Origin of the sequence: Pseudomonas iridis (assembly GCF_017980685.1) — a bacterium.
Lineage (GTDB): Bacteria > Pseudomonadota > Gammaproteobacteria > Pseudomonadales > Pseudomonadaceae > Aquipseudomonas > Aquipseudomonas iridis.
On record NZ_JACXXO010000006.1, the window covers coordinates 1 to 111,886 of the forward strand.

Sequence of the window (111,886 nt, forward strand, 5' to 3'; positions counted from 1 at the left end):
TCCAGACTTCGATGAACTGAAGCGACCTCTCTCGAAACCTACTTAACTCATTGAATCTCAAGGAGTTTTCCGTTTCGACTGCGCCGGAAGTGGGGCGAATTATAGACGTCTGGAATCTGCCGTCAACAGCTAATTTCGCTTTTCTTTCAATTACTTGCAGATCGATCAAGAAACGACCAACCCCCCCTATATATAGAGGGGAACGCTAAGCCTTCTATATAGAAGGAGCTCAGAGCACTCCATCCTCTTTCAGCGCGACCACCGCTCCCGCCCCCAGCCCCAAGACTCGCTGCAACACCTCCAACGTATGTTCGCCCAACAAAGGAGGCGCAAGGCGATACTCGACAGGGGTTTGCGACATTCGAATAGGACTTGCCACCTGAGGCACCATCCCCGCCAACGCATGGGGCAACTCTATTGCCAGCCCGCGCGCCTTCACCTGCGGGTCCTCAAACACCTGCGACAGATCATTGATCGGGCCACATGGCACACCCGCCATCTCCAACTGAGCTACCCACTCAGCCGTGGTCTTGAAGACTGTCGCCTGACGAATCAGAGGAATCAGCACGGCACGATTCGCCACCCGTAGCTTATTAGTAGCGAAGCGCGGATCATCAGCCCACTGCGGCTGACCCGCCACTTCAGCAAACTTGCGGAACTGCCCGTCATTGCCCACGGTAAGGATGAAATCACCATCTGCCGTAGGAAAGTCCTGATAAGGCACGATGTTCGGATGCGCATTGCCCAGGCGCTTGGGTGCATTGCCCGTGGTCAGGTAGTTCATCGCCTGGTTAGCCAGGCAGGCTACCTGCACATCCAGCAATGCCATATCAATGTGCTGACCACCACCGTCGTGATCACGATGAGCCAGCGCCGCCAGTATCGCCACGGTCGAATACAGCCCGGTCAGGATATCCGTTAGCGCCACACCAACCTTCACCGGCCCGGCACCTTCATCTCCTTCTGGCCGACCGGTCAGACTCATCAGCCCACCCAACCCCTGGATCATGAAGTCGTAACCGGCACGCTTGGCATAGGGCCCGGTCTGGCCGAAGCCAGTGATCGAGCAGTAGATCAGATCCGGATTGATAGCCTTCAGCGACTCATAGTCCAACCCATAAGCCGCCAGACCACCCACCTTGAAGTTCTCAATGAGGATGTCCGACTTGGCAGCGAGCTCGCGAACAAGCTTTTGGCCCTCGGGACGCGTGAAGTCGATGGTCACCGATTGCTTGTTGCGATTGGCCGAAAGGTAGTAAGCCGCCTCCGACGTGTTCTCACCATAAGCGTCCTTAAGGAAGGGCGGCCCCCAGGCGCGAGTGTCATCACCATTGCCGGGGCGCTCGACCTTGATCACTTCGGCGCCGAGGTCGGCGAGAATCTGCCCGGCCCATGGCCCGGCCAACACTCGCGATAAATCCAGTACCCGCAGATGCGACAGCGCGCCCATGGTCGTTCTCCTATTAATAGAACGCCTGCAGACCGGTTTGCGCGCGACCGAGGATCAGCGCGTGGACATCGTGCGTACCTTCATAGGTATTCACCACTTCCAGGTTGACCAAGTGGCGGGCCACGCCGAACTCGTCGGAGATACCGTTGCCGCCCAGCATGTCGCGAGCCATGCGGGCGATATCCAGCGACTTGCCGCACGAGTTGCGCTTCATGATCGAAGTGATTTCGACCGCAGCCGTGCCTTCATCCTTCATGCGCCCCAAACGCAGGCAGCCTTGCAGGGCCAGTGTGATCTCGGTCTGCATGTCCGCCAGTTTTTTCTGGATCAACTGAGTAGCGGCCAAAGGACGGCCGAACTGCATGCGGTCCAGCGTGTATTGGCGTGCGGTGTGCCAGCAGAACTCGGCAGCGCCCAACGCACCCCAAGAGATGCCGTAGCGTGCGGAGTTGAGGCAGGTGAACGGACCTTTCAGACCACGCACGTCAGGGAAGATGTTTTCTTCCGGAACGAATACGTTGTCCATGACGATCTCACCGGTGATCGAGGCGCGCAGGCCGACCTTGCCGTGAATCGCCGGAGCGCTCAGGCCTTTCCAGCCTTTCTCCAGAACGAAGCCACGGATGTCGCCAGCATCGTCCTTGGCCCAAACCACGAACACATCGGCGATCGGGCTGTTGGTGATCCACATCTTCGCGCCAGTCAGGCTGTAGCCGCCGTCGACTTTACGTGCACGAGTAATCATCGCGCCAGGGTCGGAACCGTGGTTTGGCTCGGTCAGACCGAAGCAGCCGATCCATTCGCCGGAAGCCAGTTTCGGCAGGTATTTCTGTTTCTGCGCTTCGGTGCCGAATTCGTTGATCGGCACCATTACCAGCGAAGACTGCACGCTCATCATCGAGCGATAGCCGGAATCGACACGCTCCACTTCACGGGCAATCAGGCCGTAGCTGACATAGTTGAGGCCACTGCCACCGTACTGCTCAGGAATGGTCGCGCCCAACAGGCCGACTTCACCCATCTCGCGGAAGATCGCCGGATCGGTCTTCTCGTGGCGGAAAGCTTCGAGGACACGCGGCGCGAGCTTCTGCTGAGCGAACTGCTCGGCAGTGTCGCGGATCATGCGCTCTTCTTCGGTGAGCTGTTGATCCAGCAGCAGGGGATCGATCCAGTTGAAGCTAGCTTTACCGCCCATGAGTGTGCCCTCGTAAATCGGTGAATTAAAGTGGCATTGATCCTAGGCGCGGTTCGCGGTCGCGGCAAACGAGGATTTCGCATTCTGTTGTGCTAATTTCTCACTCCGAAACAACGCCGATAGCCTTTTAAGCGACGTATTAGTGAGGTTGAAGTACATGCGCAGGAAGATCCCCAGCACAACCGCTCTGATCAGTTTTGAGGCTGCCGCTCGACACGAGAGTTTTACCAAGGCCGCTGAAGAGCTTTCCATCACCCAAGGCGCCATTTGCCGACAGATCGCCAGCCTTGAGGAGTTCCTCAGCGTGGAACTGTTCCGACGCTCACGACGCGGGGTAAAGCTGACCGAAGCAGGGCTTTCCTACAGCCGTCGGGTGGCGACCCAACTTGATGCGGTCGAACGCGACACGCTGTCGGTAATGGGTCAGCAAGGCGCCAATGTGATCGAACTGGCGGTGGTGCCGACCTTCGGCACGCAATGGCTGCTGCCACGCTTGAAAGATTTCCAGCTCAAGCATCCGGAAGTCACCGTCAACCTGACTAACCGCACGCGTCCATTCCTGTTCGCCGATACCGACTTCGATGCCGCCATCTACTTCGGCGATGCCGATTGGTCAGGTACCGAGTCCCACAGACTGATGGGCGAAAATCCGATGCCCGTTTGCAGCCCCACCCTACTCGGCAGCAAGACAAAGCTGACAGCGCAAGAGGTTGCCGAGCTACCGCTCTTGCAGCAGACCACCCGCCCCTATGCTTGGCGCCAGTGGTTCAACTCGCAACATCTGAATATCCCTCGCGACATGACAGGGCCGCGCTATGAACTATTCTCCATGCTGGCGCAGGCAGCCATGCACGACATGGGCATTGCGCTGATCCCGCCGTTCCTGATTCAGCGCGAATTGGCCGAGAAGCGCCTGGTGATTGCCAACCCCCAGGCACTGTCCAGCATCAAGGCTTATTACCTGATGATTCCCGAGCGAAAGGTCGAATCGGCGTCCCTGAAGGCATTTCGCGACTGGTTGGTGAACCAGGCGCATAGCTACAGCCTAGAAGGGTAGCGGCTCACAGCGTTAGCTGACCTCGTAGTCAGAAAAATTAAAGCACTACAGATATAAGTATTTGTCGCATTTTCAACGACTGTATCCGAAGGTCGTACAGACGTCCCACAAGCGCCTGCCGGCGTGGCTTTGAGCCTCCATTCGCGACTCATTACGGTCCATTCACGTCACCGATGAGATAAATCTTCGAATTCGTCCAGAATCCTTGTAAGGCACGGCCTGCAAGGGATTCAGCCGGTCATGTGCGACATTCGGTCACGGCATGACTTGTAGTTAATTTTCCGTCACCCGTCATAATCCCTTGAAGGGCATAAAGTTCGCCTGCAAAATGCCGCGCCCCGCCTTGATTTAGCGGGATCGTGCTGATCGGCCGCCCCAGTCGCACCATCCGAAGTGCCTGGGTTTACTCAATAAGATCACGCAGGAGATTTGACGTGCACATTGGTGTTCCTCTCGAAACCCAGACCGGTGAAACACGGGTTGCTGCAACCCCGGAAACCATTAAAAAGCTGATCAGCCAAGGTCATAAGGTCACTGTGCAAACCGGCGCCGGCGTTAAAGCCAGCGTTGTCGACAGTGCTTATGAAGCGGCAGGCGCAACTATTGGCAGTGCCAACGATGCGTTTGGCGCCGAGCTGATTCTCAAAGTGGTCGCCCCAAGCGATGCCGAACTGACGCTGATCAAGCGCGGTGCGGTGCTGGTTGGCATGCTCAATCCGTTCAACAACGACACCATCGCCAAAATGGCCGAGTGCGGGATTACCGCGTTCGCCCTGGAAGCGGCGCCGCGCACCTCGCGGGCGCAGAGTCTCGATGTGTTGTCGTCCCAGGCGAACATCGCCGGCTATAAGGCCGTGTTGCTGGCCGCTCACTACTATCCGCGCTTCATGCCGATGCTGATGACCGCTGCGGGCACCGTGAAAGCGGCGCGCGTGCTGATTCTCGGCGCAGGCGTGGCCGGGTTGCAGGCGATTGCTACGGCGAAACGTCTGGGTGCGGTTATCGAAGCGTCCGACGTGCGTCCGGCGGTGAAGGAACAGATCGAATCCCTCGGCGCCAAGTTCGTCGACGTGCCTTACGAGACCGATGAAGAGCGCGAATGCGCCGTTGGTGTCGGCGGTTACGCGCGGCCGATGCCGGCGAGCTGGATGCAGCGTCAGGCCCAGGCCGTGCATGAACGCGCCAAGCAGGCTGACATCGTCATCACTACCGCGCTGATCCCGGGCCGCAAGGCACCGACGCTGTTGAGTGCGGACACCGTGGCGCAAATGAAACCGGGCTCGGTGGTCATTGACCTCGCGGCTGCGCAGGGCGGTAACTGCCCGTTGACCGTAGCCGATCAGGTCGTGATCGAGAACGGCGTGACTATCGCCGGTCCGACCAATCTGGCCGGTGAAGTCGCTGCGGACGCTTCGGCGCTGTATGCACGCAACCTGCTGGACTTCCTGAAGCTGGTCTTCACTAAAGAAGGCCAGTTCGACGTCAACCTCGAAGACGACATCGTCGCCGCGTGCCTGATGTGCCGCGACGGCCAAGTCATCCGCAAAAACGCCTAAGCAGGGATTCAGACGATGGAAGAGCTTATCTCCCCCGGTATCTACAACCTGATCATCTTCGTGCTGGCGATTTATGTCGGTTATCACGTGGTCTGGAACGTAACACCTGCGCTGCACACGCCGCTGATGGCCGTGACCAACGCCATCTCGGCGATCGTGATCGTCGGCGCGATGCTGGCCGCTGCCCTGACGGTCACCCCGCTGGGCAAGACCATGGGCACCCTCGCCGTGGCGCTGGCCGCAGTGAATGTGTTCGGTGGCTTCCTGGTTACCCGCCGCATGCTTGAGATGTTCAAGAAGAAAGCCCCGAAAGTAAAAGAAGAGGCGCCGAAGTAATGAGCATGAATCTCGTCACGACGCTTTATCTGATCGCGTCGATCTGTTTCATCCAGGCCCTCAAAGGCTTGTCGCACCCAACCACGTCACGCCGCGGCAATCTGTTCGGCATGCTCGGCATGGGTCTGGCGATCATCACTACTGTCGGCCTCATCTATAAGCTCGGCGCTGAGCTGGCCACGGCTGGTATCGGTTATGTGATCGTCGGCCTGCTGGTCGGCGGTACCGCCGGTTCGATCATGGCCAAGCGTGTTGAAATGACCAAAATGCCGGAGCTGGTTGCCTTCATGCACAGCATGATCGGCCTGGCAGCGGTGTTCATCGCCATTGCTGCCGTGGTTGAGCCGCAGTCGCTGGGCATCGTCAAGCAACTGGGGGACGCGATTCCGGCGGGTAACCGCTTGGAACTGTTCCTCGGCGCGGCGATTGGTGCCATCACCTTCTCCGGCTCAGTGATCGCCTTCGGCAAGCTCTCGGGCAAGTACAAGTTCCGCCTGTTTCAGGGCGCACCGGTACAGTTTAGCGGTCAGCACAAGCTGAACGCGGTGCTGGGTCTGGCGACACTGGCACTCGGATTGACCTTTATGTTCACCGGCAACCTCACCGCGTTTGCGCTGATGCTGGCGCTGGCGTTCGTGATGGGCGTGCTGATCATCATCCCGATCGGCGGTGCCGACATGCCGGTGGTGGTGTCGATGCTCAACAGCTATTCGGGCTGGGCAGCAGCGGGTATCGGTTTCTCGCTGAACAACTCGATGCTGATCATTGCCGGCTCGCTCGTCGGTTCGAGCGGTGCGATCCTCTCGTACATCATGTGTAAGGCGATGAACCGTTCCTTCTTCAACGTATTGCTCGGTGGTTTCGGCAATACGGTTGACGCAGGCCCGGCCGGTGCGAAGGAAGCACGTCCGGTGAAATCCGGTTCGGCTGACGACGCGACGTTCCTGCTGACCAACGCCGACACCGTGATCATCGTTCCAGGCTACGGCCTGGCGGTAGCCCGTGCGCAGCATGCATTGAAAGAGCTGACCGAGAAGCTGACCCACCGTGGCGTGACCGTGAAGTATGCGATCCACCCGGTGGCCGGGCGGATGCCCGGGCACATGAACGTACTGCTGGCCGAAGCCGAAGTGCCGTACGACCAGGTGTTCGAGATGGAAGACATCAACTCCGAGTTCGGTCAGGCCGATGTGGTGCTGGTGCTCGGCGCGAACGACGTGGTCAACCCGGCCGCCAAGAACGATCCGAAATCGCCGATTGCCGGTATGCCGATTCTCGAAGCGTTCAAGGCCAAGACCATCATCGTCAACAAGCGCTCAATGGCCAGCGGCTATGCCGGTCTGGACAACGAACTGTTCTACCTGGACAAGACCATGATGGTGTTCGGTGACGCGAAGAAAGTCATCGAAGACATGGTTAAAGCCGTCGAGTAACTTTCGCCTGCTGCACCAAACGCCCCGACTTGTCGGGGCGTTTTTGTTTGCGCAAACAGTCGGACAATATGCCGCGTTGTTGCAGATCCGGTAACGATGTTTTACTTGAAACCCGCGCAATAGACGCCTCTTTTGCGACCTTGGTAGCGGGACAGGCACCAGCCAAATTCACTAGACTGCGCATCCTGCTACTCGCTGCCCGAGATAAAAATACATGTACCGTGACCGTATTCGCCTGCCTTCGTTGTTGGACAAAGTGATGAGCGCCGCCGACGCTGCTGCTCTGATTGAGGACGGCATGACCGTCGGCATGAGCGGCTTCACCCGCGCCGGCGAAGCCAAGGCCGTCCCTCATGCACTGGCCGAGCGGGCCAAGGTCACGCCGCTGAAGATCAGCCTGATGACGGGCGCCAGCCTGGGCAATGACCTCGACAAGCAACTGACCGAAGCCGGCGTGCTGTCGCGGCGCATGCCGTTCCAGGTCGACAGCACCTTGCGCAAGGCGATCAACGCCGGGCAAGTGATGTTCATTGACCAGCATCTGTCGGAAACCGTCGAGCAACTGCGCAACCAGCAACTGAAGCTGCCGGACATCGCCGTCATCGAAGCCGTGGCCATCACCGAGCAGGGCCATATTGTGCCGACCACTTCGGTGGGCAACTCGGCGAGCTTCGCGATTTTCGCCAAACAGGTGATCGTCGAGATCAATCTGGCGCATAACGCCAACCTCGAAGGTCTGCACGACATCTATATCCCGACGTATCGTCCGACGCGTACGCCGATTCCGCTGGTGAAGGTCGACGACCGCATCGGCAGCACCGCGATCCCGATTCCACCGGAGAAGATCGTCGCCATCGTCATCACCCAGCAACCGGATTCACCGTCCACGGTGTCGTCGCCGGATGTCGACACCAACGCCATCGCCGATCACCTGATCACTTTCTTCAAGCAGGAAGTCGATGCCGGGCGCATGACCAACAAGCTAGGCCCGCTGCAGGCCGGGATCGGCAACATCGCCAACGCGGTGATGTGCGGCCTGATCGACTCGCCGTTTGAAGACCTGACCATGTACTCCGAAGTCCTGCAGGACTCGACGTTCGACCTGATCGATGCCGGCAAGCTGAGCTTCGCTTCGGGCAGCTCGATCACGCTGTCGGAACGGCGCAACACCGACGTGTTCGGCAACCTGGAAAAGTACAAAGACAAACTGGTGCTGCGTCCGCAGGAAATCTCCAACCACCCGGAAGTCGTGCGGCGCTTGGGGATCATCGGCATCAACACGGCGCTGGAGTTCGACATCTACGGCAACGTCAACTCTACCCACGTCTGCGGCACGCGGATGATGAACGGCATCGGCGGCTCCGGCGATTTCGCGCGTAACGCGCATCTGGCGGTGTTCGTGACGAAATCGATCGCCAAGGGTGGCGCGATTTCCAGCGTTGTGCCGATGGTCAGCCACGTTGACCATACCGAACATGATGTCGACATTCTGGTAACCGAAGTAGGCCTGGCGGATCTGCGAGGCCTGGCGCCTCGCGAACGGGCCCGGGTGATCATCGACAATTGTGTGCACCCGGACTTTCGCCAGGCGCTGGATAACTACTTCACCGCCGCCTGCGCAATCGGTGGTCACACCCCACACATCCTGCGTGAAGCGTTGAGCTGGCACATCAATCTGGAAGAAACCGGGCGGATGCTGACGGTGTAATTCACACAGATGTTCCGTCGGCGCAAACACAGTTTGCGTCGACGGTATTCAGAAATCCTCGACACCGTCAAAAACTGTACTGCTGTACCGGTCTTTTCCTACAGCAAATACCCACACTTTCTTCCGAAACCAGCTAAAACGCACCACTTAAGTGCGGACAGGTACAGTTTGCCCAATTTCGACCCGTACACCATCAATAAACAGTTAACTGGTCACTCACAATACAGTTGAACTGTATCTAGTGAGACTAGGCAAACGGGAGGATCATGGGCACCAGTCAAACCACTACCTGATCCCGCCACAAGCGGAAGGATGTCAACCATGGAACGTACACTCAGTTCCGAACTGTTCTTCGAAGACAAAGCTGCAAAAACCCAGGCTTCCATGCCTCTGCGCGTTCTCGCCAACCTGATGTTGTGGCAGCGCCGCATCTCCAGCCGCCACCAATTGGCCCGCCTGGATTCGCGTCTGCTGGCTGACGCCGGTATCAGCGAAGCACAACGCTACGAAGAGCTGAGCAAGCCGTTCTGGCGCTAAGTAGCGTCGCTGGCTCTGGTCGTTAGACCCACCGCCAGCAACCCGAATTGAATAAAACAAAACCCGTCGTGGGAAACCACGACGGGTTTTGTCGTTCTGGATGCTTCAAAACCGCAGAATAGACGCTTCGAGATTAAAACAAGCACAGTTTTAGTTTTATCAACATTCATAGGTACAGTTATACGTGTTCCGCAGAAGCCAGCATTCTGACCACTGGGCGAATTGCACAGAGCAGCCTAATATCCATTCAGTACGTGGCGAATGCTGTGCCGATGGCGTCTGACTCCTCAGATACCGAGCCACCTCTCTATACGGTTTATCCACAGGAGTTACCCCATGACCCGTCTTCGCATGCTCAGCGCCGCAGCCCTGTTGGCCGTGGCTGCCAACGCCAGCGCTACCAGCTTCATCGTGACCACTGACTCGATTGTCGGCGCCCTGAAAGCCTCCTCCGACGCTACTTCCGACGTCACCTCTTCCTTCCGTGACGACAAGATCGTGCTCGCTGCCCGTGACGACGCAGCCAGCTTCGTCGCCAGCCAAGGCGACATCCGAGGCGTGAAACTGGAAAGCGCGCTGGATCACATTCGTCATCAGGCGCCACAACTGCAAGCCACCGACGCTCAGTTGGCTCAGGCCATTCTGACTATCTAAGCAGTCGCGGCATGGCGGGGCACGCCGGTCGTGTCCCGATATTTCGGCGCTGGCTCTAGTCCGGGCATTGCGCTAGCCTTACGGCTCGCCAACAGTTGCCGAGTCCCATGCCTTTTATTCAAAAACTCCTGATCCCTTGCGTATTGTTAACTGCTTGCTGGACGACCTCGGCCAACGCCTTCGACGTCTCCACGCAAAACACCGTGGTGAGCGTCTGGGCGACCGGCATGGTGTCTTCCGCGCCGTTCGACCGTAAACTGCTGCTCGTCGCTCACGATGATGCGGCGGTGTTTGTTGCCAGTGACGGAGAATTGCGCGGCGCTCGATTGGAATCCGCACTGCACTACCTGCGTAAAACCCGGCCGAAACTTCATGCCAGCGACCTTGAACTGGCAGAGGCAATTCTCGTCCAATAGTTAACCCAGTCCCTTGTTAACTTTGCCCTTCGGAGTCGTTCCATGCGTAGCCCGCTGATTGCTGCCGCCCTTGGCCTGTTTTTATTGGCCGACCTGGCCCAGGCCCAAACCCTGGTAGCCACCAGTAACATCATCGTTCGTGCCTCCCAGCGCACCATTGATTTCACGTCTGATACCACCACGTCGATTCGCGACTCGAAAATCATCCGCGAAGCCCACGACGACGCCGCCAGCTTTGTCGCCAGCAAGGGTGATATCCGTGGTGCGCACCTGGAAGCCGCTCTCAACACCTTGCGCACACGCGTGCCGGAAGCTCGCGACGCCAGTGATCAGGTTCTCGCCGAAGCCATCCTCGCACTGTGAAGTCACTTGGCGCCTGGCTACTGGCCGGGGCGTTGTTGCTACTTGGCAACAGCGCCTACGCCGGCCTGCAATTGCGGCTCAAGACCGACGGTCTGAGCCCCGCCCAGCAACAGGCCAGCCAGGCGCTGATCGATGAAGCCATGCAGGCCTTGCCGCCGAGCTTTATCGAGCGGCTGGATCGGCGCATCGATGTCGGCTGGACCGATGACATGCCCGGCAATGCCTATGGCCAGGCAACCCTGGTCGCCGAACTCGATCTGAACCGCAAATTGCTCGCCAGTCTCACCGACGGCAGCGCGGCCAAAGAGAAGACCAATCGCCCCCACGGCACTGTGCGCCAGGAACTGCTCGCCACGGTGCTGCACGAAATCACCCACATTTATGACCGCGCACGCCTCTGGCCAAACGCCGAGCGCACGCTGATCCAGCGCTGCACCCGGCGCTTCAACAGTGTCGGGCTGATCGGCATTCCCGATGAGTGCCGTGGCCAGAACGGGCGCCGCTTCACCCTTAGTGATGACCCGCGATTGCTCGACCTCGCCGGGTGGCCGCAATACGTCGGCCGTCGCGGCGAGCGCGAGCAACACAACCGACAGATTGCCCGCAGCCCGGACCTGTACGAAATCTCCAGTCCCAAGGAGTTCGTCGCGGTCAACATGGAGTACTTCCTGCTCGACCCGAGCTACGCGTGCCGCCGCCCGGCGCTGTATCGCTACTACAAGGATCACTTCGGCTGGGCACCACCGGCCCCGAATTCCTGCGCCAAGACCTTTGCGTTTCTGAACGCCGGCAACGATTTCGCCAAGCAACCATTGGGGCAAGTCGATCCGGAGCGTGTCTACGCCGTCGATTATTTACTGGCCGAGGCCAATCAGAACTGGGTCAGCCGCTGGGGTCACAGCATGTTGCGTCTGGTGATCTGTGCACCGGGGCGTCCGCGTGGCCCGGATTGCCGGCTCGATCTGGATCAACATCTGGTGCTGTCCTACCGCGCTTTCGTCGGTGATGTGCAGTTGTCGAGTTGGGACGGATTGGTCGGTAAATACCCCTCTCGGCTGTTCGTCCTGCCGTTGGCGCAGGTGATCGACGAGTACACCAAGACCGAACTGCGCAGCCTCGCCTCGGTACCGCTGAATCTGTCGCGCAGCGAGATCGAAGGCGTGGTCGAACATGCCGCCGAGATGCATTGGAGCTACGACGGCAACTATTTCTTCCTGTCCAATAACTGCGCAGTGGAAGGCTTGAAACTGTTGCGCAGCGGCAGCAACAACGCGCAACTCACCGGCCTCGACAGCATCATGCCCAACGGTCTGCTGGAAGTGCTCAAGGGCCGTGGTCTGGCCGACACCAGCGTGCTGGATGATCCGAAAGAAGCGCTGCGTCTGGGCTATCGCTTCGACTCGTTCCGCGATCGCTATCAAGCGATGTTCGACGTGCTGAAGAAGCAGCTGCCAATCAAACAGAACACCGTTGAGGAGTGGCTTTCGTTGTCGGCCGAAGAACGCCGCGAATGGTTCGATCGCGCCGACCTGCGCACCAGCGCCGCGCTGTTGCTGCTGGAGCAGGCCAGTTTCCGTCGCCAGTTGTTGCTCGCGCAGGACGAGGTCAAACAGCGTTACCTCGGTGCGCGGGAACTGGAGAATGGCGGAATGGACAAGGCCAATGCGACCTTGCAGGAAATCCTCGCCAACAGTGGGTTCCTCAGCCGTCCGGCAGAACTGCTGGATTCGAAAGGCTACGGTTTGCCGCAACCCAGCGAGTTCAGCCGACTGGAAACGGAAAGCAGCCAGCGGCAGAAGAAGCTGCTGTTACTCAGCGGCGACCTCGACAAGGAAGTGCGTAAGTTGCTGGAACCCAAGCGCGCCGCCGAAATTGCCGCCAGTGAGGCCAACGTGAAACAGATCGGCGAGCATTTGCGCAAACTGCACAAGGCGTCCGGCGGGCTGGAGCTGCCGTAAAGGCAAAAGATCGCAGCCTGTGGCAATTCCTACAAAGGTCACATGTAGGAGCTGCAACAGGCTGCGATCTTTTGACTGACTAACGATTAATCCAGAACCCCGGTGCCCAGGCACTTTCCTCTGAACCAGGAACTCTACCTTTAGCTGGCGCGAGCCTTCCGCACGCCCTCTGCCAGTGCCGAGCACAGGCTCAATACGCCGTCGATGGCCTGATCCGGAGTCTGGGCATTGGCGATGTGATCGATCAACGCCGAACCCACCACAACCCCGTCAGCCAGACGCGCAATCGCGGCGGCCTGCTCTGGTGTGCGGATACCGAAACCAATGCTGATCGGCAGATCGGTGTGGCGGCGCAAACGAGCGACCGCCTCTTCGACATGCTCCAGCGTCGCCGCGCCGGCACCGGTGACACCGGCAACCGACACGTAGTACACAAAACCGGAACTGCCGTTGAGAACCTTCGGCAGTCGCGCGTCGTCGGTGGTCGGCGTAGTCAGACGGATGAAATCCAGGCCGGCAGCCTGCGCCGGGTCGCACAGTTCGTCGTTGTGCTCCGGCGGCATGTCGACAACGATCAGGCCGTCGACGCCAGCCTCTTTGGCCTGCGCAATGAAACGCTCGACACCAAACTTGTGGATCGGGTTGTAGTAGCCCATCAGCACCAGCGGTGTGTCGCTGTTGTCTTCGCGGAACTCGCGAACCATTTGCAGGGTTTTCAGCAGATTCTGCTTGGCGCCCAATGCGCGGATGTTCGCCAGTTGAATCGCCGGGCCGTCAGCCATCGGATCGGTGAACGGCATGCCCAACTCAATCACGTCGGCGCCGGCTTTCGACAAGCCTTTGAGGATCGCCAGCGAAGTGTCGTAATCCGGATCACCGGCGGTGACAAAGGTCACCAGCGCGGCGCGATTCTGTTGCTTGAGTTCGGCAAAACGGGTTTGCAGGCGGCTCATCAGTGTTTCTCCTGCTTGGACTGTTCCATATGGTGCATAACGGTCTGCATGTCTTTGTCGCCACGGCCCGACAGGTTGATCACCATCAGGTGATCCTTGGGCAGGTTCGGTGCGCGCTTGAATACTTCGGCCAGCGCGTGGGCGCTTTCCAGGGCAGGAATAATCCCTTCCAGGCGGCAGCATTTGTGGAATGCGTCGAGGGCTTCGTCGTCGGTCACCGAGGTGTACTGGACGCGGCCGATGTCATGCAACCAGGCGTGTTCCGGGCCGATACCCGGGTAATCGAGGCCGGCGGAAATCGAGTGAGCGTCGATGATCTGGCCGTCGTCGTCCTGCAACAGGAAAGTACGGTTGCCGTGCAACACACCCGGTACGCCGCCATTCAGGCTGGCCGCGTGCTTGCCGGTTTCGATGCCGTAGCCGGCCGCTTCAACACCAATAATCTCAACGCTTTTGTCATCAAGGAATGGGTGGAACAGGCCCATGGCGTTGGAGCCGCCACCGATGCACGCGACCAGGCTGTCCGGCAGACGACCTTCCTGCGCTTGGAGTTGGTCACGGGTTTCCTTGCCGATCACGGCCTGGAAGTCGCGAACCATCGCTGGATACGGGTGCGGACCAGCCACGGTGCCGATCAGGTAGAAGGTGCTGTCGACATTGGTCACCCAGTCACGCAGCGCTTCGTTCATCGCATCTTTCAGGGTGCCAGTGCCGGCCACTACCGGGATCACTTCGGCGCCCAGCAACTTCATGCGAAACACGTTGGCCTGTTGGCGTTCGATGTCGGTGGTGCCCATGTAGATCACGCAATCCAGACCGAAACGCGCGGCCACGGTGGCAGTCGCCACGCCGTGCATGCCGGCGCCCGTCTCGGCGATGATGCGTTTTTTGCCCATGCGCCGCGCCAGCAGAATCTGGCCGATGCAGTTATTGATCTTGTGCGCGCCGGTGTGGTTCAGCTCTTCGCGCTTGAGGTAGATCTTGGCGCCGCCGCAGAACTCGGTCAGACGCTCGGCGTAATACAGCGGGCTCGGACGTCCGACGTAGTCGCGCTGGAAGTAGGCCAATTCTTCTTTAAATGCAGGGTCTTCCTTGGCTGTCTCGTATTCGCGGGCCAGCTCGAGGATCAACGGCATCAGGGTTTCAGCCACGTAGCGGCCACCGAACGAGCCAAACAGGCCATTGGCGTCAGGGCCATTACGCAGATCGGAAGTGTTCGAAGTCTGGGTCATGTTTTGCTCCAGCAGAATCGGGAATGACGTGAGAAGACAATGAGGCCCACTCTACCCCTGACCTTCTATGCTGAAAACCGATAAGATCGCCACAACCTGTCAGGAAAACTCACAGATACCATGAGCCACGACCTTCCCCCGCTCAACGCTTTGCGCGCCTTCGAAGCCACTGCCCGTCTGAACAGCGTCAGCCAGGCCGCCGAACAACTGCACGTGACCCATGGCGCGGTCAGCCGCCAGCTCAAGGTGCTCGAAGAACACCTTGGCGTCAGCCTGTTCGTCAAGGATGGGCGCGGCTTGAAACTCACAGATGCCGGTGTGCGTTTACGCGATGCCAGCGGCGAGGCGTTTGATCGCTTGCGCAGTGTTTGTGCCGAGCTGACGCAACGTACAGCCGATGCGCCGTTCGTGCTCGGCTGCTCGGGAAGCTTGCTGGCGCGCTGGTTCATCCCGCGATTGGGAAGGCTGAATGCCGATCTGCCGGATTTGCGCCTGCATTTATCGGCGGGTGAAGGTGATCTCGACCCGAGGCGACCGGGACTGGACGCATTGCTGCTGTTCGCAGAACCACCCTGGCCCGCAGACATGCAGGTTTATGAGCTGGCCGCAGAACGCATCGGCCCCGTAATGAGCCCGCTGTTCAACGGGTATCAACGCCTGCAAACCGCGCCCGCTTCAGCGCTGCTCGACGAACCCTTGCTGCACACGACATCTCGGCCGCAAGCCTGGCCGAGCTGGGCACAGCAAAATCACCTCGACGCCAAGACGTTGAAGCTCGGGCAAGGTTTTGAGCATTTGTATTATTTGCTGGAAGCCGCAGTGGCGGGCCTTGGGGTGGCTATCGCGCCGGAGCCGCTGGTGACCGAAGACTTGAAGGCCGGGCGCCTGGTTGCGCCGTGGGGCTTCTGTGAAACCCCGGCGCAACTGGCGTTGTGGCTACCCAAGCGCGCCGCGGATGGGCGCGCCCGGCAACTGGCGCACTGGCTCAAACAAGAGCTGCGCCAGCCGGATCACTCGCCGCGCTTGAACAGCAAGTAAGCGGCCAGTAGACCCAAAGCACCCACCGCAACACCGGCGGTGGTCCATGGATGTTCCTGCGCGTAATCGCGGGTGGCGATCCCGGTCTCGCGGGTCTTCACTTTGACTTCTTCGTAGGCATCGCTAAGCAGATGACGCGAATGTTTCAGCGCACTTTCGGCATTGCTTTTTAGCGCCTTGAGGGTTTTGCGCGACTCGTCGGAAGCGTCGTCCTTCAGGCCTTCCAACGACTTGAGCAGACTCTCGATCTCCGCTTCCATGCTTTGCAATGAGGCTTTACGTAAAGAGGTGTTGGCCATGGTGGCTCTCCTGCATTGGTGATGAGTGGCGTGTGTTGATTGGGACTTCAGCGGATTGAGAAAGTGCAGAAATTCTGAACTTCGCTTGCGCAAAGCCGCCGAAATCAACAGTGCAAATTCACTGCTAGTCTCAATTCCACATCCCAAGGAGATCACCATGACTGACCACCACACGTACAAAAAAGTCGAGCTGGTCGGCTCGTCCCCAACCAGCATCGAAGACGCCATCAACAATGCGTTGGCAGAAGCCAACAAAAGCATCAAGCATCTGGAGTGGTTTGAGGTGACCGAGACCCGCGGCCACATCAAGGACGGTAAAGCTGCGCACTTTCAGGTAACACTGAAAGTCGGGTTCCGCATCGCCAGTAGCTGAGTTTGGTCTACGCTTCTGAACTTGCGCGCTGGCCGAGTGCCATAGGAATGGCAAAGCGCTACAAGGTGGGCATGTCGGGTGAATAACCCGATGCCCGCCTCTTTTAATCCGACCAGGGAGTGCGACCGATGAAGAAGTTCATGTTGGCAGTAGGTTTGTTGAGCCTTGCGGGTGGTGCATTTGCAGCCGGCAAGCCTTGTGAAGAACTGAAGGCAGAGATTGCGGCGAAACTGGATGCCAAGGGCGTTTCCGGGTATTCGCTGGAGATCGTCGACAAGGGTGCCGCGGCTGGCGGCGATGTCGTCGGCAGCTGTGAAGGTGGCACCAAGGACATTGTCTACAAACGCGGTTGATTGCGCCTGAAATGCAAAAGCCGACGCGAATGCGTCGGCTTTTTTGTGTCTGCTGCGCACGGCTTTAGGTTGTGGGTGTGGGCCAGAGCCAGCCCCTCACCCCAGCCCTCTCCCGAGGGAGAGGGAGCCGATTTGCGTAATCTTTCAGAACCCAAATCCACTCGGTTTCTCAAGTCGATGTACATCGCCTGAACGCCTCGGTCAGTCCCCTCTCCCTCCGGGAGAGGGTTAGGGTGAGGGGCTCTTCAGCGCCTGACGCTTAGCCCTTCATCACCTGCGCCAGCAACTCGTACGAACGCACGCGATCGGCATGTTCATACAAGTCAGAGGTAAAGATCAGCTCATCAGCCTGGGTTTGCTCAATCAGCACCTGCAGTTTCGCGCGGATTTTCGCCGGGCTGCCGACCATCGCCAGACCCAGGAAATCTCCCACCGCTTCACGCTCATGGGGCAGCCACAGGCCATCCATGGTTTTCACCGGTGGGCGCTGCACCAGGCTTTGCCCACGCATCAACGCGAGGATTCGCTGGTACACCGAAGTCGCCAGGTAATCGGCTTGCTCATCAGTGTCCGCCGCCACCAGCGGCACACCAAGCATCACGTAAGGCTTGTCGAGCACCGCCGACGGCTTGAAGTGATTGCGGTAGACGCGGATGGCCTCGTGCATGAAGCGCGGGGCGAAATGCGAGGCGAAGGCGTAGGGCAAACCGCGCTCGCCGGCCAGTTGCGCACTGAACAGGCTGGAACCGAGCAGCCAGATCGGCACATTGGTGCCGGTGCCGGGCATGGCGATCACCCGTTGATCCGGGGTGCGCGGGCCGAGATAACGCGCCAGTTCGGCAACGTCTTCCGGGAAGTCGTCAGCACTGCCGGAACGCTCACGGCGAAGCGCGCGGGCAGTCATTTGATCGGAACCCGGCGCCCGGCCCAGACCGAGGTCGATACGACCCGGATACAGGCTCTCCAGTGTGCCGAACTGTTCGGCGATCACCAGCGGCGCATGGTTAGGCAGCATTACCCCGCCAGAACCGACGCGGATGGTCGAGGTACCGCCCGCCAGATAACCGAGCAGCACCGAGGTGGCGGAACTGGCGATGCCGTCCATGTTGTGGTGTTCAGCCACCCAGAACCGCGTGTAGCCGAATTTCTCGGCGTGCTGCGCCAGGTCCAGCGAATTGCGCAGCGACTGCGCCGGGCTGCCGTTCTCGCGCACGGGCACCAGATCGAGGGTGGAAAATTTTACGTCGGACAGTTGCTTCATAAACCTGCGTCTCCGAGTGAGGAGGCAGGTTCTTCTCGCAAACGAAAACCTGCCGAATCCATAAGCGTGTTCTATGCAATGAGGGCATATACCCGAGTTTCAATAGCAGGACGAAAAATCCTACTAAAAAAGTCAACGATTCAGATAGGCTGAACTTTGTCCCGACGTCTATCCTCAGAAGCCTTGCAAGCAAAAACCACGAAGGCGCGGCGTCCCGCGCCAGATCTTGAGGAGGCAGACATGGCTATCGTGAAGAAAGCATCCGCACATTGGGAAGGTGATCTGAAAACCGGCATCGGCTCGATTTCCACCGAAACCGGCGTCCTCAGAGAAGCACCCTACGGCTTCAAGGCGCGCTTCGAGGGCGGTAAAGGCACCAACCCTGAAGAACTGATCGGCGCGGCGCATGCCGGCTGTTTCTCCATGGCGTTTTCGATGATTCTCGGCGATGCCGGCCTCAAGGCCGACAGCATCGACACCCAGGCTGAAGTCACGCTCGATCAGGTTGAGGGCGGTTTCGCGATCTCTGCGGTGAAGCTGATTCTCAAGGCGAAAATTCCGGGCGCGACCCAAGAGCAGTTTGAAGAGCTCAGCAACAAAGCCAAAGAAGGATGCCCGGTGTCCAAGGTGTTGAATGCGAAGATTACCCTTGAGGCTTCGCTGCTCAGCTGATGTTCCAAGGCTGATTCTGGCGTTGGCAGTGCCGACGCCTTCGCGAGCAGGCTCGCTCCCACAGGGTTATGTGAACGCCACAAAACTCTGTAGGAGCGAGCCTGTTCGCGAAGACGATCTGGAAATCATCACGAGGGGGCAAAAGCTGATCAAAGTTTGTGAGCGAAGTCAGAACTCGCGTTTCAAAAATGTGGTCGTATACGTGATAGCAGCTTCAGCGCACGCCCGTGCGCGCTGCCTCAAGGAGCTTCATTCATGAAACGTATTGGCTTGGCGATTCTCTGCAGTGCACTGGCCACCTCCGCTTTTGCCGCACCTAAAGACTGCGAAGAACTCCGCAAAGAGATCGAAATCAAGATTCAGGCTAAAGCCGTGCCGTCCTACACGCTGGAAATCGTCAGCAAGGCAGAGGCCAAAAAGCACGACATCGCCATGGTCGTAGGCAGATGTGAAAACGGCACCAAAGCAATCGTCTATCAGAAGAACAACGACTGAAGGCGCTCAGGGTACACAGTTGATCTGCCGTTCCTTGGCAACGATCTGCCCCTGGCGATTGATCAACCGGGCGCTTGGCGTGAAGGCCAGCGACCGTGCCTCCAGTCGATAACGTTGCCCGGCCTCGAAATCATCGTAACGCACGGTCATGTAACACAGCCGCTCCTGCGGATCGGTGTCCATGCCCTGACCGCCGCCAAACACCTCGAAATCAAAACGCACCCTCAGCTCGTGACTCCCCGGCGTGACCTGAAAATATCGCCCGTCGGTCATCCTTTGCTTGTCCACTCGATCGGCCATCAACACCTTGCCGCCGGGGGTGGGCATGGCAAAGTCGACCCAGGCCATGGTGGGATCGACCACCGGCATCGGGCTCTGGCAGCCGGCAACCACACTTGCTGCAAGCAACAGCGTTAACCTGCGCATGATCAATGTCCTTTAGATGAGAGCGCCAGCATAGCGCCGATCAGGTTTTCTGACAGCCCGCCGGCGTACCCTGTCCGACGACTTTGCGCTGCTCGTCATAAAGTTTCGCCCACGGGCGGAAACCGATACTGCCGGCCTGCAACTGATAACGCTGGCCGGCGTTGAAGTCCTTGAATTTCACGCTCAACTGGCAATCACGCCAGAGGGGCTCGGCGTCCGGGCCGATATTGGTCGCCTCGACCGGGAATTGATAACGCACCTTCAGTTCATGACTGCCGGGCTGTACCTCGAAATAACGTTTGTCGACGGCGGCCTTGCTATCGACTTGCAGCGCCTGTAGCGCCGTGTCCTGCTGCCGGGCATCGAGATCAATCCAGGCTTGCGAAGGGTCAGGATCGGGCATTCCGAATCCGGCACAACCGGCCAGCGTCAGCAGGCCTCCTGTCAGCATCAACATGCGCATAGCGAAGCTCCAATGGGCGGGATAGTCTTGCGGGCAGACTTTCCAGAGGGTTTCTTATTTTGATCAGGCCGCTTCCAAGCCATCGGTTACTTGATCGCGTTTTTCGGATTTTGTTTCCGGGTGTGATGCTTTTGTTGCTCAACGGTTGCGCAAGCGTCAGCTATTACAGCCAACTGGCCAGCGGTCAGTGGCAATTGCTGCAGGCCCGCGAACCGGTCGCCAGCGTGATTGCCGACCCGAGCCGCGATGCGAAATTGCGCGCGCACCTGGTCCAGTCGCAGCAGGCCCGGGCTTTTGCCAGCGAGCACCTGCATCTGCCAGACAACCAGAGTTATCGCCTGTACGCCGACATTGGCCGTCCTTTCGTGGTGTGGAATGTGTTCGCCACCACAGAGTTTTCCCTGACCCCGCAAAACCACTGCTTCCCGATTGCCGGGTGCGTGGCCTATCGCGGTTATTACAGCCAGAGCGCCGCGCGGGGTGAAGCGGCGATTCAGCGCTTGCAGGGCATGGACGTGTCGATTGGCGGTGTCGAGGCCTATTCGACGCTGGGCTGGTTCAACGACCCGATCCTCAATTCGATGATGGGCTGGGGCGACGAGCGCCTGGCCACGCTGATCTTCCACGAACTGGCGCATCAGCAGTTCTATGTGAAGGACGACACCGAGTTCAACGAGTCGTTTGCCACGTTTGTCGAGCAGGAAGGTACTCGGCAATGGCGGGCGTTTCGCGGATTGCCGGCGGAGACCAACTCCCGACTCAAGCAGCGTGATCAGTTCATCGCGTTGGTACTTGCTACGCGCTCGCGGCTGGAGACGTTGTATGCACAGCCGTTGCCCGTCGAGCAGATGCGCGAGCGCAAAGCGGCCGAGTTCGAGCAGTTTCGCCGGGATTACCGGGTGATGCGTGACCGTCAGTGGGCCGGGGACAAGCGTTATGACGCCTGGGTGAATACGCCGCTGAACAATGCGCGGCTGCTGCCCTTCGGGTTATATGACCAATGGGTGTCGGCGTTTTCGGCGTTGTTCAGCCAGGTTGGGGGGGATTGGCCAAGGTTTTACGCGGAGGTCGAGAGGCTGGGCGGGTTGCCGGTTGTGGAGCGTAAATTGGCATTGAAAACTTTGGCAGACTCTCAGCCCTCCAGTGGCTGATCCGGCCTCATCGCTGGCAAGCCAGCTCCCACAGGGATTTCGCTGAACCTGAAGACACCGCTCACCTGTGGGAACCAGATCCAACAGTGAATGCGGTGCCCCTGGTGACACCGCTTTCATGTGGGAGCTGGCTTGCCAGCGATGACGTATTGATCAGCGCTGCAAAAATGCCTGATGCAACTCGGCCAGCGTTTCAAAGTGATAAGCCGGCGCCTCGGCATTCAACTCTTCAAAACTGCCAAACCCATAACCCACCGCCGCCGCGTCCAGACCATTGCTGCGCGCGCCAATCAGGTCGTGCTTGCGATCGCCGATCATCAAGGTGTTCGCCGGGTCCAGCCCTTCTTCCGCGAGCAGGTGCGCAATCAGTTCAACCTTGTTGGTCCGCGTTCCATCCAGCTCACTGCCGTAGATCACCTTGAAGTGCCGGGCAAAGTCGAAGTGCCGGGCAATCTCGCGGGCGAACACCCAGGGTTTGGACGTTGCGATGTAGAGCTGCCGACCTTGGCCACTGAGGGTTTCCAGCAGCGGCGTGACGCCCTCGAACACGCGGTTTTCATAAAGACCGGTGACCTTGAAGCGCTCGCGATAGAAATTCACCGCCTCCCACGCCTTCGCTTCATCAAAGTCGTAAAACTGCATGAATGCCTGCAACAGCGGCGGGCCGATGAAGTGCTCAAGCTTGGTCAGGTCTGGCTCATCAATGCCGAGTTTGCTCAGCGCGAACTGGATGGAACGGGTGATGCCCTCACGCGGATCGGTCAGGGTGCCATCGAGGTCGAACAGTACGGTCTGGTAATGCATGTGTATTCCTGAGCAGTCGCGAATTCGATTCAGAGTGTGTCGTAGCCTTCGGCCAGGTGCAGGTCCTTGAGCTTCACGTAGTTCGCCGCGCTGTAGGTGAAGAAGGCGTTTTCCTTGTCGGTCAGCGCCCGCACCTGTTTCACCGGGCTACCCACGTAAAGGAAGCCGCTGTGCAGGCGCTTACCCGGCGGCACCAGGCTGCCCGCGCCGATGATCACGTCGTCTTCGACCACCGCGCCGTCCATGACGATACTGCCCATGCCGATCAACACGCGGCTGCCGACGGTGCAGCCATGCAGCATGACTTTGTGGGCGATGGTCACGTCATCGCCGATCAACAACGGGAAGCCGTCCGGGTTGAACGGGCCGGCGTGGGTAATGTGCAGCACGCAGCCATCCTGCACGCTGGTGCGCGCACCGATGCGGATGCGGTGCATGTCGCCGCGGATGACCGTCAGCGGCCAGACGGAGCTGTCTTCGCCGATTTCGACGTCGCCGATCACCACCGCGGAGCCGTCGACAAAGGCACCTTTGCTCAACTGCGGGGTATGGTTCTGGTATTTGCGAAGGGACACGATTAGTTCTCTCTCTGTCGCCGATAGCTGCGGTGAGTGTCGATTGTAATTAAGATGGGCACATGTTTCTTCCAGCCAAGGTGCCAACCGTGAGCGTGAACAACCCTCTTCTGCAGTCCTACGACCTGCCGCCGTTCTCCACGATCCGTGCCGAACACGTCCTGCCAGCCATCGAAACCATCCTGGCCGACAACCGCGCCGCCATCGCCGAAATCCTCAAGACCCAAGGCCAGAACCCTACCTGGGCCGGCCTGGTATTGGCGATGGACGAACTCAATGATCGCCTCGGCGCAGCCTGGAGTCCGGTCAGCCACCTCAACGCTGTGTGCAACAGCGCCGAATTGCGTGAAGCCTACGAGTCGTGCCTGCCTGCATTGAGCGCCTACTCCACCGAGATGGGCCAGAACCGCGAACTGTTCCAGGCCTTCGAAGCATTGGCCAACAGCCCGGAAGCCGCCGGTTTCGACGTCGCGCAAAAAACTATCCTGGAACATGCCCTGCGTGACTTCCGTCTGTCGGGTATCGACCTGCCGGAGGCCGAACAGCAGCGCTACGCCGAAGTGCAAAGCAAGCTGTCCGAGCTGGGCAGCCGTTTCTCCAACCAGTTGCTCGATGCCACTCAAGCGTGGACCAAGCACATCACCGACGAAGCCATCCTCGCCGGCCTGACCGATTCGGCAAAGGCGCAAATGGCTGCCGCGGCCCAGGCCAAGGACCTAGATGGTTGGTTGATCACCCTCGAATTCCCAAGCTACTACGCGGTGATGACTTACGCCCAAGACCGTGCGCTGCGCGAAGAAGTCTACGCAGCCTATTGCACCCGCGCTTCGGATCAAGGCCCGAACGCCGGTCAGAACGACAACGGTCCGGTGATGGAAGAAATTCTCGACCTGCGTCAGGAGCTGGCAAAGCTCTTGGGCTTCGCCAGTTTCTCCGAGTTGAGCCTTGCTACCAAAATGGCCGAGTCCAGCGATCAGGTGCTGAGCTTCCTGCGCGATCTGGCCAAACGCAGCAAGCCGTTCGCCGCTCAGGATCTGCAACAACTGCGCGCCTACGCCGCCGAGCAGGGTTGCGCTGATCTGCAAAGCTGGGATGTGGGTTTCTACGGCGAAAAACTTCGCGAACAACGCTACAGCGTCGCCCAGGAAACCCTGCGCGCCTACTTCCCGATCGACAAGGTTCTCGGTGGTCTGTTCGCCATCGTCCAGCGTCTGTACGGCATCGAGATCGCCGAGCAGAAAGGCTTCGACACCTGGCACCCGGATGTTCGCCTGTTCGAAATCAAGGAAAACGGCCAGCACGTCGGCCGCTTCTTCTTCGATCTGTATGCCCGCGCCAACAAGCGTGGCGGTGCGTGGATGGACGGCGCCCGCGACCGTCGCCGTACTGTCGACGGCGTGCTGCAAAGCCCGGTCGCCAATCTGGTGTGCAACTTCACCCCGGCCGACAGCGGCAAGCCTGCGCTGCTGACCCACGACGAAGTGACCACGCTGTTCCACGAATTCGGCCACGGCCTGCATCACCTGTTGACCCGCGTCGAGCATGCCGGCGTGTCGGGCATCAACGGCGTGGCGTGGGATGCGGTCGAGCTGCCGAGCCAGTTCATGGAAAACTGGTGCTGGGAGCCCGAAGGCCTCGCGCTGATTTCCGGTCACTACGAAACCGGCGAAGCGCTGCCTCAGGATCTGCTGGAAAAAATGCTCGCGGCGAAGAACTTTCAGTCCGGCCTGATGATGGTGCGTCAGCTGGAGTTCTCGCTGTTCGACTTCGAACTGCATGCCACTCACGGTGATGGCCGCAGCCCGCTGCAAGTGCTCGAAGGCGTGCGTGACGAGGTGTCGGTGATGCGTCCTCCGGCCTACAACCGCTTCCCCAACAGCTTCGCGCACATCTTCGCCGGCGGTTACGCGGCGGGTTACTACAGCTACAAGTGGGCGGAAGTGCTGTCGGCCGATGCGTTCTCGAAATTCGAAGAAGACGGTGTGCTCAACGCTGAAACCGGTCGCGCCTTCCGCGAAGCGATTCTGGCGCGAGGCGGCTCGCAAGCGCCGATGGTGCTGTTCGTCGACTTCCGTGGCCGTGAGCCATCGATTGACGCACTGTTGCGTCACAGCGGCCTGACCGAGGGCGCGGCAGCATGAGTGAGGGGCCAGTGATCACCAAAAAACGCTTTATCGCCGGGGCTGTCTGCCCGGCGTGCAGCGAGCCGGACAAACTGATGATGTGGAACGAGGACACCGTGCCCCACCGCGAATGCGTGGCCTGCGGTTACTCCGACACGCTGAACGAGCAAGGGTTGTCGGTTCCAAAGGAGCTGGGCACGCGGGTCAACACCAGCGCGCTGAAACCGCCAGCGGACAAGAAAGTCCAGGCAGTGCAGTTTTTCCCTAATCCGAAACTTGCGAAAAAGCCTGACGAGCAACATTGAGTCAGAACCACCTTCCACCGATCAGCGGTGGAAGGTGGTAACTATCTACCGCCCTTCCCCTGCGCTTCCTGCCTAGGCTGGCCCTTTCAGCCAACCCTCAAGGAAGACGTCATGCCTGACACCAATCCGCTTTTACAACACTGGTCATTGCCCCCGTGGTCGGACATTCGCGCCGAGCATCTGCTGCCCGCCATCAACGTGATCGTTGCCGAAAACCAGCAGATCATTGCCCAAGTGATCGCCAGCCAGACCGAGCATCCAAACTGGGATGATCTGGTGGTGGCCATCGATTCGGCCGATGCGCGCCTGACGGAAGCAGTGGGCATTATCGACACGCTATCGACGGTCAAATCCGACGACGCCGACTGGCTCAGGGAAAGCGCGCTGTGCAGCCACGCTGCAGGTCAATACATAGACAACAAGACCGCCAATCTCGAGTTGTACCGTACCTATCAACGCCTGGCGCAGAGTGCGGTTGCCGCCAGTTTCGATGATCAGCGCAAAGCCTCGCTGGCGAAGATTCTGCGCAGGTTCCGCTTGTCCGGTATCGAACTGCAGCCAGCGCAACAGCAAAAACTTGCCCGCCTGAACCGGGATATCCGGAATCTGGAGCAGTTGTTTCAAAACAATCTGGAACTGGCCAACGCCGCGTGGAGCAAGCGAGTCAACGACATCACGCTACTTCAAGGCCTGTCTGCCGAGGTACAGGCACGACTGGCCCTCAAGGCGAAAACGGCTGGACACAGCGGCTGGCTGCTCACGCTGGATCAGAACACCTACCGACAAATCATGACTCATGCGCAAAACCGCGCGCTGCGTGAGGAGTACTTCACGGCCTGGATCAACCGCGCGTCTGATCGAGGCCCGCTGGCAGAAAAACTCGACAACGATCCGGTCCTCTCGGTGCTGGTCGCGTTGCGCCACGAAAAAGCCCAATTATTGGGCTTCGAGAATTTCGTCGAGTTGCGCCTGGCAAACCGTATGGCCACCTCCCCGGCGCAAGTCAGTGCGTTTATACGCCAGCAAGTCGTACTGAATACGCCGCATCTGCTCAGCGATACGCAGGCGTTGAAAGCCTTTGCGCTCACCCTGGGGTATGCAGATATCCAGCCGTGGGATGAGGAATTTCTCGCCGAGCAATTACGCCTGCAGCAGTTGAACGGGGCGCTAAAAGGCTTGCGCCAGTATTTTTCGCTTGATGACACGTTGCGTAAACTCTGCCGGTTCTGCGAGCACTTGTTTGGCATCACCATCGTCGAGCAGACAGAACTCAGCCACTGGCATGACAGCGTCCGACTGTTGGATGTCAGCGAGCACGGGCAAGTGATCGGGCACATCTACGTAGACCCTTTTCACCGCGAAGACGCCACTGACTTTGCGTTCACCTCCGTGTTACGCATTCGCAGCATCAATGCCGAGGGGCGACCAGCGCTGCCGATCGCTTGCCTGAATTGCAATTTCCCGCCCGCCACCGAAGCGCACCCGTGCCTGCTCTCCCACGAAAACCTGCGGGTGCTGTTTCACGAGTTCGGCCATTGTCTGCAGCATGTGCTGACGCGCTCGCCCCATCGCAACCTGGCGGGGATCTCTCAACTGGGACGCGACACGGCGGAATTCGCCGGGCAGTTGTTCGAGCATTGGTGTCAGTCACCAGACTTTCTGCTGTGGCTGGGGGCGCATTACCAGAGCGGCGAACGTCTGACGGCGGCGCGAGTCAACACCGCACTGGCTGCGCTTGGCGCCCAGACCAGTCGATCAACCGCCATGTTGCTGCTGACGGCGTTGTTTGATCTGGAGTTGCACCGCAGCCAGGGTGATGGCCGCAGCATCGAACAGGTGTTCGAGGATGTGCAACGCGAGATGCCGCACCTGCAACTGTCGGGTTATCACCGCTTCGCCTTTGGCTTTGATTACCTGGTGACCGGTTACGAAGCGTCGGTCTATGCCTACAAGTGGTCAGGGGTGCTGGCGACCGAAGCGTTCAAGCGGTTCCAGCGGGACGGGGTTTTCAACCCGCAAACGGGCCGCGCTTTTCGCGAGGCGTTCTTTGCCCCTGGCGACTCAGGCTCGTTGCTGACCACGCTGGAAGCCTTTCTCGGCCAACCGGTCGACACGCAACTCTTTGCAGCCACCACCGATTGATCACTTCAGATTAACCGTCTGAAACCAGCTCTTCAGCGAACAGGTCGCAAACGCGCTGGTGCTGCAATCACCATTGGCCAGCGCGGTACGGAGTTTGTCGACATCAGCCTGCAGCACATAGCGCACGCTGTCGTGGAAGTGGACGTTTTCCCCAAAACCACCTTGGGTCATCTCGTTCAGAGCGTCCTCTTTGCTCCAGCCTTGCACCACTACGCGGTACATCGCGGCCATCAGCCCGGTGCGGTCGGAACCGTGCTTGCAGTGCATCAACACCGGGCCACTGGCCTCGGCTTCCTGAATCGCACGCAGGGTCTTGAGCACATCACTGTCGTCGACGTGGTTGGTGCGATACGGTAATTGCACTTGATGAATGCCGGGCGTGGACAGCCAGTTGCTATCGGCTTCGGGCAGGAAGTTGATGACCGTGGCCACTTTCAGATTCTTCAATAACGGCACGGCACCGTCGTCGGGCAACGCGCTGCGGTACAGCGTTGGCGAAACCTGGAACAGGTTGTATTGCACTTCAATCGGCTGCGCCCATTGCGCAGGACGAAGGGCCGCAGGCTCGGCAGCCTGTGCCGGAAACAACTGCAAGAGCATGACAAGCGACAAGCACACAGCAGGAAAAAGATGCACTCGGGACATGCTGGATTAACCGTATCGGGATTTTCAGTGACAGGAGCCTCAGCATCGCCGTTTGGCGGTCAAAGCCCCGTGAGCCGGGTGTCAAAGAAGCGTGAATCGGCGTTATCTCCTCAACTCTCCCCGCGCAATTCCAGTCTTTTTTGCGCTTTATCGATTCATCCAGATGCTTAGCCTGCTACCATTTGTCACATCTTGTTGCAGACACGCCCCCCTTCTACGGGTCAAACCGGCCACGTCGCGACAGCAAATCCTCAAGCCGTTCGCAGAAACGGTTGACCAATCTTGATGCCTGATGAGGTGCAACCCAATGTCTGATGAGAATCGAGACAACCCGCGGCGTGATTTTTTACGCAAATCCCTGACCCTGATTCCAGTGGTCACCCTCGCCGGCACCGGTTTGGGCAGCAGTGTCCTGCAAGCCTCGCCTGAAGCCGCACCGGCAACACCCGCGGCGCCACCGGCTCGCGCTGACGCGGGCGTTTATCAGCCGAGCTATTTCACCGCCGAGGAATGGGCCTTCATCAATGCCGCCGTGGCGCAGTTGATTCCCGCCGATGCTCAAGGCCCAGGTGCGATCGAAGCGGGCGTGCCGGAATACATCGATCGTCAGATGAACACGCCCTACGCTGCCGGAGCCCTCTGGTACATGCAGGGTCCGTTCAACGCTGAAGCGGCGCCGGAGATGGGTTGGCAGAGCAAATTGGTCCCGAAAGAGATCTATCGTCTCGGCATCGCCGCCACGGATCAGTGGACAAAAGCTCTCAACGGTAAAACATTTGCCGAGCAAGACAGCGCTACCCGAGACGATTTGCTCAAGCAACTCGAAGCCGGCAAACCGCAGTTCGATAGCGTCCCGGCGAAGATTTTCTTCAACCTGCTGCTGCAAAACACCAAAGAAGGGTTCTTCTGCGACCCGATCCATGGCGGCAATAAAGGCATGGTCGGCTGGACCATGATCGGCTTCCCCGGCGCCCGCGCCGATTTCATGGATTGGGTGGAACGCAACGAGCAATACCCCTTCCCGGCAGTTTCGATTCGCGGCGAGAGGGCGTGAGCATGGCAACGGTAATGAAGAAGGTCGACGCAGTGATCGTCGGTTTTGGCTGGACCGGCGCGATCATGGCCAAGGAACTGACCGAAGCGGGCCTCAACGTGCTGGCGCTGGAGCGCGGGCCAATGCAGGACACGTACCCCGACGGCAACTATCCGCAGGTGATCGACGAACTCACCTACAGCGTGCGCAAAAAACTCTTTCAGGACATCTCCAAAGAGACCGTCACCATTCGCCACAGCGTCAACGACATTGCCCTGCCGAATCGCCAGTTGGGCGCGTTCCTGCCGGGCAATGGCGTCGGCGGCGCCGGGCTGCACTGGTCGGGCGTGCACTTTCGCGTCGACCCGATCGAGTTGCGCATGCGCAGCCACTACGAAGAACGCTACGGCAAAAGCTTCATTCCCAAGGACATGACCATTCAGGACTTCGGCGTCAGCTATGAAGAGCTGGAGCCGTTCTTCGATTACGCCGAAAAAGTCTTCGGCACTTCGGGTCAGGCCTGGACCGTTAAAGGCCAGTTGGTCGGTCAGGGCAAGGGCGGTAACCCTTACGCGCCGGATCGCTCGAATCATTTCCCGCTGGAAGCGCAGAAGAACACGGTTTCCGCACAGCTGTTCGGCAAGGCAGCCACAGAGGTTGGTTACAAACCCTACAACCTGCCTTCGGCAAATACTTCAGGGCCGTACACCAATCCCTACGGCGCGCAGATGGGCCCGTGCAACTTCTGCGGATTTTGCAGCGGTTACGTTTGCTACATGTATTCCAAAGCTTCGCCGAACGTGAACATCCTGCCGGCGCTCAAACCGCTGCCGAATTTCGAGCTGCGGGCCAATTCCCATGTGCTGCGGATCAATCTCGACAGCAGTAAAACCAAAGCCACCGGCGTCACCTACATCGATGCGCAAGGTCGGGAGATCGAGCAGCCGGCGGATCTGGTGATCCTCGGCGCGTTCCAGTTGCACAACGTGCGACTGATGCTGCTCTCCGGGATCGGCAAGCCTTACGATCCGATCAGCGGCGAAGGCGTGGTCGGGCGCAACTTTGCTTACCAGAACATGGCAACGATCAAGGCGTTCTTCGACAAGGACACCCACACCAACAACTTCATCGGGGCCGGCGGTAACGGTGTGGCGCTGGATGATTTCAACGCCGACAACTTCGACCACGGCCCGCACGGCTTCGTCGGCGGCTCGCCAATGTGGGTCAACCAGGCCGGCAGCCGACCGATTGCCGGCACCTCGAACCCGCCGGGCACGCCGGCCTGGGGCAGCGCATGGAAACGCGCGACCGCCGATTACTACACCCACCAGGTGTCGATGGACGCCCACGGCGCGCATCAGTCCTACAGAGGTAACTACCTCGATCTCGATCCGGTGTACCGCGATGCCTACGGCTTGCCGCTGCTGCGCATGACCTTCGACTGGCAGGAAAACGACATCAAGATGAACCGCTTCATGGTCGAAAAAATGGGCAAGGTCGCCGAAGCGATGGGCCCGAAAGCCATTGCGGTGATCGGTAAGAAAGTCGGCGACCACTTCAACACCGCGTCGTACCAGACCACCCACCTCAACGGTGGCGCGATCATGGGCACCGATCCGAAGAAGAGCGCGTTGAACCGTTACCTGCAGAGCTGGGACGTGCACAACGTCTTCGTTCCGGGCGCCTCGGCATTCCCGCAAGGCCTGGGCTACAACCCGACAGGTCTGGTCGCGGCGTTGACCTATTGGTCGGCGAAGGCGATCCGCGAGCAATACCTGAAAAAACCCGGCCCGCTGGTTCAGGCTTAAGGAGCGATGACCATGAAGAAGTTTGTTATCGCGTCCCTTGCGCTGCTCGGCAGTGCTGCATTGCAAGCGGCCGAAGTCGATCAATCCTTGATCAAGCAGGGTGAATACCTGTCCCGCGCCGGTGACTGCGTGGCGTGCCACACCGCGAAAAACGGCAAGCCGTTCGCCGGGGGCCTGCCAATGGAAACCCCGATCGGCACGATCTACTCGACCAATATCACCCCGGATAAAACCGGCGTGGGTGATTACAGCTTCGAGGACTTTGATCAGGCAGTGCGTCATGGCGTCGCCAAAAACGGTAGTACGTTGTACCCGGCGATGCCGTATCCGTCCTACGCCCGTGTCAGCGAAACCGACATGAAAGCGTTGTACGCGTACTTCATGCACGGCGTGCAACCCGTCGCGCAAGAGAACAAGGCCAGCGACATTCCATGGCCGTTGAGCATGCGCTGGCCGCTGATGGGCTGGCGCTGGATGTTTGCGCCGAAGGTCGAGGACTACAAGTCGACGTCAGACGACCCGGTGATTGATCGTGGGGCGTATCTGGTCGAAGGGCTCGGACATTGCGGCGCCTGCCATACGCCACGTGCCCTGACCATGCAGGAAAAATCCCTGAGTGCGGCCGATGGCAGCCACTTTCTGGCCGGCAGCGCGCCGCTGGAAGGCTGGATCGCCAAGAGTCTGCGTGGCGATCACAAGGATGGACTCGGCAGCTGGAGCGAGGAGCAACTGGTGCAATTCCTCAAGACCGGCCGCAGTGATCGCAGCGCCGTGTTCGGCGGCATGAGCGATGTGGTTACCCACAGCATGCAGTACATGACCGACGCCGACCTGACGGCGATTGCGCGCTATCTCAAGTCGTTGCCGGCCAGTGATCCGAACGATCAGCCACACCAATACGACGCGACAGCCGCCAAGGCCCTGTGGAACGGTGATGACAGCCAGCGCGGCGCCTCGGTGTACATCGACAACTGCGCGGCATGCCATCGCACCGACGGTCACGGTTACACCCGTGTGTTTCCGGCGCTGGCAGGCAACCCGGTGTTGCAATCAGACGACCCGACCTCGCTGATTCACATTGTGCTCAAGGGCGGTACATTGCCCGCGACGCACACTGCGCCATCGACTTTCACCATGCCTGGTTTTGCCTGGCGGTTATCGGATCAGGAAGTGGCGGATGTGGTGAGCTTCATTCGTGGTAGTTGGGGCAACAAGGGCGCGCCAGTGTCGGCCAAAGACGTCGCGGGACTGCGTACCGACGATATGAAAACAATGTCTGGTGATGATCTTGGCCAGGTAACCAGCCACAACTAAAAACATAAAACCCTGCATGAATCATTCATGCAGGGTTTTTGTTGCAACTTGTCGTGATGACCAATGTTTCAACAAGCGATTCAAGGATTGACGATACTCACATAAGCCTTGGCCAATGCCTCCAACTTGGCCTTGTCATCACTATCAATATCGCCGTCGCCGTCCACATCCTTCTTATCGGTGCGGATGGTGAACGACTTGCCACGATCGCTGGACACCGCGATAACATAAATCGAATCGACCAAGGACTCGGTCGACAGCTGCTCATCCGCGTCCCAGCCCAGTTCCTTGCGAGCAAGTTGCATCGAAACAACAGTATTGGGTTCCGATGGACCCGGCAGCATCATTTGCAGAAAAACACCACGCTGATTGAGAAACGACATAAATCAAATCCTTTTAGAGTTAATACACAGGCATCAGTGCCGGTAAGTTGCGAAGGCTATATTTGATAACTTCCCCTCACAACCAAACATATGTTTCCCGGGTTTTCTTTGGTTCTAACTATTTATATAAACAGCGAACAGAACCGCAGAATGATCCGCGACGGCTTTTCTATGGCCGAACGGTACTGGATCGTCCCGGCGCTGCTCATATACTGTATGCATATACAGACACGAGGTTCGCCCAATGATCAGCCCTCTCCCCCCTCGCGGTCGCGGCACTGCGACCAACCCGCACAACCGCTTCGCGCCAAACCGCTCGGTGGCGGAGGACGACGGCTGGTATCAGGAAGTGCCCGAAACGCAAAACACCGAGGTGATGATCGAAACCGCAAAAACCATCATTACCCGTAACACTTCGCCTGACCTGCCCTTTGATCGCTCCATCAATCCCTATCGCGGCTGCGAGCATGGCTGCATCTATTGCTACGCTCGGCCCAGCCACGCCTATTGGGACATGTCGCCCGGGCTGGATTTCGAAACCAGGCTGATCGCCAAGACCAACGCCGCGCAGGTGCTGGAAGAACAGTTGAGCAAGCGCGGCTATCAATGTGCGCCGATCAACCTGGGCTCCAATACCGATCCTTATCAGCCAATCGAACGCGAACATAAAATCACCCGTCAGATCCTCGAAGTGCTGTTGCGCTATCGGCACCCGGTAACCATCGTCACCAAGGGCTCGCTGATCCTGCGTGATCTCGACTTGCTGACCGAACTGGCGCAGCAGCGGCTGGTGGCCGTGATGATCAGCCTCACGACGCTGGACGACGAACTCAAACGCATCCTCGAACCGCGCGCCGCAGCGCCCAAGGCGCGGTTGCGGGCGATCCGGGTGATGCGCGAAGCGGGCATTCCCGTGGGTGTGCTGTGTTCACCGATGATTCCGATGATCAACGACAGCGAGATCGAAGGCCTGCTCACCGAAGCTCACGCCGCCGGTGCGCAAAGCGCTGCGTACATGATGCTGCGCCTGCCGCTGGAGGTGGCGCCGTTGTTCGAGGAGTGGCTGCAAGCGCACTATCCGCAAAGGGCGACACACGTGCTGAGTCTGATTCGTCAAAGCCGTGGCGGTGAGCTTTATGACAGCCGTTTCGGTGCGCGCATGCGGGGCGAAGGGCCGTTCGCCGACCTGCTCGCCCAGCGCTTTGCCAAGGCGATCAAGCGTCTTGGCCTCAATCATCGCGAAGGCTACAACCTTGATTGCACCGCCTTCTGTCCGCCGGGTCGCCAGATGTCGTTGATTTAGCGACAATTGCCTTATGGTTGAGGGGTTGGAAACCTTCCGTCGAAAACTTCAGTCACGTTTTTTGTGACCTGGAACACACGTTCTAGAGCGTTTGATTCAGTTTGAGTTAAGTTTCGGCGGCTACCTTGTTCATCGAGTGACTGACGGGTCGGGATGGCCCGGATGTTTTAAACAGCCACTGGCTTCATATCGGAATACCGGGGCAAGACTCCCTGAATCCGCCAAAGAGGATGAATCATGAGTGACAAGGATAAACAGCCGCTGGCTGTGTCGGCGCAAACCCCTGAAGCGGAATCCGCCGATGCAGCGCTGCGACAGATCGTAGACGGCTTTTTGCATTTTCATCATGAGGTCTTCCCGCAGCAGGAAGAACTCTTCAAGAAACTCGCCACGGCCCAAGCGCCCAAGGCGATGTTCATCACTTGCGCCGACTCGCGCATCGTTCCCGAACTGATTACCCAGAGCTCCCCCGGCGATCTGTTCGTGACGCGTAACGTGGGCAACGTCGTGCCACCTTACGGCCAGATGAACGGCGGCGTTTCCACTGCCATCGAATACGCGGTTCTGGCGCTGGGCGTGCAGCACATCATCATCTGCGGCCACTCCGATTGCGGCGCCATGCGTGCGGTGCTCAACCCCGATAGCCTGGAAAAAATGCCGACGGTCAAAGCCTGGTTGCGCCACGCTGAAGTCGCGAAAACCATGGTGCATGAGAACTGTCACTGCGCCGACGAAAAAGAAAGTATGCCGATCCTCACCGAGGAAAACGTCATCGCCCAATTGCAGCACTTGCGTACCCATCCCTCGGTAGCCTCACGCATGGCGAACGGTCATCTGTTCATCCATGGCTGGGTCTACAACATCGAAACCAGTGAAATCAAAGCTTACGATGCGGATCAGGGCCGTTTCCTGCCGCTCGATGGCAGCCATCCGATTCCGGTGGCGACGCCCAAAGCGCGCTTCTAAATCTTCCTGACAATCTGTGTGGTTTGACGCCGGCCGCTGTTTCAGCGGCCCGGCCTCGCCATGCCTGAAGAAAACTTCGGGAGAATCACCATGCGTGCTGCTCAATTGAAAGCTGTGTTGCCACGGGAGCTGCTCGCATCCGTGGTTGTGTTCTTGGTCGCCCTGCCGTTGTGCATGGGCATTGCAATCGCTTCAGGGTTGCCGCCAGCGAAGGGTTTGATCACCGGGATCATCGGTGGTCTGGTGGTGGGTTGGCTGGCGGGTTCACCGTTACAGGTCAGCGGGCCGGCGGCAGGGCTGGCGGTTTTGGTGTTCGAACTGGTGCGCCAGCACGGTATCGAGATGCTCGGGCCGATTTTGCTACTCGCCGGTTTCCTGCAACTGGTGGCCGGGCGACTGAAGCTCGGCTGCTGGTTTCGGGTCACGGCGCCAGCGGTGGTCTACGGCATGCTTGCCGGGATTGGCGTGTTGATCGTGCTGTCACAGGTGCATGTGATGCTCGATGCGTCGCCGAAACCTTCCGGGCTCGATAACCTCACGGCATTCCCCGCCGCGGTGGCGCAAGCCTTGCCGTCGTTTGGCTGGCAGGCCGGGTTGCTCGGGTTGTCGACGATTGCGGTGATGTGGCTGTGGGAGAAATTCCGCCCACACTCGCTGCGGTTCGTTCCCGGCGCATTGCTCGGTGTTGGCCTGGCGACGGGCGCCAGTCTGCTGCTGGCGTTGCAGGTGAAACGGGTTGAGGTGCCGGCGAATCTGGCGGAAGCCATCGACTGGTTGAAACCGGCAGACTTGCTCAGTCTGGCAGATCCGACGCTGCTGATCGCCGCGTTCGCCGTGGCGTTTATCGCCAGCGCCGAAACCCTGTTGTCGGCCGCCGCGGTAGACCGCATGCACAATGGCGTGCGTTCGGACTTCGACCGTGAACTCTCGGCGCAAGGTGTCGGCAACATGCTCTGCGGCCTGCTCGGCGCACTGCCGATGACCGGGGTGATCGTGCGCAGTTCGGCCAACGTCCAGGCCGGTGCAACCACGCGTTACTCGACGATCTTCCATGGTCTGTGGCTGCTGGCGTTCGTGCTGTTGCTGTCGAGTGTGCTGCAAAGCATTCCGGTGGCGAGTCTGGCGGGTGTGCTGGTGTATACCGGCTTCAAACTGGTCGACCTGAAAGCCTTCCGTGGTCTTAGCCGTTATGGGCGGATGCCGATGTTCACCTACGCCGCCACGGCGCTGGCGATCATCTTCACTGACCTGCTGACCGGTGTGCTGATCGGTTTTGGTCTGACGATGTTGAAACTGGCGTTCAAGGCTTCGCGATTGAAGATCAGCTTGATCGACCTGCCGCCGGAAGGGGAAATGGAGTTACGTCTGATCGGCGCGGCGACCTTCCTCAAAGTACCGGCGCTGACCCAGGTGCTGAACACGATTCCAGCAGGCTCGACGGTGCATGTGCCGCTCAATAATCTGAGCTACATCGACCATTCGTGTCTGGAGTTGCTGGAAGAGTGGGGCCGGGCGAATGCGGCCAAGGGGTCGAAACTGGTGATCGAGTCGCGTGGGTTGAAGCGTAGGCTCGAAGGCAGGGTGCGGACCAATACCGGAATCGGCGCGGCCGGCTAAACAATTCGTTGTGAATGCAAACCCTGTGGGAGCTGGCTTGCCAGCGATGGCGGAGTTTCAGTCACCGATGATGTTGACTGATCCACCGCTATCGCTGGCAAGCCAGCTCCCACAATGATTTGTGTTGGCTTTGGATTACGCAGCAGGCTGATCCAGCTCCAGACCCACACCCAATCGGCGACCCATGCAAGGCCAGCGTTTCCACGCCGCACCGGTCTCAGGGCTGCTGAGTTTTTCGCGGTAGATCTCGACTGATTCCAGCGCAAAACTTTCGTCGTTGAGCATCTCGTCGATGGCGTGATGTACCGCTTCGTCCAGTTGGTTGGCAAATTCCTCACCGATCAACTGGTGAGCAATCAAGTTGGCGACCGTCATGTCCAAGGGGATCAAGGGCTGGCCGAAATGCTTGATGTACAGGTCATTGACCTCTTCGACAAAACGGTGCGCCAGATAGGCTTCGTCCAGCAGGCTGTCCAGGCCAACGTGCCCGGCCATGATGGCTGGCGGCTGGAGGAAGTACTGCTCGGCGATTCTGAGCACCGGTTTGATCTGCGATTCAATTCCCGCTTCCCTGGCGACTTCATTGGCTGCATCCAGCAGGTCCGGTACTTCATCGATGTAGGCGGCGACAAAACGCGTCAGTACGCCATTGGCGTCGGCCTCCGGCAATTGGATCGCCGGGTGTAAATGAGGCAGCTTGCTTTCCAGCTGACGGGTCAGCAGGCCGGTTTCTTTCTCGTGCTGTTGGGCTTTTTGGATCTGCTCGCGCAATGCGGCGGTGTTCATGAAAACTCCAGGGAACAAGGCAATGAAATAGGGAAGACATAAGTTAGCTGGCTTACGAAAAATGCTAAGACGCATTTGTCATAATTATTTCATCCTTGATGCGCCCGCGTTATATCTGTTTGCCACCACTCGTCTGCATCCTTCTCCATTCCTGCCCTTGAACGCAAGTGCTCGCTGTTTCACATCATTTACGAGCAGACATTGCAATTCTCAGCCGCTGACTATACTCGCCAGTGAATGGAGTTAGCTGATGACGCCCGACTGCACCCGCAGCAAGGCTCGGCGATTCAAGTTCGTAGTCTGATGCAGCCGCTCCCTTGCCGCAGGCGTTACGCCTCCGGGATAACAAGAACGATAAGGGGAACCCGCAATGATGCGACATCCACACGTCTGGATGGGCCTCCTGTTGTGGTCGATTTTCAGCCCGGCCAATGCGGCCTGGACTGTGAATATGGCGCCTGGAGCGACTGAAATCAGTCACGCAGTATTCGACCTGCACATGACCATTTTCTGGATCTGTGTGGTGATCGGGGTCATCGTCTTCGGCGCCATGTTCTGGTCGATGATGGTGCACCGCCGCTCTACCGGGCAGGTCGCCGCAAAATTCCACGAAAGCACCACCGTCGAAATTCTCTGGACCGTCGTACCGCTGCTGATTCTGGTAGCGATGGCCGTGCCGGCGACCGCCACCCTGATCAAGATGTACGACAGCAGTGAGCCGGATATCGATATCCAGATCACCGGTTATCAGTGGAAGTGGCATTACAAATACCTGGGCCAGGACGTCGAATTCTTCAGCAACCTGGCCACTCCCGCCGAGCAGATCCAGAACAAGGAAGCCAAGGGCGAGCATTACCTGCTTGAGGTCGACAAGCCGCTGGTGCTGCCGACCGGCGCCAAGGTGCGCTTCCTCGTGACCTCCGCTGACGTGATCCATTCCTGGTGGGTGCCGGCCTTTGCGGTCAAGCGCGATGCGATTCCGGGGTTCGTCAACGAAGCCTGGACCCGCGTCGACAAACCGGGCATTTACCGTGGCCAGTGCGCCGAACTGTGCGGCAAGGATCACGGCTTCATGCCGATCGTGGTCGAGGTCAAGGATAAGGCCGACTACGAAACCTGGCTCGCCGAGCGCAAAGCCGAGGCTGCGCAGCTCAAAGAACTGACCAGCAAGGAATGGACCCTCGACGAGCTCAAGGAGCGCGGCGACAAGGTCTATCACACCGCTTGCGTCGCCTGTCACCAGGCCGAAGGCCAGGGCCTGCCGCCGATGTTCCCGGCGCTCAAAGGCTCGAAAATCGCCACCGGCCCGATCAAGGATCACCTGAGCATCGTCTTCCACGGCAAACCCGGCACCGCCATGGCGGCGTTCGGCAAGCAGTTGTCGGAAGTCGATATCGCCGCCGTTGTGACCTACGAACGTAACGCGTGGGGCAACAACAAGGGCGACATGGTGACGCCAAAAGAAGTGCTGGAGCTGAAACAGGCGGAAAGCAAATGAGCCGGTCTATTGCGTACTTCGTGAATCGGTCGGGGCTCCTCGCCCCGGCCCGCCCCGTCCACTCGCTTGAAGGAGACCGGCCATGAGCGCTGTCATCGATGACCACGGTCACGCCGATCACGCCCACGGCCCGGCCAAAGGCCTGATGCGCTGGGTGCTGACCACCAACCACAAGGACATCGGCACGCTGTACCTGTGGTTTGCGTTCTGCATGTTCCTGCTCGGCGGCTCGTTCGCCATGGTGATCCGCGCCGAGCTGTTCCAGCCCGGTTTGCAGATCGTCGAACCGGCGTTCTTCAACCAGATGACCACCATGCACGGTTTGGTGATGGTGTTCGGTGCGGTGATGCCGGCGTTCGTCGGCCTCGCCAACTGGATGATCCCGTTGATGATCGGCGCGCCGGACATGGCCCTGCCGCGCATGAACAACTTCAGCTTCTGGCTGCTGCCGGCGGCGTTCCTGCTGCTGGTTTCAACCCTGTTCAGCCCCGGTGGCGGGCCGAACTTCGGCTGGACGTTCTACGCGCCGTTATCGACGACTTACGCACCTGAAAGCGTGACGTTCTTCATCTTTGCCATTCACCTGATGGGGATCAGCTCGATCATGGGCGCGATCAACGTGGTCGCGACCATCCTCAACCTGCGCGCCCCCGGCATGACGTTAATGAAAATGCCGCTGTTCGTCTGGACCTGGCTGATCACCGCGTTTCTGCTGATCGCGGTGATGCCGGTGCTGGCCGGGTGCGTGACGATGATGCTGATGGACATCCACTTCGGCACCAGTTTCTTCAGTGCTGCCGGTGGCGGTGACCCGGTGTTGTTCCAGCATGTGTTCTGGTTCTTCGGCCACCCCGAGGTATACATCATGATCCTGCCGGCTTTCGGCGCCGTCAGCTCGATCATCCCGACGTTCTCGCGCAAACCGCTGTTCGGCTACACCTCGATGGTCTACGCCACGGCGAGCATCGCGTTCCTGTCGTTTATCGTCTGGGCGCACCACATGTTTGTGGTCGGTATTCCGTTGGTGGGCGAGCTGTTTTTCATGTACGCCACGCTACTGATCGCCGTGCCCACCGGGGTCAAGGTGTTCAACTGGGCGAGCACCATGTGGCAAGGCTCGCTGACCTTCGAAACGCCGATGCTGTTCGCCGTGGCGTTCGTCATCCTGTTCTCCATTGGCGGGTTCTCCGGGCTGATGCTGGCCATCGCCCCGGCGGACTTCCAGTATCAGGACACCTATTTCGTGGTGGCGCATTTCCACTACGTGCTGGTGCCGGGGGCGATCTTCGGGATCTTCGCCTCGGCCTACTACTGGCTGCCGAAATGGACCGGGCACATGTACGACGAAACCCTCGGCAAGCTGCATTTCTGGTTGTCATTCATCGGGATGAACATGGCCTTCTTCCCGATGCACTTTGTCGGTCTTGCGGGAATGCCGCGACGGATTCCGGACTACAACCTGCAATTCGCCGACTTCAACATGGTCTCCTCGATCGGCGCGTTCATGTTCGGCGCCACGCAGATCTTCTTCCTGTTCATCGTCATCAAGACCATCCGTGGCGGCGAACCGGCACCGGCCAAACCGTGGGATGGCGCCGAAGGCCTGGAGTGGAGCGTGCCGTCGCCGGCGCCGTATCACACCTTCACTACGCCGCCGGAAGTGAAATGAACACAGAACTCCCTGTGGGAGCGAGCCTGCTCGCGAAGAACGATGACGCGGTTCATCTGATGCACCGAGTTGTCTGCTTCGCGAGCAGGCTCGCTCCCACAAGGGATCTGATGAGAGGCATGAACCATGGCTGACTCGATCTCGCTGAAAAAACTCGTTACCCGACTGCTCGGTGTGGTGGTCGCGATGTTCATTTTCGGTTTTGCCCTGGTGCCGATCTATGACGTGATGTGCAAAGCCTTCGGCATCAACGGCAAGACCGGCGGCCAGTACGAGGGTGAGCAGGTGGTAGATATCTCGCGCCAGGTGCGCGTGCAGTTTCTGTCGACCAACACTGCCGACATGCCTTGGGATTTCTATCCCAAGCACGATGAACTCACGGCCAACCCCGGCGCGGTCAACGAGATGATCTTCATCGCCCGCAACCCCACCGACAAACCGATGAGTGCGCAAGCCGTACCGAGCATCGCACCGAGTAATGCCGCCGCGTATTTCCACAAGACCGAATGCTTTTGCTTTACCCAGCAGGTGCTGCAGCCCGGGCAACAGATCGAGATGCCGGTGCGTTTCATTGTTGACCGCGACATGCCCAAGGAAGTGAAGCACCTGACGCTGTCCTACACGCTGTTCGATATCACCGCCCGACATCCACCGGTGGCTGTAAACACTGGCGGTTAGCGTGCCCGATAAGGAGAACAATAAATGGCAACTCATGAGCACTATTACGTTCCGGCCCAGAGCAAGTGGCCGATCATCGCCACGATCGGGATGTTGGTCACCGTGTACGGTCTGGCCGTCTGGTTCAACGATCTGAAGGCAGCGCGCCCGGAATCCCACGGCCCGCTGATCTTTTTCGTCGGTGGCCTGCTGGTGGCGTACATGCTGTTCGGCTGGTTCGGCACGGTGATCAAGGAAAGCCGCGCGGGGCTATACAGCGCGCAGCTGGACCGCTCGTTCCGCTGGGGCATGAGCTGGTTCATCTTTTCCGAGGTGATGTTCTTCGTCGCTTTCTTCGGGGCGCTGTTCTACGTGCGGCACATTTCCGGCCCGGCACTCGGAGGTGAAGGCCCCAAAGGGGTCGCGCACATGCTTTGGCCAAACTTTCAGTTCACCTGGCCGCTGCTGAACACGCCGGACCCGAAACTGTTCCCGCCGGCCAAGGACGTCATCAGCCCGTGGGGCCTGCCGCTGATCAACACGATTCTGCTGGTCAGCTCAAGCGTGACCATCACCATCGCCCACCATGCGCTGAAGAAAGGCCATCGCGGCGCGCTGAAAATCTGGCTGGCGATCACCGTGCTGCTGGGCTGTGCGTTCCTTGGTTTCCAGGCCGAAGAATACATTCACGCTTACAAGGAGCTGGGCCTGACCCTGGGTTCGGGCATCTACGGCGCGACGTTCTTCATGCTCACCGGTTTCCACGGCGCCCACGTGACCATCGGCACGATCATTCTGTTTGTGATGCTGATGCGGATCATGAAGGGCCACTTCGACAACGAGCATCAGTTCGGCTTTGAAGCGGCGAGCTGGTATTGGCACTTCGTCGACGTGGTGTGGATCGGCTTGTTCATCTTCGTTTATGTGCTTTAACAACAGCTGCAAGCAGCGAGCTCCAAGCTCCAAGCTCCAAGCTCCAAGCTTGCAGCTCAAAGCTAGAAGCTTGCAGCTACCACCGCACGTGGGACACCAGTTGGCCGCTGTAGAAACCCCAGGCAATCAAGCCGACGGTTCCGGCGGCCAATGCCACCCGAACACTCAAGGCGATGACCAGACGATTCGAGCTGCTGTCGTCCTTGACCAGGAAAAACAGGCCGCTGAACAGGCTGATCACCGTGGCAATCAGCATCAGGACGATAGCTGTTTTGAGCATGGGAAGACTCCGGGGGACAGGCGATGCAGTTGAGTATAGCGATCGCGACGACTGACTTTGTGGCGCAAGCATGAAGCGCTTTCGCCCGGGTGTGATTCCGACCGTGGTGGTGGCGTTGCTGCTGCCGCTGCTGGTGTCACTGGGTTTCTGGCAACTGGGCCGTGGCGCGGAGAAAACCACCCTGCTCGCCACTTATACCGAACGCCGCGCCACCGAGCCGATGGCCAGCAGCGAACTACTGACCAGCGCCGACCCGGCCTATCGTCGCGTGCATCTGCAGGGCCAATTCGATGGTGCCCACAGCCTGTTACTCGATAACCGCCAGCGTGACGGCAAAGTCGGGGTCGAAGTACTGCAACCGTTTCAGGATCAGCGCAGCGGCCTGTGGCTGCTGGTCAATCGCGGCTGGCTGCCGTGGCCGGATCGCCGCGTACCGCCGCAATTCAGCACGCCAACCGAATCGCTGAATATCGACGCCTGGGTTTATATCGCCCCCGGCGCGACTTTCCAGTTGCACGCCGACCCGGTCAGCCAGACCTGGCCGCAAACCATCACCGCCGTCGAGCCGGCCAAACTGTGGAAAACCCTCGAGCGCGACGGCTACGCCTATGAATTACGCGCCGAACCCGGCCCGGCCAGCTATCAAGCCGATTGGCCGGTGGTCGCGATGGGCCCGGAAAAACACCTCGGTTACGCCGTGCAGTGGTTCGCCATGAGCATTGCACTGCTCGCTCTCTACCTCTATCTCGGCTGGCACAACGCCAAGGAGAAACACCATGGGAACGGCCATGAATCCACCCAGCATGTCTGAAGCCAAAGTCCCGGTCAGTCGCCGACGCGGACGCATGCAACTGTTGCTGATCGTGCTTGGTGTAGTCGGCCCGATGCTTCTCGCCACCGGCATGTACAAATTGCAGTTCTGGGTGCCGGAAGGTCGCAGCTATCACGGTGAACTGCTCGGCAACGGCCAGACCCGCGCCGACCTCGGCGTGCAAACCGATGAACAACGCTGGCAGATGCTGGTGACCGCGCCCAAGGACTGCTCGGTGGATTGCCAGCAGTTGGTGTATCTGGCGCGGCAGATCCAGATCGGCCTCGGTCGTGAGGCCGGGCGCGCCACCCATGCCCTCGCCGCCGCGCAGCCGTTGAGCAGCGACTACGACGCCAAACTGACCCGCGAATATCCGCAGCTGCAACGTTATCCGCTGGATGCTGCGACGTTCAGCAAGACAACAGGGGACAACGCGACGCCGCAGCTGTGGATCATCGATCCGCACGGCAACCTCGTGCTGCGCTACGGCCCGAACGTAAAGGGTAAGGATCTGCTCAACGACCTGCGCCACCTGCTGAAACTGTCGAACATCGGATAAGGGCATCGTCATGGCCAAACCTGGATTTCGCCTCGCGCTGTTTGCCACCCTGCTGGCACTGGTTGTGGTGCTGCTCGGCGCCTACACACGCCTGACCCACGCCGGCCTCGGTTGCCCGGACTGGCCGGGGTGCTACGGATTTATCAGCGTGCCGAAAAGCGAAGCCCAACTGGCCCATGCCGAACTGCATTTCCCCGAGGCGCCGGTCGAAGCACACAAGGGCTGGAACGAGATGATCCACCGCTACTTCGCTGGCGCCCTCGGCCTGCTCATCTCGGTGCTGGCCGGTCGCGCGTGGGTCAATCGGCGTCATCCGGGCCTGCCATTGAAACTGCCACTGTTCTTGCTGGCGGTGGTCATCGCACAAGCCGCGTTCGGCATGTGGACAGTGACGCTCAAGCTCTGGCCACAAGTGGTCACCGGGCATTTGCTCGGTGGTTTCGCGACGTTGAGTCTGTTGTTTTTGCTGACCCTGAGATTGTCCGGTGTACTGCCGGCGCTGACCGTGCCAAAGCGTTTGCAGTACTGGGCGACGGCGGGACTGTTGCTGGTGATCGGCCAGATCGCCCTCGGTGGCTGGGTCAGTTCCAACTACGCGGCGGTGGCCTGCATCGACTTCCCGACGTGCCATGGCGAATGGCTGCCACCCGCTGATTTCGCCAATGGCTTTCATCTGACCCAGCATATCGGCCCGAATTACCTGGGCGGACAACTCGACAGCGACGCACGCACGGCGATTCATCTGACCCATCGCATCGGCGCGCTGCTGGTAACGCTGGTGCTGCTCGGTCTGGCCTGGCAACTGAAAGTGGTTGGCATGACCCGACTGGCCGGCCTGGTGCTCATCGCCCTCGCCGCGCAAATCACCCTCGGCATCAGCAACGTGGTGTTCCATCTGCCGCTGCCAATCGCCGTCGCCCACAACGCGGGCGGCGCAGCACTGTTGTTGTCGATGGTGCTGGTCAATTATCACGCGCGCACCAGTCTGGTTCGGGTCAAGCAGCCGCTGATTGCGCGGTGGCGCTTGAGCCCGCGTAAACACTCGGCGGCGCCCATCACCATAAAAGGAGAAACGCCGTGGCGATTCTGATTGGCGAACGTCCCGCGCAGGCGTTGTGGCGCGATTATCTGGAGCTGACCAAACCGAAAGTGGTGGTGCTGATGCTCATCACCTCGCTGGTCGGCATGTTTCTCGCGACCCGCGCCGGGGTCCCGTGGACGGTGCTGGTGTTCGGCAACCTGGGGATTGCGCTGTGTGCCGGCGGCGCGGCGGCGGTCAATCATGTGGTGGATCGACGCATCGACGCGCTGATGGCGCGCACCCACAAACGGCCGTTGGCCGAGGGCCGGGTTTCACCTGCCGCCGCGCTGACGTTTGCGCTGGTATTGGCGCTGCTGGGGCAGGCGTTGTTGCTGACCTTCACCAATCCGCTGACGGCTTGGCTCACCTTGGCGTCGCTGCTAGGTTACGCGGTGGTTTACACCGGTTTCCTCAAACGCGCGACGCCGCAGAACATCGTCATCGGTGGTCTGGCCGGCGCCGCACCGCCGCTGCTCGGCTGGACCGCCGCCACTGGCCATGTCAGCGCCGAACCGTTGCTGTTGGTGCTGATCATTTTCGCCTGGACCCCGCCGCACTTCTGGGCGCTGGCGATTCATCGCAAAGAGGAATACGCCAAGGCCGATATCCCGATGCTGCCGGTCACCCACGGCGAGCACTACACCAAAGTGCACATTCTGCTGTACACCTTTGCGCTGCTGGCCGTGAGCCTGCTGCCTTATGTGATCCACATGAGCGGCATGCTCTACCTCATTTGCGCCCTCGCCCTGGGCGCGAGGTTTCTGCAATGGGCCGTGGTGCTGTACCGTGGCACTCGGCCGCACGCGGCGATCAACACCTTCAAGTACTCTATTTATTACTTGTTCCTGTTGTTCATCGCCCTGCTCGTAGACCACTACTTACTGTTGAACCTATGACTCGAACCCAGAAAACCGTTTTCATCCTCGTCGCCGTGGTCGCGTTGATCCTCGGCCTTACCGTCAACAAAGTGCTGAGCGGCAAGGGCCAGGGCGACCCGACCGCGCTGATCGACGCCGGCATCATCCTGCTGCCGCAGAGCCGCAATCTGCCGGACGTGACGATGACCGATCAGGACGGCAAACCGGTCGCGATCAATGAACTCAAGGGCAAGTGGAGTCTGCTGTTTTTCGGCTACACCTTCTGCCCGGATATCTGCCCGACCACCCTCGCGCAACTGCGCCAGATCAAAAGTGAACTGCCGAAGGACGCTGTGGACAAGTTGCAGATCGTGCTGGTCAGCGTCGACCCGAACCGAGATAACCCGAAGCAGTTGAAGCAGTATCTGGGCTACTTCGATCCGCAATTCATCGGCCTGACGCCAACCTCGATCGAAGAACTGCAGAAAGTCGCCAACGCGGTGAGCATTCCGTTTATTCCAGCGGACACCAGCAAGCCGAATTACACGGTGGATCACAGCGGCAATCTGGCGGTAATCGGGCCGGACGGCACGCAGCGCGGGTTTATTCGGGCGCCGCTGAACAACGCCAAACTGGTGGCGCAGTTGCCGGTGATGCTCAATCGCAAGTGAGATTTAAAAGCCAAAGCCCCTCACCCTAGCCCTCTCCCGGAGGGAGAGGGGACTGAATGGGGGATGCTGATGAAATACGCCGACGTGAGAGTACTGTGGCGAATCCATAATCGACTGGATCTTTCAGGTCGATGCATAGCGCCAGACACCTCGGTCGGCCCCCTCTCCCTCGGGAGAGGGCTGGGGTGAGGGGAAGATTCACAGCGGATCTCAAGCCGAACACCCGCCATAAAAAAGGGGCGCATCAAATGCGCCCCTTTTTCATTGCAGCAATCTGAATCAGAACGCCGGCAACACCGCACCCTTGTACTTCTCGGTAATGAATTGCTTCACCTCCGGGCTGTGCAGGGCAGCAGCCAGTTTCTTCATCGCGTCGCTGTCCTTGTTGTCCGCACGGGACACGAGGATGTTCACGTAAGGCGAGTCGTTACCTTCAATCACCAGCGCGTCCTTGGACGGATCGAGCTTGGCTTCCAGCGCGTAGTTGGTGTTGATCAGCGCCAGATCGACCTGAGTCAGCACACGCGGGATGGTCGCGGCTTCCAGTTCGCGGAACTTCAGGTCTTTCGGGTTTTGCGCGATGTCTTTGATGGTCGACAGGATGTTGGTCGGGTCCTTCAAAGTGATCACGCCAGCCTTGGCCAGCAGCAACAGCGCACGGCCGCCGTTGGTGGCGTCGTTCGGGATGACCACGTTGGCGCCGCCTGGCAATTCTTCGATCTTCTTGATCTTGCTCGAGTACGCGCCCAGTGGTTCCAGGTGTACGCCGGTCACGGCAACCAGGCTGGTGCCCTTGGCCTTGTTGAACTCATCGAGGTACGGCTGGTGCTGGAAGAAGTTGGCGTCCAGACGCTTTTCGGCAACCTGTACGTTCGGCTGAATGTAGTCGGTGAAGACCTTGACCTTCAGATCCACGCCTTCTTTGGCCAGTGCAGGCTTCACGAATTCGAGGATTTCAGCGTGCGGCACCGGGCTGGCGGCAACGGTCAGGGTTTCGGCGTGGGCCGAGAATGCCGCAACGGCAGCGAAAGCAGCGATCAGTTTTTTCATTCAGCTAACTCCTTATGAGGCGCCCGTCTGGCGCCTGCCAGCGAATGGCCGGCTCATCTCTTGATTACAAAAACCGGTTATTTGCGCGAGAAATGCACGACCAGTCGGTCGCCTACCATTTGCAACACTTGCACCAGGATCAGCAGCAACACCACTGTGACGATCATCACGTCGGTCTGGAAACGCTGGTAGCCGAAACGGATCGCCAGGTCGCCCAGGCCACCGGCACCCACCACACCGGCCATCGCCGTGTAGGAAACCAGTGTAATCGCTGTCACGGTAATCGCTGCGAAGATGCCCGGACGGGCCTCTGGCAGCAACGCGTTGACGATGATCTGCCGAGTGGTCGCGCCCATCGACTGGGTCGCCTCGATGATGCCGCGATCGACTTCACGCAGTGCAGTTTCCACCAGACGCGCGAAGAATGGCGTTGCACCCACCACCAGCGGCGGAATCGCACCGGCCACGCCCAGCGAGGTGCCGGTGATCAGCACGGTGAACGGGATCATCACGATCAGCAGAATGATGAACGGCAGTGAGCGCAGGATGTTCACCGCCAGCGACATGAACGCGTAGACACCGCGGTTTTCCAGCAACTGACGCGGGCTGCACAAAAACAGCAGTACGCCCAGCGGCAGACCGAGCAGCACGGTGAACAGCAGCGAACCGCCGAGCATCAGCATCGTGTCGCCGGTGGCCAGCCAGATTTCGTACCAGTCGATATTGGCGAAAAAGCTCATAAAGGCTTCCATTAACGCAGGACCTCCATGTGAACGTCAGCGGCGGTGAAGCGGGCGAACGCCGCTTCCATGTCGCCACCGGTGACGGCGAGGGTCAATTGCCCGTACGGAACGTCTTTGATGCGATCGATACGACCGGCCAGGATGCTGTAGTCGACACCGGTCTCGCGGGCGACGGTACCGAGCAACGGCGCGTAGGTCGCTTCTCCCTGGAAAGTCAGACGCACGATACGGCCCGGCACGTGAGCGAAGTCATCGCGCTGTTCGCTTTCGTCGATCTGCTCGCTTTCCTGCACGAAACGCTTGGTGGTCGGGTGCTGCGGATGCAGGAACACATCGGCCACCGAACCTTGCTCGACGATCACGCCGGCATCCATCACACCGACCTGATCGCACACGCGGCGGATGACGTCCATCTCGTGGGTGATCAGCACGATGGTCAGTTTCAGCTCGCGATTGATCTCGGCCAGCAGTTGCAGGACCGAGGCCGTGGTCTGCGGGTCGAGAGCGCTGGTGGCTTCGTCGCACAGCAGAATCTTGGGCTTGGTCGCCAGAGCGCGGGCGATGCCGACACGCTGCTTCTGGCCACCGGACAACTGCGCCGGGTACTTCCTGGCGTGGTCGGAAAGACCGACCCGCGCCAGCAACTCGGCCACACGTTTGTCGATTTCGCTGCTCGACAACTCGCCGGCCAAGGTCAGCGGCAACGCAACGTTGTCGGCGACAGTCTTGGACGCGAGCAAGTTGAAGTGCTGGAAGATCATCCCGACTTGCTGGCGGAAACGGCGCAGGCCGTTGGCGTCCAGCGCGGTGACTTCTTCGCCGTCGACGAAGATCTTGCCGCCACTGGATTCTTCCAGGCGATTGATCAGACGCAGCAGGGTACTTTTTCCCGCGCCGGAATGGCCGATCAGACCGAAGACCTGACCGTTCTCAATCGAGAGACTGGTCGGGTGCAGGGCGGGGATGTCCTTACCGGCGACGCGGTAAGTCTTGTGGACGTTTTGAAACTCGATCACGTAGCGAACCTTGTGGGGCGCGTTAGAAAAGGATCAGCGGTTAGCCGGGCGCGCATTTTAGCCTGTCCGTATAGAGGTTCTTAGCATTTATTTCGCATTTAACCTTCGAATTGGCAATAAGAAGATCAAAGGTCATAAAAAAGGAACGCTCGTTCCTTGTCATCGGTCACTACTTAAGCGACTTGAAACCCTGGGTGCCGTGCCCGGGAACCACTCAAGAGTCCTCGGCACGTCCCGGGGTCAAACGAGGAGTTTACGTCTGATGAGTACCAAGAAACCTGCCCCTGCAAAAAGTGAAATGGCCGGAACCGATACCCCGGATCGCGCCAACACCAACGCCAAGCTCGACAGTCTGGAGACATTTCGCTCCGACGCCACCGGCCAGGCACTGCGCACCAACCAAGGCGTGAAGGTTGCCGACAACCAGAACACCCTCAAGGTCGGTGAACGCGGGCCGTCGCTGCTGGAAGACTTCATCATGCGTGAAAAAATCACGCATTTTGACCATGAACGTATCCCGGAACGTATCGTCCACGCCCGCGGCACCGGGGCTCATGGTTTTTTTCAAGCCTATGAAAATCATGCTGCGCTGACCAAAGCCGGATTCCTACAGGACCCGGGGAAGAAAACCCCGGTGTTCGTCCGCTTTTCCACAGTGCAAGGGCCACGCGGTTCCGGCGACACCGTGCGTGACGTGCGCGGTTTTGCCGTGAAGTTCTTCACCGACGAGGGCAATTTCGACCTGGTCGGCAACAACATGCCGGTGTTTTTCATTCAGGACGCGATCAAGTTCCCGGACTTCGTCCACGCGGTAAAACCTGAACCGCACAACGAAATCCCTACCGGTGGCTCGGCTCACGACACCTTCTGGGACTTCGTGTCGCTGGTGCCGGAGTCGGCGCACATGGTCATCTGGGCGATGTCCGACCGGGCGATCCCGAAGAGCCTGCGCAGCATGCAGGGCTTTGGCGTGCACACCTTCCGCCTGATCAACGCCGAGGGCAAATCGCGCTTCGTCAAATTCCACTGGCGCCCGACTGCGGGGACTTGCTCGCTGGTGTGGGACGAAGCGCAGAAGCTCGCCGGTAAAGACACCGACTATCACCGTCGCGACCTCTGGGAAGCCATCGAGATGGGCGACTACCCGGAATGGGAGTTGGGCGTGCAGATCATCGAGGAGGAAAAAGAGCACGATTTCGACTTCGACATCCTCGACCCGACCAAGCTGATCCCGGAAGAAATCGTGCCGATCACGCCGCTGGGCAAAATGACCCTCAACCGCAACCCGGACAACTTCTTCGCCGAGACCGAGCAGGTTGCGTTCTGCCCTGGCCACATTGTTCCGGGTATCGACTTCTCCAACGATCCGCTGCTGCAAGGTCGGCTATTTTCCTACACCGATACGCAAATCAGCCGACTCGGTGGGCCGAACTTTCATGAGCTGCCGATCAACCGTCCGGTGGCGCCGTTCCACAACGGTCAGCGCGATGCTCAGCACCGCACAACGATCGACAAGGGGCGCGCCTCTTACGAGCCGAACTCGATTGACGGCGGTTGGCCGAAAGAAACGCCACCGGCCGCGCAGGACGGTGGTTTCGAGAGCTATCCGGAACGCATCGACGCCGCCAAGATCCGTCAGCGCAGCCAGTCGTTCAGCGATCACTTCTCGCAGGCAACCTTGTTCTTCAACAGCATGAGCGAGCATGAGAAGGAACACATCATTGCCGCTTACAGCTTCGAGCTGGGCAAGGTTGAGCGCGAGTTCATCCGTGCACGGGAAGTGAACGAAATTCTGGCGAACATCGATCTGGAACTGGCCAAGCGCGTGGCGGAAAATCTCGGTCTGCCGGCACCCACCAAAGGCACGGTCGAAGCGCGCAAAACGTCTTTCGATCACTCACCGGCGCTGAGCCAGGCCAATTTGTTGCCAGAAAACATCAAGACGCGAAAAGTAGCGATTCTTGCTGCCAACGGCGTCGATGGTGCGGCGATTGATGCGATGAAGAAAGCACTGGCCGCCGAAGGCGCGCACGCTAAATTGCTCGGCCCGACCTCGGCGCCGGTAAAAACCGCCGATGGCAAAAGCCTGCCGGTGGATGCATCGATGGAAGGCATGCCTTCCGTGATTTTCGATGCGGTGTTCGTGCCGGGTGGCGCGGCGTCGATCAAAGCGTTGAGCGGTGACGGCGTGGCGTTGCATTACGTGCTGGAGGCGTACAAGCACTTGAAGGCGATTGCCTTGCACGGCGAAGCCAAGCAATTGCTGGATGTGCTGAAGCTGGAGGCAGATGCCGGGTTGCTCGAGGGTAAGGACGTCGGGGCGTTGACCAAACCGTTCTTTGCCGCGATCGGGCAGCATCGGGTTTGGGCGCGGGAGCCTAAGGCGAAAGCCGTTCCGGCTTAAAAGCAAAGGATCGCAGCCATCGGCTGCTCCTACATGGGTTCACATTCGCCCTGTAGGAGCTGCCGGAGGCTGCGATCTTTTTACGGTTTACGCGGACTCAGCACCATCTGCGCCGGCACCGTGCGCAGAATCTGCTTCTCGATCTTCAGATCAAAGTCCGGATTCAATTTCTTCACACGCTTGGTCAGCAAATTCGCCAACCAGGGATAGTCATTGGTACGTGGTACCTGAATAGTCACCGCACACTCGTAATTCACTACATCGGCGGCGATCGCATCCAATTGGCGGCGAAGTTTGTGAATATCGGTGATATTCAGCGCAACCGTGGTGCTCTCTGCTGTTGGATCAATCACTTTGGCTTTCGGCCTGGCTTCCGCCGCGAGCAACGCCGCCTCGGCTTTTTCAAGCTCGGCCTTGCGTGCTTCGGTAATGGCGCCGTTGACGCCACCGGTCAGCGCCGGGGCCTTGGGCATCAAAACACGTGCACGGCTCAAAGCAGTTGCAGCAGCGTTTACATCACCCTTTTGCAGGACAATTTGGCTGCGACGCAGATACGCCTCGGCCAATTGCCGTTGATATTGCTCAAGGGATTGATCGTTGAGGGTTTCAGTCTGCAAAGTGGCCAACTGGGCTTCGGCAGTGGCCAATTCGCTGCTGGCCAGGCTTTGTTCCAGCTGCGCGATGGCCGTAGCCCGCGCATCGGGGACTTCAGCCACCGGCGGCGTGCTTTGGCAGGCGCCCAGCAGCACTGAAAATGCGACAAGGAGCAGATAACGGGAGGCGAACGGCTTCATTCCTGCGACTCTCTAATTGCGCAAAAAGCGGCCAAGTCTACACCCCACGACGAGGCAGAACAAAACTCAGCAGAAACAGTGCGGCCGCCGTCACAACGATTGACGGCCCCGCCGGGGTGTCCTTGAACCATGACAACGCCAGCCCGCCACACACGGCGAGCATGCCCAGCAGGCTCGCGCCCAGCGCCATCTGCTCCGGTGAACGAGCGTGACGCTGTGCCGCAGCCGCCGGAATGATCAACAGCGAAGTAATCAGCAATACGCCGACGATTTTCATCGCCACCGCGATCACCACCGCGATCAACAACATCAGCGCCATGCGCAAGCCCGCGACCGGCAGGCCTTCAACCCTGGCCAGTTCCTCGTGCACGGTGATCGCCAGCAGCGGCCGCCACAGCGTCACCAGTAACACCAGCACCGCCGCGCTGCCGCCGAGGATCCATGCCAGGTCAGTCGGGCTGATCGCCAGCAGGTCACCGAACAGATAGGCCATCAGGTCGATCCGCACTTCATGCATGAAGCTTAGTACGACAAGCCCGAGAGAGAGCGTGCTCGGTGCGAGAATTCCCAAAAGCGTGTCGGATGCCAGCGGCTGACGCTGTTGCAACGTGACCAGCAACACCGCCAGCAGCAGGCAGCCGACCGTGACCGCAACCGTCGGGCTGACATCCAGCAGGAAGCCCAGCGCCACGCCGAGCAATGCGGCATGGGACAAGGTATCGCCGAAATACGCCATGCGCCGCCATACCACAAACGAACCAAGCGGCCCTGCGACCACCGCCAGCGCCAGACCTGCAAGCAGGGCATACAACAGAAAATCAGCCATGCTTGCAGTTGTCTCCATGAACGTGGGGCTGGCCCGAAACCGGGCCCTTGACCACTGAACCGTGCAGGTCGTGGGCGTGGTCGTGGTGGTGGTGATAAATCGCCAGGCTCGGCGCGTTCTTGCCGAACAGCTCGACAAACGCCGGATCGCCGCTGACTTGCTCTGGATGCCCAGAGCAGCAGACGTGACGGTTGAGGCAGACCACCTGGTCGGTGGTGCTCATCACCAGATGCAAATCGTGGGAAACCATCAGTACGCCGCAGCCGTGGCGATCGCGCAGTCGGGTGATCAGGCTGTACAGCTCCGCCTGGCCGGCGACATCAACGCCTTGCACTGGCTCATCGAGCACCAGCAGTTCCGGTTCGCGCAGCAGGGCTCGGGCGAGCAGTACGCGCTGCATTTCACCACCGGAAACGCTCTGCACCGGGCTGTCGATGACGTGCTCGGCGCCGACTTCTTTCAGCGCCGCCAGTGCACGCGGGCGATCAACGCCGGGCACCAAACGCAGAAAACGCAGCACCGAGAGCGGCAAGGTCGGATCGACGTGAAGCTTTTGCGGCATGTAGCCGACGCGCAGTTTCGGCTTGCGCCAGACGCTGCCACTGTTCGGTTTCAACAATCCGAGCACGGCGCGCACCAGCGTGGTCTTGCCCGCGCCATTGGGGCCGATCAGGGTGACTATCTGCCCCGGCTCGACACTCAGCTCGATGTTGTCCAGCACGGTTTGTCCGCCAAACGTGACGGCGACTTGCTCCAGACGGATCAGCGCATTGCTCATCAAGCCCCCTGGCAACCGGAGCACAGGCCGACCACTTCGACGGTCTGCGCTTCGACGATAAAACCGACATCCATGGCGCTGTTGATGATTGCGTCACTGATCACTTTTTGCTCAAGCTCGATGGCAGCGTGACATTCGCGGCAGATCAGGAACTGGCCCTGATGCGCATGTTCCGGGTGCACACAGCCAACAAAGGCGTTGAGCGAGGAGATGCGATGCACCAGGCCGTTTTCCAGCAGGAAATCCAGCGCCCGGTACACGGTCGGCGGCGCGGCACGGCGGCCGTCCTGCTCGCTCAGCACCGCCAGAATGTCGTAGGCACCCAGCGGTTTATGGCTTTGCCACACCAGCTCCAGCACTCGGCGGCGCAACGCAGTCAGGCGCAAGCCTTTCTGTGCACACAAAGTATCGGCCTCCGACAAAGCGCTGTGCACGCAATGAGAGTGGTCGTGGGGACGGCTGGCGATCGGTGTAATAGGCATGGGCGGCGACGAGTTTTGATAGAGACGTTATTATGTTACCCGTTCTCGCCTCCTTGAGTGGTCATCGTGTCCCGACTTTTTTCTGTTTTTGTGGCGTTTGTCGCCAGTTTTCTGCTGATCGGTTCGGCTCAGGCCGAGGTCAAAGTGCTCACCAGCATCAAACCGCTGCAGCTGATTGCCGCAGCCGTGCAGGACGGCGTGGCGATTCCCGAGGTACTGCTGCCGCCGGGTGCCTCGCCGCACAACTATGCGCTGCGTCCATCCGACGTACGGAAGGTGCAATCGGTGGATCTGCTCTACTGGATCGGCCCGAGCATGGAAGGTTTCCTGCCTCGCGTGCTGAACGGTCGTACGCTGCCGAGCGTCGCGGTGCAGGATCTGCCGGGGATGAAACTGCGCCATTTCGCTGAAGACAGTCATTCCCACGCCGAAGAAGCCGACGATCATGACCACGATCACCGTCCGGGCACGCTGGATGCGCACTTGTGGTTATCGCCGGTGAACGCGCGGGTGATTGCCGACAAAATGGCCGCTGATTTGAGTGCAGCTGATCCGGCGAATGCCGAGCGCTATCAGAGTAACGCCAAGGCTTTCGACGAGCGTCTTGATGCGTTGGATCTGCGTTTGAAGAAGCGTCTGGCCAGCGTTGAAGGCAAACCGTACTTCGTCTTTCACGAAGCGTTCGACTACTTCGAAGACGCTTACGGCTTGAAGCATACCGGCGTGTTCAGCGTGGCGACCGAGGTGCAGCCGGGTGCCCAGCATGTCGCTGCGATGCGCAAGCGTTTGCAGGAAGTGGGCAAGACCTGCGTGTTCAGCGAGCCGCCATTGCGCCCGCGTCTGGCGGAAACGCTGGTCGCCGGCCTGCCGGTGAAACTGGCGGAACTGGATGCATTGGGCGGTTACACCCCGGCGACGGCTCAGGGATATGAGCAGGTGCTGGAGAAGCTGGGCAATGATTTGGCGGGTTGCCTGGAGTCGTTGTAACCCCGGCATTCGTGTTGCCCCCATTCGCGAGCAGGCTCGCTCCCACAAGGATTAATGAAATCCTGTGGGAGCGAGCCTGCTCGCGAAGCTTTCAAAGGGCAAAAGGCAGATGAATGCTAACCATCTGCCGCTGCGCCAAGCGCTGCTCAAACTCCTGCGGATCGTGAATCAACACGTCCTGCCCGGCAAACTGTTCGGCCGCGATCAACCGCGACAGCCAGAACCGCACACACGCCACTCGCAGCATGGTCGGCCACAACTCAGCCTCTGCCGCCGTAAACGGCCGTAGCGCCGCGTAGGCGCCGAGGAAAGCACGGGCACGCGGGCCATCGATCAGACCATCATCGTCCGAACACCAATCGTTCAACGCAATCGCCACGTCATAGAGCATCGGGCCCGAACAGGCGTTGTAGAAGTCGATCAGCCCGGTCAGATGCGTGCCTTCGAACATTGCGTTGTCGCGAAACAGGTCGGCGTGAATATTCGCCCGAGGCAGCGCGAGAATCTTGTCCTTGCGCGCAGTGATTTCATCCAGCGCCTTTTGCAGCAACGCGCGCGGCGCATCGCTCAGGTGCGAGAGCAACGCGGTGCCCTCCTCCAGCATCCAGTCGAGGCCACGATCGGTCTTGCGCTTGATCATGTGCTCACCCTGGGTCGCCAGGTGCAGATGCGCCTGCAACTCGCCGACCTGCGCGCAATGCTGGGCGTTGGCGACCTTGATGTGCTTGCCAGCCAGACGCGGCTGCAGCAGTGCCGGTTTGCCTTTGAGTTCACGCAACGCCACGCCGTCGGTGGTGCGCAGTGCATACGGCACCGGCAGATCGGCTTCGTGCAGCACGTCGAGCAGGTCGATGAAGAACGGCATCTCCTGCACCGGGCCGCGCTCGACCAGGGTCAGGACGAATTCGCCCTGCTCCAGGCTGATGAAGAAATTGGTGTTTTCGCTGCCGGCGGCAATCCCCTGGAAATCAAGCAGACGGCCAAGCCCGTAAGGGGCGAGAAAGGTTTCCAGCTCGGGCCGAGCCAGGGGGGTGAACACAGACATGGTTAAAAACTGCTCAGTTCGGGCGCCGCGATCAACGCGGCGCCGATTAAAATTAAGAGACTACTTCCATTCGAAAATCTTCCACGACGGAATCAGCATATCCGGCTGATCCGAGCGAATGAAATTCGCATCCGTCCCGTCTGCGCGCACAAGAAAGTACGGTGGTGCGCCCTTCGGCGTGACTTTGATCGCATACAGGAAACCGTTTTGTCGATACTCCTGAATGGTCTTGTCGCCTTCCGTGCGAATGGTAACTTCGGGGTCCCCCGTCGGCGCATCATCCGCCGCCATCGCGGCCAATGGTGAAGCAGCAATCAACCCGACCAGCAGCAAGCGATTTAACGTACGCATGATAACCTTGTCCCTTTGTCGTCAACGGTCCCGCTATTCTAGCGCCGGGCCCGCCGAAAAGGTTGATTCTGCTCATGAGCCAAGCCCCCCTCGTCCTGGTGGACGGTTCGTCTTACCTGTACCGCGCTTTCCACGCCCTGCCTCCTTTGACCACCTCCAAAGGTCTGCCGACCGGTGCGGTCAAGGGCGTGCTGAACATGCTCAAAAGTTTGCGCAAACAGTACCCGGACAGTCCGTTCGCCGTGGTTTTCGACGCCAAGGGCGGCACATTTCGCGATGAGATGTACGCCGAATACAAGGCCAACCGCCCGAGCATGCCCGACGACATGCGCGTACAGATCGAGCCGCTGCACCAGAGCGTGATCGCCCTCGGCTTCCCGCTGCTGTGCGTGGAAGGCGTCGAGGCCGACGATGTGATCGGCACGCTGGCCCGCAGCAGTGCGGCGGCGGATCGTCCGGTAATCATCTCCACCGGCGACAAGGACATGGCGCAACTGGTCGATGGCCACATTACCTTGGTCAATACCATGTCCGGTAGCTCGATGGACGTGGAGGGCGTGAAGGAGAAATTCGGCGTCGCTCCGGAGCAGATCATCGATTATCTGGCGTTGATGGGTGACTCTTCCGACAACATTCCGGGCGTTCCCGGCATCGGCCCGAAAACCGCATCCGGCCTGCTGGTCGGCGTCAACGGTGGCCTGACCGAACTGTATGCGCAGCTCGACATCGTGCCGACCCTGCCGATTCGCGGCGCCAAGACCCTGCCGGCCAAGCTCGAAGAACACAAGGAGATGGCATTCCTCTCCTATCAACTGGCGACCATCAAGATCGACGTGCCGCTGGACATCGAACTCGACGATTTGCAGATGCGCGCCGAAGATCCGGCCAAGCTCTACGAGCTGTACACGCTGCTGGAATTCAAGAGCTGGATCAACGATCTCGATCGCGACGCCAAACGCCTGGAGCTAAGCAGCGCTGCGGCGCCTGAGCCGGCGGGTGATCTGTTCAGCGCGCCAGAGGCCGAAGCCCCGGCCGCTCCGGCTGAAGCTGCTTACGAAACCATCCTCGATCAGACGCGTTTTGACGTCTGGCTGGAAAAACTCAAGAACGCCAAACTGTTCGCCTTCGACACTGAAACCACCGGTATCGATGCACAGCAGGCACAGCTTGTCGGTCTGTCGTTCGCGGTGCAGGCCAACGAAGCGGCATACATTCCGCTAACCCACTCCTACATCGGCGTGCCGGAGCAACTGGATCGCGACACCGTACTGCGCGCGCTCAAGCCGATTCTCGAAGACCCGAACAAACTCAAGGTCGGCCAACACGCCAAGTTCGACATGAACATTCTGGCCAACTGCGCCATCGGCGGCGATCAGAACGAAGGCATCACCGTGCGCGGCGTCGCCTTCGACACGATGCTTGAGTCCTACGTGCTCAACTCCACCGCCACCCGCCATGACATGGACAGCCTCGCGCAGAAGTACCTGGACCACACCACCGTGAGTTTCCAGGACATCGCCGGCAAAGGCGCCAAGCAACTGACCTTCGACCAAATCGCGCTGGAACAGGCCGGGCCGTATGCCGCCGAAGACGCCGACATCACCTTGCGTTTGCACCAGACGCTGTTTGAAAAACTCAGCGCCATTCCAAGCCTGGCCAGCGTGCTGACCGACATCGAGATTCCATTGGTACCGGTGCTGGCGCGCATCGAACGCCAGGGCGCATTCGTCGATGCCGAGCTGCTCGGTATCCAGAGCATTGAGCTGGGCAACAAGATGGTCGCGCTGGAGCGCGAAGCGTTCGAAATCGCCGGGGAAGAATTCAACCTGGGCTCGCCCAAGCAGCTCGGCGTGATTCTCTACGAGAAACTCGGCCTGCCGGTTTTGAAGAAAACCGCCAAGGGCCAGCCGTCCACCGCCGAAGAAGTCTTGGCGAAACTGGCCGAAGACGATCACCGCTTGCCGAAAGTGCTGATGGCGCATCGCTCCATGAGCAAGCTGAAAAGCACCTACACCGATCGCCTGCCGGAGCAGATCAACCCGCGCACCGGGCGCGTCCACACTTCGTACCATCAGGCCGTGGCATCGACCGGGCGCCTGTCCTCCAGCGATCCGAACCTGCAGAACATTCCGGTGCGTACCGCTGAAGGCCGACGCATCCGTCAGGCCTTCGTCGCGCCAAAAGGCTACAAACTGCTGGCGGCGGACTATTCGCAGATCGAACTGCGGATCATGGCCCACCTGTCCAAGGACGAAGGCTTGATGAACGCCTTCCGCAACAATCTGGATGTGCACACCGCCACCGCTGCCGAAGTGTTCAAGGTCGAGCTCAACGAAGTGACTTCCGACCAGCGCCGTGGCGCCAAGGCGATCAACTTTGGCCTGATCTACGGTATGGGCGCACAGAAACTCGGCAAGGACATTGGCGTCGACACCAAGACCGCCAAGGCTTACATCGACACCTATTTCGCGCGTTATCCGGGCGTTCGCGAGTACATGGATCGCACCCGCGCACAGGCTGCGGATCAGGGTTATGTCGAAACGTTCTTCGGCCGTCGCCTGTACTTGCCGGAAATCAACTCCAACAAGCCGCAGGAACGTGCTGCCGCTGAACGCACGGCAATCAACGCGCCGATGCAAGGCACGGCAGCCGACATCATCAAGAAAGCCATGGTCGCGGTGGATAACTGGCTGACGACATCCGGGCTGGACGCGCGAGTCATCCTGCAAGTGCACGATGAACTGGTGCTGGAGGTTCGCGAGGATCTGGTGGATCAGGTCAGCGCCGAAATTCGTCAGCATATGAGCGAAGCGGCGAAGCTGGATGTGCCGCTGCTGGTCGAAGTGGGTGTGGGCAATAACTGGGATGAGGCGCACTAAGCCATTTTGGGCTGGTTTTGCTGCGGCTTCACGCCGCGGCAAACCCGTTGGAAGGTGCTTAGTCCGAATAGCGCTTGGGCTTATTCCAAAGCTTTTTGAAAAAAATCTGAACTAATCTTGCAGCTCACTACTCAGAGTTACTGAATGGCTGGTGAAGCCCTTCAATGCTCCTATGTTGTGTTAAGTGTTGGCAGATATCTGAACCCCGCCCTAGCGGTTCGGAACTTAAACCCCGGAATTTCTCCCTCCCCACTGAAATCCGGGGCTTTTTTTGCCCAAAAATCGGCTGTGGTGCTACGCAAGACACCACAGACAATTTTGAAATCCTTTTACTCAGACGCCGCTTCGGCGCCCTTGTCGGCCAATTCCATCCAGTCCGCCAACACAGTGTAAGCCTCTTCCAGGCCCATGCGTTTTGGCGCCGAGAACAGCTGGATAGTCACCAGATCTCCCCAACCCTTACGAATTTCCGCCTGAACCTTGAGCAGCGTGTTCTTCGCTGCGCCGTAGGTCAGCTTGTCCGCTTTGGTCAGCAGAATGTGCATCGGCATGCCGGCCGCAACCGCCCAGTCGAGCATCAGCAGGTCGAAGTCGGTCATTGGATGACGGATGTCCATCATCAGAATCAGACCCTTCAAACTCTCGCGGCCACCCAGGTAAGCCTCAAGGTGACGCTGCCAGTGCATCTTCAGCGGGATCGGTACTTTTGCATAACCGTAGCCCGGCAGGTCGACCAGACGACGATCTTCGTCTAGCTTGAAGAAGTTCAACAGCTGTGTGCGACCCGGAGTTTTCGAGGTACGCGCCAGGCTGGCGTGAGTCAGGGTGTTCAGGGCGCTGGATTTGCCGGCGTTGGAACGACCGGCAAATGCCACTTCAAAGCCTTCGTCGTCGGGGCACTGATCGACTTTGGCGGCACTGAGCATGAACGTGGACTGTTGGCACAGGCCGAGGATGGGATTTTTGAGCTGCATGGGATTTCCGATGTGGGCGGCGCCGGGAATGGGCGCGGAACGCGGTGTCGCTTCCGTTTCAGTGACGCCAGTATATAATGCCGCAGATTTTGTGTGTGCTTTGTCCCAGCGAAGGACGAAGTTTACGAGAGCGACAGACCTTGATTGCGCATTAGAACGCAAAACGCTCTCAACCCTGAAAAGGTCGTTTAAATGGCTGCTGGCTGCCGGAGTCTTGATGCCGCTTTGCAGCGCACAGGCTACACAGGATCCGGAAGCCGTGTACAACCGTGTTTGTAGTGCCTGTCATTCCGGCCAACTACCCATGGCGCCCGAAAGAGGCGATCAGGCAGCTTGGACGCCGAGGTTGGCGAAAGGTATGGAGACGCTGGTGCAACACGTGACCCAGGGTTTCAAGGCGATGCCGCCGCGTGGTTTGTGCATGGACTGCAGTGCCGAGGATTACCAAGCCATCATCCTTTGGATGAGCGAGTAAGCCCGGTCCATAACTCTTAACCCTTAGCCGTAGTTGGATTAGCTGATGAACAAATTGATCGTGAGTCTGCTGTTGACCGTGGGAATCTCAGGCTTCGCCCATGCTGCCGGTGATGCCGCAGCAGGTCAGGCGAAAGTCGCTGTATGCGGAGCCTGCCATGGCCCGGACGGGAACAGCATGGCGCCAAACTTTCCAAAACTGGCCGGTCAAGGTGAACGCTACCTGACCAAGCAGCTACACGACATCAAGTCGGGCAAGCGCGTAGTCCTGGAAATGACTGGTCTGTTGACCAACCTCAGCGATCAGGATCTGGCCGACATGGCTGCCTACTTCGCCAGCCAGAAAGGCAGCGTCGGCGCCGCCGATCCCAAGCTTGTGGCACGCGGTGAAGCCCTGTTCCGTGGTGGCAACCTGCCCAAGGGCCTGCCAGCCTGCACCGGTTGCCACTCGCCCAATGGCAGCGGCAACGCCGCTGCCGGCTTCCCGCACCTGGGTGGTCAACACGCTTCATACATCGCCAAGCAGCTGACCGATTTCCGCAAGGAAGAAGGCGGCCGTACCAACGATGGTGACACGATGACCATGCAGACCATTGCCAAGCGCCTGAGTGATGAAGACATCGCCGCGGTCTCCAGCTACATTCAGGGCCTGCACTAAGAGCCCTGGCTGCAACGGACATCTCGCGCAACGTTAACGCTCGATTAATCCGTCGCAGCAAGTATAAAAAGGGTGGCTTTGGCCGCCCTTTTTTGTGGCCGCTGCCGTTACACTACAGAACTCATGCCCGCCAAGGCCTGTCTGAAAACAGGTCGCGCGAGGCGACCCAATTTGTCCAGGAGTAAAGCATGCGTAATCTGATCATCAGCGCCGCCCTCGTCGCTGCCAGCCTGTTCGGCGTGACTGCCCAGGCCGCTGAAGCCCCTGCCGCCCCTTATGTAGAGCTGAGCAATCCGGTACCGGTTGCCGTGCCTGGCAAGATCGAAGTGGTAGAGCTGTTCTGGTACGGCTGCCCGCACTGCTACTCCTTTGAGCCAGTGATCAATCCGTGGGTTGAAAAACTGCCGTCCGACGTCAACTTCGTGCGTATTCCAGCCATGTTCGGCGGCCCATGGGACGCTCACGGCCAGATGTTCCTGACGCTGGAAGCAATGGGTGTCGAACACAAGGTTCACAGCGCTGTGTTTGAAGCGATCCAGAAGCAGCACAAGAAGCTGATCGACAAGAACGACATGGCTGACTTCCTCGCCACTCAAGGCGTGGACAAGGACAAGTTCCTCGCCACTTTCGACTCTTTCGCCATCAAGGGTCAGATCGTAAAGGCTCGCGAACTGGCCAAGAAGTATGAAATCACCGGCGTGCCAACCATGATCGTCAACGGCAAATATCGCTTCGACATCGGCTCCGCCGGTGGTGCCGAGCAAGCGCTGAAACTGGCTGACCAACTGGTTGCCAAAGAGCGAGCCACCAACAAGGCCGCTGCCAACTAAGCGCGGCAACCGCCATGCGCCGCTGGAAGACCGAACGCATCGTTGGCTTGCATGATCCGCAAGTCAACGAGCATCACCTGGCGTCCACGGGCCTGCCAGCGGATCATCGTCTGCGCTTGCTCAGTTTCAACATCCAGGTCGGTATCAGCACCGAGCGTTATCGGCACTACCTGACCCGCAGCTGGCAGCACCTGCTGCCGCACACCGGGCGCTCAGGCAATCTGCAGAAGATCGGCGACCTGCTCGGCGACTTCGACCTGGTCGCGTTGCAGGAAGCCGATGGCGGCAGCCTGCGCTCAGGCTACGTCAATCAAGTCGAACACCTGGCCCATCTCGGCGCCTTCCCCTACTGGTATCAACAACTCAATCGCAACCTCGGTCGACTGGCCCAGCACAGCAATGGCGTGCTCAGTCGTCTCAAGCCGTGGGCGATCGAGGATCATCCGCTGCCCGGCCCAAAAGGTCGCGGCGCGATCCTGCTGCGCTTCGGCGAAGGATCGGAAGCGCTGGTGGTGGTGATGATGCATTTGGCCCTTGGCGCGCGAACGCGCAGCCTGCAACTGGCCTACATTCGTGATTTGATCGGTGGCTACAAACATCAGATATTGATGGGCGACATGAATACCCATGCCAGCGATCTGCTACAACAGTCGCCGTTACGCGATCTCGGCCTGCTGGCCCCGCAGGTGGAAGCGACATTCCCCAGCTGGCGTCCTCAGCGCTGCCTTGATCATATTTTGCTCAGCCCGACCCTGACCCTGGAAAAGGTCGAAGTGCTGGCACAACCGATTTCCGATCACCTGCCGGTCGCGGTAGAGATTCGTCTGCCGGGTTCGCTCACGGCCGATGCATTGCCCGCGTTGAGTCCTGCCCCTCGCGGAACCCCTGAATGAGCGACGAAGCCCAGCGCTGGAAAGAGAAATACCTCAAAAGCATCGAACAACAGGACAAACTCGAACGTCGCTGGGCCGCAAGGCTCGACCTGCTGCGCCGAGGCCTGGTGCGCAGCACGCTGGCCGCTGAGGGCACCGACCGCGTCGTTGATCAATGCATGAAAGAAATGCGCGACGTGGTGCGCTCCGACGACATGGACGTCAGCCTCGCCGCTCTGTTGCCGCGCCTGGAAAAAGCCGTGCTCGATTCCGAGCAGCGTCGCGAAACCCGGATCGATCAGGTCAGCACTGCACTGAACGCGCTGGTGACTCAGCTGCAAGCGTTGCCGCTGCCACGGGAAGTCGCCCAGCCCCTGAAGAAATTTGCCAAACAACTGGATGGCCGTGTCGGTCAGGCCCGGGAACTGCCGCTGCTGCTGGGTGAGCTCAGCGGCCTGCAGGGCAAGGCGTTGAGTCAGGTGGAGACACCCGCCGAACCTGGCCGGCCGGGGTTGCTGCAAAGGCTTTTCGGCAGCCGAGACAGCGAGGAGGCGCCGGAACCGACAGCGCAAGCTCAAGTTGCGCCGACGGCACAACCGGCAGTTGCACCTGCACCTGCAGACGAACCCGCCCCAGAGCCTGTCGCAGTCACTGAGCCACCGGTGGCCGCTGCCGTTACCCAGGACGCCGCGCCAACCGCGATTTCCGAGACACCTGCGCTTGCGCCTCAGCGGGAACCGCAAATAACGACCTTCGTGCCGCCAACGGTGACCAGCGAAGTAATCAAAGCTGCACCTGAAGCAGACGCAGTCGAATCTGAGCCCGCGCCCGAAACCGCTCCAGCACCTGCTCCGACGCCAGTTGTTTTACCTGTCGCCTTCAACCCCGACGAATTGATCCACCCAGGCGATCCAGAGCCGCTGTTCCTCGATACCCTGCCCCTGCCCCCGCCCATCGCTCAAGCACTGGCGGCGCTCGATCCGGAGCAATCCGAGCACGACATCCTCTTCGCCCTGCCGGATTCCCCGGAGCCGTCCTACAGCTCCGTGGCCAAACACATCGAAGACACGCTGATCGGCCTGCTCGACGACCTGACCCTGCCCGAACGACATCGCCCACAAGCCGAAGCCATGCGCGAGCGGCTCAAACATGGCTTGAACTGGTACGAACTGATCCCGATCCTCGACGATCTGGCGACGTTGATGCTGGCGATTACCGACAGCGGCCAGCACGAATTCGAAGCGTATCTGCAGCAACTCAACGAACGCCTCGAAGCGTTCCAGAGCAATTTGCAAGCCGCCAGCGAAGGCCATGCCGACAACAGTTCGGCGGCGCGGGCGATGGACACGCAGATCCGGGAGCAAGTCGACGGCTTGCAGACCAGTGTCCAGGAGGCTGCCGATCTGGATGACCTCAAGCAGGTGCTGGAAAATCATCTCGAAGGCTTGCTCGGCACCATGGATCAACACCAGAAGCAGCGCGATGCCCGGGAACAGGAAGTCGCGACGCGCCTCAAAGGTCTCTCCGAGCGCGTGGCGCACATGGAGCAAGAAGCCCAGGGCTTCCGCGAACACCTTGAAGAGCAACGCCAGAAAGCCCTTATCGATCCGCTCACCAGCCTGCCCAACCGCGCGGCCTGGAGCGAACGTCTCGAGCATGAGATCAAGCAATGGCAGCAGCACGGCAACACACTGAGCCTGGCAATGCTCGACCTTGATCACTTCAAGCGAATCAACGACAACTACGGCCATTTGGCTGGTGACAAAGTCCTGAAGATCATTGCCACGGTATTGCGCAAACGCCTGCGCGGTTCCGATTTCATCGCACGTTTCGGCGGCGAAGAGTTCGTTCTGCTGATGCCGGCTACCCCGCCAGCGGTCGGTGCAAAACTGTTGGAAACCCTGCGCGCAGCGATCGAAGCGTGCCCGTTTCATTTCAAGGGGGAACGGGTGACGATCACGATTTCCATGGGGCTGGCATCGTTCAAGCCAGGAGAACACAGCGATCTGGTGCTTAAAAGAGCCGATCAGGCGCTCTACCGGGCTAAAAATGGCGGGCGCAATCGAGTTGAGCTGGGCTGAGAAATTGTTCCATTTTGTTTAAATCCGCTCGCTGACCGTCTGGACCCAAGGCAGTACGTTACACTGTTGCATTACTGTCTTGTGTAATTGCCCTCTGCCATGAAATTTTTTGCCCTCCTCGCGTCGCTACTCGTTCTGGCCGGTTGTGCCAGCGGTCCGCGTTATGACACCAGCCATCCTTCCGCCAACTACGACAGCCGTATCCAGTTCGTGGTCGTGCATTACACCTCGGCTTCCCTCGAGCGCTCGTTGCAGTTGCTGACCCACGGTGAAGTCAGCAGCCACTACCTGATCGGTGACGACCAACGCGCGACTGTCTACAAGCTGATGGACGAAAACCAGCGCGCCTGGCACGCCGGTGAGAGCCAATGGCAGGGCCGCACCTGGCTCAACTCCAGCTCGATCGGTATCGAAATCGTCAACCCGGGCTTCAAGGACACACCAACCGGGCGCCTGTGGTATCCCTACAGCGAAGCGCAGATTCAGGCGCTGATCGTCCTGCTCAAAGACATCAGCAAGCGCAACGGCATCAGCCCGCAGCACATCATCGGGCATAGCGACATCGCGCCCCTGCGCAAGCTTGATCCAGGGCCACTGTTCCCGTGGAAGCGTCTCGCCGCCGAAGGTCTGGGCGTGTGGCCGAACGAACAGGCCGTAGCGCGCCAGCAAGCGTTGTTCACCAGCGGCGAGCTGCCAGGCATCAGCTGGTTTCAGGCGCAATTGGCCCATCTGGGCTATGAGACGCCGCAAACTGGAGAGCTGGACGTCGCGACGCGCCACGTCCTCGCCGCGTTCCAGATGCACTTCCGCCCTTCGCGGTTCGACGGTACCCCGGACGCGCAAACGGCAGCGTTGCTGCTGGTTCTAAATCAGACAAAATAATGACGCCCGCCCGACGGTCAGGGCGAACTTCCAATCAGCAGCTATAACTCATTGGTAATTCTTCGGATATTCCATGATGGCTGCTACCCGAGCGACGCTGCGTAGCTGGTTTTATCGCCCAGGGTTTTTGGCGATGATCGCGGCCGTCCTCAGTGCAGGCCTGTTGTTCAGCGGCGCAATGTTCGTGGCGATGCGCCAGGTCGAACAAAGTGAAAGCCAGGTGATGAACGCTCAGGGCGAGCGCTTTCTCGCCCGGCTCGAGCAGTTGTTCGGACAACTGCGCGAGAGCCTCGACGACCTCGAAGCCCAGCCGTTGCGCAGTTGTGACGACGAGATGATCGCCACGCTGCGGCAAGTCACCTTCAACTATCGCTTCGTCTATGAAGCGGCTTATATGGACGCCTCGCGCGTCTGCTCCAATCGTCCGCGCGAAGAGGGACTGTCGGTTAACCGCGCGCCGGACATCAAAGGCCCGACCTACAGCTACTGGCTGAACACCACAACCGAACCGGACGAAAACCGCGCAGCATTGATGCTGGGGCGCGGCAATTTTCGGGTGGCTACATCACGCGGGCATTTGACCGACATGGTCGACCTGTCGCCCGGCAGCAGCCTGCTGGTGGTGCTGGACCACGGCTCCCGCGCAATTCCGGTGCTCGGCACTGCGCAGACATGGCCACCAGCGGAACCCTGGCCGCCAAAAAGCCGTGACGCCCTGCAAGTCACCCAGAATCGATTGATCTACCGCATGCCCACCGACAACCCGGAATATCAGTTGGTGCTGATCACGCCGCGCACCGGCATCCAGATCCCCGCCATCTGGTGGTGGATAGTCCCGGCCTGCCTGGTGCTGGGCGCTGTCGTGGGGTTCTGCATATTTTTGCTGGTGCGCCAGCGTCAGTCACTGGATGCCGAACTGCACGGCGCCATCCGCCGCGGCGAACTGCAAGTGCTCTATCAACCGATCTTCGACCTCGACAGCCGCAACTGCGTCGGCGCTGAAGCCTTGCTGCGTTGGCGCCGTCCGGATGGCACATTGACCAGCCCGGACCTGTTTATCCCGATGGCGGAAAATACCGGGCAGATTCGCCAGATGACCGACTTTGTCCTTCAGCGCCTACTGGAGCAGTTGGGGCCTGTGTTGCGCGCCAATCCGCAGCTGTATATCTCAGTCAACCTCGCCGCATGCGACGTGATGGTGCCGCGCATCGGCCCGGTCATGGCGCGGCTGCTGGCCCTGCACAGAGTGGCAGCCAAGCAGATTGCCTTCGAGGTCACCGAGCGCGGCTTGATTGATGTGGTGGTCGCTCGGGATAACCTGCAAGCGCTGCGCGATCTGGGCCATCAAGTGCTGATCGACGATTTCGGCACCGGCTATTGCAGCCTCGCCTACCTGCAAACCCTGCCGGTGGATTGCCTGAAAATCGACAAGGCGTTCATCGACGCGCTCGGCCATGACGCCGCCAGCAGCGGCGTCGCTCCGCACATCATTCACATGGCACAGGCCCTGGATCTGAAGGTGATTGCCGAAGGGATCGAGCTGGAATCGCAAGCCGAACTGCTCAGCAGCGAAGGCGTGAAGTTCGGTCAGGGCTGGCTGTTCGCCCATGCCCTGAGTGCAGTGCAGTTCATTGAACTGATTACCCGCGGACGGCGAATTGCAGGGCGCCGGATGGATGACGAAGCCTAAACTGCCAAAGCCATATAAAACTGCGTTCCCTGCCCCGGCCGCGAATAAACGCCCATCCGTCCGCCATGCAACTGAACAATCTCCTTGCACAGCGCCAGACCGAGCCCGGCCCCGCCCTTCTTGCGCCCGACCTGAACGAACGGCTCGAAGATCCTCCCCTGCTGGCCGTAGGCAATGCCTTCGCCATTATCCTCGACGCTGATGATCACCCGCTCGCCATGGCGACGTGCCTGCAAACGGATCTGGCCGTCACGGGCGGTATGGCGCAAGGCGTTATCGATGAGGTTGTCGAGCACCCGATCAAGCTGCGCCTGGTCAGCCTGCAAGCGCGGCAATGGCCCTTGTACTTCCACAGTCAAATCGATGCCTTTTTCTGCCGCCAAATCGGCAAAACGTAATTGCGCCTGCGCCAGCAGATCTTCGATGGAGCACGGCGCGAGCGTCAGTTTCTGCAAGCCGTTCTGGTAACGCGAGAAGTTGAGCAAGTCATTGATCAATTGCATCAGGCGCTGCATTTCTTCGTTGACGGTATCGAGCAGGTCGGCCTCGCGAGACTCCGGCGCAAACTTCGCCCGCTCGCGGAACAGCCCGAACGCCATGTGCATGCCGGTCACCGGCGTTCGCAGTTCATGGGACGCGCGCAGCACAAATTCGCTGCGTACCCGCTCGAAGGCTCTTTGCTCGGTGACATCGTGCAACACCATCACCGCGCCAAGAATGTGACCTTGAGTGTGGCTGACCGGGGTCAGGCTATAAGTCAGCAGGCGCGACTCGCCATCGACCTCGATGCTCAAGTCTTCTGGCGCCCGCTCCAGCGTGCCGCCGCGCAACACCAGTTGCAGCTGCTCATCCAGTTCCGGTCGCTCAAGTGCGCTGCCCAAGCCCTGGCCGAGACGGTCATCGTCCCAGCCCAATTGGCGCTGGGCGACCGGGTTGAGGTGCTCGAGATGGCCTTGGCGGTCGATCATCAACAAGCCGTCGTCGATGCTGTCGAGCACCGCCTGCAAGCGTTGCTGACCGGCCAATAGCTCATCGACGTTGGTGGCCTGATGCTGGCGCAGCGCCTCGGCCATCAGCCCGAACCGGCGCGAGAGCAGATTCACTTCCATCGCCGAGGACGTCGGCAGCGTCACTTCGAAATTGCCCTGGCCGATGTTATCGGCCGCTTTGGCCAGCGCCTCGATGGGCGCACCAAAGCGTCGGGAAATCCCGTGGGCAGTAACGAACCCGATGATCAACACAGCCAGCCCGACCAACCCGAGCAGGCTCGCAATCAGCAACGCCCGGTCGCGGGCCGCGTGCTGCACCGAATTAATGTTGTCGAGCGCCTGCTTATGCTCGGCGATCAAGCCATTGCGCAAAGTGTTGAAGCGTTCACGAAGGTCACCGTTGCCACTCAGCGCCAAACCCGGGTCACGGGACTGATCAAACACCTGAAGAAACTTAAGATAATCGGATTTGGCCTGAGAGAACCCGTATTGCCGGCCATCGCCTTCCTCTTCTTGAGCAATGCCTTCGTCAAGTAACTGGAAATAATGTTGCTTGGACGCCTCGAACGCCACCGGGTCAGGCTTCTCGGCAAGCATCATGATCAGCTGATCGCCGAGGGTCTGGCGCAGTTTCAGCCCCAGATCGAGGGTGACAAAGTTGTTGCGGATCAATGTTTCCTGAGTGCCGGCCATCTGCATCACGCTGACCAAGCCGAGCAACAGCCCTAGCAGGGCCACGGTGATGAGCGCGGAAATGCTGAGGAACAATCGGGTCCGCAACTTCATCGCCAGTTTCATCGTCGGGCACTCACAGGTTGTACTGCTTGCGCTTGCGATACAGCGTCGAGGCGTCGATGCCCAGGGTTTTCGCGGCTTGATCCAGCGTGCCGGCGGTGGCGAGTACTGCGCCGATGTGGGCTTTCTCCAACTCATCCAGGCTCAGCGCGGCACCCACGCGTGGCGCATTGTTGGCCGGTTGCTCAGCCATGCCCAGGTGAGTGATCTCCACCCGTTCCTGCGGGCAGATGATGCTCGCCCGCTCGACCACGTTGCGCAGCTCGCGAATGTTGCCTGGCCAACGGTAGCCGAGCAGCGCTTCACGGGCCTCGTCACTGAAACCGCGCGCCGGGCGTGCGTACTCTTTGACAAAGCGCGCGAGGAAGCGATCGGCCAGCGTCAGAATGTCCTCGGCCCGCTCGCGCAACGGTGGCAGGTGCAAGGTGATGACGTTAAGGCGATACAGCAGGTCTTCACGGAAGCGACCATCGCGCACCATGTCTTCGAGGTTGAGGTTGGTGGCCGCCAGAATCCGCACATCGGCGCGGCGAGTCACCGGGTCACCTACCCGCTCGTATTCCTTGTCCTGAATGAAGCGCAGCAACTTGGGTTGCAACGTCAGGGGAAAATCGCCGATCTCGTCGAGAAACAGTGTGCCGCCGTCTGCCTGGTTGACTCGACCCAGGGTACTTTCGCTGGCGCCGGTAAACGCACCGCGACTGTGACCGAACAACTCGCTTTCCATCAACTCGGCTGTCAGCGACGGGCAGTTGATGGTTACACAGGATTTCTTCTCGCGTTTGCTCCAGCCGTGAATTGCTCGGGCCAGCTCACCTTTACCGGTGCCGGATTCGCCAAGAATAAGAATGTTGGCATCGGTACCCGCCACTTGCCGCGCGGTTTCCAGGACGACTTTCATCGCCGGGCTATGGGAATCGAGGCCGTCCTTGGGCTTGCGGATTTCGCCTTCCAGCGCTTCAAGGCGCGCCGAGAGTTGGCGCACTTCCAATTGCTTGGCAGTCGCCAGCCGCAATTGGTCCGGGCTGCACGGTTTGACCAGGTAGTCGGCGGCGCCGGCCTGGATCGCGTCCACGGCCGTGTCGACAGCCGAGTGGGCGGTGACGATCACCACCCGCATCCACGGTGCCTGAATGCGCATCTGCGCCAATACGTCGAGGCCGTTGTCTTCGCCCAGACGCAAATCAAGGAAGCACAGGTCGAAGACCTGACGTTGCAACAGTGCCTCGGCCTGAGCCGCGCTGTTGGCGGTGGCCACCGTATAGCCTTCGTCTTCGAGGCAATAGCGGAAAGTTCGCAGGATGGCGGATTCATCGTCCACCAGCAGAATGCGGCCTTGTTGCTCAGTGGCAGATTCCATTTTTCCTACGCTCCATAGTGATTGATCTTGAGTTAGTCCCGGAAAAATCGGGCAAGTTGCATGGTTGATTCTGAACGATGCCGGCCATAGGAGGGTAGCCCTCTCCTGCCTTTACGGCTAATCCACTGATTTTTTTGAATTTTTAAACAATCACTGCTTTGCAGGCATTCACCTGCATACATTTCTGACATCTGCGCCCTGCTCTCAATTCCATAAGAATGAATTCTCCTACGAAAAAATCGTGCAATGCGCACGACCGCAGATGCTGCATCGTGCAGGATGCGTCCCGGGGATTTTCTCAACGCAATGTAAGCTATTGATTTTATTGATTATTTTTTAGATAAAAAACTGGCATGCAGGCTGCAATACCTTGTTCAGCCCGGGCAGATCAGAACTGCCCCAACCGAATAAGCGTGAGGAACCCAGGATGACTCGCCAACGTGCCGCCCAAATGCGTATCTCGCCTCTGCATATCCAGCAAGGTCTGTTTGGCGTGCTCGCGCTGTTGATCACCCTGATCGCGTGTCAGCAATACCTGAGCTGGGAAAACAGCCAGAAACCTGAGCCGCTGGTCTCGATCCAGCACAGCACGCAGAAGCACTTCAGTGCCGTCAGCAGCACTGCGGCCGAGAGCGCTTCGATGCGCATGATGGAAGTCGACCAGGCGCAGCCGATGGATCAGCTGCCGCGTGAAGAGCGCTGGGTCTTTTAATTGAATTAACCGGATTCGGGCGCGATGCGCCGGAACACGCAACATCCCTAAATAGAGAAGTAAGGAGAATCACCATGTTGAGTTGGGCAATCACATTCTTGATCATTGCCATCATCGCTGCGGTACTGGGCTTCGGTGGTATCGCGGGCACCGCCACGGGTATCGCCAAGATTCTCTTCGTCGTGTTCCTGGTGATGTTCGTCGTGTCGTTCTTCATGGGCCGTCGCGGCCGAGGTTGACGATGAGCGCTTTAAAGACACTGGCAGCCGCCCTGCTTCTGGGCGGTAGTGCCATGGCGATGGCGGCCAACGACGGCCAGGCGCGGGTCAACGAACTGTTGAGTTCAGACTCGCAGTACAGGGAAACCTGGCAAGGCGTGGTAAAGAACGAAGAACGCCTGCCGGAATGGGTGATGAACCTGTCCGGCACTTCCGAACAGCAGATGAATGCCGTGGAAGAAGATGGCGACAAGTATCTCGTTGGCCCGCTCTGCGAAAATGCAGACAAGTGCCTCAATCACCGCTTGATCGTTGCGTTCAGCTTCGACAAGGACGATGCCTACGGCATGTTGGTTGATGTGCCCGAAGGCCTGCCGTCCGACAAGTCGCCAACGCGACATGCCACTTACAGGTTCTTCGGCAAGCCTGATCAGGGCATGCAGGATCTGTTGATGGAAACATTGAAAAAAGATCCGAAGTGGTACTGAGTTTGAACATGAGGGCAGCGCCTGCGCTGGCCTCTATTGCGCCCACCCGATGAAGGTCGGCGCATGACCAGGGGGCCGGGACGTTCTGACTGCTACAGAGTCGGAGTGACCTACGGGTACAGGGAGTGCCTGCGCAAGGGCCGGGTCAGGGTAAAAGCTGCCGCAAGTTCGTCAATCCAAAGGGGTTCGACGGGCTTGCGCCAAGCTTTTATTCAAGCAAAGCGTTGATCCAGAGCGTCCAGCCCCTTCTTTTTATCGCCCACACTGCGCGCGAAAACATTACGCGGTGTTTCCTGGCGACCGTATATCGAGAAAGAGACCTTTTAAACAGTCGGACTTCGGGTCGCGATATGTAGGCTTTTTCCTAAAATTTTCTTCGAAATTCCTCGCTCAAAAAATAATCAATTGACGCTGCGATGGCCGGTTCACGGCACTTATGCCGGCCGAAATGTCACAATCGAACCGGTTGGGACGCCAGTTTCATTTAAAAAGCTCATGCCGATTCGGCATAGGGTAGGCGTTTACGGCATTAGACGGCGCAACCTTGCATCGGAATAGTTGCGCCTTTTTTCGCCTGCCGAAGAGCCGTCAATACGCGCTTCGGGGCACCTTATACGGAGGCAGATGCACAGACTTTTCCGCTAAAAAGCGTTCCAGTTCCTGCATGTGCCTGAGTCAAACGCAAGTAAGGGTAAAGATAATGAAGAAGGCAAGAATTAGCCTCGCCTGGCAGATCCTCATCGGTCTGGTTCTGGGGATTGCAATCGGCGCGTTGCTCAACCATTTCAGTGCCGAGAAGGCCTGGTGGATCAGCAACGTCCTGCAACCGGCAGGCGATATCTTTATCCGTCTGATCAAGATGATCGTGATCCCGATTGTCATCTCTTCCCTGATCGTCGGCATCGCCGGCGTGGGCGACGCCAAGAAACTCGGGCGTATCGGCCTGAAGACGATCATCTATTTCGAAATCGTCACCACCATCGCCATCGTCGTCGGTCTGGTGCTGGCCAACCTGTTCCATCCGGGTACCGGCATCGACATGAGCACCTTGGGTACGGTGGACATTTCCAAGTACCAGGCGACTGCCGCCGAAGTACAGCATGAACACGCGTTCATCGAGACCATCCTCAACCTGATCCCGTCGAACATCTTTGCGGCCATGGCCCGCGGCGAAATGCTGCCGATCATCTTCTTCTCCGTGCTGTTCGGCCTCGGTCTGTCGAGCCTGCAGTCGGACCTGCGCGAGCCGCTGGTGAAGATGTTCCAGGGCGTCTCGGAAAGCATGTTCAAAGTCACCCACATGATCATGAACTACGCCCCGATCGGCGTATTCGCACTGATCGCGGTGACCGTGGCCAACTTCGGCTTCGCATCCCTCGTACCGCTGGCCAAACTGGTGATTCTGGTTTACGTCGCCATTGCCTTCTTCGCCTTTGTGGTGCTGGGCCTGATCGCCAAGCTGTTTGGCTTCTCGGTGTTGAAGCTGATGCGCATCTTCAAGGATGAACTGGTACTGGCCTACTCCACCGCCTCCTCGGAAACCGTGCTGCCGCGCGTGATCGAGAAGATGGAAGCCTACGGCGCGCCGAAAGCCATCTGCAGTTTCGTAGTACCGACCGGTTACTCGTTCAACCTCGACGGTTCGACCCTGTACCAGTCCATTGCCGCGATCTTCATTGCCCAGCTGTACGGCATCGATCTGTCGATCAGCCAGCAACTGTTGTTGGTGCTGACCCTGATGGTCACCTCCAAAGGCATCGCCGGTGTACCGGGCGTGTCCTTCGTGGTGCTGCTGGCGACCTTGGGCAGCGTTGGTATTCCGCTCGAAGGCCTGGCGTTCATCGCCGGTGTCGACCGCATCATGGACATGGCCCGTACCGCGCTGAACGTGATCGGCAACGCTCTGGCCGTGCTGGTTATCTCCCGCTGGGAAGGCATGTACGACGACGCCAAGGGCGAGCGCTACTGGAACTCTCTGCCGCACTGGCGCAGCAAGGAAAAACTGCCGGCGGGTGAAATCTCGAAGAACTGACACAAAACCCTGTGGGAGCTGGCTTGCCAGCGATGAGGCCAGCACATTCAACATCTTTGTTGACTGACCCACCACCATCGCGGGCAAGCCCGCTCCCACAGGGATCACCGCCAGCCGTTATAAACAGACCCCGGAGAAATCCGGGGTTTGTCGTTTCTGGCGACCCCGTTATCATTCGCCGCATCTTCCGGGGGATTTGACTGATGCTTAATGGCCTGTGGCTTGGCTTCTTCATCGTGGCAGCCGTGTCGGCGCTGGTGCAGTGGCTGGTCGGCGGTAATGCCGGGATTTTTGCGGCGATGGTGGAAAGCATTTTTGCCATGGCCAAGCTCTCGGTCGAGGTCATGGTGCTGCTGTTCGGCACGCTCACCCTGTGGCTGGGTTTCCTGCGCATTGCCGAGAAGGCCGGGATCGTCGACTGGCTGGCCAAGGTGTTGGGGCCGTTGTTTCTGCGCCTGATGCCTGAGGTTCCGCCAGGTCACCCGGCCCTTGGACTGATCACCCTGAACTTCGCCGCCAACGGTCTCGGTCTGGACAACGCCGCCACGCCGATCGGCCTCAAGGCCATGAAGGCGTTGCAGGAACTCAACCCCAGCGCGACCATCGCCAGCAACGCGCAAATCCTTTTCCTGGTGCTCAACGCTTCCTCCCTGACCCTGCTGCCGGTGACGATCTTCATGTACCGCGCCCAGCAAGGCGCGCCGGATCCGACCCTGGTGTTCCTGCCGATTCTGTTGGCGACCAGTTGCTCGACCATCGTCGGCTTCCTGTCGGTGGCCTTCATGCAGCGTCTGCGGATCTGGGACCCGGTGGTGCTGGCGTATCTGATTCCCGGCGCGCTGATCCTCGGCGCGTTCATGGCACTGCTGGGGACTATGTCGGCCACGGCGCTGGCAGGGCTGTCTTCGATCCTAGGCAATCTCACGTTGTTCGGGTTGATCATGCTGTTTCTGGTGATCGGTGCCTTACGCAAAGTGAAGGTTTACGAGGCGTTCGTTGAAGGCGCGAAGGAAGGCTTCGACGTTGCCAAGAACCTGCTGCCATATCTGGTCGCGATGCTCTGCGCCGTTGGCGTATTGCGCGCATCCGGAGCGCTGGATTTTGGTCTCGACGGGATTCGCCATTTGGTCGAATGGGCCGGTTGGGACACGCGCTTCGTTGATGCGCTGCCCACAGCGATGGTCAAACCGTTCTCCGGCAGCGCTGCGCGGGCGATGCTGATCGAGACAATGCAGACCTCGGGCGTAGACAGCTTCCCGGCGCTCGTCGCGGCGACAGTGCAGGGCAGTACCGAGACGACGTTCTATGTGCTGGCGGTGTATTTCGGTGCCGTGGGGATTCAGCGCGCAAGGCATGCGGTGGGTTGCGCGCTGTTGGCGGAACTGGCCGGCGTGATCGGCGCCATCACCGTGTGCTACTGGTTCTTCGGCTGATAGAGAACCCTGTGAGAGCGGGCTTGCCCGCGATGAGGTCAGCACATCCAGAATATCCAGTGGCTGTCACACCGCCATCGCGGGCAAGCCCGCTCCCACAGGGATTGACGGTGAGCTAACGTTGCGATTCGGGGGCCAGTTTCTGGCCTTGGTCCACGGCCCACGCGACGACGTTGGCGGTGAGACGATCACTGGCCTGGCCAAACCCGGCGACCACCGCTGGCACCTGCACATCGCTCAGCGGCTGACGTTCTTCAAACCGGCGACTGGCCAGGATTCGCTGGTCATAGCCGCGCACCAGTAACGCATCGAGGCGCACGACGACGCTGGCCTGGGTGCCCTGATACTCGGTCTGAAACGCCTGCAAATTCCCGCCCAGCTCCAGATCCGCCTGAAAGTTGCTGTCATCGGTGCTCAGCAACGTCACCCGGCCATCGCGCTGAAAACCATCGAGTAGCCGATTGCGCAGCAATACCGGCGCCGGATCACTCCAGCGCGAAGCCTTGTAGCTGCTGATCACGTCACCCTGCGGGATCACCGCGATGGTCGGCCGATTCAGCGCTTCGCTGGCCTGCAACTTGTTCAAGCGCAGCGACCACTGCTGTGTCGCCGCCGGACCGCGCGAGGCGGGCGCCTGTGCTGCCGGCAAGCGGTAGACGTCCAGCGGCTCGGATTCGGGGAAGATCGTGCACGCGCTGATCAGCGTAAGGCCAGTGGCGAGGAGGGCGAGGCGGGTCAGCTTCATGGCGTGAACTCCTTGTTCTTGTCACTGCCCAGCAGGTAACCGCTGGGGTTGGCCTCCAGACGTTGGGAAATGGCCCGCAGCGAAGACAGGGTTTCGCGCAGTTCGCGGATCGCCGGCGCCAGGCCGTTGAGGCCCTGCATGCCGCTGTCGAGGGAGTTCTGGTTCTTGTTCAGCAATGCATTGATGGTGACGCTGCTGTCTTCCAGCGACTTCATTGCCTGCTCGGCGCTGCCCAGCGCCTGTTTGCCCTGATCGTTGAGCAAGCCGTTGGCGTTACGCATCAACGCCGAGGTCTGTTCGAGCATGCTGCCGGCCTGTTTGCCGACGCTCGCCAGTTGCTGCATGGCCTGGCGAATGTCGCCGCGCTGATCGTTGATGGTGCCGGTGGTCTGTTCGAGATGGGCGAGGGTCCTGCTGACGCGTTCGACGTTATCCTCGGAGAACATCTGATTAGCATTGTGCAGCAGGGCACTGATGCCGCTCATCAAGTCGTTGCTGTCATTGAGCAACCGCGAGATCGGCGAGGGCGACGCGATGATCACCGGGAGCTTGCCGTCATGCCCCTTGAGGGTCGGGCTCTGCGGCGTGCCGCCGCTGAGCTGGATGATCGACGTGCCAGTGATCCCGGTCAGCGCCAGTTTGGCCTGGGTGTCTTCCTTCACCGGCGTGTCGCCGCCGAGACGAATCCGCGCCAGCACCCGCCGTGGGTCCTGCGGATCAAGGCGCAGGCTGACCACGTCGCCGACCTTGATCCCGCTGTACTGCACCGAACTGCCCTTGGACAGACCACTGACCGCCTCGTTGAACACCACCTCGTAATCCTTGAACTCGGTGTCGACACTGGATTTGGCCAGGAACAGGCCGAAGAGCAGGGCGCCGGCCACCACCAGCACGGTGCACAGGCCAATCAACACATGATGCGCTCGGGTTTCCATGTCAGACCTCGTTGAGCAGTTTGGCGGCGTCCAGCGCCGAGCGGCCGCGCGGGCCGTGGAAATATTCGTGAATCCACGCGTCATCGGTTTCCGAGACCACGTCGATGGCATCGGCCACCAGCACTTTCTTCTGCGCCAGCACCGCCACGCGGTCGGTGATGGTGTAGAGCGTGTCGAGGTCGTGGGTCACCAGAAACACACTCAGGCCCAACGCATCACGCAGGGTCAGGATCAACTGATCGAACGCCGCAGCGCCAATCGGATCGAGGCCGGCGGTGGGTTCGTCGAGAAAAAGAATGTCCGGATCCAGCGCCAAGGCCCGGGCCAGAGCGGCGCGCTTGATCATGCCGCCGGACAGCGACGCCGGGTATTTGTCTGCCGCCGACAGCGGTAGCCCGGCCAGCGCCAGTTTGACGGCGGCCAGATGCTCGGCATCTTCGCGGCTCAGGCCCGCGTGTTCGATCAGCGGCAGGGCGACGTTTTCGGTCACGGTGAGCGAAGAGAACAGCGCACCTTTCTGAAACAGCACGCCAAAGCGTCGTTCGATCAACGAGCGCTCATGCTCCGCCAGGCTCGGCAGATTCTGGCCGAACACTTTGACGATGCCCTCGCTGGGCCGGCGCAGGCCGACAATGCTGCGCAGCAGTACCGATTTGCCGCTGCCGGAACCGCCGACCACGGCGAGAATTTCGCCTTTGTACAAATCCAGATCGAGGTTCTCGTGCACGCTCTGCGTACCGAAGCGGTTGCACAGGTTACGGACTTCAATCACCGCCTCCGAGGGCGCACGGGGTAGACGACTCACCAGCCCATCTCCATGAAGAACAGCGCAGCCACCGCGTCGAGCACGATCACCACGAAAATCGACTGCACCACACTCGACGTGGTGTGTGCGCCGACCGATTCGGCGCTGCCACTGACCTTGAAGCCTTCCAGGCAGCCAATCGCCGCAATCAGAAATGCGAAGATCGGCGCCTTCACCAGACCGACCAGAAAATGCTGAACGCCGATGTCGCTTTGCAGCAGCGAGAGGAACATCGCCGGAGAGATATCCAGCGACACCGCGCAGACCACGGCACCGCCGATGATTCCGCAGATCATTGCCAGAAAGGTCAGCAGCGGCAGCGCCACCAGCAACGCCAACACACGCGGCACCACCAGCAGCTCCATCGGATCAAGGCCGAGGGTGCGAATCGCGTCGATTTCCTCGTTGGCCTTCATCGACCCGATTTGCGCGGTGAACGCACTGGCGGTGCGCCCGGCCATCAGGATCGCGGTGAGTAAAACACCGAACTCACGCAGGAAGGCAAAACCCACCAGATCGACGGTGAAGATGCTCGCGCCAAAACTGGCCAGCACCGTCGCGCCGAGAAACGCCACCACAGCCCCCACCAGAAAGGTCAGCAACGCCACAATAGGCGCGGCATCGAGGCCGGTCTGTTCGATGTGCGCGATCATCGGCGTGATACGCCAGCGCTTGGGCCGAAACAGGCCACGAGCGATAGTTTCCAGAATCAGCCCGACGAAGCCGAGCAGTTGCAGGGTGTCTTGCCAGACCGTATCGACGGCGCGGCCGATGCGCGTCAGCAATTGCACACTGACGCTGATTTCCGCTTCCTTGATCGGCACGCAGAAATCGGTCAACGACTGATACACGGTTTGCAGCAGCGCGCGGTCGGCGCTGGAGATTGTGCAATCGGGATGTTCGGCGGATTTGCCGAGGCGCTCGGAGCCGAGCAGTTCCACCAGCAATGACGCGCCAGCAGTGTCGAGGGCGCCGAGGCCGTTGAGGTCGATGGGCGTGTCGGTGTCGTACTGGCCGCGCAGGGTTTCGCTCAGATGTTTGAGCTCGGTGTAATGGGCGAGCGTCCAGTCTCCGCTGATCCGCAGGCGGACAGGGGTGTTGGAGGTGTCCAATTGGGCGCTGCCTGTCATCGAGCTGCTGGTCATAAGCTCCGTGCTTGTTCGGCTTCTAAGCGAACTAACGTAATAGCACGAACCGGATTACTTTTCTTTGACCGGTGTGCTGTCGGTGATTTCAAAGCGCAGCACACCGATCAGCTGGCCATCCTCGGTCAGCACCCGCACTTGCCATTTGCCCGCCGGGTTGCCGGGGAAATTCTGTTTGTGCGTCCACGCCCGGTAGCCTTCCTTGCGCCCGCCGTGGATGTCGAGGGCGATACGATCGACCTCTTTACCGTTGAACTGCCAGACGTGATAAATCCGCTCATCGAGCCCGCGCGGTGCATTGATCGCGGTGTAGGCGTAGAGGCCGCCGTTGCGGATCTGCTCGGCGCTGACCTTGTCGAGACTGGCGCCAGGGGTGCGATCCTGCATTTGCGTGCTGATCGCCACGTCGGTCATCCACAGCGTCGCCGGCGGCACCCACGAACGCAATGCCCAGCCGACGCCACCGATGCCCACGGTGATGCACAGAATCGCCAGCGCGTTACGCACGGTGCGGATCGGGAAGATCGACGCCAGGCTCGGGAACGACAGCAGCACGGCAATCCCCAGCGCCCATTTGAAACTTTGCGAGGTGGTCAGGTGCATGATCACCGGCAACGCCGTGAGCAGGGCGGCGAACAGGGTCAGGGTGTGCAACGCGAGAAACGCCCAGCGCCGTGGCGCCAGCCATTTGTAATAGAGCGGGTCGACGATGGAGATCAGCGCGGCGACGCTGAGCAGGCCGGTAAAGATCAGTTGGCTGCTGTTCCACGTCGTGGTGATGAAAAAGAACGGCAGGACAAAAAACAGGCTTTCCTGATGGATCATCTGCGTCGCATAACGCAGCAGCGGTTGAGGAATTTCCCGTTTGAACACCCGCGTGAAGAGGCCGGTGAGGGTGTTTTCCAACATCAGCCAGATCCAGCTGATCAGCATGATCACCGTGATCCAGCTCGCCAGTCCCTGCTGGCGATCGACCAGCATGAAACTGCCGACCCCCGAGATGAAACCACCCAGCGCAATGACCCCGGGGTAGCGCTTCATCAGCTCGATAATGCGCTGGATAAGGAGGGTCAGTCTGGACATTTTGGCGGTTCACAACAAAGTAGGAAAAATCCTCGACAGAGTAGCGCCCACCGGGAGATGTGGCGAGGTTGGCAGTCAGTTATTCGTTGTATTGACTGGCCTGAAAAGATCGCAGCCTTCAGCAGCTCCTACAGGAAATCGCATTCCAGTGTAGGAGCTGCCGAAGGCTGCGATCTTTTGATCTTCAGGCGCGCTTACGATACACACGCCAGCCGATCAACATCAGCAGCACCAGCCCCACCCCACCCGCAGCCAGCCACAACACCTGATCATCACTGATCAGCGGCTTCTCGATCCGCAGATACCCCGGTTGCAACATCAACTCACGCATCGCCTTGTTCGCCGTTTCCAGCGTCACACCTTGCAGGTCCCGCGCAGGGTTGGCGAAGCGGCCGTCCTGATAATTGCTCAGCGCGCTCCAGTAATAATCGGCCATCGCGCTGTTGCCTTGTACCGCCCAGGCCTGGTGGGCGATAGCGGCCTGTTTGATCCGGGTGAAGGTGTCTGGGTCGAGGCCGTTTTTCAGCAAGTCCGCCTTGAGGTCTTCCAGGACCTGAATGGCTTCGTCGACGTCATCGCGATCCAGATCAGCATTGAGGCTCATGAAGCCGACGCCGCCGAACACTTCGCGTTCGGCCCACGGCCCGTAGGACAAACCGTGGTTCAGGCGGATCTGCCGGTACAGCGCCCAGTCGAGGTAATCCTTGAGGATATCGAAGGTCTGGTCGTACTGATCGTCCAGCACCGGCTCCGGCACCATCCAGTGCAACTTGGCGCCGTCACCCATGAAGCCACGGGTGAGGGTGCGCTCGTGGGCGGCGCTGGTGCTGATGTCCGGTAGCGGACGGTGCTCGCTGGGTTCGACCGGTTCGAGGGCGCCCCACGTGCGTTCCAGATAAGCCGGCAGCAGTTTGTCGAGTTCGCCGACGATGATCAGGGTCATGTTGTTCGGCGCGTACCAGGCCTGGCGCACCTTCTCTAACTGCTCTTGGGTCAGATGATCGACTTCGGCGCGTTGCGGGCATTTCAGGCCCAGTTCGACGGCCAATTGATTGCTCGCGGTGTGGCCCAGATCCTGACGATCAAGAAAACGTTGCAGGCGCGTGTAATGGCCGCCGTCTTCACGCTCGACCACGCGTTTGGCGGCGTTGATCGCGTTGTCGTCAATGCGGGTCTGGGTCAGCAGAGCCAGCAGCAGATCGAGCACCTTGCGCTGGTTCTTCGCCGGGGCTTCGATGACGAACGTGGTGTCGGCATTGCTGGTGAAGGCGTTCCATTCGCCGCCCAGGGCCTGCATGCGTTCTTCGAGACCACCTTCGCCATTGGCGTCAATGCCGCTGAACAGCAGGTGTTCGAGCAGGTGCGGCAGCTCTTTTTCGTCGCAGTCAAAATCATCGAGACCGACGCCGACCACCAGGCGGATCGCCACATGCCCACGCTCGGTGCCGGGCTTGAGCATCAACTGCAAACCGTTGGGCAACGCATAGCCTTCGACCTGAAAACGATCCAGGGCGAAGGAGGGTAGAGATCCGAGCAACAGACAGGCGAACAACAGGCAACGCATAACAGGCTTCCATACGGCTGATTTGGAGATCCGTGTCGTCAGTCAGATCCTCATCGCTGGCAAGCCAGCTCACTCAGGGATCTAAGGCGCACAAAACCCTGTGGGAGCTGGCTTGCCAGCGATGACGGCCTTGAGGCTGAACTCTGAGTTACTGACTGACCACAACCGCAGACGTTCAAGGCGAATGCGTAATGTCGCTCATATCATCCGCCGCCAGCGCGCCGGTATCCGCCGTTTCCAGCACCACATACGCACTGCCGCAGAACAGCGAATTGAGCCGCCGCATGTCCGCAATCAACTCCAGATGCAGCGAACTGGTTTCAATACTCTGCACGATCTTGCGTTGCAATCGGCTGACATGCGCATGGGCCAAACGGCGTTCCTGTGCGCGAAAACGACGTTTTTCGCGCAACAACTGCCGGGCACTTTCCCGGTCGCCACTGAGAAACACCGACAGCCCCAACCGCAGGTTGGCAATAAGCTGCTGATGCAGCACGGCCAGATCCTCCAGGCCCTCTTCGGAAAACGAACGACGTTGCGAAGTCTTCTGCTGCTGGATCTTGCGCAGCATGCGTTCGATGACATCGCTGGACAGTTTCAGGTTGATCGCCAACTCGATGATCTCGGCCCAGCGTCGACTGTCCCGCTCGCCAAGATCCTCGCGGGGCATCTGCGCCAGATACAGCTTGATTGCGCTGTAAAGCGCTTCGATGTCGTCGGTCAGGCGACGCACCTCCTGAGTGACGGCGGTCTGCTTGCCGCGCAACACATCGAGAGTGGCATCGAGCATGTTGTCGAGCAGATCGCCCATGCGCAGGGTTTCCCGCGCGGCGTTGGCCAGCGCAAGGCTTGGCGTGACCAGTGCGGTCGCGTCGAGATGACGCGGTTTGGCGGTGCCGTTGACCTCCGGCCGTTCAGGCAGCAGCCAGGCACACAGCCGCGCCATCGGCCCGACACTAGGCAGCAGGATCAGGCAACGCGCGGTGTTGTAGAGCAGATGGAAGCCGATGACCATTTCCTGCGGGCTGAAATCGAGACCGTCGATCCAGTGCACCAGCGGATCGAGCACCGGGATGATCAGCAGCAGGCCGATCAGCTTGTACAACAGACTGCCGAGCGCCACCTGCCGGCCCGCCGCGTTCTGCATGCTGGTGCTCATGAACGCGAGAATGCCGCTGCCGATGTTGGCGCCGATCACCAGACCGATCGCCACCGGCAGACTGATCACCGCTGCCCCGGCCAGTGTGGCGGTGAGCAGCACGGCGGCGAGGCTGGAGTAGGAAATCATCGCGAACAGCGCGCCGACCAAGGCGTCGAGAAGGATATCGCCAGTCAGCGAGGCGAAAATCACCTTCACCCCTTGCGCATGGGTGATCGGCGCAGCGGCCTCGACGATCAATTGCAGCGCAAGAATGATCAGCCCCAGACCGATGGATACGCGACCCATCTGCCCGAGCCGCGTCTGTTTGCGCGACAGAAAGAAAATCACCCCGACAAAAATCAGCAGCGGCGACAGCCAGGACAGGTCGAAGGTCAGCACCCGGGCCATCAACGCCGTACCGACGTCGGCGCCGAGCATGGTCGCCAGCGCCGGGGTCAGCGCCATGAGGCCCTGGCCGACAAAAGAGGTGACGAGCATGGCGGTGGCGTTGCTGCTCTGCACCATCGCGGTCACGACGATACCGGCGACAAAGGCCAGCCATTTTTTCGACATGTTCTGGCCAATCACATGGCGCAACTGGGTGCCGTAGACCCGCAGGATGCCGGTTCGAACGATGTGCGTGCCCCAGATCAGCAGGGCGACGGCGGAAAGCAGATTGAGCAGGGTGAGCATGCAAACCCCCTGAAATAGCAGCGCTCCAGAGGAGCAAGTTGACGATGCCGCGCGGTTTCTACGTTCTGATACTTAAGCTGTAGTTGGCTAACGGTCTGTGCGCCAGCATTGCACAGCCAAAGTGGAGATTGAAACAAAAGTGTCATGAAAAGGCGTTCATTCACGTTCTCCACAAACAAGGCAAAACCCTGTGGGAGCTGACTTGCCAGCGATGACGTCGGCACAGCAAACATTGATGTCGACTGACACCCCGTTATCGCTGGCAAGCCAGCTCCAACAGGTTCTTCTGTCTGCGTGAACTACGGTTTTTCAAGCATCAAAGACAAAAAAACCTGTGGGAGTCTGGCTTGCCAGCTCCCACAGGTTTTGTATTGACTGCTGGATTACCGGGTTACTGGCCCGGAATGTCCTTGCGCAGTTTCACCGGATCTTGCTGTTGTTTCTTCTTGGCCATCGCGCCACGCAGTTTGATGTTGATCGCTTCCACTGCCAGCGAGAACGCCATCGCGAAGTAGACGTAGCCTTTTGGCACATGCACATCGAACGATTCTGCGATCAGCACAGTACCGACCACCAGCAGGAACGACAGCGCGAGCATCTTCAGCGACGGATGTTTGTCGATGAAATCGCTGATAGTCCCGGCCGCCAGCATCATCACCAGCACCGCAACGATGATCGCTGCAACCATGACTGGAACGTGCGAGACCATGCCGACAGCGGTGATCACCGAATCCAGCGAGAAGACGATGTCGATGATCGCGATCTGGATGATGGTGTAGAGGAAGTTGCCACCCTTGCCGCTTGGCGTGTCGTCGCTTTCGTCTTCGCCTTCGAGCGCGTGATACATCTCTTGCGAGCTCTTCCACAGCAGGAACAGACCACCGAAGAACAGGATCAGGTCGCGGCCGGAGATGCCTTGGCCGAACACTACGAACAGGTCGGCCGTCAGGCGCATGACCCAGGTAATCGACAGCAGCAACAGGATCCGCGTGATCATGGCCAGCGCCAGACCGAAAATCCGGGTGCGCTGCTGCATGTGTTTGGGCATGCGGCTGACCAGGATCGAAATCATGATGATGTTATCGATACCGAGGACGATTTCCAGGGCGGTCAGGGTAAAGAAGGCAACCCAGATTTCAGGGTTGGTCAGCCATTCCATGTGTATTCCTTTGAGCGATTGTTAAACCACAAAGAGTCCGGGCTTCAAACAGCGAAGCCGGGACTCTGTGCAGTGAGTCTTGGGCTTATAGAGTGCTGAAGAGCGGAAAAGTCCCCAACAGCAGTGCAGCAATCAGGATGCAGATACACACCAGGATCGCCCATTTCAGGGTGAAACGCTGGTGATCACCGAAATCAATCCCGGCCAACGCCACCAACAGGTAAGTCGATGGCACCAACGGGCTCAGCAAGTGGACGGGCTGGCCGACGATCGAGGCACGGGCCATTTCCACTGCCGTAATGCCATAGTGGCTGGCAGCCTCGGTCAGCACTGGCAACACACCATAGTAGAACGCATCGTTGGACATGAAGAAGGTGAACGGCATGCTCACCAGCGCCGTGATTACCGCCAGGTACGGGCCGAGGAAATCAGGGATCACTGCCAACAGGCTCTTCGACATCGCATCGACCATACCGGTGCCGGTCAGGATACCGGTGAAGATGCCGGCCGCAAAGATCAGCCCGACCACTGCCAGCACACTACCGGCGTGCGCCGCGACGCGATCTTTCTGCTGTTGCAGGCAAGGGTAGTTGACGATCATGGCGATACTGAATGCAACCATGAACAACACCGGCAGTGGCAACAGGCCGGCGATCAGCGTGCACATCAGGCCGAAGGTCAGGGCGCCGTTGAACCAGATCAGCTTCGGACGACGGGCATCCGGGAACTGTGAAACGCTGATTTCGCTGTGATCGATCTCGTCGCCGATCAGGTGCAACTCACCCAGACGCGCACGTTCGCGTTTGCCGTAGAAATAGGCAATCACCAGGATCGCCACCACGCCAGCGGCCATGGCCGGGATCATTGGCACGAAAATATCCGAAGGATCGACATGCAGCGCACTCGCCGCACGAGCGGTCGGACCGCCCCATGGGGTCATGTTCATCACGCCACCGGCGAGGATGATCAGGCCAGCCATGATCCGCGGGCTCATGCCTATGCGGCTGTACAGCGGCAGCATCGCGGCCACGCAGATCATATAAGTGGTCGCGCCGTCACCATCAAGGGAAACGACGAGCGCCAGTACGGCGGTGCCGACCGAAACTTTCAGCGGGTCGCCCTTGACCAGTTTGAGGATCTTGCGCACGGCCGGGTCGAACAGGCCGGAGTCGATCATCAGGGCGAAATAGAGAATGGCGAACATCAGCATCACGCCAGTTGGCGCCAGCTTGGTGATGCCTTCGAGCATCATCGGACCGATCTTCGGCGCGAAGCCACCGAACAGCGCAAACAGAATCGGGATGATGATCAGGGCGATCAGCGCGGACAGGCGCTTGGTCATGATCAGGAACATGAACGTGATGACCATGGCGAAGCCAAGGAAAGTCAGCATGGGATTACTCCAGGCGTAGCGCGGCTAGTTAAGTGAGCGGATCGGGCGGGATCAGCGCAGAACGGGAAGCACGAGGCGTACGGGCGGAGTGGCAACAAGAAAACGCGGGAAGAGGCGGGCTACAGAGGACATCAGAATCACCATTGTTGTTGTTAATTGGGCCGGGCGAGCGAGGTATCACACGCGTTGGCCAACCGGTCTGTTGCCGGAAGTGAGGGCGATCCTAATCGGGGAAGCTTTCAGCTACCTTTCGCGGGTGAAAGCTTTGAATGAACGGTCAACCGGTCGTCGGATGCGATTAGCGTCGTTTGGCGAACGAGCAGCCAAGCGGTGAGCGCGAAGAAACGCGTCGGGCGTATCAACGACCTGATCAAAAAACAGACAAATCCAGCGTCCGCATCGCCCCCATCCAGATCGCATGCTCGGTGTGATCGAGCAAGTCATCGCCGGTGTCCGGGTGCAGAAACACCACCAGGCCTTTGCGATTGAGGGCCAGCCACGGCAGCACCTCGCCGATCAGCTCGGGACCGAAGGCTAACTGGCAGCTCCAGTCCGGGTGCGGGCCGACCGGTCGTTCGTGAACGCGGCCCATCTTCAACGGAAACAACTGCGCGGCCCGCTCGCATAGTGCCCGTGCCTGTTCAATCGTATTGGCGTCGAAATAGACGTGGGCGTGGTAGCCCTTGATCGCTTGCATCGCAAACCCTCTGAATCGGTTCGAACCCTCGACGTAGCCCGTATGTCACACGTCATACAAGGTATAACAAAAGGGATCAGCCATGAAAAATGCCGAAACCCCGGTGGTAAAAGTGGTGCTCTATGGTGCCATGAGTAGCCTGGGCGCTGCGTTGATGGCTGAACTGCTGCGCCGACAGCACGAAGTCATCGCCATTCTCGACGACCTGACCGCGCTCGCGCCGCGTCCAGGATTGCGCACCAAAAGCGGTGACCTGTTCGATTCCGAGCGGGTCAATCAAAGTGTCGCCGGCAGTTCAGCGGTGATCTGTTTGCTCGATGCCCCGGGGCTGCCGTTCAGTAGCGACCATGTGGAACGCTCGGTGGTGCTTGGCCCGGTCGAGCAGGTTTTAGCGGTGGATGCACTGGTCGACGGACTGCAAGCGGCCAATGTTTCGCGACTGTTTCTGGTGGGGGAGTTTGCCGTACTCGACGAGCCGGAGCTGGATGAACGCTTACAACGCCACGCTGCCGAAGAAATTCGTGAAGCGGTACAAAGCAGCCCACTGCACTGGACGCTGGTCAATTCGCCGCAAGGCGTGGCTGGGTTGACCATCGAGCATTTCAGTCAGGTCGGCGGCAATCTTGAGCCGGGTCTGGCAGAACCGCTGGAACGCTTGAATCGCGTGGCAGTGGGAATTGCCGATGAACTGCGACTGAATCTGCATGTGGGTCAGCATGTGAATTTTGTCGCGGCGTCCGACTGATTGATCACACCGCAATCGAAGGCAACGCAAGCCCGGTAAGGGATTCGGCACTGCTGGCCTGCTCTTCCATCAGCCAATCGACAAACTGCTGAATCAACACTCCACGCCGTTTGCGCTGCGGTAACACCACGTAATAGCCAAGGCGCGACAGCGTGGTCTCGGCAATCGGTCGACACAGCAAGCCCTGACTGAGCAAGTTATCCACAAGGTGACGCCAGCCAATCGCCACGCCTTGGCCGCCGATCGCCGCTTGGATCAGCAGTGTGTAATTGTCGAAACGCAATTGCCCCGGCGCCGGCGGGGTAGTGATGCCCAGTTCGCGGAACAGCCCACTCCAGTCGAACCAATTGCTGCTGTTCTCCCCCCGCAGGTGCAGCAGCGGAAGTTCCAGTAGTGCCTGCGCGGTCAAGGGCAGGGCACGGTCCTTGAGCAAGAGCGGACTGCACACCGGGAACACTTCTTCGCTGAACAGCCAATGGCTTTCACCCTGTTTGAAACGGCCATCGCCGAACAGGATCGCCACGTCGATATCGGTGCGCAGCATGTTGTGGTTGCGCTCACTGGTGACCAGGCTGACGTCGACGTGTGGATTGGCCTCATGGAAGCGATGTAGACGCGGCATCAACCAATACGCGGCGAAGGCAAAATCGGTAGCGACTTGCAGCACCTCATGTTGCTGCTGTGCGCTGATCGCACTCAAACCGGCATCGATATTCTGCAAACCGAGGGTAACTTGCTCGAACAGGATGGTGCCGACTTCGGTGAGCTCAATGCCACGGTAGATTCGATCGAACAACCGTGAGCCAAGCTGCTCTTCCAGTCGTTTGATCTGCTGGCTGATCGCAGGTTGCGTGGTCCCAAGCTCCACCGCGGCGGCGGTAAAACTGCGATGCCTGGCAGCGGCCTCGAACGCGCGCAACAGGTCGAGCGACAGATCACCAAGAGCTTCATACATAAGCTGTGCTTATCCTAGTCATTGCCCAGCGCGGGCTTTACCCGACAGAGCATGGACTCCATGCTCGATCGCAGCAATGTCGCATAAATATTCACTATGGAATGCCGCGATCACATGAAGCGCAAGAATATTCTTTTCATCATGGCCGATCAGATGGCCGCGCCAATGTTGCCGATCTACGGGCCTTCGCCGATCAAACTGCCCAATCTTTCCCGCCTAGCCGCCCAAAGCGTGGTGTTCGATGCCGCTTACTGCAACAGCCCGTTGTGCGCGCCGTCGCGTTTTACCCTGGTCAGCGGACAGTTGCCGAGCAAGATCGGCGCTTACGACAACGCTGCCGATTTCCCCGCCGATGTGCCGACTTACGCCCACTACCTGCGTCGCCTCGGCTATCGCACGGCGCTGTCGGGCAAGATGCATTTTTGCGGCCCGGATCAGTTGCATGGCTACGAAGAGCGGCTGACCAGCGATATCTATCCCGCCGACTACGGTTGGTCGGTGAATTGGGACGAGCCGGACGTGCGGCCGAGCTGGTATCACAACATGTCCTCGGTGCTGCAAGCCGGGCCGTGCGTGCGCACCAACCAGCTCGATTTCGATGAAGAGGTGGTGTTCAAGGCGCAGCAATATCTGTTCGATCACATTCGCGAAGATGGCGATCAGCCGTTCTGCCTGACCGTGTCGATGACCCACCCACACGATCCGTACACGATTCCCAAGGCATTCTGGGATTTGTACGACGATGCAGATATCCCGTTGCCTGCAACACCGGACCAGCACGAACTTGATCCGCACTCGCAACGACTGCTCAAGGTTTATGACCTGGGGGATAAACCTTTGCCTGTGGATAAGATTCGCGATGCGCGCCGTGCGTACTTCGGCGCTTGCAGCTATATCGATGCCAACGTCGGCAAACTCCTGCAAACTCTTGAGGAAACCGGGCTGATCGATGACACCATCATCGTCTTCTCGGGCGACCATGGCGACATGCTTGGCGAGAAAGGCCTCTGGTACAAAATGCACTGGTACGAGATGGCGGCGCGCGTCCCCCTGTTGATAAGTGCGCCAGGCCAGTTTGGCGCGGGTCGGATCAGCGCTGCGGTGTCCACCGCCGACCTGCTGCCCACTTTCGTCGAACTGGCTGGCGGCACGCTGGAGCCGGGTCTGCCGCTAGATGGGCGGTCACTGGTGCCGCACCTGCAAGGGCAGGGCGGTCATGACGAAGTGTTCGGCGAGTACATGGCCGAAGGCACGATCAGCCCGCTGATGATGATCCGCCGTGGCGCCTACAAATTTATCTACAGCGAAAGCGACCCTTGCCTACTCTTTGACGTAGCCAACGATCCGCGTGAAATGGAAGAACTCAGCCAATCGCCACTGCATCGCCAGCTTTTCGACGATTTTCTCGTCGAAGCGCGGGCCAAGTGGGATATCCCGGCAATCCACCGGGACGTTCTCGCCAGCCAGCGCCGCCGCCGTTTTGTCGCCGATGCGTTAACCATCGGCAAGCTGAAGAGCTGGGATCACCAGCCGTTGGTGGACGCCAGTCAGCAGTACATGCGCAACCACATCGACCTCGATGATCTGGAGCGCAAGGCCCGTTATCCACAACCCTGCCAAAACCAATAATGTGAAGGGGAAGTCCATGCGCAAGTTATCCACAGCAGTGACGTTTGGCCTGATAGCGCTGAGCAGTACCTCGGCATTCGCCGAGCAAAGCTGCGCCACGGTAAAAATGGCCGACCCCGGCTGGAGCGACATCGCCGCAACCAACGCCATTACCGGGTTTCTGCTGGACGGCATGGGCTACAAGGCCAAGGTCGACACCCTCGCGGTGCCGATCACCTTCGGTGGTTTGAAGGACGGTCAGGTGGACGTATTCCTCGGCAACTGGATGCCGGCGCAGCAGGGCTTCTACGATAAATTCGTGGCTACCGGCGATGTCACGCAACTGGCGAAGAACCTCGACGGCACCGAGTTCACCCTGGCCGTGCCGGACTACGTGTGGGATGCGGGTGTGCATGACTTTGCCGACCTGAACAAATTTGCCGACAAGTTCGACAAGAAGATCTACGGCATCGGCTCGGGCGCCCCGGCGAACATCTCGCTGCAGGAGATCATCAAGAAGAACGACTTCGACATGGGTCAGTGGAAACTGATCGAGTCCAGCGAACAGGCGATGCTCGCCGAAGTGTCGCGGGCGGTGAAAAAGCAGAAATTTGTCACCTTCCTCGGCTGGACCCCGCACCCGATGAACGTGCAGTTGAAAATGCGCTATCTGAAGGGCGGCGAGAAATACTTTGGCGACACCGGCAGCGTGTTCACCCTGACGCGCAAGGGTTATGCAGAGGCGTGTCCGAATGTGGGTAAATTGCTGACCAATCTTGCGTTCACTCAGGAGATGGAGAACAGCATCATGGCCGAGGTAGTGAACAAGAAGATCACTAATGCCGAGGCGGCTAAGGCGTGGATCAAGGCTAATCCGGCGGTGTTGGACAAGTGGCTGGAGGGGGTGAAGACGCTGGATGGCAAGGATGCGCTGGCGGCGGTTAAAGCCAGGCTCTGATCGTGGGGTTGCTGGAATTGTGCTCGGCTTGAGATTCTACCCCCTCACCCCAGCCCTCTCCCCCAGAGGGGGCGAGGGGAAAGGGGGCCGATCTCTGGTGTATTCAGCATTGAGTTCGACGCAGGTTTTTCACGTCGGCGTAACTCGACCAGACACCTCGGTCAGTCCCCTATCCCTTTGGGAGAGGGGCAGGGTGAGGGGCTTTCCCAACTGACACCCTGTTACCCTTGCAGCAAACCCCAAACCGCGAGGACCCATGGCCTTTCCCAGTCGCCGCTCACTGTTTCCCTTCCTCACCTGGCTACCCCGGCAAACCCGCGCCAGCGTCGGACGGGATCTGATCGTTGGCCTCAGCGGTGCGATTCTCGCGTTACCTCAGTCGATTGCCTACGCGCTGATCGCCGGTCTCCCACCTGAATACGGCCTCTACGCCGCGATCATCCCGGTGTTGATCGCCTGTCTGTGGGGTTCGTCATGGCATCTGATCTGCGGCCCGACCGCGGCGATTTCGATCGTGCTTTACGCCAGCGTCAGTCCACTGGCCGTGCCGGCATCCCAGGACTACGTCACCCTGATCCTGTTGCTGACCTTCCTCGCCGGGGTATTTCAATGGTTGCTTGGCTTGCTCCGGTTTGGCGCGCTGGTGAACTTCGTCTCGCATTCGGTGGTGCTCGGTTTCACCCTTGGCGCGGCGGTGGTAATTGCCATTGGGCAATTACCGAATCTGCTGGGGCTGGATCTGCCAGCCAAAGCCACGGCGCTGGACAGTTTGATGGATCTGCTGCAACACCTTCGGGCTGTGGATAAACCTTCGTTGCTGCTCGGAGTGGCCACGGTGGCAGTCGGCGTTGTGCTCAAACAATGGCTGCCGCGCTGGCCGACGTTGTTGATAACGCTGGTGCTGGCCAGTCTGCTGGTGTGGCTGTGGCCGGCGATGTTCGGCCACGTGCATCTGGTCAGCGCATTTGTCGGGCGTTTGCCGCCGTTCAGTGGGTTGCCGCTGGATCTGGATTTGATCCTGCGCCTGCTACCCAGCGCAGTGGCGGTGGGCATGTTGGGGCTGGTCACCAGCCTGTCGATTGCCCGTTCGATATCTGCACGTTCGCAGCAGTTGCTCGATGCCAATCAGGAAGTGCGCGCGCAGGGCCTTTCGAACATTGTCGGGGCGTTCTTTTCCGGATCGCTGTCGGCGGGCTCGTTCACCCGCTCGGGTCTCAGTTATGAGGCCGGCGCCTGCTCACCGCTGGCAGGCGTGTTTTCGGCGATCTGGGTGGCATTGTTTGCGATTTTCGGTGCCGGGCTGATCGCGCACATCCCGATTCCGGCCATGGCCGGCAGCATTTTGCTGATCGCCTGGGGGTTGGTCGATCATCGCGGGATTCGATCGTTGCTCAGGGTCAGCCGCGCCGAGTTCGTGGTGATGGCGCTGACCTGCCTGGCGACTCTGCTGCTGGAGTTGCAGACCGCGATCTACGCCGGCGTGCTTGCGTCGCTGTTCTTCTACCTCAAGCGCACTTCGCAGCCGCGGGTGCAGCATTGGCGCGATGGCGAAGACGATGTGCTGGGGGTCGGCGGCTCGATCTTCTTTGGCGCCAGCCATTATCTGCAAGTGCGTTTACAGCGCATGCACGGCGCGCGGGTGGTGATCGAGGCGCAGCAGATCAACTTCATCGACTATTCGGGGGTGGAGATGTTGCATCAGGAAGCGCGGCGCCTGTTGGGCCAGGGTCGCAGCCTGACCTTGCGCGGTGCGCGGCCGCAGGTGGTGGAGGAACTGCGCAAGCTGGAAGGCCCAGAGAAATGCCCGATCCGGTTTGAGGACTGACCCGACAAACACTGCAAAATCCTGTGGGAGCGAGCCTGCTCGCGAAAGCGGCCTATCTGACACATCAATGTTGGATGTGCCGCCGTCTTCGCGAGCAGGCTCGCTCCCACATGGGTAATTACTGCGCCAACTGACGGCGTAGTTCAGCCAGAACCGGCGCCGTGTCCGGGCGCACGCCGCGCCACAAATAGAACGCCTCGGCAGCTTGCTCGGCGAGCATGCCCAAACCATCCATCGACACCGCCGCACCGTGCTCACTGGCCCAGCGGCAGAACGCGGTCGGCTCTTTGCCGTACATCATGTCGTAGCACAGGGTTTGGCCCGGTTCGATAAGGCTCGGCGCAATCGGCGGTACATCGCCGGTGAGGCTGGCGGAAGTGGCGTTGATGATCACGTCCACGGGCTCGCGCAGCCAATCAAAGCCGCTGGCCGACACCGGCCCCAGATCGCAGAACAATTCCGCCAGCAACTCGGCCTTGTCTACCGTACGGTTGGCGATGATCACCGACGCGGGTTTCTCCGCCAGCAACGGCTCCAGCGCTCCACGCACGGCGCCACCGGCACCGAGCAGCAAGATGCGTTTGCCGGTCAGACTGAACCCGGCGTTTACCGTCAGATCCCGCACCAGTCCGGCGCCGTCGGTGTTGTCGCCGAGCAGCGAACCGTCGGCCAGTTTGCTCAAGGTATTCACCGCACCCGCCCGTCGCGCGCGGGCCGTCAGGCTGTTAGCCAGGCGATAGGCGTCTTCCTTGAACGGCACAGTGACATTGGCGCCGCGACCTTCGCGGAAAAACGCCGTAGCGCAGGCGGAAAAGTCGTCGAGCGGCGCCAGCAACGTGGCGTAGTCGAGACTCTCGCCGGTCTGCTCGGCGAACAGCTTGTGGATCATCGGCGATTTGCTGTGGCCGATCGGGTTACCGAAAACGACGTAACGATCCATCAGATGTCCTCAGGCTTGGGTCAGCCAGTCGCGGTCTTGCAGGAAGTACTCGGTCAGGCGCGCTTCTTCGCTGCCAGGTTCAGCCTTCCAGTCGTAGCCCCAGCGTACTTGCGGCGGCAGCGACATCAGGATCGACTCGGTACGCCCGCCCGATTGCAGGCCGAACAGCGTGCCACGGTCGTAAACCAGGTTGAACTCAACGTAGCGGCCACGGCGGAATTCCTGGAACTCACGTTGCTGAGCGGTGAACGTATCGTGCTTGCGGCGCTGCACGATCGGCAGGTAGGCGTCGATGTAGGCATCACCAATGGCGCGCATAAAGGCGAAACTGGTGTCGAAATCCCACTCGTTCAGGTCATCGAAAAACAAGCCGCCGATGCCGCGCGGTTCGTGGCGATGCTTGATGTGGAAGTAGGTGTCGCACCACGCCTTGTAGCGCGGATAGACGTCCGGGCCGAATGGCGCGCAGGCCTGTTCGGCGACGCGGTGCCAATGGATGCAGTCTTCTTCGTTTCCGTAATACGGCGTCAGGTCGAAGCCGCCGCCGAACCACCAGACCGGCTCTTCCCCTTCTTTCTCGGCGATGAAAAAACGCACGTTGGCGTGAGAGGTCGGCACGTGTGGGCTGTGCGGATGGATCACCAACGACACGCCAAGCGCCTCAAAACCGCGACCGGCCAATTCCGGGCGATGGGCGCTGGCCGACGGTGGCAGACCACTGCCGAAGACGTGGGAAAAGTTGACCCCGCCCTTTTCGATCAGCGTGCCGTTTTCAATGACGCGAGTGCGACCGCCACCGCCCGCAGGCCGGGTCCAGGCGTCTTCGACGAAGCGCGTGCCGCCATCCTCGGTTTCGAGTGCGGCGCAGATGCGGTCTTGCAGGTCGAGCAGATAGGCCTTTACGGCGTCGGTGCGGGTCGTCATGGCTTCACCTTGAATCGGGGCATCACTATGCGGCAACCCGCAGGCGGGGGTCGGCGCAAATGGGCGCGTAGCATACCACCGCAGGCCAACGCGCCGCAGTTGACGAAGATCATGCATAAGCGTTGGATAGGGACCTTACAAAAGACCCAAGGAGAGCAGGCAGATGGCAAAGCGTATCCAGTTCCGCGCCCACGGCGGTCCCGAAGTGCTCGAGTTTGTTGATTATGAACCCGCCGCGCCCGGCCCGAATCAGGTGCGCGTAGCCAACAAGGCTATCGGCCTGAATTTCATCGACACCTATTTCCGCAGCGGCCTCTACGTACCGCCAGCCTTGCCGTCCGGCCTGGGCGCGGAAGGTGCAGGCATTGTTGAGGCGGTGGGCAGCGAGGTTACCCGGTTCAAGGTCGGTGACCGCGTCGCGTACGGCAGCGGCCCGCTGGGTGCTTACAGCGAATTGCACGTCCTGCCTGAAGCCAATCTGGTGAAGCTGCCAGACCAGATCAGCTTCGAAACCGCCGCCGGGGTGATGCTCAAGGGTTTGACCGTGCAGTACCTGCTGCGTCAGACCTATGAGCTCAAGGGCGGCGAGACCATTTTGTTCCACGCCGCAGCGGGGGGCGTGGGTTCGCTGGCCTGCCAATGGGCCAAGGCGCTGGGCGTGAAACTGATCGGCACCGTCAGCTCGAAGGAAAAAGCCGAACTGGCCAAGGCCAACGGTGCCTGGGCGACCATCGACTACAGCCACGAAAATGTTGCCGAACGCGTGCTGGAATTGACCGACGGCAAGAAAGTCCCGGTGGTCTATGACGGGGTTGGCAAGGACACTTGGCTGACCTCGCTGGACAGCGTGTCGCCCCGCGGGTTGGTGGTGAGCTTCGGCAATGCTTCCGGCGCAGTCGACGGCGTGAATCTGGGCATCCTTTCCGCCAAGGGCTCGCTCTACGTCACCCGGCCTACATTGGCGACCTATGCCAACAATGCGCAGAACCTGCAGCGCATGGCCGATGAACTGTTCGAGATGATCATCAGCGGCAAGCTCAAGGTCGATATCAGCCAGCGCTATCCATTGGCTGAAGCGGCGAAGGCACAGACCGAATTGTCGGCTCGGCGCACCACCGGTTCGACCATCCTGCTGCCCTGAAAACACGCTACCCCGGTGAGTCCGGGGTAGCCTCCAACTCAATAAAGAACGGCGTCTTGCCCGCAGCAGTTGTTTCGAAACGGCTGCGAGCCAGACGCTGCACCTGCAATCCCAAAACACCGGGCAACCTGAGCAATGCGCTTGCCTGCGCCTCGTTGTGCAACGCCTGTTCGATGGCGGCTTCTGCGCCGGTCGGCAGTTTGTCCTGAGCAATGACCAGACACATGCGCACACCGTTGGCTTGTCGATTGATCTGTACCTGAATGTCGTTAGAAGCCAGCTGTGGCAATGCCTGTGCGAGTACGCTCATCACCTGTCGCTGCGTGATGAGCGCGCCCCCCAGCTTGATCGATGTCTCTACCCGCCCCTCAAGTTGCAACACGGGCAAGGCGCTGCCACAGGCGCAATTCGCCCCATTGCGCAGGATTCGACCACGATCACCAATCCGGTAACGCAACAGCGGCACGTGATCGGGCAGCAAGGATGTCAGCAGGAACTCACCGCTTTCGCCCGCGGCCACTGCTTGCAAGGTGAGTGGGTCCACCACTTCGATGAACACCGCATCGGCGTGCAGATGATAAAAACCGTGCCCAAGGTGCACGCATTGATAGCCGATGGGGCCGGTTTCCGTCGAGCTGTAGCCCAGCGACCGGAGCCTTATCGCCGGCCAGTCCCGGCCAAGCTGTTCGCGCAATTGAGGACCGCAGGGTTCCCCGATGTAGTAAAGCCATCTCAAGCTGACCAATTGCTGTGCGTCGACTTCATCGTGGTTGAACAGCGCCGCGGCGAAGGAAGGCGTGCAAATCAGCGCATCGGCCGCTTGCGACTGAATCAACCCGGCAATTCGCTGAACCCCCATTAATGAACCGGCGGGCAGCAGACGTGCGCCGACATGCTGCACGATCGCCGCTGCGTACTGGAAAGCCCCCTGCATTTCACCCGCGGTCAGGCAATTGATGACCACACCCGGGCGTTCGTCCGCCACGCCAAACATTCGCGCCCCCAGCGGCACGATGCTGGCGTTGAACGTCCAGGAATGGGTGATGTGTTTGCGGTTGCCGGTGCTGCCGCCCGACGTCAGGGTCAGGCCGCCACCCGGCGCACGGTGCGACGCTTCGCCAAGCGCGGAAAACAGCACACCGCCATGCTCGTCCTCCACGGCCTGGATCGGCAGGCGCTGCAAATCCTTCAGACTGTGCACCTGGAGGATCTGCGGACACAGCGCACAGAACCACGGCAGTGACTGCGCATGGGCCAATTTGTGCGCAAAGGCCTGGTTGGCAGAGAGCACGGGATCATCGCTCATCGTCACGCCCCCCCTGGCGAATGCCCAACTCATCGAAACCGCCACGGACGGCATTGGCCAGGCTCTCCAATTGGGCCTGGTTGTGATTCGCGCTGATGGCCAGACGCAGAATCGCTTCGCCTTTGGCCACCACCGGAAACATGGCGGTGGTAACGGCTATGGCCTTTCGCCGCAGGTGCAACGCCAGACTGATGGCATCACGCTCGGCGCCGACGCGGACAAAACGAATGGGCGAGGCGACTTCATGGTTGCCCAGCACCGGCCCGAGCAGGTTGTCGATCAGGGCAACATTTCGCCACAGAGCCGCCTGCAACTGTCCCAGCTCCGGCGAAAGGTGAATGTCCGCAGACGCTACCGCCGCACCGACACCGCCCATCGACAATGGCCCGCCGAAGGTATAGGTCGACGCATGGCGGCGGATCATTCCAGCGTCGGCTTCGGAAAAGACCGTGATCGCTCCGCCCGTGGCACCAAATGCCTTGGACAGCGAGGACAGAAGAATCAGACGATCGCGCCGTTGCTCACCGGCAGCAACGAGTGCATAACCTCCGCCTGTTACGCCGTGAATCGAGGTGCCGTGGGCGTCATCGGCATACAGATAGCCTTCAAAGCGCTCCGCCAGCTGCAACAGTCGATTGATCGGATACAAACCCCGCATCGAGCCAATGCTGTCCGTGAGGATGATGGGTGTATTGCCAGCGGCTACTGCTGTGGAGCAAGCCTGTTCGACTTGGTCCACGTCATTGCAGTCGCATCGCTGTACAGGGCCGAACTGCCACAGGATCCCTTGCAGCACCTGCATTGAAGCATGGGCCGCCCGGTCGACGATCCAGCCCGGGCCACGACGCAACGGATAGGACGGTAGCTCGCCTGAGCCCAGTAACGGCAGGCAGCCCAGATGCGCACTGCCCACCGAGTTGAAGGTCACCGTGTAGCCCTGGAATATCTGGTTCAACTGCTCGTCGAGTTCGCGCATGGGCGGTAGCAGTACGCGGGTTCGTGCGGCGGCAAATTGCACGCCGAAGGATTTCACGGTGCTCACCGCGCTTTGAATCAGACGCGGGTCGCACTCCAGTCCCAGGTAAGAACATGAGAGAAACTCGGTCAGCCGCTCACCGCTGCTCAACTCGATGGTCTTGCCCTCACGGCTCACCAGTTTCAAGCCATTGAGGCCGGCATCAAACAGCTGCTGCTGATCGTCACGGGCCTGACGCACACGGTTTTTTACCCAGTTGACGGTTGGGTGCTGATTGTTCATCGGGATACCTGCAAAGGTGTCGTCTGGCGGTAGACCTGCACGCGCCAGAGCTGGGTTTTTTCTCGTGCGATCGCGTCCTGGTAATGGGCAGTGATATCGCAGAAGCCTGCACAATCGGGCTGGACGATGTGCAAATGTCCACGCATGACCAGCAGCGCCTTGTCGGCAAGGGACGGGCGCAGCCGTTGCAAGACACTCGCTCCAGCGACCTGAGGCATGAAGGAAGGCACGTCCGAGAGCGATACGAAATCGACGTCCGTGTGTTTGGCGGCGCAATCGATAATGTCGGCCTGCACGATGCGCAACTCACACTGCTGAATGGCCTCTCGGGCACGCTTGAAGATCCGCGGATCGCACTCCAGCGGGAAACCTTCGGGGTAGCGCAGCTCACCAAAAAACAGCATTTGCAGAAAGAAGCTCTCGCGCACGATCTGCGTGCTAAACAAGGTGTGGAAAATTTCCAGATACGCTGCGCGGGAGCTGATACCCAGGTTGTTGGGTGGAAACGATCCTTTGTACAACAACGAATTGAGCACTGCGGCGTTGCCCAGCAGCGAGATCACAGCCCGCCAGCGCCTGAGGGGAAAACGGGTTCGGTAATAATCGGTTTGCTCGCCGAGATCGCAGCACTGAAAAATCGCTCTCCCCGCCTCGCCGGTAAACAGTCGATTGACCTTCGCCAATCGCTGCAAAGTCTGCTCAAAAGCCCCCATGTAGATCGGCGCCTGCCAATGACGTGTCTGGAAAAACTCCGCCAGCCAGTGGCGATCGACGCGCGGCAGATCCAGTTGCTCAAGTATGGATTGGCGTCGCGACGGCAAAACCCCTGGGTGGTAACCCATGAAGTCCATAAACGATGTGTAATCGGTCTGTTGCAGCAGAGCAAAGCGCAGTCGCGTGAACGCCAGTTGCGGCGCACTTACATCAATGCAGGTCATGCGTGCGGGGTTGCGGGCCAGCAGCGGCAGCAGCCGTCCGCCACTTCCCGCGACGCCGACCACGTGCCTGGCCCGCGGGGGCAGGATGGCGAATTCCAGCGCGGTGTCTTCATCCCCCAGCGCATAGTTCAATCGCTCGAAATAGTCAGACATGCCAGCCCCCGTGCGTCGTTCGGGAAAATCGCCGTGAAGGACTCATGAGTTATCCAGTGCGTGCAGGAAGTCATAGCGCGGTGCGAGGCCGTTTCGCCAGGCCTCATACTGCTCATAGACGGCTTCAAGCATGTTGCCGGTCAGGCGCAAACTGGTTTCCATTACAGTCGCAATGGCGTCCCAATCGGATTGATCTTTGCAAGTTCGCTGCAGGATGAGTTTGATTTCGTTGAAGTGTTCGACATCAATATCGGAGTGAGCAACTAAGGAAGACAATCTGTGAAACGTCAACTGCTCCGGTCTAAGCGACAGTGTTTCTCTCAGGGTATTAATATATGACGTGGCGTACTTATAAGAATTCTCTGCCCAATAACTGTACCCAAGCCGTCGCAGCGGATTACCATTGCAAGATATCCAGTACAAGTAAGCAATCAGCACTTCTGTTTCCGGCAATGCTGAAGGCATATCAAAACTTTCACTATTCAGACCAAGACTCATAACATCATGAAGTGCCATTTTTTCCTGGCCCGCTTCTCGCGCCGCATGCTCAAAACAAAATTTTGCATACACCGGATTATCGGCATGTCGCACACCCACCAAACCCTGGTTTCGCGCATTGTGTGCGGTGTAGTGGAAAGTCTCGATCATGTAAATCGCATACAAGGCCTTCGAAACGCTGCCGCCGCGGATGGCTTTGACCAGCCGCGAGTTATCGAGAATATCGGCCCATACATTTTCGATTCGTTCGTCCAGCAGGCTCAACTGTTGTTCAAAACTGGCATGCGCGGTCATCGTGACTCTCCGGTGAATTGAGGGCGGTGTGGACGGGTTGTTGAACGGCTGCGAGGATCTGCGGCCATTGCGCTGAGAGCAGCCAGTAATCGCCGCGGGCGCGTTGTTCGATATGCAGGGAGTCGGTGGTGATCGATGTCAGGCCGAAGCGCTGGAACAGTCGCCGCTGGGGTGATCGGCACAGGGCCGTGACGCCCTCATAACCGCGCTTGATCGCCCATTCGGTGGCCGATGCCAGCAGGCAGTTGACCGACACCGGCAGGTGACCCTGGGAGAGGGTGATTAACCGACTGAACTCGACATGACGCGACAGCGCCTGGGTTGGCGAAAGATGCTGATGCGCCAGTGATGCCCATTCAAAAGGTGAGGGCGTCACTCTCAATACCGCCATCAACTGGTCTTGTTGATAAAGCAGAAAGTGAGTGCTGCGGGCCGTTATCGCCAAGCTTGTTTCCAGCAAACGGGCTCTGGAAGTCAGCATGTAGTGTTGCAATCGCAGCCGAAACTGGCGACCAATAAACCGTTCAAACTCTCGCGTGTCTGATCCGGCTTCGAGAGTAACCACATGACAATTTTCATGCTGACGTCTTAATGTCGACTGAAGTGCCTGCAGATAATCCGTGAGTTGTAAATCCGTAGTATCCATTCCTTCTCCGCAGACGTTAACTTATCGAAGTTTTCTGAGCGCATTGAAATGATGGATGCTTTTAGAAATATCGCCACTGCGCGATTTCTGATAATGACGTAGGAAAATTTACTGAAACTGGATGCTCGTCGATTAGTCCGACACATTAAAGACAGATGTAAACAAACAGTTGTTGTATTTTAATAGTTACTTGAAGGAAAAATCGCAGCCATATGTAGTACTCCTCGCCTTGAAAGCCGAGGAGTACTACATATATCTATATAAGCTTGAAAGAGAACGTCAGTCAGGACGAATGACGTTGCCGCTGGCCAGGTCACGGATGACGCTGGGGTTTTTGCGCCCACCCAGTTGTCCACCCAATACCAGGTCAATCTGTCCGCGGAAATACTGCTCGACCCTCAAGCGCGTGCGCGCCGCCGGACGTCCTTGCGGGTTGGCCGATGTCGAAATCAGCGGCCCGACCATTGAGCACAAGTCACGCACCTGCGGGTGATCACTGACCCGCAACGCGACGGTGTCATGCACCCCGGTGACCCATTCCGGCAACAAGTTCTGATGCGGCACCAGCCAGGTGTTCGGCCCTGGCCAGGTGCTGGACATGCGGTCGATCCAGTCCTGCGGGAAGTCTTCAAACAGAAAGTCGAACTGGCGAATATTGTCGGCGACCAGAATCAGGCCCTTGTCGACCGAACGGTTCTTGATCGCCAGCAGTCGATCCACCGCTTCTTCATTCCACGGATCGCAACCCAGCCCCCAGACAGCTTCGGTTGGATAGGCAATCACCGCCCCGGCGCGAATCTCTCGTGCGGCTTGTTGCACACGCCAACTGTTGACCATGAAAAAACTCTCCACAAACAGGTTTTGCGCAGTTTACCGATCTTCCTTGTAAAACCTAGCTCGTCCTGGCCAGCCAGCGACCGTTTTCGCACACCGCACGGCCATCCATTTCCAGTTCTGTGAGGGCCACCAACACTTTGGGCAAGGCCCAGCCACTGCTGTCAGCCAAGCCTTCGCTGGTATGCGGTGCGGCGTGCAGCAGCGTGAGCAGTGGATGAGTCTCTTTGGGCGTGTCCATAGACATCGGTAAATGCTGCCAGCCGCGCAGGGCTTCGAGGATGTGCTCTATGGTTTCGACCAGCACTGCGCCATCTCGAATCAACTGGTGACAGCCACGTGCACCGGGTGATGAATCGAGCCAGGAATGGCATAAACCTCCCGTCCCTGTTCCGCCGCCAACCGCGCGGTGATCAGCGAACCGCTGGCGACACTCGCCTCGACCACCAGCACGCCAAGGGACAAACCACTGATGATCCGATTGCGCCGCGGGAAGTTGCTGGCACTTGGGCCGGCATCCAGCGGAAACTCCGAAAGCACGGCGCTGCCCGAGGCAATCATCGCATCGGCCAGCCGCCGATTGCGCTGTGGATAAAAATTTTCCAGGCCGGTGCCTAGCACACCCACGGTTTGCCCGCCGACATCCAGCGCGGCCTGATGCGCGGCGGCATCAATGCCCAGCGCCAGACCACTGGTGATGACAAAACCGGCGCCCGCCAGGCAGCGAGAGAAGGCTGCGGCGGTGTCCATTCCCGGACGCGAAGCACGGCGGCTGCCAACCATCGCCAGTTGCGGTTTTTCAAGAATCAGTGGGTCACCCGCGACGAACAACAACGGCGGCGGATCCGGGATCTGTGCGAGCAGCGCCGGATAATCCGCTTGATCCCACATCAGTAAATGTTGATTGGGCCGCTCTAGCCAGCGCATTGCGTGGCTTGCGCCATCGCGCACTTCAGGACATCGCCGCGCCTCGGCACACGCCGCTGGCAATCCCAGCGAACGCCAGGCACTGGCAGGGGCGCTGATGGCTTTGGACGCCGAGCCAAAGGCTTCGAGCAATTTGAGAAAGCGCTTCGGACCGATTGTCGGCAAGCGGTGCAGGCGCAGGCGCGCTTCCAGTTCCGCAGGGGAAACCGGTGTACAGACAGGCAGCATAAAGGATCAATCCTTGATCGTTATAAGCCCCGAACCATTCGGAGCAAGCTGTGGATAACTCTGTTGGTAACTTGTTAAGCACGCTACGGATTTCGCACCTTGTCGAGCACCGCCAATGAGCGCGATGCGTTAAGGACGAGGCCGTAGCTGAGTTTGTCGTAGGTGCGGAACACCATCAGTAATCCGGCGCGTTCGTCGGGGATTTTCAGTGGCTGACCGGTGATCCGGTCACGCACGGTTTCGCCGGTTTTCATCACCACCAGCACATTGCCTTCAGTCAGGCCGTCACGCTTGCCCTTGTTCAGGGTGACCACGTCCATTGCGCCAATCTGGGTGACACCGCGAGGTACGTCGATGATCACGCCGTTGATGTTGCTGGTCGGCGCGCTGGGCATGAAGGTCGAGTTGATCGAGCGCTCTTCGCCGCTGAACAAGCGGTCGCCGAGGCGTACTTCCTGTGTGGTGCGTTGCAGGGCGAGGGTGGCGACATCGCCCTCGGTGGCAACGATTTCTCCGCCACCAATGTCATCGGCGTTGATTCCGAGAAACTCCTTGGTCTGCGGATCGGTGTAAATCTTGCCCTGTCGAAAGATGCCGTACACCGGCTGATCCGGGTCGAAGTGGCCACGTGCGAAAATGCGGTCGCCGGTACCGCTGAGCACCCGTTCGGCATCGCCGGCGACGATGTACGGCGCGTTGTCGAAGTCTTCGGCCTTGTCGACGATGCGATTGCTCAACAGAAAGCTGTTGATGGATTTGAGCGGAATGCTCGGAATCGCCTCGGCCACCGGGCTGGTGCGAATGCGTGGGGAGAGCTTGATGGTGCCGCGCGATTCGCCGCGATTGAGGGTCAGGCGTGGCTGGCCGTTGACGTAACTGAGCGTCAGCGTGTCGCCGGGGTAGATCAGGTTGGGGTTCTCGATCTGCGGATTGGCCCGCCACAGTTGTGGCCACTGCCAGGGCTCGCGCAGGTATTTGCCGGAAATGTCCCAGAGTGTGTCCCCCGAAACCACCGTGTATTGCTGTGGAAAACCATCCCTGAGTTGCACTTGCCCGTGCGCCGCGCCAGCCGAAGCCAACAGCAGCAGGGCGAGTAGTGTTTTCCTCATGCAGTGAATCCCTTTATCATGTGCGCTCGCGTGAATCGTCAGAGCCCCCGTGGCTCGCTTGGGCAAAATGCACAAGCTACGCTTCACAACGGTAGCCTGCATCTTCGGACCTGCCAGGCCATCGACCCGACTTTACTCAACACGTGCAGCAATCAGCCTATGGCCATTTTAAACATCCTCGAATTCCCGGACCCGCGTCTGCGTACTATCGCCAAGCCTGTGGCTGTAGTGGACGACGAAGTGCGTCAGTTGGTCGATGACATGTTTGAAACAATGTATGAAGCGCCGGGCATCGGCCTCGCCGCGACCCAGGTCAACGTGCACAAACGTATCGTCGTGATGGACCTTTCCGAAGACCGCTCCGAGCCGCGGGTATTCATCAACCCCGAGTTCGAATCGCTGACCGAAGAAATGGATCAGTATCAGGAAGGCTGCCTTTCGGTGCCCGGCTTCTACGAAAACGTCGACCGTCCGCAGAAGGTCAGGATCAAGGCGCTGGACCGCGACGGCAAGCCCTATGAACTGATTGCCGAAGGCCTGCTCGCCGTGTGCATCCAGCACGAATGCGACCACCTCAACGGCAAATTGTTCGTCGATTACCTGTCCACGCTCAAACGCGACCGGATCAAGAAGAAACTGGAAAAGCTCCATCGCCAGAACGCTTGATGCCCTCCTTCAAAGGCTTGCTGCGGCAAGCCTTTTTCTTTTTATGAAGCTTTGCCATAGAGAGCCATTCAATGACTGAGCCACTGCGCATCGTTTTTGCCGGTACTCCGGAATTCGCCGCCGAGCACCTCAAGGCCCTGCTGAGCAGCCCTTACGAGATCGTTGCGGTCTACACCCAACCGGATCGTCCAGCCGGTCGCGGGCAAAAACTGATGCCGAGCCCGGTTAAACAGCTGGCGCTGGAAAATAATATCCAGGTGTTGCAGCCGCCGACCTTGCGCAACGCTGACGCACAAGCCGAGCTCGCGGCGCTGAAGCCGGATTTGATGGTGGTGGTCGCCTACGGTCTGATCCTGCCGCAAGTGGTGCTCGATATTCCGCGTCTGGGCTGCATCAACAGCCATGCATCCTTGCTGCCACGCTGGCGCGGAGCGGCGCCGATTCAGCGTGCCGTCGAAGCGGGCGATGCCGAAAGCGGCGTGACCGTGATGCGCATGGAAGCCGGCCTCGACACCGGGCCGATGCTGCTCAAGGTCGTCACGCCGATCACCGGCGAAGACACCGGCGGCACGCTGCACGACCGTCTTGCCGAGATGGGCCCGCCGGCCGTGGTGCAGGCGATTGCCGGTCTGGCGGCTGGCACTCTTGAGGGCGAAGTGCAGAACGACGACCTCGCCACCTACGCGCACAAATTGAACAAGGACGAAGCACGCATCGACTGGAGCCGTCCGGCCATTGAGCTGGAACGACTGGTGCGCGCCTTCAACCCATGGCCGATCACCCACAGCACCCTCAACGGTGAAGCGCTGAAAGTGCTGGCGGCAACACTTGCCGACGGTAAAGGCGCACCGGGTGAAATCCTCAGCGCCAGCAAGGACGGCCTGATCGTCGCTTGCGGCGAACAGGCGCTGTGCCTGACCCGTCTGCAATTGCCCGGCGGCAAGGCGCTGAATTTCAGCGACCTGTTCAACAGCCGTCGTGAAAAATTCGCCGTCGGCACCCTTCTTGGCGCAGCGGTGGACGCGCAATGAACCCTCGTCTGGCCGCCGCCAAGGCTCTCGCCGCCGTACTGAGCGGCAAAGCCTCGCTCAACAGTTCTCTGCCGACGCAATTGGACAAGGTCGAGGATCGCGATCGCGGTTTCACTCAGGATCTGGCGTTCGGCACCGCGCGCTGGCAGCCACGGCTGTCGGCACTGGCGGAAAAACTCCTGCAGAAGCCGTTCAAGACTGCGGATGCCGATGTCGAGGCGTTGCTGCTGGTTGGCCTCTATCAGTTGCTCTACACCCGCGTTCCGGCCCACGCAGCCATCGGTGAAACCGTCGGTTGCGCCGACAAGCTGAAAAAGCCTTGGGCCAAGGGCCTGCTCAATGCCGTATTGCGCAATGCCCAGCGTGAAAGCGAAACGATTTTCGCCGAGCTGGAACGCGATCCAGTGGTACGCACTGCTCACCCACGCTGGCTGCAAAAATCCCTGAAGGCCTTCTGGCCAGAACAGTGGGAAGCGATCTGCGAAGCGAACAACGCGCATCCGCCGATGATCCTGCGGGTCAACCGTCGCCATCACAGCCGCGACGCCTACCTCGGTCTCCTGACTGCGGCCGGTATCGTCGCAACGCCGTGTGTCTTCAGCCGCGACGGCATCATTCTTGAAGCCGCTGCCGATGTCCGCAGCCTACCGGGGTTCGCCGAAGGCTGGATCAGCGTGCAGGACGAAGCCGCTCAACTGGCCGCCGATCTGCTCGATCTGGCGCCGGGCCAACGCGTGCTCGACGCCTGTTGTGCTCCGGGCGGCAAGACCTGCCACATCCTCGAAGCCGAGCCCGCACTGGCCGGTGTGGTGGCGGTGGATCTGGAAGCCAAGCGCCTGGTGCGCGTGCGAGAAAACCTCGAACGCCTCGGTTTGAGCGCAGAGCTGATCGCCGCTGACGGTCGTGATATCGAGAAGTGGTGGGATGGCAAACCGTTCCAGCGCATCCTGCTCGACGCACCGTGCTCGGCCACCGGCGTGATCCGCCGTCATCCGGACATCAAGCTGACCCGTCAGCCCGACGACATCGTCGCCCTCGCGCAACTGCAAGGCGAGTTGCTCGACGCGATGTGGAAAACCCTCGAAGTCGGCGGCATCCTGCTTTACGCCACCTGCTCGACACTGCCGACCGAGAACACCGAAGTCATCGCCGCGTTCCTCGAGCGCACCCCTGGCGCACGCGAGCTGGACCTGGCCACGAGTGCCGGGATCAAGCAGCCCCACGGTCGCCAACTGCTGGCCCAGCAGGGCGGGCATGACGGGTTCTACTACGCCAAACTGATCAAGATCGCTGCCGCACGCGGCTAAACGGATTCATTGGAGTGACTGGATGAAAATCATCATCCTTGGTGCAGGACAGGTCGGCGGTTCGCTGGCTGAACACTTGGCGAGCGAAGCCAACGACATTACCGTGGTCGACACCGATGGCGAGCGCTTGCGCGACCTCGGCGATCGCCTCGACATCCGCACCGTGCAGGGCCGTGGCTCGCTGCCATCGGTGCTGCGCCAGGCCGGCGCCGACGACGCCGACATGCTGGTGGCCGTGACCAACAGCGACGAAACCAACATGGTCGCCTGTCAGGTCGCCCACACGTTGTTCCACACCCCGACCAAGATCGCCCGGGTGCGCGAAGCGTCCTATCTGAACCGCGAAGAGCAGCTGTTCCAGAACGAAGCCATTCCGGTCGACGTGCTGATCAGTCCCGAGCAAGTAGTGACCAACTACATCAAGCGTCTGATCCAGCATCCCGGCGCTTTGCAGGTGATCGACTTTGCCGAAGGCAAGGCGCAACTGGTGGCTGTGCGCGCCTACTACGGCGGGCCGTTGGTGGGTCAGCAACTGCGGCAATTGCGCGAGCACATGCCGAATGTCGAGACCCGCGTTGCAGCGATTTTCCGCCGCGACCGACCGATTTTGCCGCAAGGCAATACGGTGATCGAAGCCGATGACGAAGTCTTCTTCATCGCCGCGCGTGAGGATATTCGCGCAGTGATGAGCGAAATGCGCCGTCTCGACGAGACCTACAAGCGCATCGTCATCGCCGGCGGCGGGCAGATCGGCGAGCGGCTGGCCGAAGCCATTGAAAGCCGTTATCAGGTGAAGATCATCGAGATGAACCCGGCACGCTGCCGCTATCTCTCCGACACCCTCGACAGCACCGTGGTGCTACAGGGCAGCGCGTCGGATCGCGATTTGCTGATGGAAGAGAACATCGCCGACGCGGATATTTTCCTCGCACTGACCAATGACGACGAAGCCAACATCATGTCGTCGCTGCTGGCCAAACGGCTGGGGGCGAAGAAGGTGATGACGATCATCAACAACCCGGCTTACGTCGACTTGATCCAGGGCGGCGACATCGACATCGCCATCAGCCCGCAACTGGCGACCATCGGCACGCTGCTGGCCCACGTGCGCCGTGGCGATATCGTCAGCGTGCATTCATTGCGGCGCGGTGCGGCGGAAGCGATCGAGGCGATTGCCCACGGCGATGCCAAGTCGAGCAAGGTCATTGGCAAGCCCATCGAGAAAATCGGCCTGCCGCCGGGCACCACTATCGGCGCGGTGATCCGCAATGATCAGGTGATCATTGCCCACGACGATACGGTGATCGAAGCGGGCGACCATGTGATTCTGTTCCTTGTGGATAAAAAACATATTCGTGATGTGGAGAAGCTGTTCCATGTGGGGTTGAGCTTTTTCTGATCCGGATTATCTGGTGATCGGACTGGCCCTATCGCTGGCAAGCCAGCTCCCACAGGTTTTTGGGTTGTTCATGGATAGGATGTACATCCGAGAACCCTGTGGGAGCTGGCTTGCCGGCGAGGGCAGCGCCACAAATCTTCACTGACACACCACCAAAGGACTCCACCCATGCTCGAATCCCTGGAAAAAATGCTCGCCAAGGGTGTGGATAACTCCCTGCTGCGCTTCGGTCTGGGCAAGGGTTACCTGGATCTTGGGGAAAACGCCAAGGCCGCCGAGCATTTCCAGCGCTGCGTCGGCTTCGATCCGAAATACTCGGCAGCTTGGAAACTGTTGGGCAAGGCGCAATTGGCGCAGGGCGATCACGCTGCCGCGCGCCATGCGTGGGAACACGGTCTGGAAGCCGCCCGCGCTCACGGCGACAAGCAGGCCGAGAAAGAGATGACGGTGTTTTTGAAGAAGCTTGATCGTCAGGCGCAGTAGATCAGCGGATCTTGTTCACAAGTAACGAAGACCGATGCCCTCGGCATCCACCGTCACCACTTCCATCCGCACTCGCGGCGCGCCTGTGGGTAAATCCTGCACCTGGCCATAGACCACCGCGCCTTTGGGCAACGATGCGAGGCGCGGATGCTGGACATAGACGCCGGTGGGCGACAGATTGCGGGTCTGGCCGAGGCAATCGCCGAAGCTGTCGTGGCTGATCTTGATGCGGAATGATTTGCGGTGTTCGGACATCTTCATGCGCCCTTCGCTGAACTTCTTTTGTGGATAACGGGAAGAAGATCGAACGATCGTCCGATCACCTCCCGAACCTGCGGCAACGCCTACACGTTATCCACAGAGTGTGCCAAGTCGGTCAATACCAGCGTTCTTCGCCCGGTGGACGCTTCTTGAAACGCTTCATGCTCCACATGTACTGGCTTGGATACGCCGCCACGTAACGCTCGACGACTTTACTCATGGCAGCGCAGGACTCGGCGGTATCGGTGCTGTACATGGCCTCTGGCGCGGCTTCGAGGATCACTTTATAGCCGGAGCCATCGGGCAGACGCAGCGCATGCAGAAACACGCCAACGGCTTTGCCGCCGGCCAACATGTTCGGTACGAATTTGCTGGTCAGCGCCTGCGTGGCGAAGAAGGGTACGAAGATCCCCGCTGATTCGGCCGGTTCCGGGTCAGCGGGAATGCCCACTGCACCACCTTTGCGCACTTCCTTGATGACACTGAGAATGCCTTCCTTGGTTGACGCAGCGACTTTGTTGCCCAGTTGTACGCGCTGCTTGCGCAGCAACTCATCCACAGCCTTGAGCTTGGGTGGACGGTAGAAAATGATCGGTTTGCACTGGCTGCAATAGAAGTGGTTGAGCACTTCCCAGTTGCCCAGGTGACTAGTGATGCCCACAACGCCTTTGCCCGAGGCCAGTGCGTCCTTGAGGATGTCCAGACCTTCGACTTCGCGCACCAGGTCGATGGAGCGCTGGGCCGGCCAGATCCAGGCGCAGGCGCTTTCGGTCAGGGACTTGCCGATGTCTTTCAGACTCTGCCCGACCAGACGCTCGCGCTCGGCCGGGTCCATCTGTGGAAAACATTTAGCGAGGTTGATCCGCACTACATCGCGGGAGCGGTTGGGGGTTTTCCACATGATCCAGCCAATTGCCGAACCCACGGCCTGCACCGCCCGCCATGGCAGCAGGGCAAACAGCCGCAGAGCGCCTACCAGCAAGGCGCCTTTAAACTTTTCCACAGGTCACTCCTGATCTTGTGCTGTGCGCGAGGCGGCCATTCTAACCGCCGTTGACGAGCTGCGCGTAGCGGTCGCAGTCGCGGGTGTGATCCATGACCATGCCCGAGGCCTGCATCATCGCGTAGCAAATGGTCGGACCGACGAACGTGAAGCCAGCCTTTTTCAAGCCTTTGCTCATCGCCAGCGCTTCGGGGGTGATTGCCGGGACTTCGCTGCGATCCTTGAAATGATTGATGATCGGTTGGCCGCCGACAAACGACCAGAGGAACGCCACCGGATCTTCCAGCGCCAGCCAGGCCTGGGCATTACGCCGGGCGGCATTGAGTTTGAGACGGTTGCGGATGATCCCAGGATCGAGCATCAATTCTTCGATTTCGGCGTCACTCATCTGCGCAACACGCTGCACATCAAAGCCGAACAACACCTCACGATAGCGCTCGCGTTTGCGCAACACGGTGATCCAGGAAAGCCCGGCCTGGAACCCTTCGAGCAAAAGCAACTCGAACAAACCCTGCGCATCGCGTAGCGGCGTGCCCCACTCCTGATCGTGATAAGCCATGTACAGCGGATCTTCGGTACACCAAAAGCAGCGTGGCATAAGGCTCCAGGGGGTGGAGGTGCGACTGAATCGGGTATACTCCCGCTCTTTAAATCGCAGCCCAAGAAACAGGTGAATTTCGTGAGCCAGCCTACGCCAGCCGTGCGTACCTTCCAAGACTTGATCCTCGCGCTCCAGCAATACTGGGCCGAGCAAGGTTGTGTGGTACTTCAGCCCTACGATATGGAAGTAGGCGCCGGCACTTTCCACACCGCGACCTTCCTGCGCGCCATCGGCCCGGAAACCTGGAACGCCGCCTACGTGCAGCCAAGCCGCCGTCCGACTGACGGCCGTTACGGCGAAAACCCGAACCGTCTGCAGCACTACTATCAGTTTCAGGTAGTCCTGAAGCCGAACCCGGACAACTTTCAGGAACTGTACCTGGGCTCCCTCAAGCATGTCGGCCTGGACCCGTTGGTTCACGACATTCGCTTCGTCGAAGACAACTG

109 protein-coding genes and 1 pseudogene (1 of these 110 cut by a window edge) are annotated in these 111,886 nt (G+C 59.6%); 60 read left to right on the plus strand and 50 right to left on the minus strand.

Annotated features, from left to right (window positions below; translation table 11 throughout):
• Positions 1 to 229 precede the first annotated feature (229 nt).
• On the minus strand, positions 230 to 1,450 hold the full coding sequence (locus IEQ42_RS12060) for a CaiB/BaiF CoA transferase family protein (protein WP_210703703.1): 1,221 nt from the start codon (positions 1,448 to 1,450) through the stop codon (positions 230 to 232).
• Between the two features lie 13 nt (positions 1,451 to 1,463).
• Positions 1,464 to 2,645, minus strand: coding sequence for an acyl-CoA dehydrogenase (locus IEQ42_RS12065; RefSeq protein WP_042557010.1), 1,182 nt, complete (start codon positions 2,643 to 2,645; stop codon positions 1,464 to 1,466).
• A gap of 157 nt (positions 2,646 to 2,802) precedes the next feature.
• Between IEQ42_RS12065 and IEQ42_RS12070 the strand changes: the two genes are divergently transcribed.
• The 10 genes from IEQ42_RS12070 (at position 2,803) to IEQ42_RS12115 (ending at position 12,663) form a co-directional block, all read left to right on the plus strand.
• The gene (locus IEQ42_RS12070) at positions 2,803 to 3,702 is read left to right on the plus strand and encodes a LysR family transcriptional regulator (protein ID WP_210703704.1); all 900 of its coding nucleotides are present in this window, start codon (positions 2,803 to 2,805) and stop codon (positions 3,700 to 3,702) included.
• 434 nt (positions 3,703 to 4,136) lie between these two features.
• Positions 4,137 to 5,258 (plus strand): Re/Si-specific NAD(P)(+) transhydrogenase subunit alpha, encoded by a 1,122-nt coding sequence (locus IEQ42_RS12075; protein ID WP_042557008.1) that lies wholly within the window; start codon positions 4,137 to 4,139, stop codon positions 5,256 to 5,258.
• 15 nt (positions 5,259 to 5,273) lie between these two features.
• The gene (locus IEQ42_RS12080) at positions 5,274 to 5,594 is read left to right on the plus strand and encodes an NAD(P) transhydrogenase subunit alpha part 2 (RefSeq protein ID WP_003187417.1); all 321 of its coding nucleotides are present in this window, start codon (positions 5,274 to 5,276) and stop codon (positions 5,592 to 5,594) included.
• Complete coding sequence (locus IEQ42_RS12085) at positions 5,594 to 7,027, plus strand: NAD(P)(+) transhydrogenase (Re/Si-specific) subunit beta (protein WP_047299226.1); 1,434 nt, start codon at positions 5,594 to 5,596, stop codon at positions 7,025 to 7,027. The genes IEQ42_RS12080 and IEQ42_RS12085 overlap by 1 nt, the downstream gene beginning before the upstream one ends.
• Positions 7,028 to 7,241: 214 nt before the next feature.
• Positions 7,242 to 8,735, plus strand: a complete 1,494-nt coding sequence (locus IEQ42_RS12090; RefSeq protein WP_210703705.1) for an acetyl-CoA hydrolase/transferase family protein — start codon at positions 7,242 to 7,244, stop codon at positions 8,733 to 8,735.
• Between the two features lie 321 nt (positions 8,736 to 9,056).
• Positions 9,057 to 9,272 carry a DUF1127 domain-containing protein gene (locus tag IEQ42_RS12095; protein WP_009041553.1) on the plus strand — a complete coding sequence of 72 codons (216 nt, stop codon included), beginning with the start codon at positions 9,057 to 9,059 and terminating at the stop codon, positions 9,270 to 9,272.
• Between the two features lie 336 nt (positions 9,273 to 9,608).
• A complete protein-coding gene (locus IEQ42_RS12100; protein WP_047299224.1) occupies positions 9,609 to 9,926 on the plus strand; it encodes a DUF2388 domain-containing protein in 318 nt (105 codons plus the stop codon).
• Between the two features lie 107 nt (positions 9,927 to 10,033).
• Positions 10,034 to 10,342, plus strand: coding sequence for a DUF2388 domain-containing protein (locus tag IEQ42_RS12105; RefSeq protein ID WP_042557004.1), 309 nt, complete (start codon positions 10,034 to 10,036; stop codon positions 10,340 to 10,342).
• A 42-nt stretch (positions 10,343 to 10,384) separates the two neighbouring features.
• Positions 10,385 to 10,705, plus strand: coding sequence for a DUF2388 domain-containing protein (locus IEQ42_RS12110; protein ID WP_210703706.1), 321 nt, complete (start codon positions 10,385 to 10,387; stop codon positions 10,703 to 10,705).
• On the plus strand, positions 10,702 to 12,663 hold the full coding sequence (locus tag IEQ42_RS12115; protein ID WP_210703707.1) for a DUF7844 domain-containing protein: 1,962 nt from the start codon (positions 10,702 to 10,704) through the stop codon (positions 12,661 to 12,663). The genes IEQ42_RS12110 and IEQ42_RS12115 overlap by 4 nt, the downstream gene beginning before the upstream one ends.
• 140 nt (positions 12,664 to 12,803) lie before the next feature.
• Here the strand turns inward: IEQ42_RS12115 and trpA are convergent, their stop codons facing one another.
• Positions 12,804 to 13,616 carry a tryptophan synthase subunit alpha gene (trpA, locus tag IEQ42_RS12120; RefSeq protein ID WP_210703708.1) on the minus strand — a complete coding sequence of 271 codons (813 nt, stop codon included), beginning with the start codon at positions 13,614 to 13,616 and terminating at the stop codon, positions 12,804 to 12,806.
• Entirely contained in the window at positions 13,616 to 14,848 is a 1,233-nt protein-coding gene (gene trpB, locus IEQ42_RS12125) for a tryptophan synthase subunit beta (RefSeq protein ID WP_210703709.1), read from the minus strand. The genes trpA and trpB overlap by 1 nt, the downstream gene beginning before the upstream one ends.
• Positions 14,849 to 14,968: 120 nt before the next feature.
• On the opposite strand from trpB, the gene IEQ42_RS12130 reads away from it, so the two are divergent.
• Positions 14,969 to 15,886, plus strand: coding sequence for a LysR family transcriptional regulator (locus IEQ42_RS12130; protein ID WP_042556999.1), 918 nt, complete (start codon positions 14,969 to 14,971; stop codon positions 15,884 to 15,886).
• On the opposite strand, the gene IEQ42_RS12135 is transcribed toward IEQ42_RS12130, so the two are convergent.
• Positions 15,859 to 16,185 (minus strand): ElaB/YgaM/YqjD family protein, encoded by a 327-nt coding sequence (locus IEQ42_RS12135; RefSeq protein ID WP_042556998.1) that lies wholly within the window; start codon positions 16,183 to 16,185, stop codon positions 15,859 to 15,861. The genes IEQ42_RS12130 and IEQ42_RS12135 overlap by 28 nt on opposite strands.
• A 157-nt stretch (positions 16,186 to 16,342) precedes the next feature.
• Here IEQ42_RS12135 and IEQ42_RS12140 point away from each other — a divergent pair, with 157 nt between their 5' ends.
• Both IEQ42_RS12140 and IEQ42_RS12145 read left to right on the plus strand, forming a co-directional pair.
• Positions 16,343 to 16,558 carry a dodecin gene (locus IEQ42_RS12140; protein WP_042556997.1) on the plus strand — a complete coding sequence of 72 codons (216 nt, stop codon included), beginning with the start codon at positions 16,343 to 16,345 and terminating at the stop codon, positions 16,556 to 16,558.
• A 128-nt stretch (positions 16,559 to 16,686) separates the two neighbouring features.
• Positions 16,687 to 16,911, plus strand: coding sequence for a DUF1161 domain-containing protein (locus tag IEQ42_RS12145; RefSeq protein WP_210703710.1), 225 nt, complete (start codon positions 16,687 to 16,689; stop codon positions 16,909 to 16,911).
• 259 nt (positions 16,912 to 17,170) lie between these two features.
• Here IEQ42_RS12145 and IEQ42_RS12150 read toward each other — a convergent pair whose 3' ends face one another.
• Positions 17,171 to 18,172, minus strand: a complete 1,002-nt coding sequence (locus IEQ42_RS12150; protein ID WP_150688210.1) for an LLM class flavin-dependent oxidoreductase — start codon at positions 18,170 to 18,172, stop codon at positions 17,171 to 17,173.
• Positions 18,173 to 18,412: 240 nt separating this feature from the next.
• On the opposite strand from IEQ42_RS12150, the gene IEQ42_RS12155 reads away from it, so the two are divergent.
• Complete coding sequence (locus tag IEQ42_RS12155; protein ID WP_210703711.1) at positions 18,413 to 18,844, plus strand: OsmC family protein; 432 nt, start codon at positions 18,413 to 18,415, stop codon at positions 18,842 to 18,844.
• A gap of 255 nt (positions 18,845 to 19,099) precedes the next feature.
• Positions 19,100 to 19,339, plus strand: a complete 240-nt coding sequence (locus IEQ42_RS12160; protein ID WP_210703712.1) for a DUF1161 domain-containing protein — start codon at positions 19,100 to 19,102, stop codon at positions 19,337 to 19,339.
• Between the two features lie 6 nt (positions 19,340 to 19,345).
• On the opposite strand, the gene IEQ42_RS12165 is transcribed toward IEQ42_RS12160, so the two are convergent.
• Together IEQ42_RS12165 and IEQ42_RS12170 are read right to left on the minus strand one after the other, a co-directional pair.
• Entirely contained in the window at positions 19,346 to 19,765 is a 420-nt protein-coding gene (locus tag IEQ42_RS12165; RefSeq protein ID WP_210703713.1) for a PA0061/PA0062 family lipoprotein, read from the minus strand.
• A gap of 40 nt (positions 19,766 to 19,805) precedes the next feature.
• Positions 19,806 to 20,228: a PA0061/PA0062 family lipoprotein gene (locus IEQ42_RS12170; RefSeq protein WP_150593251.1), complete on the minus strand. Its 423-nt coding sequence runs from the start codon at positions 20,226 to 20,228 to the stop codon at positions 19,806 to 19,808.
• Between the two features lie 59 nt (positions 20,229 to 20,287).
• On the opposite strand from IEQ42_RS12170, the gene IEQ42_RS12175 reads away from it, so the two are divergent.
• Entirely contained in the window at positions 20,288 to 21,379 is a 1,092-nt protein-coding gene (locus IEQ42_RS12175; RefSeq protein ID WP_210703714.1) for an aminopeptidase, read from the plus strand.
• 153 nt (positions 21,380 to 21,532) lie between these two features.
• Here the strand turns inward: IEQ42_RS12175 and IEQ42_RS12180 are convergent, their stop codons facing one another.
• Both IEQ42_RS12180 and IEQ42_RS12185 read right to left on the minus strand, forming a co-directional pair.
• On the minus strand, positions 21,533 to 22,183 hold the full coding sequence (locus tag IEQ42_RS12180; RefSeq protein ID WP_150593253.1) for an HAD family hydrolase: 651 nt from the start codon (positions 22,181 to 22,183) through the stop codon (positions 21,533 to 21,535).
• A gap of 29 nt (positions 22,184 to 22,212) precedes the next feature.
• Positions 22,213 to 22,758: a gamma carbonic anhydrase family protein gene (locus IEQ42_RS12185; protein ID WP_042556988.1), complete on the minus strand. Its 546-nt coding sequence runs from the start codon at positions 22,756 to 22,758 to the stop codon at positions 22,213 to 22,215.
• 62 nt (positions 22,759 to 22,820) lie between these two features.
• Between IEQ42_RS12185 and prlC the strand changes: the two genes are divergently transcribed.
• The 3 genes from prlC to IEQ42_RS12200 all read left to right on the plus strand — a co-directional run bounded on the left by prlC (position 22,821) and on the right by IEQ42_RS12200 (position 27,328).
• Positions 22,821 to 24,899 carry an oligopeptidase A gene (gene prlC, locus IEQ42_RS12190; protein ID WP_210703715.1) on the plus strand — a complete coding sequence of 693 codons (2,079 nt, stop codon included), beginning with the start codon at positions 22,821 to 22,823 and terminating at the stop codon, positions 24,897 to 24,899.
• Positions 24,896 to 25,186: a YheV family putative zinc ribbon protein gene (locus IEQ42_RS12195; RefSeq protein ID WP_115147877.1), complete on the plus strand. Its 291-nt coding sequence runs from the start codon at positions 24,896 to 24,898 to the stop codon at positions 25,184 to 25,186. Before prlC ends, IEQ42_RS12195 begins: the two co-directional genes overlap by 4 nt.
• A 111-nt stretch (positions 25,187 to 25,297) precedes the next feature.
• Entirely contained in the window at positions 25,298 to 27,328 is a 2,031-nt protein-coding gene (locus tag IEQ42_RS12200; protein ID WP_210703716.1) for a M3 family metallopeptidase, read from the plus strand.
• Here IEQ42_RS12200 and IEQ42_RS12205 read toward each other — a convergent pair whose 3' ends face one another.
• Positions 27,329 to 27,973 (minus strand): dual specificity protein phosphatase family protein, encoded by a 645-nt coding sequence (locus tag IEQ42_RS12205; protein WP_210703717.1) that lies wholly within the window; start codon positions 27,971 to 27,973, stop codon positions 27,329 to 27,331. It abuts the gene before it with no gap.
• A gap of 307 nt (positions 27,974 to 28,280) precedes the next feature.
• Between IEQ42_RS12205 and IEQ42_RS12210 the strand changes: the two genes are divergently transcribed.
• From IEQ42_RS12210 to IEQ42_RS12220, 3 genes are read left to right on the plus strand one after another with little or no spacing between them, the layout of a single operon-like run.
• Positions 28,281 to 29,027 carry a gluconate 2-dehydrogenase subunit 3 family protein gene (locus IEQ42_RS12210; RefSeq protein ID WP_210703718.1) on the plus strand — a complete coding sequence of 249 codons (747 nt, stop codon included), beginning with the start codon at positions 28,281 to 28,283 and terminating at the stop codon, positions 29,025 to 29,027.
• A gap of 2 nt (positions 29,028 to 29,029) precedes the next feature.
• On the plus strand, positions 29,030 to 30,814 hold the full coding sequence (locus IEQ42_RS12215) for a GMC family oxidoreductase (RefSeq protein WP_210703719.1): 1,785 nt from the start codon (positions 29,030 to 29,032) through the stop codon (positions 30,812 to 30,814).
• 12 nt (positions 30,815 to 30,826) lie between these two features.
• Positions 30,827 to 32,128, plus strand: a complete 1,302-nt coding sequence (locus tag IEQ42_RS12220) for a c-type cytochrome (protein WP_210703720.1) — start codon at positions 30,827 to 30,829, stop codon at positions 32,126 to 32,128.
• A gap of 80 nt (positions 32,129 to 32,208) precedes the next feature.
• Here IEQ42_RS12220 and IEQ42_RS12225 read toward each other — a convergent pair whose 3' ends face one another.
• Positions 32,209 to 32,511 (minus strand): hypothetical protein, encoded by a 303-nt coding sequence (locus IEQ42_RS12225; protein WP_210703721.1) that lies wholly within the window; start codon positions 32,509 to 32,511, stop codon positions 32,209 to 32,211.
• Positions 32,512 to 32,755: 244 nt separating this feature from the next.
• Between IEQ42_RS12225 and IEQ42_RS12230 the strand changes: the two genes are divergently transcribed.
• The 3 genes from IEQ42_RS12230 (at position 32,756) to IEQ42_RS12240 (ending at position 36,397) form a co-directional block, all read left to right on the plus strand.
• Positions 32,756 to 33,814, plus strand: a complete 1,059-nt coding sequence (locus IEQ42_RS12230) for a PA0069 family radical SAM protein (RefSeq protein WP_210703722.1) — start codon at positions 32,756 to 32,758, stop codon at positions 33,812 to 33,814.
• A gap of 237 nt (positions 33,815 to 34,051) precedes the next feature.
• Positions 34,052 to 34,780, plus strand: coding sequence for a carbonic anhydrase (locus IEQ42_RS12235; RefSeq protein ID WP_210703723.1), 729 nt, complete (start codon positions 34,052 to 34,054; stop codon positions 34,778 to 34,780).
• Positions 34,781 to 34,870: 90 nt separating this feature from the next.
• The gene (locus IEQ42_RS12240; RefSeq protein ID WP_210703724.1) at positions 34,871 to 36,397 is read left to right on the plus strand and encodes a SulP family inorganic anion transporter; all 1,527 of its coding nucleotides are present in this window, start codon (positions 34,871 to 34,873) and stop codon (positions 36,395 to 36,397) included.
• Between the two features lie 135 nt (positions 36,398 to 36,532).
• Here the strand turns inward: IEQ42_RS12240 and IEQ42_RS12245 are convergent, their stop codons facing one another.
• Complete coding sequence (locus IEQ42_RS12245; RefSeq protein ID WP_210623329.1) at positions 36,533 to 37,183, minus strand: hypothetical protein; 651 nt, start codon at positions 37,181 to 37,183, stop codon at positions 36,533 to 36,535.
• Between the two features lie 370 nt (positions 37,184 to 37,553).
• Between IEQ42_RS12245 and coxB the strand changes: the two genes are divergently transcribed.
• From coxB to IEQ42_RS12265, 4 genes are all read left to right on the plus strand, one after another.
• Positions 37,554 to 38,681, plus strand: a complete 1,128-nt coding sequence (gene coxB / locus IEQ42_RS12250; protein ID WP_042556975.1) for a cytochrome c oxidase subunit II — start codon at positions 37,554 to 37,556, stop codon at positions 38,679 to 38,681.
• A gap of 82 nt (positions 38,682 to 38,763) precedes the next feature.
• Positions 38,764 to 40,350: a cytochrome c oxidase subunit I gene (ctaD, locus tag IEQ42_RS12255; RefSeq protein WP_042556974.1), complete on the plus strand. Its 1,587-nt coding sequence runs from the start codon at positions 38,764 to 38,766 to the stop codon at positions 40,348 to 40,350.
• A gap of 126 nt (positions 40,351 to 40,476) precedes the next feature.
• Positions 40,477 to 41,028, plus strand: a complete 552-nt coding sequence (locus IEQ42_RS12260) for a cytochrome c oxidase assembly protein (RefSeq protein ID WP_210703725.1) — start codon at positions 40,477 to 40,479, stop codon at positions 41,026 to 41,028.
• A 24-nt stretch (positions 41,029 to 41,052) separates the two neighbouring features.
• Entirely contained in the window at positions 41,053 to 41,940 is an 888-nt protein-coding gene (locus tag IEQ42_RS12265) for a cytochrome c oxidase subunit 3 (protein WP_042556972.1), read from the plus strand.
• A gap of 76 nt (positions 41,941 to 42,016) precedes the next feature.
• Here IEQ42_RS12265 and IEQ42_RS12270 read toward each other — a convergent pair whose 3' ends face one another.
• Positions 42,017 to 42,220 carry a twin transmembrane helix small protein gene (locus IEQ42_RS12270; RefSeq protein ID WP_115147881.1) on the minus strand — a complete coding sequence of 68 codons (204 nt, stop codon included), beginning with the start codon at positions 42,218 to 42,220 and terminating at the stop codon, positions 42,017 to 42,019.
• A gap of 70 nt (positions 42,221 to 42,290) precedes the next feature.
• On the opposite strand from IEQ42_RS12270, the gene IEQ42_RS12275 reads away from it, so the two are divergent.
• Genes IEQ42_RS12275 through IEQ42_RS12295 form a run of 5 tightly spaced genes read left to right on the plus strand, consistent with a single transcriptional unit; the run spans position 42,291 to position 46,199 of the window.
• Positions 42,291 to 43,031: an SURF1 family protein gene (locus tag IEQ42_RS12275; protein WP_210703726.1), complete on the plus strand. Its 741-nt coding sequence runs from the start codon at positions 42,291 to 42,293 to the stop codon at positions 43,029 to 43,031.
• Positions 42,997 to 43,590 carry a hypothetical protein gene (locus IEQ42_RS12280; RefSeq protein WP_210703727.1) on the plus strand — a complete coding sequence of 198 codons (594 nt, stop codon included), beginning with the start codon at positions 42,997 to 42,999 and terminating at the stop codon, positions 43,588 to 43,590. Before IEQ42_RS12275 ends, IEQ42_RS12280 begins: the two co-directional genes overlap by 35 nt.
• Positions 43,591 to 43,600: 10 nt before the next feature.
• The gene (locus tag IEQ42_RS12285; protein ID WP_210703728.1) at positions 43,601 to 44,680 is read left to right on the plus strand and encodes a COX15/CtaA family protein; all 1,080 of its coding nucleotides are present in this window, start codon (positions 43,601 to 43,603) and stop codon (positions 44,678 to 44,680) included.
• Positions 44,668 to 45,567, plus strand: coding sequence for a heme o synthase (gene cyoE / locus IEQ42_RS12290; RefSeq protein WP_042556967.1), 900 nt, complete (start codon positions 44,668 to 44,670; stop codon positions 45,565 to 45,567). Before IEQ42_RS12285 ends, cyoE begins: the two co-directional genes overlap by 13 nt.
• Positions 45,564 to 46,199, plus strand: coding sequence for an SCO family protein (locus IEQ42_RS12295; RefSeq protein ID WP_042556966.1), 636 nt, complete (start codon positions 45,564 to 45,566; stop codon positions 46,197 to 46,199). Before cyoE ends, IEQ42_RS12295 begins: the two co-directional genes overlap by 4 nt.
• Positions 46,200 to 46,478: 279 nt before the next feature.
• On the opposite strand, the gene IEQ42_RS12300 is transcribed toward IEQ42_RS12295, so the two are convergent.
• The 3 genes from IEQ42_RS12300 to IEQ42_RS12310 form a co-directional block, all read right to left on the minus strand.
• A complete protein-coding gene (locus tag IEQ42_RS12300) occupies positions 46,479 to 47,249 on the minus strand; it encodes a MetQ/NlpA family ABC transporter substrate-binding protein (protein ID WP_042556965.1) in 771 nt (256 codons plus the stop codon).
• Positions 47,250 to 47,326: 77 nt separating this feature from the next.
• Complete coding sequence (locus IEQ42_RS12305; protein WP_042556964.1) at positions 47,327 to 48,001, minus strand: methionine ABC transporter permease; 675 nt, start codon at positions 47,999 to 48,001, stop codon at positions 47,327 to 47,329.
• Positions 48,001 to 49,008, minus strand: a complete 1,008-nt coding sequence (locus IEQ42_RS12310) for a methionine ABC transporter ATP-binding protein (RefSeq protein WP_042556963.1) — start codon at positions 49,006 to 49,008, stop codon at positions 48,001 to 48,003. The genes IEQ42_RS12305 and IEQ42_RS12310 overlap by 1 nt, the downstream gene beginning before the upstream one ends.
• Positions 49,009 to 49,270: 262 nt before the next feature.
• On the opposite strand from IEQ42_RS12310, the gene katE reads away from it, so the two are divergent.
• Positions 49,271 to 51,412: a catalase HPII gene (katE, locus tag IEQ42_RS12315; protein WP_210703729.1), complete on the plus strand. Its 2,142-nt coding sequence runs from the start codon at positions 49,271 to 49,273 to the stop codon at positions 51,410 to 51,412.
• Between the two features lie 80 nt (positions 51,413 to 51,492).
• On the opposite strand, the gene IEQ42_RS12320 is transcribed toward katE, so the two are convergent.
• The 4 genes from IEQ42_RS12320 to IEQ42_RS12335 are packed head-to-tail and all read right to left on the minus strand — an operon-like array spanning position 51,493 to position 54,292.
• Positions 51,493 to 52,206 carry a PA5502 family lipoprotein gene (locus IEQ42_RS12320; RefSeq protein WP_210703730.1) on the minus strand — a complete coding sequence of 238 codons (714 nt, stop codon included), beginning with the start codon at positions 52,204 to 52,206 and terminating at the stop codon, positions 51,493 to 51,495.
• Between the two features lie 37 nt (positions 52,207 to 52,243).
• Entirely contained in the window at positions 52,244 to 53,032 is a 789-nt protein-coding gene (znuB, locus tag IEQ42_RS12325; protein WP_042556960.1) for a zinc ABC transporter permease subunit ZnuB, read from the minus strand.
• On the minus strand, positions 53,025 to 53,810 hold the full coding sequence (znuC, locus tag IEQ42_RS12330; protein WP_042556959.1) for a zinc ABC transporter ATP-binding protein ZnuC: 786 nt from the start codon (positions 53,808 to 53,810) through the stop codon (positions 53,025 to 53,027). Before znuC ends, znuB begins: the two co-directional genes overlap by 8 nt.
• Positions 53,810 to 54,292, minus strand: a complete 483-nt coding sequence (locus IEQ42_RS12335; protein ID WP_042556958.1) for a Fur family transcriptional regulator — start codon at positions 54,290 to 54,292, stop codon at positions 53,810 to 53,812. The genes znuC and IEQ42_RS12335 overlap by 1 nt, the downstream gene beginning before the upstream one ends.
• 66 nt (positions 54,293 to 54,358) lie before the next feature.
• Between IEQ42_RS12335 and IEQ42_RS12340 the strand changes: the two genes are divergently transcribed.
• Positions 54,359 to 55,279 (plus strand): zinc ABC transporter substrate-binding protein, encoded by a 921-nt coding sequence (locus IEQ42_RS12340; protein ID WP_210703731.1) that lies wholly within the window; start codon positions 54,359 to 54,361, stop codon positions 55,277 to 55,279.
• A gap of 91 nt (positions 55,280 to 55,370) precedes the next feature.
• Here the strand turns inward: IEQ42_RS12340 and IEQ42_RS12345 are convergent, their stop codons facing one another.
• Together IEQ42_RS12345 and IEQ42_RS12350 are read right to left on the minus strand one after the other, a co-directional pair.
• The gene (locus IEQ42_RS12345) at positions 55,371 to 56,324 is read right to left on the minus strand and encodes a homoserine kinase (RefSeq protein ID WP_210703732.1); all 954 of its coding nucleotides are present in this window, start codon (positions 56,322 to 56,324) and stop codon (positions 55,371 to 55,373) included.
• 60 nt (positions 56,325 to 56,384) lie between these two features.
• A complete protein-coding gene (locus tag IEQ42_RS12350) occupies positions 56,385 to 56,675 on the minus strand; it encodes a DUF2782 domain-containing protein (RefSeq protein ID WP_042556955.1) in 291 nt (96 codons plus the stop codon).
• 74 nt (positions 56,676 to 56,749) lie between these two features.
• Between IEQ42_RS12350 and polA the strand changes: the two genes are divergently transcribed.
• Positions 56,750 to 59,554: a DNA polymerase I gene (gene polA / locus IEQ42_RS12355; RefSeq protein ID WP_210703733.1), complete on the plus strand. Its 2,805-nt coding sequence runs from the start codon at positions 56,750 to 56,752 to the stop codon at positions 59,552 to 59,554.
• Between the two features lie 329 nt (positions 59,555 to 59,883).
• Here the strand turns inward: polA and yihA are convergent, their stop codons facing one another.
• Positions 59,884 to 60,528: a ribosome biogenesis GTP-binding protein YihA/YsxC gene (gene yihA, locus IEQ42_RS12360; protein WP_150617002.1), complete on the minus strand. Its 645-nt coding sequence runs from the start codon at positions 60,526 to 60,528 to the stop codon at positions 59,884 to 59,886.
• Positions 60,529 to 60,745: 217 nt separating this feature from the next.
• Between yihA and IEQ42_RS12365 the strand changes: the two genes are divergently transcribed.
• The 7 genes from IEQ42_RS12365 (at position 60,746) to IEQ42_RS12395 (ending at position 68,015) form a co-directional block, all read left to right on the plus strand.
• The gene (locus tag IEQ42_RS12365) at positions 60,746 to 61,003 is read left to right on the plus strand and encodes a c-type cytochrome (protein WP_042561931.1); all 258 of its coding nucleotides are present in this window, start codon (positions 60,746 to 60,748) and stop codon (positions 61,001 to 61,003) included.
• Positions 61,004 to 61,048: 45 nt separating this feature from the next.
• Positions 61,049 to 61,660, plus strand: coding sequence for a c-type cytochrome (locus IEQ42_RS12370; RefSeq protein WP_210703734.1), 612 nt, complete (start codon positions 61,049 to 61,051; stop codon positions 61,658 to 61,660).
• A gap of 188 nt (positions 61,661 to 61,848) precedes the next feature.
• Positions 61,849 to 62,490 (plus strand): thiol:disulfide interchange protein DsbA/DsbL, encoded by a 642-nt coding sequence (locus tag IEQ42_RS12375; RefSeq protein WP_042556951.1) that lies wholly within the window; start codon positions 61,849 to 61,851, stop codon positions 62,488 to 62,490.
• Between the two features lie 14 nt (positions 62,491 to 62,504).
• Positions 62,505 to 63,383: an endonuclease/exonuclease/phosphatase family protein gene (locus tag IEQ42_RS12380; protein WP_210703735.1), complete on the plus strand. Its 879-nt coding sequence runs from the start codon at positions 62,505 to 62,507 to the stop codon at positions 63,381 to 63,383.
• Positions 63,380 to 65,443, plus strand: coding sequence for a GGDEF domain-containing protein (locus IEQ42_RS12385; protein WP_210703736.1), 2,064 nt, complete (start codon positions 63,380 to 63,382; stop codon positions 65,441 to 65,443). The genes IEQ42_RS12380 and IEQ42_RS12385 overlap by 4 nt, the downstream gene beginning before the upstream one ends.
• Positions 65,444 to 65,542: 99 nt before the next feature.
• Positions 65,543 to 66,325: an N-acetylmuramoyl-L-alanine amidase gene (locus IEQ42_RS12390; protein ID WP_210703737.1), complete on the plus strand. Its 783-nt coding sequence runs from the start codon at positions 65,543 to 65,545 to the stop codon at positions 66,323 to 66,325.
• 76 nt (positions 66,326 to 66,401) lie between these two features.
• Positions 66,402 to 68,015, plus strand: a complete 1,614-nt coding sequence (locus tag IEQ42_RS12395; RefSeq protein WP_395593262.1) for an EAL domain-containing protein — start codon at positions 66,402 to 66,404, stop codon at positions 68,013 to 68,015.
• On the opposite strand, the gene IEQ42_RS12400 is transcribed toward IEQ42_RS12395, so the two are convergent.
• Both IEQ42_RS12400 and algB read right to left on the minus strand, forming a co-directional pair.
• On the minus strand, positions 68,012 to 69,802 hold the full coding sequence (locus IEQ42_RS12400) for a KinB sensor domain-containing domain (RefSeq protein WP_210703739.1): 1,791 nt from the start codon (positions 69,800 to 69,802) through the stop codon (positions 68,012 to 68,014). The genes IEQ42_RS12395 and IEQ42_RS12400 overlap by 4 nt on opposite strands.
• 10 nt (positions 69,803 to 69,812) lie before the next feature.
• Positions 69,813 to 71,159 carry a sigma-54-dependent response regulator transcription factor AlgB gene (gene algB, locus IEQ42_RS12405; protein WP_042556945.1) on the minus strand — a complete coding sequence of 449 codons (1,347 nt, stop codon included), beginning with the start codon at positions 71,157 to 71,159 and terminating at the stop codon, positions 69,813 to 69,815.
• Between the two features lie 427 nt (positions 71,160 to 71,586).
• Here algB and IEQ42_RS12410 point away from each other — a divergent pair, with 427 nt between their 5' ends.
• The 5 genes from IEQ42_RS12410 (at position 71,587) to IEQ42_RS12430 (ending at position 76,042) form a co-directional block, all read left to right on the plus strand.
• A complete protein-coding gene (locus IEQ42_RS12410; RefSeq protein WP_210703740.1) occupies positions 71,587 to 71,871 on the plus strand; it encodes a hypothetical protein in 285 nt (94 codons plus the stop codon).
• Between the two features lie 74 nt (positions 71,872 to 71,945).
• On the plus strand, positions 71,946 to 72,110 hold the full coding sequence (locus IEQ42_RS12415) for a DUF1328 domain-containing protein (RefSeq protein ID WP_042556943.1): 165 nt from the start codon (positions 71,946 to 71,948) through the stop codon (positions 72,108 to 72,110).
• A 2-nt stretch (positions 72,111 to 72,112) separates the two neighbouring features.
• A complete protein-coding gene (locus IEQ42_RS12420) occupies positions 72,113 to 72,577 on the plus strand; it encodes an inhibitor of vertebrate lysozyme family protein (RefSeq protein ID WP_210703741.1) in 465 nt (154 codons plus the stop codon).
• A 700-nt stretch (positions 72,578 to 73,277) separates the two neighbouring features.
• A complete protein-coding gene (gltP, locus tag IEQ42_RS12425) occupies positions 73,278 to 74,609 on the plus strand; it encodes a glutamate/aspartate:proton symporter GltP (RefSeq protein WP_210623316.1) in 1,332 nt (443 codons plus the stop codon).
• A 203-nt stretch (positions 74,610 to 74,812) separates the two neighbouring features.
• Complete coding sequence (locus IEQ42_RS12430; RefSeq protein ID WP_042556940.1) at positions 74,813 to 76,042, plus strand: nucleoside recognition domain-containing protein; 1,230 nt, start codon at positions 74,813 to 74,815, stop codon at positions 76,040 to 76,042.
• Between the two features lie 115 nt (positions 76,043 to 76,157).
• Here the strand turns inward: IEQ42_RS12430 and IEQ42_RS12435 are convergent, their stop codons facing one another.
• The 10 genes from IEQ42_RS12435 to IEQ42_RS12480 form a co-directional block, all read right to left on the minus strand.
• Positions 76,158 to 76,787, minus strand: coding sequence for an ABC-type transport auxiliary lipoprotein family protein (locus IEQ42_RS12435; protein ID WP_210703742.1), 630 nt, complete (start codon positions 76,785 to 76,787; stop codon positions 76,158 to 76,160).
• Positions 76,784 to 77,722, minus strand: a complete 939-nt coding sequence (locus tag IEQ42_RS12440) for an MlaD family protein (protein WP_047299189.1) — start codon at positions 77,720 to 77,722, stop codon at positions 76,784 to 76,786. Before IEQ42_RS12440 ends, IEQ42_RS12435 begins: the two co-directional genes overlap by 4 nt.
• Position 77,723: 1 nt before the next feature.
• Entirely contained in the window at positions 77,724 to 78,527 is an 804-nt protein-coding gene (locus tag IEQ42_RS12445; protein ID WP_042556937.1) for an ABC transporter ATP-binding protein, read from the minus strand.
• Positions 78,524 to 79,672, minus strand: a complete 1,149-nt coding sequence (locus IEQ42_RS12450) for an ABC transporter permease (protein ID WP_210703743.1) — start codon at positions 79,670 to 79,672, stop codon at positions 78,524 to 78,526. Before IEQ42_RS12450 ends, IEQ42_RS12445 begins: the two co-directional genes overlap by 4 nt.
• Before the next feature lie 54 nt (positions 79,673 to 79,726).
• A complete protein-coding gene (locus IEQ42_RS12455) occupies positions 79,727 to 80,755 on the minus strand; it encodes a DUF5924 family protein (protein ID WP_210703744.1) in 1,029 nt (342 codons plus the stop codon).
• Between the two features lie 184 nt (positions 80,756 to 80,939).
• Positions 80,940 to 82,319, minus strand: a complete 1,380-nt coding sequence (locus IEQ42_RS12460) for a M16 family metallopeptidase (protein WP_210703745.1) — start codon at positions 82,317 to 82,319, stop codon at positions 80,940 to 80,942.
• 175 nt (positions 82,320 to 82,494) lie between these two features.
• Entirely contained in the window at positions 82,495 to 84,153 is a 1,659-nt protein-coding gene (locus tag IEQ42_RS12465; RefSeq protein ID WP_210703746.1) for a Na/Pi cotransporter family protein, read from the minus strand.
• A gap of 391 nt (positions 84,154 to 84,544) precedes the next feature.
• Entirely contained in the window at positions 84,545 to 85,312 is a 768-nt protein-coding gene (locus IEQ42_RS12470; RefSeq protein ID WP_210553247.1) for a TerC family protein, read from the minus strand.
• Between the two features lie 85 nt (positions 85,313 to 85,397).
• The gene (locus IEQ42_RS12475; protein ID WP_210703747.1) at positions 85,398 to 86,705 is read right to left on the minus strand and encodes a CitMHS family transporter; all 1,308 of its coding nucleotides are present in this window, start codon (positions 86,703 to 86,705) and stop codon (positions 85,398 to 85,400) included.
• Positions 86,706 to 87,075: 370 nt separating this feature from the next.
• Entirely contained in the window at positions 87,076 to 87,402 is a 327-nt protein-coding gene (locus tag IEQ42_RS12480; protein ID WP_210703748.1) for a DOPA 4,5-dioxygenase family protein, read from the minus strand.
• Between the two features lie 82 nt (positions 87,403 to 87,484).
• Here IEQ42_RS12480 and IEQ42_RS12485 point away from each other — a divergent pair, with 82 nt between their 5' ends.
• A complete protein-coding gene (locus IEQ42_RS12485; RefSeq protein WP_210703749.1) occupies positions 87,485 to 88,147 on the plus strand; it encodes an NAD(P)-dependent oxidoreductase in 663 nt (220 codons plus the stop codon).
• A 4-nt stretch (positions 88,148 to 88,151) separates the two neighbouring features.
• Here the strand turns inward: IEQ42_RS12485 and IEQ42_RS12490 are convergent, their stop codons facing one another.
• Entirely contained in the window at positions 88,152 to 89,102 is a 951-nt protein-coding gene (locus tag IEQ42_RS12490; RefSeq protein ID WP_047299186.1) for a choline sulfate utilization transcriptional regulator, read from the minus strand.
• 114 nt (positions 89,103 to 89,216) lie between these two features.
• Between IEQ42_RS12490 and betC the strand changes: the two genes are divergently transcribed.
• From betC to IEQ42_RS12505, 3 genes are all read left to right on the plus strand, one after another.
• Positions 89,217 to 90,731, plus strand: coding sequence for a choline-sulfatase (gene betC, locus IEQ42_RS12495; RefSeq protein ID WP_210703750.1), 1,515 nt, complete (start codon positions 89,217 to 89,219; stop codon positions 90,729 to 90,731).
• A 16-nt stretch (positions 90,732 to 90,747) separates the two neighbouring features.
• Entirely contained in the window at positions 90,748 to 91,668 is a 921-nt protein-coding gene (gene choX / locus IEQ42_RS12500; protein ID WP_210703751.1) for a choline ABC transporter substrate-binding protein, read from the plus strand.
• 256 nt (positions 91,669 to 91,924) lie between these two features.
• Complete coding sequence (locus IEQ42_RS12505; RefSeq protein WP_042556925.1) at positions 91,925 to 93,493, plus strand: SulP family inorganic anion transporter; 1,569 nt, start codon at positions 91,925 to 91,927, stop codon at positions 93,491 to 93,493.
• 118 nt (positions 93,494 to 93,611) lie between these two features.
• Here IEQ42_RS12505 and aroE read toward each other — a convergent pair whose 3' ends face one another.
• Together aroE and hemF are read right to left on the minus strand one after the other, a co-directional pair.
• A complete protein-coding gene (gene aroE, locus IEQ42_RS12510) occupies positions 93,612 to 94,433 on the minus strand; it encodes a shikimate dehydrogenase (protein ID WP_210703752.1) in 822 nt (273 codons plus the stop codon).
• Between the two features lie 9 nt (positions 94,434 to 94,442).
• Complete coding sequence (gene hemF / locus IEQ42_RS12515) at positions 94,443 to 95,357, minus strand: oxygen-dependent coproporphyrinogen oxidase (protein ID WP_210703753.1); 915 nt, start codon at positions 95,355 to 95,357, stop codon at positions 94,443 to 94,445.
• Between the two features lie 163 nt (positions 95,358 to 95,520).
• On the opposite strand from hemF, the gene IEQ42_RS12520 reads away from it, so the two are divergent.
• Positions 95,521 to 96,498, plus strand: coding sequence for a quinone oxidoreductase family protein (locus tag IEQ42_RS12520; RefSeq protein WP_210703754.1), 978 nt, complete (start codon positions 95,521 to 95,523; stop codon positions 96,496 to 96,498).
• A 7-nt stretch (positions 96,499 to 96,505) separates the two neighbouring features.
• Here the strand turns inward: IEQ42_RS12520 and IEQ42_RS12525 are convergent, their stop codons facing one another.
• From IEQ42_RS12525 to IEQ42_RS12560, 8 genes and pseudogenes are all read right to left on the minus strand, one after another.
• A complete protein-coding gene (locus IEQ42_RS12525; protein ID WP_210703755.1) occupies positions 96,506 to 97,804 on the minus strand; it encodes a phenylacetate--CoA ligase family protein in 1,299 nt (432 codons plus the stop codon).
• Positions 97,794 to 99,062 carry an aminotransferase class I/II-fold pyridoxal phosphate-dependent enzyme gene (locus tag IEQ42_RS12530; protein WP_210703756.1) on the minus strand — a complete coding sequence of 423 codons (1,269 nt, stop codon included), beginning with the start codon at positions 99,060 to 99,062 and terminating at the stop codon, positions 97,794 to 97,796. Before IEQ42_RS12530 ends, IEQ42_RS12525 begins: the two co-directional genes overlap by 11 nt.
• Complete coding sequence (locus IEQ42_RS12535; protein WP_241865827.1) at positions 99,059 to 100,132, minus strand: DUF3419 family protein; 1,074 nt, start codon at positions 100,130 to 100,132, stop codon at positions 99,059 to 99,061. The genes IEQ42_RS12530 and IEQ42_RS12535 overlap by 4 nt, the downstream gene beginning before the upstream one ends.
• 63 nt (positions 100,133 to 100,195) lie before the next feature.
• On the minus strand, positions 100,196 to 100,945 hold the full coding sequence (locus tag IEQ42_RS12540; protein WP_210703758.1) for a thiaminase II/PqqC family protein: 750 nt from the start codon (positions 100,943 to 100,945) through the stop codon (positions 100,196 to 100,198).
• Positions 100,923 to 101,591, minus strand: coding sequence for a hypothetical protein (locus IEQ42_RS12545; RefSeq protein WP_210703759.1), 669 nt, complete (start codon positions 101,589 to 101,591; stop codon positions 100,923 to 100,925). The genes IEQ42_RS12540 and IEQ42_RS12545 overlap by 23 nt, the downstream gene beginning before the upstream one ends.
• Positions 101,592 to 101,870: 279 nt before the next feature.
• The gene (tsaC, locus tag IEQ42_RS12550) at positions 101,871 to 102,428 is read right to left on the minus strand and encodes an L-threonylcarbamoyladenylate synthase type 1 TsaC (RefSeq protein ID WP_042556918.1); all 558 of its coding nucleotides are present in this window, start codon (positions 102,426 to 102,428) and stop codon (positions 101,871 to 101,873) included.
• A 55-nt stretch (positions 102,429 to 102,483) separates the two neighbouring features.
• A pseudogene (gene dprA, locus IEQ42_RS12555) lies at positions 102,484 to 103,580 on the minus strand (DNA-processing protein DprA).
• An 83-nt stretch (positions 103,581 to 103,663) separates the two neighbouring features.
• Entirely contained in the window at positions 103,664 to 104,689 is a 1,026-nt protein-coding gene (locus tag IEQ42_RS12560; protein ID WP_210703760.1) for a LysM peptidoglycan-binding domain-containing protein, read from the minus strand.
• A gap of 159 nt (positions 104,690 to 104,848) precedes the next feature.
• Here IEQ42_RS12560 and def point away from each other — a divergent pair, with 159 nt between their 5' ends.
• The 5 genes from def (at position 104,849) to IEQ42_RS12585 (ending at position 109,575) form a co-directional block, all read left to right on the plus strand.
• The gene (gene def / locus IEQ42_RS12565; RefSeq protein ID WP_042556915.1) at positions 104,849 to 105,355 is read left to right on the plus strand and encodes a peptide deformylase; all 507 of its coding nucleotides are present in this window, start codon (positions 104,849 to 104,851) and stop codon (positions 105,353 to 105,355) included.
• A 71-nt stretch (positions 105,356 to 105,426) separates the two neighbouring features.
• Positions 105,427 to 106,386, plus strand: coding sequence for a methionyl-tRNA formyltransferase (gene fmt / locus IEQ42_RS12570; protein ID WP_150688247.1), 960 nt, complete (start codon positions 105,427 to 105,429; stop codon positions 106,384 to 106,386).
• Positions 106,383 to 107,693 (plus strand): 16S rRNA (cytosine(967)-C(5))-methyltransferase RsmB, encoded by a 1,311-nt coding sequence (gene rsmB, locus IEQ42_RS12575; protein WP_210703761.1) that lies wholly within the window; start codon positions 106,383 to 106,385, stop codon positions 107,691 to 107,693. Before fmt ends, rsmB begins: the two co-directional genes overlap by 4 nt.
• Positions 107,694 to 107,715: 22 nt before the next feature.
• Positions 107,716 to 109,092, plus strand: coding sequence for a Trk system potassium transporter TrkA (gene trkA / locus IEQ42_RS12580; protein WP_042556912.1), 1,377 nt, complete (start codon positions 107,716 to 107,718; stop codon positions 109,090 to 109,092).
• 168 nt (positions 109,093 to 109,260) lie between these two features.
• Complete coding sequence (locus IEQ42_RS12585; RefSeq protein ID WP_210703762.1) at positions 109,261 to 109,575, plus strand: tetratricopeptide repeat protein; 315 nt, start codon at positions 109,261 to 109,263, stop codon at positions 109,573 to 109,575.
• Between the two features lie 15 nt (positions 109,576 to 109,590).
• On the opposite strand, the gene IEQ42_RS12590 is transcribed toward IEQ42_RS12585, so the two are convergent.
• From IEQ42_RS12590 to tag, 3 genes are all read right to left on the minus strand, one after another.
• Entirely contained in the window at positions 109,591 to 109,830 is a 240-nt protein-coding gene (locus IEQ42_RS12590; protein ID WP_042561928.1) for a PilZ domain-containing protein, read from the minus strand.
• A 121-nt stretch (positions 109,831 to 109,951) separates the two neighbouring features.
• Positions 109,952 to 110,839: a lysophospholipid acyltransferase gene (locus IEQ42_RS12595; RefSeq protein WP_064389687.1), complete on the minus strand. Its 888-nt coding sequence runs from the start codon at positions 110,837 to 110,839 to the stop codon at positions 109,952 to 109,954.
• Positions 110,840 to 110,879: 40 nt separating this feature from the next.
• The gene (gene tag / locus IEQ42_RS12600) at positions 110,880 to 111,437 is read right to left on the minus strand and encodes a DNA-3-methyladenine glycosylase I (RefSeq protein ID WP_210703763.1); all 558 of its coding nucleotides are present in this window, start codon (positions 111,435 to 111,437) and stop codon (positions 110,880 to 110,882) included.
• An 81-nt stretch (positions 111,438 to 111,518) separates the two neighbouring features.
• On the opposite strand from tag, the gene glyQ reads away from it, so the two are divergent.
• A protein-coding gene (gene glyQ / locus IEQ42_RS12605; RefSeq protein ID WP_025112261.1) for a glycine--tRNA ligase subunit alpha crosses the window boundary here: on the plus strand, positions 111,519 to 111,886 show its start. Its footprint extends 586 nt past the window's final position; only the first 368 of its 954 coding nucleotides appear in the window; the start codon lies at positions 111,519 to 111,521; the stop codon falls past the right edge of the window.

What these genes read in the sequence shown, in the direction of transcription:
- IEQ42_RS12060 (WP_210703703.1), bottom strand. Translation starts at nt 1,450, where the DNA reads ATGGGCGCGCTGTCGCATCTGCGGGTACTGGATTTATCGCGAGTGTTG.
- IEQ42_RS12065 (WP_042557010.1), bottom strand. Translation starts at nt 2,645, where the DNA reads ATGGGCGGTAAAGCTAGCTTCAACTGGATCGATCCCCTGCTGCTGGAT.
- IEQ42_RS12070 (WP_210703704.1), top strand. Translation starts at nt 2,803, where the DNA reads ATGCGCAGGAAGATCCCCAGCACAACCGCTCTGATCAGTTTTGAGGCT.
- IEQ42_RS12080 (WP_003187417.1), top strand. Translation starts at nt 5,274, where the DNA reads ATGGAAGAGCTTATCTCCCCCGGTATCTACAACCTGATCATCTTCGTG.
- IEQ42_RS12085 (WP_047299226.1), top strand. Translation starts at nt 5,594, where the DNA reads ATGAGCATGAATCTCGTCACGACGCTTTATCTGATCGCGTCGATCTGT.
- IEQ42_RS12090 (WP_210703705.1), top strand. Translation starts at nt 7,242, where the DNA reads ATGTACCGTGACCGTATTCGCCTGCCTTCGTTGTTGGACAAAGTGATG.
- IEQ42_RS12095 (WP_009041553.1), top strand. Translation starts at nt 9,057, where the DNA reads ATGGAACGTACACTCAGTTCCGAACTGTTCTTCGAAGACAAAGCTGCA.
- IEQ42_RS12100 (WP_047299224.1), top strand. Translation starts at nt 9,609, where the DNA reads ATGACCCGTCTTCGCATGCTCAGCGCCGCAGCCCTGTTGGCCGTGGCT.
- IEQ42_RS12105 (WP_042557004.1), top strand. Translation starts at nt 10,034, where the DNA reads ATGCCTTTTATTCAAAAACTCCTGATCCCTTGCGTATTGTTAACTGCT.
- IEQ42_RS12110 (WP_210703706.1), top strand. Translation starts at nt 10,385, where the DNA reads ATGCGTAGCCCGCTGATTGCTGCCGCCCTTGGCCTGTTTTTATTGGCC.
- trpA (WP_210703708.1), bottom strand. Translation starts at nt 13,616, where the DNA reads ATGAGCCGCCTGCAAACCCGTTTTGCCGAACTCAAGCAACAGAATCGC.
- trpB (WP_210703709.1), bottom strand. Translation starts at nt 14,848, where the DNA reads ATGACCCAGACTTCGAACACTTCCGATCTGCGTAATGGCCCTGACGCC.
- IEQ42_RS12130 (WP_042556999.1), top strand. Translation starts at nt 14,969, where the DNA reads ATGAGCCACGACCTTCCCCCGCTCAACGCTTTGCGCGCCTTCGAAGCC.
- IEQ42_RS12135 (WP_042556998.1), bottom strand. Translation starts at nt 16,185, where the DNA reads ATGGCCAACACCTCTTTACGTAAAGCCTCATTGCAAAGCATGGAAGCG.
- IEQ42_RS12140 (WP_042556997.1), top strand. Translation starts at nt 16,343, where the DNA reads ATGACTGACCACCACACGTACAAAAAAGTCGAGCTGGTCGGCTCGTCC.
- IEQ42_RS12145 (WP_210703710.1), top strand. Translation starts at nt 16,687, where the DNA reads ATGAAGAAGTTCATGTTGGCAGTAGGTTTGTTGAGCCTTGCGGGTGGT.
- IEQ42_RS12150 (WP_150688210.1), bottom strand. Translation starts at nt 18,172, where the DNA reads ATGAAGCAACTGTCCGACGTAAAATTTTCCACCCTCGATCTGGTGCCC.
- IEQ42_RS12155 (WP_210703711.1), top strand. Translation starts at nt 18,413, where the DNA reads ATGGCTATCGTGAAGAAAGCATCCGCACATTGGGAAGGTGATCTGAAA.
- IEQ42_RS12160 (WP_210703712.1), top strand. Translation starts at nt 19,100, where the DNA reads ATGAAACGTATTGGCTTGGCGATTCTCTGCAGTGCACTGGCCACCTCC.
- IEQ42_RS12165 (WP_210703713.1), bottom strand. Translation starts at nt 19,765, where the DNA reads ATGCGCAGGTTAACGCTGTTGCTTGCAGCAAGTGTGGTTGCCGGCTGC.
- IEQ42_RS12170 (WP_150593251.1), bottom strand. Translation starts at nt 20,228, where the DNA reads ATGCGCATGTTGATGCTGACAGGAGGCCTGCTGACGCTGGCCGGTTGT.
- IEQ42_RS12180 (WP_150593253.1), bottom strand. Translation starts at nt 22,183, where the DNA reads ATGCATTACCAGACCGTACTGTTCGACCTCGATGGCACCCTGACCGAT.
- prlC (WP_210703715.1), top strand. Translation starts at nt 22,821, where the DNA reads ATGTTTCTTCCAGCCAAGGTGCCAACCGTGAGCGTGAACAACCCTCTT.
- IEQ42_RS12195 (WP_115147877.1), top strand. Translation starts at nt 24,896, where the DNA reads ATGAGTGAGGGGCCAGTGATCACCAAAAAACGCTTTATCGCCGGGGCT.
- IEQ42_RS12200 (WP_210703716.1), top strand. Translation starts at nt 25,298, where the DNA reads ATGCCTGACACCAATCCGCTTTTACAACACTGGTCATTGCCCCCGTGG.
- IEQ42_RS12205 (WP_210703717.1), bottom strand. Translation starts at nt 27,973, where the DNA reads ATGTCCCGAGTGCATCTTTTTCCTGCTGTGTGCTTGTCGCTTGTCATG.
- IEQ42_RS12210 (WP_210703718.1), top strand. Translation starts at nt 28,281, where the DNA reads ATGTCTGATGAGAATCGAGACAACCCGCGGCGTGATTTTTTACGCAAA.
- IEQ42_RS12215 (WP_210703719.1), top strand. Translation starts at nt 29,030, where the DNA reads ATGGCAACGGTAATGAAGAAGGTCGACGCAGTGATCGTCGGTTTTGGC.
- IEQ42_RS12220 (WP_210703720.1), top strand. Translation starts at nt 30,827, where the DNA reads ATGAAGAAGTTTGTTATCGCGTCCCTTGCGCTGCTCGGCAGTGCTGCA.
- IEQ42_RS12225 (WP_210703721.1), bottom strand. Translation starts at nt 32,511, where the DNA reads ATGTCGTTTCTCAATCAGCGTGGTGTTTTTCTGCAAATGATGCTGCCG.
- IEQ42_RS12230 (WP_210703722.1), top strand. Translation starts at nt 32,756, where the DNA reads ATGATCAGCCCTCTCCCCCCTCGCGGTCGCGGCACTGCGACCAACCCG.
- IEQ42_RS12235 (WP_210703723.1), top strand. Translation starts at nt 34,052, where the DNA reads ATGAGTGACAAGGATAAACAGCCGCTGGCTGTGTCGGCGCAAACCCCT.
- IEQ42_RS12240 (WP_210703724.1), top strand. Translation starts at nt 34,871, where the DNA reads ATGCGTGCTGCTCAATTGAAAGCTGTGTTGCCACGGGAGCTGCTCGCA.
- IEQ42_RS12245 (WP_210623329.1), bottom strand. Translation starts at nt 37,183, where the DNA reads ATGAACACCGCCGCATTGCGCGAGCAGATCCAAAAAGCCCAACAGCAC.
- coxB (WP_042556975.1), top strand. Translation starts at nt 37,554, where the DNA reads ATGATGCGACATCCACACGTCTGGATGGGCCTCCTGTTGTGGTCGATT.
- ctaD (WP_042556974.1), top strand. Translation starts at nt 38,764, where the DNA reads ATGAGCGCTGTCATCGATGACCACGGTCACGCCGATCACGCCCACGGC.
- IEQ42_RS12260 (WP_210703725.1), top strand. Translation starts at nt 40,477, where the DNA reads ATGGCTGACTCGATCTCGCTGAAAAAACTCGTTACCCGACTGCTCGGT.
- IEQ42_RS12265 (WP_042556972.1), top strand. Translation starts at nt 41,053, where the DNA reads ATGGCAACTCATGAGCACTATTACGTTCCGGCCCAGAGCAAGTGGCCG.
- IEQ42_RS12270 (WP_115147881.1), bottom strand. Translation starts at nt 42,220, where the DNA reads ATGCTCAAAACAGCTATCGTCCTGATGCTGATTGCCACGGTGATCAGC.
- IEQ42_RS12275 (WP_210703726.1), top strand. Translation starts at nt 42,291, where the DNA reads ATGAAGCGCTTTCGCCCGGGTGTGATTCCGACCGTGGTGGTGGCGTTG.
- IEQ42_RS12280 (WP_210703727.1), top strand. Translation starts at nt 42,997, where the DNA reads ATGGGAACGGCCATGAATCCACCCAGCATGTCTGAAGCCAAAGTCCCG.
- IEQ42_RS12285 (WP_210703728.1), top strand. Translation starts at nt 43,601, where the DNA reads ATGGCCAAACCTGGATTTCGCCTCGCGCTGTTTGCCACCCTGCTGGCA.
- IEQ42_RS12295 (WP_042556966.1), top strand. Translation starts at nt 45,564, where the DNA reads ATGACTCGAACCCAGAAAACCGTTTTCATCCTCGTCGCCGTGGTCGCG.
- IEQ42_RS12300 (WP_042556965.1), bottom strand. Translation starts at nt 47,249, where the DNA reads ATGAAAAAACTGATCGCTGCTTTCGCTGCCGTTGCGGCATTCTCGGCC.
- IEQ42_RS12305 (WP_042556964.1), bottom strand. Translation starts at nt 48,001, where the DNA reads ATGGAAGCCTTTATGAGCTTTTTCGCCAATATCGACTGGTACGAAATC.
- katE (WP_210703729.1), top strand. Translation starts at nt 49,271, where the DNA reads ATGAGTACCAAGAAACCTGCCCCTGCAAAAAGTGAAATGGCCGGAACC.
- IEQ42_RS12320 (WP_210703730.1), bottom strand. Translation starts at nt 52,206, where the DNA reads ATGAAGCCGTTCGCCTCCCGTTATCTGCTCCTTGTCGCATTTTCAGTG.
- znuB (WP_042556960.1), bottom strand. Translation starts at nt 53,032, where the DNA reads ATGGCTGATTTTCTGTTGTATGCCCTGCTTGCAGGTCTGGCGCTGGCG.
- znuC (WP_042556959.1), bottom strand. Translation starts at nt 53,810, where the DNA reads ATGAGCAATGCGCTGATCCGTCTGGAGCAAGTCGCCGTCACGTTTGGC.
- IEQ42_RS12335 (WP_042556958.1), bottom strand. Translation starts at nt 54,292, where the DNA reads ATGCCTATTACACCGATCGCCAGCCGTCCCCACGACCACTCTCATTGC.
- IEQ42_RS12345 (WP_210703732.1), bottom strand. Translation starts at nt 56,324, where the DNA reads ATGTCTGTGTTCACCCCCCTGGCTCGGCCCGAGCTGGAAACCTTTCTC.
- IEQ42_RS12350 (WP_042556955.1), bottom strand. Translation starts at nt 56,675, where the DNA reads ATGCGTACGTTAAATCGCTTGCTGCTGGTCGGGTTGATTGCTGCTTCA.
- polA (WP_210703733.1), top strand. Translation starts at nt 56,750, where the DNA reads ATGAGCCAAGCCCCCCTCGTCCTGGTGGACGGTTCGTCTTACCTGTAC.
- yihA (WP_150617002.1), bottom strand. Translation starts at nt 60,528, where the DNA reads ATGCAGCTCAAAAATCCCATCCTCGGCCTGTGCCAACAGTCCACGTTC.
- IEQ42_RS12365 (WP_042561931.1), top strand. Translation starts at nt 60,746, where the DNA reads ATGCCGCTTTGCAGCGCACAGGCTACACAGGATCCGGAAGCCGTGTAC.
- IEQ42_RS12370 (WP_210703734.1), top strand. Translation starts at nt 61,049, where the DNA reads ATGAACAAATTGATCGTGAGTCTGCTGTTGACCGTGGGAATCTCAGGC.
- IEQ42_RS12375 (WP_042556951.1), top strand. Translation starts at nt 61,849, where the DNA reads ATGCGTAATCTGATCATCAGCGCCGCCCTCGTCGCTGCCAGCCTGTTC.
- IEQ42_RS12380 (WP_210703735.1), top strand. Translation starts at nt 62,505, where the DNA reads ATGCGCCGCTGGAAGACCGAACGCATCGTTGGCTTGCATGATCCGCAA.
- IEQ42_RS12385 (WP_210703736.1), top strand. Translation starts at nt 63,380, where the DNA reads ATGAGCGACGAAGCCCAGCGCTGGAAAGAGAAATACCTCAAAAGCATC.
- IEQ42_RS12390 (WP_210703737.1), top strand. Translation starts at nt 65,543, where the DNA reads ATGAAATTTTTTGCCCTCCTCGCGTCGCTACTCGTTCTGGCCGGTTGT.
- IEQ42_RS12395 (WP_395593262.1), top strand. Translation starts at nt 66,402, where the DNA reads ATGGCTGCTACCCGAGCGACGCTGCGTAGCTGGTTTTATCGCCCAGGG.
- IEQ42_RS12400 (WP_210703739.1), bottom strand. Translation starts at nt 69,802, where the DNA reads ATGAAACTGGCGATGAAGTTGCGGACCCGATTGTTCCTCAGCATTTCC.
- algB (WP_042556945.1), bottom strand. Translation starts at nt 71,159, where the DNA reads ATGGAATCTGCCACTGAGCAACAAGGCCGCATTCTGCTGGTGGACGAT.
- IEQ42_RS12410 (WP_210703740.1), top strand. Translation starts at nt 71,587, where the DNA reads ATGACTCGCCAACGTGCCGCCCAAATGCGTATCTCGCCTCTGCATATC.
- IEQ42_RS12415 (WP_042556943.1), top strand. Translation starts at nt 71,946, where the DNA reads ATGTTGAGTTGGGCAATCACATTCTTGATCATTGCCATCATCGCTGCG.
- IEQ42_RS12420 (WP_210703741.1), top strand. Translation starts at nt 72,113, where the DNA reads ATGAGCGCTTTAAAGACACTGGCAGCCGCCCTGCTTCTGGGCGGTAGT.
- gltP (WP_210623316.1), top strand. Translation starts at nt 73,278, where the DNA reads ATGAAGAAGGCAAGAATTAGCCTCGCCTGGCAGATCCTCATCGGTCTG.
- IEQ42_RS12430 (WP_042556940.1), top strand. Translation starts at nt 74,813, where the DNA reads ATGCTTAATGGCCTGTGGCTTGGCTTCTTCATCGTGGCAGCCGTGTCG.
- IEQ42_RS12435 (WP_210703742.1), bottom strand. Translation starts at nt 76,787, where the DNA reads ATGAAGCTGACCCGCCTCGCCCTCCTCGCCACTGGCCTTACGCTGATC.
- IEQ42_RS12440 (WP_047299189.1), bottom strand. Translation starts at nt 77,722, where the DNA reads ATGGAAACCCGAGCGCATCATGTGTTGATTGGCCTGTGCACCGTGCTG.
- IEQ42_RS12450 (WP_210703743.1), bottom strand. Translation starts at nt 79,672, where the DNA reads ATGACCAGCAGCTCGATGACAGGCAGCGCCCAATTGGACACCTCCAAC.
- IEQ42_RS12455 (WP_210703744.1), bottom strand. Translation starts at nt 80,755, where the DNA reads ATGTCCAGACTGACCCTCCTTATCCAGCGCATTATCGAGCTGATGAAG.
- IEQ42_RS12460 (WP_210703745.1), bottom strand. Translation starts at nt 82,319, where the DNA reads ATGCGTTGCCTGTTGTTCGCCTGTCTGTTGCTCGGATCTCTACCCTCC.
- IEQ42_RS12465 (WP_210703746.1), bottom strand. Translation starts at nt 84,153, where the DNA reads ATGCTCACCCTGCTCAATCTGCTTTCCGCCGTCGCCCTGCTGATCTGG.
- IEQ42_RS12470 (WP_210553247.1), bottom strand. Translation starts at nt 85,312, where the DNA reads ATGGAATGGCTGACCAACCCTGAAATCTGGGTTGCCTTCTTTACCCTG.
- IEQ42_RS12475 (WP_210703747.1), bottom strand. Translation starts at nt 86,705, where the DNA reads ATGCTGACTTTCCTTGGCTTCGCCATGGTCATCACGTTCATGTTCCTG.
- IEQ42_RS12480 (WP_210703748.1), bottom strand. Translation starts at nt 87,402, where the DNA reads ATGCAAGCGATCAAGGGCTACCACGCCCACGTCTATTTCGACGCCAAT.
- IEQ42_RS12485 (WP_210703749.1), top strand. Translation starts at nt 87,485, where the DNA reads ATGAAAAATGCCGAAACCCCGGTGGTAAAAGTGGTGCTCTATGGTGCC.
- IEQ42_RS12490 (WP_047299186.1), bottom strand. Translation starts at nt 89,102, where the DNA reads ATGTATGAAGCTCTTGGTGATCTGTCGCTCGACCTGTTGCGCGCGTTC.
- betC (WP_210703750.1), top strand. Translation starts at nt 89,217, where the DNA reads ATGAAGCGCAAGAATATTCTTTTCATCATGGCCGATCAGATGGCCGCG.
- choX (WP_210703751.1), top strand. Translation starts at nt 90,748, where the DNA reads ATGCGCAAGTTATCCACAGCAGTGACGTTTGGCCTGATAGCGCTGAGC.
- IEQ42_RS12505 (WP_042556925.1), top strand. Translation starts at nt 91,925, where the DNA reads ATGGCCTTTCCCAGTCGCCGCTCACTGTTTCCCTTCCTCACCTGGCTA.
- aroE (WP_210703752.1), bottom strand. Translation starts at nt 94,433, where the DNA reads ATGGATCGTTACGTCGTTTTCGGTAACCCGATCGGCCACAGCAAATCG.
- hemF (WP_210703753.1), bottom strand. Translation starts at nt 95,357, where the DNA reads ATGACGACCCGCACCGACGCCGTAAAGGCCTATCTGCTCGACCTGCAA.
- IEQ42_RS12520 (WP_210703754.1), top strand. Translation starts at nt 95,521, where the DNA reads ATGGCAAAGCGTATCCAGTTCCGCGCCCACGGCGGTCCCGAAGTGCTC.
- IEQ42_RS12525 (WP_210703755.1), bottom strand. Translation starts at nt 97,804, where the DNA reads ATGAGCGATGATCCCGTGCTCTCTGCCAACCAGGCCTTTGCGCACAAA.
- IEQ42_RS12530 (WP_210703756.1), bottom strand. Translation starts at nt 99,062, where the DNA reads ATGAACAATCAGCACCCAACCGTCAACTGGGTAAAAAACCGTGTGCGT.
- IEQ42_RS12540 (WP_210703758.1), bottom strand. Translation starts at nt 100,945, where the DNA reads ATGACCGCGCATGCCAGTTTTGAACAACAGTTGAGCCTGCTGGACGAA.
- IEQ42_RS12545 (WP_210703759.1), bottom strand. Translation starts at nt 101,591, where the DNA reads ATGGATACTACGGATTTACAACTCACGGATTATCTGCAGGCACTTCAG.
- tsaC (WP_042556918.1), bottom strand. Translation starts at nt 102,428, where the DNA reads ATGGTCAACAGTTGGCGTGTGCAACAAGCCGCACGAGAGATTCGCGCC.
- IEQ42_RS12560 (WP_210703760.1), bottom strand. Translation starts at nt 104,689, where the DNA reads ATGAGGAAAACACTACTCGCCCTGCTGCTGTTGGCTTCGGCTGGCGCG.
- def (WP_042556915.1), top strand. Translation starts at nt 104,849, where the DNA reads ATGGCCATTTTAAACATCCTCGAATTCCCGGACCCGCGTCTGCGTACT.
- fmt (WP_150688247.1), top strand. Translation starts at nt 105,427, where the DNA reads ATGACTGAGCCACTGCGCATCGTTTTTGCCGGTACTCCGGAATTCGCC.
- rsmB (WP_210703761.1), top strand. Translation starts at nt 106,383, where the DNA reads ATGAACCCTCGTCTGGCCGCCGCCAAGGCTCTCGCCGCCGTACTGAGC.
- trkA (WP_042556912.1), top strand. Translation starts at nt 107,716, where the DNA reads ATGAAAATCATCATCCTTGGTGCAGGACAGGTCGGCGGTTCGCTGGCT.
- IEQ42_RS12585 (WP_210703762.1), top strand. Translation starts at nt 109,261, where the DNA reads ATGCTCGAATCCCTGGAAAAAATGCTCGCCAAGGGTGTGGATAACTCC.
- IEQ42_RS12590 (WP_042561928.1), bottom strand. Translation starts at nt 109,830, where the DNA reads ATGTCCGAACACCGCAAATCATTCCGCATCAAGATCAGCCACGACAGC.
- tag (WP_210703763.1), bottom strand. Translation starts at nt 111,437, where the DNA reads ATGCCACGCTGCTTTTGGTGTACCGAAGATCCGCTGTACATGGCTTAT.